The following is a 110,993-nucleotide window of genomic DNA, read 5'->3' as shown; positions in this document are numbered from 1 at the left end:
CGCGATCAGTTGCCGAGCAGGCCACCGAGCAGGCCGCCGAGCAGACCGGTAACGGTGCCGAGCAGGCCGCTGACCAGACCGAGAACCGGGGGCAGCAGGCCGCCGACGACGCCGAGGACCGGGTTCAGGATGCCGCCGAGCAGGCCGCCGAGATCCAGGGTGCCGCCGGAAACGGCAGCGATTTCAGTCTTGCTGAGTTCTTGAATTGCCACGTTGCTACTCCTTGAATGAACGAAAACTGGTGGTCGTTCTTGTTTTATTAGACGCGCAGCAGGCCGCCGAGCAGGCCGGTGACAGCGCCGAGCAGGCCGCCGACCAGGCTGAAGGTCGGGGCGACCAGCGCGCCGACGAGGCCGAGCACCGGGCTCAGGATGCCGCCCAGGAGGCTGCCGACGTCGGCATGCAGGTCCAGGGTCAGGGTGCCGCCGGAGACGGCTTCGATTTCGGTCTTGCCAAGTTCTTGAATTGCCATGTTTGTTACTCCTTGACTGATTGAAAAACGCCACACCGGGTGGCATGCATTGCCCGTAGACAATTCTGTTTTGCATTTATGCATATTTGAGTTTCAAAAACAGTACAAACCATGCACAATGCAAACTGTTGCGACATGATAATCAAATTATGCGGAATTGCAATCTTGCTTACGGAATTTTCGTGAATTTGCGTGAACGCGAGGCTGAAAGTGAAAGTCAGCCGTTGCGGCGGCCTCGGCGTCCGCGTCATGCCGCGCTGCTGGCGCTGCTCGTTCAGGCCAGTGCGGCGCTGGCCGAGAGCGAGGTGCACGAAGTGGCAGCTTTGTCTTATCCTGATGCAATGATTACCAGCCTCCTGCTCCTCGTCTTCTTTGTCCTTTTTGCGGTGCTGGTGTACTGGCGGGCGGCCAGGATAGAGCGGGTGCTGCAGCGGCTCGGCGACGGCGATCCGGCGGCGCGTACCGGGCTGGCGCCCTGGGCGCCGCTTGGCCGGCTGGCGCAGCGCGTCGATTGGGCGGCCGAGCGTCTGGCCGAGGAAAGGCGGCGTCTGGCCGACAGCGAGGGGCGCCTGCGCATCGCCTTGCAAGGTTGCGACATTGGCGTCTGGGACTGGCAGCTCGACAGCGGCCGCATTTATTACTCGCCGCGCTGGAAGACCCTGCTCGGCTTTGCCGAGGACGAGACGCCGGGACACGCGGAGACCTGGCTGACGCGGGTCCATCCCGACGACCTGGCGCGCGTCACGGCGGCGCTCGACGAGCACCTGTCAGGGCGTAGCGACCTCTTCCTCTGCGAGCATCGGCTGCGCCACAAGCGCGGCGATTATCTCTGGGTGCAGCAGAGCGGCGTTGCCAGCCGCGACGAAAGCGGCAAGGTGCTGCGCATGATCGGTGCGCTGGCCGACGTTTCGGCGCACAAGGCGGCGCAGGCCGAGCTGCTGAGCAGCCGGGAAGCCTACCGCTCGGTGGTGGACGGCGTGACGCAGGTGATCCTGCGCAGCGATGGTGGCGGGCAGCTGAGTTTTCTCAACCCGGCCTGGCAGGAGCTGACCGGGCACAGCATCGACGAGGCGCTCGGCAAGACGCTGGTCAGCTTCGTTCATGATGATGAACGTCATAGTGTGGCGACTTTCTTTACCGCGCTGGCCGATGGCGAGGCTGGCGATCTGTCCTGCGAGCTGCGCTTGCGCTGCCGGGACGGTGCCTGGCGCTGGTTCGCCCTGCACTTGCGGGCGACGACGACGGCCGGCACGGCGTCGGCCGCCGGTGTGCTGAGCGACCTGACGGCGCAGAAAGCGAGCGAGGCGGCCTTGCTGCGCAGTAACCGCGAGCGCGATGCGATCCTTACCCTGGGGCCGGACGGTTTCGTCTTTGCCGACGAACAAGGGCGGGTCAGTTTCGTCAATCCGGCCTTCGTCGGCATGACCGGGCTGGCCGCCGGGCTGGTGGTCGGCCGGCCGCTGGCCGAGCTTGACCTGCATATTGCCCAGCTCGGCGCCGCTGCCCCCGGCTTTGCCGAGGTTGGTGAGGGCGCCGATGGTCTGCTGCAGCTGGAGCGCCCGCACAAGACGATGATCCGCTGGCTGGCCCGGCTGATTCCGGACGGCGCCGGCGGCATCCACGGCCGTGTCATCTACCTGCGTGACATCACCCGCGAAAGCGAGGTGGACCGGATGAAGAGCGATTTCCTGTCCACCGCGGCGCATGAGTTGCGGACGCCGATGGCGAGCATTTTCGGCTTCTCCGAACTGCTGCTGTCGCGCGAGTTCGAGCCGGCGATGCAGCGCGACCTGCTCGAGCGCATCCACCGCCAGACCCGCAATCTGATCAACCTGGTCAACGAACTGCTCGACCTGTCGCGGATCGAGGCGCGCGGCGGCAAGAGTTTCAAGATGCAGGTTCAGGAAATCACTCCGGTCGTGCTCAACGCGGTGGCGGCGCAATACGTGCCGGCGCCGACGCACAAGCTGGAGTTCGACTGGCCGAAGGATCTGCCCAAGGTCAGGATCGACGCCGAGAAATTCCAGCAATGCCTGATCAACGTGTTGAGCAACGCCGTCAAGTATTCGCCGGGCGGCGGAGTCATCCGCGTCAATGCGCTGCGCCGCGACGCCGCCGAGGGCGCCCGCATCGGCGTCGCCGTCAGCGACCCGGGGATCGGCATGACGCCGGAGCAGAGCGCACGCATCTTCGAGCGCTTCTATCGCGCCGACCCAAGCGGCGCCATCCTCGGTTCCGGCCTCGGCATGTCGCTGGTCAAGGAATACATGACGGTCTTCGGTGGTGACATCGAGGTGGTCAGTGCCCCCGGGCAGGGAACGAGCGTCGTCCTCTGGCTACCGGTCGCCGACTCCGGCGCGGCATCAGGGGGGGGCGGACGGTGAGGCCCTTGCAACGCATATTGATTGTCGAGGATCAGGCCGACCTGCGCCTGCTCATTCGCTTGACGCTGGAGCCGCTTGGTGTCGAGTTGCGCGAGGTGGCCAACGGCATGGAGGCGCTGCTGGTGGCGCGCAGCTTCAAGCCCGACGTGCTGATCCTCGACGTCATGCTGCCCGGCGGTGTCGATGGTTACCAGATCTGCCAGGCGATCAAGCAGGATCCGCTGACCAGTTCGACCCGGGTCATCATGGTCAGCGCCCGCGGCCAGAAGGCTGACATCGAGCGCGGCTACCAGGCGAAGGCCGACCGTTACCTGGTCAAACCCTTCAGTCCGGCGCAGTTGCTTCAGGAAGTCGGGGCTTGACAATTATGCTGGAAGGTGAATAATTGAAGCAAATGAATAAATCATATTTTTTTGAAAATTTTATGGAGCGTGTCATGTGGGATTCGATCAAGAAATTCGTTAAAGATGAAGAAGGTGCAACTGCCGTCGAGTACGGTCTGATTGCCGCCCTGATCGCCGTGGCGATCATTCTCTCGGTGACCGACGTTGGCACCAAGCTGAAGGCCGTCTTCGATTCGATCAAGGACGCCCTGCCCTGATGTGCCATTTCCGCGCTGACGGCCCGTCCGTTTCTTGAGGTCGGGCGCGTGTCGTTGGCGGCGCAGTTGTTGTTGAGTTTCTGGGCCGGAGCGCTGGCCTTTGCCGACTGGCGTCACCGGCGTCTGCCGAACGCCTGGTTGCTGTTCGGATTTGCCTTCGGGGTAGTGCATCTGGCGGTACGCGGTGCAATGCCATTCGGCGGTACACCGCTCGATGCGGCAATGGCTTCGGTGGCGGCCCTGCTCGGTTTCCTGCCCCTTTATGCGGCGGGCTGGATGGGGGCGGGAGACGTCAAGTTCCTGGCCGTCATCGGCTGGCTGGGGGGCTTTCCGGTGCTGGCCGGGGCCTTGTTGTACGGCTCGTTGCTGGCCGGAGGGCTGGCCTTGCTGCTGCTGCAGCCGGGCGGCTTGCCGGGGAGCAGGGTGGCGGGCGTGTTGCGGGGGCGGATTCCCTACGGAAGCTGTCTGGCGGTGGCGCTGCTGCCGCAGTTGTGGGGGTGGCTGGATCTCGGGTCCGTGCTGCCGTAGTCGGGGGAGTGCATGGTGTCGCAGAGGGCTGGTCGGCGTGCCCAGCGCGGGGCGGTGGTGATTGAGTTCGCGCTGGTGTTCGTGCTGTTTTTCATCGTCATGTACGGCATCGTCGCCTACGGCGTCATCTTTGCCGTCAAGCATTCCCTGGTGCAGGCCGCCAACGAAGGGGCGCGAGCGGCGGTGCGCGATGTCGGCGGCGTCACGGCGCGCGTCGAACTGGCCCGCACGGTGGCCGCCGAAAGCCTGGCCTGGCTCGGCGACAAGGCGCCCGAGCCGCAGGTCAGCGCGGCGCTCTGCGCGGCGACGCCCTACGTCTGCCTGAAGGTCGAACTGGCCTATGACTATGCCGCCAACCCGCTGGTCCCGGCGCTGCCGGCACTCGGCGTCGCGTTGCCGGAACGGCTGACCGGACAGGCCATGGTGCAGCTCGACGCGGTTTATTGATGGCTTTGGAGTCCTCGGGGAGTAAGGCAAATTGGGCAAGACGCAAAGGATAGTGGGGGCATTGCTGATCGTCGCGGCCATCGGGCTGGCGGCGTATGCGTGGGTGCTGAGCAAGGACATGGCGGCCAAGCAGCCGGCGCCGATGCAGCAGGTGGTGGTCGCCGCGCAGCGGATTCCCGCCGGCACCCTGCTGACCGCGCAACATCTGCAACTGATGGCCTTCCCGTCGCGTCCGGCCGGCAGCTACGCGGCGGTCGAGGCGGTGCTCGGCAAGACCGTGCCGCTTGACCTCGCCGCCGGCGAGCCGCTGCTCGCCGAACGTATCGAAGGGCCGGCGACGCCGTCGCTGAAGCAGTTGCAGCCCGGCGAACGGGCCGTGGCAATCAAGGTCGATGAAGTGGTCGCCGTCGGCAACCGGCTGGCGCCGGGCGACCTGGTCGACGTCTTCGCCACCTTCCGCCGCAACAACGAGGAAATCGCCGACAGCCACGCCCGGTTGCTGCTTTCCGGCCTGCGCATCCTGGCTTTCGGCGGGCTCGACGCACCGGAAGCGAAGAAGACCGGCAGCACCATGCGCAATGTCGCCGAGACGCCGCGTACCGCAGTCCTCGCCGTGCCGCTGGCCGACGTCGACCGGCTGGCGCTGGCCGCCGAAGCCGGCCGCCTGCTGCTCGCGCTGCGTCCGCTCGATGCCGCCAGCGCGGCGGCCCCGGATGCCGCGACGCCCGGCCAGGCGACGCCCGCCGCGCTGCTCTCGGCGCCGGCGCAGGCGGTCAGCCTGCGCGAACTGGCCGGCAAGGTCGGCGCGCCGCTCGTTGCCAAGCCGGTGGCCGGCAAGGCGGCCAGGCCGGCGGCGCCGGCACCGACGGTCAAGGTGATGCACGGGCTCAAGGAGACCAGCGTGCAGGTCAGTAATCGGAATGGGGCTGGGCAATGAACAAGACGAGTTTCCGCTACCTTCAATTGGCCGCCAGCCTGGCGCTGGCATTGCCGGCGCTGCTCGCCGGCCCGGCAGCCATCGCCGAGGCCCTGCCGGCCAGTGGCGAGATCGAACTTGCCGCCGGCGGGCAGCGCCTGATCGATACGCCGAAGACGGTCAGCCGGCTGGCGGTCGGCAATGAAACGGTAGCCGCGGTCAAGGTGATCGGCAGCCGCCAGTTCGTGATCCAGGGCAACCAGCCCGGCGTCACCACGCTGATGGTCTGGCAGCGCGGCGAAAAGACGGCGGACCGCTACCCGTTGCGCGTCAACAAGGCGGTGGCGCTGCCGCCGGAAGGCGCCGGCGAGTTGCAGTTGAAGGCGGCCGGCGATCTCGCCGTGCTGTCGGGCACCGCCAGCGACCTGGCGGCGCAGGCGGTGGCCCGCGAATACGCGGCGCGCGGCGCCGGCGATGCCAAGCCGGCGGTGGTCGACCGCAGCGTCATGGGCTTCGGCGGCGAAGTGCAGATCGATGTCCGGGTCGTCGAGTTCAGCCGCAAGATCCTCAACAAGGCCGGCCTCAGCATTCTCTCCAACAAGTCGGGCTTCACCTTCGGCAGCTACGCGCCGGGCAGCCTGAGCAAGGTGCAGATGAGCAACGGCGCGATCAGCACCGAGGCCGAACTGCCGATCAACCAGGCGCTCAACCTGCTGGTCGGCAACGCCAAGAAGAACCTGCTCGGCGTCGTCAGCGTCCTCGAAGGCAACGGCTTCGCCCGCACCCTGGCGCGGCCGACGCTGGTCGCGCAGAGCGGCCGCGACGCCGAATTCCTCGCCGGCGGCGAGTTTCCGGTGCCGGTGCCGCAGGCGCTCGGGCAGACGACGATCCAGTACAAGCCCTACGGCATCCGCCTGCAGGTGACGCCGACCGTGCTCGCCGACAACCGTATCGCGCTCACCGTGGCGCCGGAAGTCAGCGACCTCAACTTCGAGAACGGCATCACCATCAACGGCGTCAGCGTCCCCAGCCTGAGCACGCGGCGGGCGACCACCAGCATCGAGCTGGGCAACGGCGAGAGCTTCGTCATTGGCGGCCTGGTCAGCCAGGCGATGATGCGCAACGTGAACAAGATTCCCGGCCTCGGCGACCTGCCGCTGCTTGGTGCCTTCTTCAAGAGCATCAGCCTGTCGCGCGAGGACAAGGAACTGCTGTTCATCGTCACGCCGCGCCTGGTGCGGCCGCTGGCGGCGGGCACCGACCTCGGGCCGATGCCGGGCGAGGAACTGGCGAACCGCGAATCCGGGCTGTGGCGCGACTGGCTGCTGTCCGATCAGGATGTGAATACCCGCTACACCGGATTTTCCAGGTAAGCCGACGGAGAACAGGCATGGAACAACGTTTCATCGTGGTGACCGAGCACGAAGCTCATTTCAATGCGCTCAGCGAAGCCATACAGAGCCAGGGGGTGTCGGTCTGGCTGCACTGGAACAGCGACGTCCTGGTCCAGCTGGTCGGTTCGATGGGGACCAACGTCGTCTTCATCGAATTCGCCGAAAGCCGCCTGGCGCAGGCCGCCGATCTCGCCGCCAAGCTCTTGTCGGTGTATCCGCGCCTGTGGATCATCGGCTTCGCGCAGCGCGCCGACAACAGCCTGATCATCGAGGCAATGCGCGCCGGCGCCCGCGATTTCGTCGAGCTGCAGTCGGCCCCCGAAATCATCTGCCGCTCGCTGCGCCAGGTGCTCGCCCAGTCGCCGCAACTGCCGGCGCAGTCGAGCGGGACGATGATCAGCCTGCTCGGCGCCCGGCCCGGCGTCGGCACCTCGACGGCAGCGGTGCATCTGGCGCTGCTGCTGAAGCAGGAAGTGATGCCCGGCGAGCCGGTGCTGCTGCTCGACTTCGGGTTTCCCGCCGCCGACGCGGCGCTCTACCTCGACACCAAGGTCAATTTCAATTTCTGCGACGCCGTGCGCAGCCTGCGCCGTTTCGACCACGCCCTGCTCAACTCGGCCTTCGCCCACCACAAGAGCGGCCTGTCGCTGCTCTCGCTGCCGCAGAACCTGGCCGAACTGCGCGATGTCTCGCCGGTCGACGCGATGACCCTGCTCAGCCTGCTCAAGTCCTACTTCAAGGTGGTGGTGGTCGATCTCGGCGGTTTCGCCGGTACCGACCTCTTGCTCTACGCGCTCGGCGTCAGCGACCGCACCCTGCTGATCAGCGAACAGAGCATCGCCTCGGTGTTCTCGGCGCGCCAGATGCTGGCCAGCTTCCGCGAGCGCGGCGTCGAGACCGAGCGCATCGGCCTGCTCACCGGCAAGTACGACACGCGCATCGAGATGAGTCCGGCGCAGCTCGCCCAGCACCTGCAACTGCACTGGGTGGCCGACCTGCCGCAGCGCAACGAGCGGCTGATTGCCTGCGCCAACCAGGGCAAGCTGCTCTACGAGCTGGCGCCCAACGACCCCTACGTCAATGTGCTGCGCGACCTCGCCGCCCGCGAGAGCGGCGGCACGGCGGCCGCCGTGCCGAGCGGCGGCGGCTGGCGGCGGCGCCTGCAGGGACTGATCGGAGGCTGACGGCATGGATTTCGATTTCGCCCTCGGCGGCGACCCGCGCGGGGATTTCCGGCAGTCCGACGAATTCCAGGACATCAAGGCGGTGGTGCACCAGCGCCTGGTCGAACGCATCGAGGAACTCGGCGTCGATTTCGCGACCTGGGCGCCGCACGTCACCCAGCGCTTCGTCGCCCAGGAAGTCGAAGATTTCGTCGCCGCCAACCGGGTGCCGCTCAACGTCACCGACATCCAGGTCATCGTCAAGGAACTGAACGACGAGCTGACCGGCCTCGGCCCGCTGCAGGAACTGATGAACGACGACGCCGTCGCCGACATCCTGGTCAACGGCTACAAGGAAGTCTTCATCGAGAAGAACGGCCTGCTCCAGAAAAGCCGCGTCCGCTTCATCGACAACCGTCACCTGATGCGCATCGTCCAGCGCATGATCGCGCCGCTCGGCCGCCGCGTCGACGAAGGCAGCCCGATGGTCGACGCCCGCCTGCCCAACGGCGGCCGGCTCAACGTGATCATCCCGCCGGTGTCGCTGAACGGCCCGGTGGTGTCGATCCGCAAGTTCCGCAGCAAGCCGCTGCAGGCCTCCGACATGCTCGCCTACGGCACGCTCAACCAGGAAATGCTCGACTTCCTGGCGCACGCCGCCGAGATGCGCTGCAACATCCTGATCAGCGGCGGCACCGGTTCCGGCAAGACCTCTTTCCTCAACATGCTGGCCCAGTACATCCGCGAGGGTGAGCGGGTGATCACCATCGAGGACGCCGCCGAACTGCAATTGCTGCACGAGCACGTCGTCCGCCTCGAATCGCGCCCCGGCGGGCTGGAGAACGTCGCCGAAGTGACGCCGCGCGACCTCTTGCGCAACAGCCTGCGCATGCGCCCCGACCGCATCATCGTCGGCGAGGTGCGCGGCGGCGAAGCGGTCGAGATGCTGCAGGCGATGAATACCGGCCACGACGGCTCGATGTCGACGATCCACACCAATTCGCCGCGCGAATGCCTGCACCGTCTGGAAATGCTGCTCCACTTCGGCGGTTGGCAGGGCAGCGAATTCAACCTGCGCCGGCAGATCGTCGGCGCCATCGACCTGATCGTCCAGCTCGCCCGCCTGCCGAGCGGCGCCCGCCGCGTCATGTCGATCAGCGAACTGACCGGCATGCAGGACGAAGTCGTCGCCATGCAGGAACTGTTCCGTTTCGAGCCCGCGGCCAATGGCCGCGACGGCACCTTCGTCACCGGTTGCAAGCCGCAGTCGCTGAAACTGAAACGCTACGCCGCCTTCCCCGGCCGGCCGGGAGGCAGCGGTGCCTGAACTGGTCTGGCTCGTCCTCTCCGCCAGCTTCTGCCTGCTGGCCGCCGCCTTCGTCTTCCTCGGCGGCGCGCTGCGCCGGGCGCCGGGCGGCGGACGGCGCATGAGCGAGGTGCTGGCCCGCCACGAGGCGCCGTTCGACGGCAAGACGCCGGCGGCGGCGAGCGGCTGGGTGCCGTCCTGGTTCGAACGCTACCTGCAGCGCGCCGGCCTGCCGGAAACACCGCTGGTCTATGGCGCGCTGCTGGCGCCGGGCGCCGTCCTCTTCCTGTTCGGCGAATTGCTGTTCGGCTTCGCCTACGCGCTGGCCGGCATCCTGTTCGTCTATCCTTTCCTGCTCTGGAGCTTCATCCAGTGGCGGATCGCCGTTTACCGGCAGCAGGTGGTCGACCAGTTGCCGGTCTTCCTGGAAAGCGTGTCGCGCATCCTCAGCGTCGGCTGCAGCCTTGAACTGGCGTTTCGCAACGCCAGCGAGGAATGCGACGACCCGCTGCTGACCATCACCCGCCAGGTACTGCTGCGCACCCGCGCCGGCCAGTCGCTGGAAGACGCGATGATGCAGGTGGCCGACGTTTACGCGATCCGCGAACTCGGCTTCGTCGCCTCCGTCTTTCACCTCGGCATCCGCTACGGCGGCAACGCGCACGCCGTGCTCGAACGGCTGTCGACGACGATGCGCGAGCGCCGGCGCAGCCAGCAGGAACTCAAGGCGATGACCGCCGAAACCCGGGCCAGCGCCTGGATTCTGAGCGCCCTGCCGGTGGTCGTGGCGATGCTGACGCTGGCTTCCAACCCGGGCTACCTGCTCGGCATGTGGATGGACCCGTTCGGCCGCAAGATCCTGCTCGGCGCGCTGGCCATGCAGATTGCCGGGATGGCGCTGCTGTTCCGCATGGCGAGGATAGACTGAACATGGACGCCACCCTCCTGCCCTGGCTGGTCGCCGCCAGCGTCGCCCTCGCCGTCCTCGGCGTCGGCGGGCTGGTCTATGGCCTGTTCCTCGCCGCCCAGCGCAAGATCCTGCGTCAGCGCCGCTTCGCCCGCCTCGACCAGATGCTGGCGCCGGGCGGCGAGGGCAGCGAGGCGATCCGCGAGGCCGAGGAACTGAGCTTCGCCGAGAAGCTGCTCCTCCTCTTCTCCGGACGCCTGCCCGGCGCCGCCGGCAGCGAGGCCGATTCGGAAGACCGCCGGCTGCTGATCCAGGCCGGCTACCGTGGCCTGCATGCGCTGGTCTTCTTCCAGACCCTGCGCTGGCTGACGCTGCTCGCCGTGCTGGTAGGCTTCGGCGCCTACGCGCTGCTCGCCGGCAGCCTGCAGGACGGCTTGCGCGGCGTGGCGCTGGCGATCCTGGTCTTCCTCGGTTCGCGCTACCTGCTGCGTTACCTGGCGCACCGGCGGATGACGCTGCTCGCCGAGGAGCTGCCGGTGTTCGTCGATTTCCTGCGCATGATGCATAGCGTCGGCATCAGCTTCGAGCAGGCGATCACGCTGTTCGCCGGCGATTCGCGGCTCGGCCTGCCCGTGCTGTCGAACGAACTGGGCGCGGTCAGCCTGTCGATCCGCAGCGGCCGCGCGCGCAGCGACGCGCTGCAACTGATGGCCCGCCAGCTCGATGTCGATGACCTCAGCGAGCTGGTCGCCCTGATCTGCCATACCGATTACTACGGCGCCGCCGTGCAGGAGCCGCTGCGCCAGTTCTCGCAGCGCCTGACCGAACGCAAGCGCTTCCAGATGCAGGAATACGTCGGCAAGCTGGCGACGCGCATGGTCATCGTCATGGTCCTCTTCCTGCTGCCGGCGCTGATCATCGTCACCGCCGGGCCAGGTTTCGTTTCGGTGATCAAGGCCCTGGGAGGCATGGCATGAAATCCTTGCGCTGGCTGCTCTGTCTCGCCTGCCTGCTGGCGGCGCCAAGCTTTGCCCAGAACCCGGCGGCGGCCGGCGAAACGCCGACGGAGACGCGGCGCGACGAAAACAACCCGGACTTCTACCTCGAGCTGATCGCCGGCATGCAGGAAAAGCGGCTTTACTATGCCTCGCTCGCCCACCTCGACCTGTTCGAACAGCGCTGGCCGAAGGATCGCCGGGCGCTCCTGCTGCGCGCCGACGCCCTGCGCCAGACCGGCGACTACGCCCAGGCGCGCGACTATTACCGGCGCCTGCTGGCGCAGGAGACGTCGGCCGGCGCCCACCACGGCCTCGGCCTGATCGCCGCCGCCGAGGGCGATCTGGCGCAGGCCTCGCTGTCGCTGCACGAGGCGGCCCGGCTGGCGCCGATCGACGCGCGCATCCTCAACGACCTCGGCTACCTGCAACTGCTGCGCGGCGAACGCGCCGCCGCCCGGCTGAGCCTGTTCAAGGCTTCCGAACTGGCGCCGGACAACCGCCAGGTCGGCGCCAACCTGGCGCTCTACCTGCTGCTCGAAGGGCAGAGCGAGCGCGCCGAGCAAGTGATGGAAAAACACGGTTTCGCCGAGGCCCAGCGGGCGTCGGTACGCAACGATGCTGTTCGCATGGGCCGGGCGGGTGGCGAGCCCGGCAAGCCGCTTACCGACAGCGGTCGCGTGGAAATGGTGAAATGACGCTAATATTGAAACCCTTGGCGTTTTAGCCCCAATTCCAACCGATCGATCACGGTAATCGAGACAAAATGAATAAACAGCGAAAACTCAATAGTCCCGAAGGCTCGGAAGTCTTCTGCACCACCCGCGAAGCGGCCGAGATGCTGCACGTTTCGCTGCGTACCGTGCAGCTCTGGGTTGAGGCCGGCGTCCTCAAGGCCTGGAAGACTGACGGCGGCCACCGTCGCCTGCCGCTCAGTTCGGTGCAGGCGCTGATCAAGGAACGCCTGGGCGACAGCGCGACGCCAGCGCCGGCCGCCGATCCGGCGGCCAACGACAGCGGCGAGTTCTCGGTGCTGGTGCTCGAGGACGACGAGGACATGCTGCAGCTTTACCGGCTGACGCTGCCGGCCTGGAAACTGCCGGTCCGTTTCATTTTCGTCAGCAGCGTCTTCGAGGCCCTGGTCGAGATCGGCCGCCGGCCGCCCGACCTGCTGATCACCGACCTGCGCATTTCCGGCGTCGATGGTTTCGAGATCATCAAGGTGCTGCGCGCCGACCCGGTGCTCAGCGGCCTCAACGTCGTCGTCGTCAGCGGCATGGAGCCGGAAGAGATAGAAGCACGCGGCGGTCTGTCGCCGGAAATCACGGTTTTTTCCAAACCCCTTTCGTTCGAACTGCTGCAGGGCTATGTCAAGGCCTGCCTGGCGCATCGGGCGCTCAAGGAGAGACGCAATGCAATACCCTAAATCGCTGCTCGCCATCGCTTGCGGGCTGCTACTGTCGCCGGCTTTCGCCGCCGACGAGGAAGCCCCGGCGCCGGCCGCAGCACCGGCGAAGATCGCCATCGGCGCCACCACCGAGGCCCTGCTCGACCTGCAGCGTTCCGGGCTCGCTGCCGGCCAGTTGCAAGCGGTGCAGGGCGAGGTCGCCAGCCGCAACTACCAGCGTTACCTCGACAGCTTCAAGAAGCCGACCACGGTCGGCCAGATCGACCAGCCGGCGACTGCCGCCGCGGTCGGTAATTCCCGCTGAACCGGCGGCGGAGACTCCCGATGCGAGCACTGCCCAGGGCTGCGCGCGCCCAGCGCGGCGCGGTCAGCGTCATGGCCGCCGTGGCGCTGACGATGGTGATCGGTGCCGCCCTGCTGGCGGTCGATCTCGGCAGTCTCTTCAATACCCGGCGCGAGCTGCAGACGGTCGCCGACACCTCTGCCCTGTCGGCGGTCAACAACCTCGCCGCGGCCCAGGCGATCGCCCTCGACGCCGCCGCCCTGAACCAGTTCCCGGTGCCCGGCGAGCAGCAGAACACGCTCGGCACGGTGCTCGGCCACTACGATGTCGATGCCCGCGAATTCACGCCGGGTGGCAGTCCCGCCGAATTCAACGCGGTGCAGGTGACGGTGACGACGCAGCAGCCGTATTTCTTCATGCTCGGCAGTCGCCAGGTGACGGCCAGCGCAGTCGCCATGCGCAACGACATCGCCGCCTTGTCGGTTGGCACCTCGCTGCTCGACATCGATACCGAGAAGTCGGTGCTGCTCAACGCGCTGCTCGGCAAACTGCTCAACACCTCGCTCAACCTGTCGGCGATCGCCTACCAGGGGCTGGTTAATACTTCGATCCGCCTGCTCGATCTGGTCAAGGTGGTCGGCTCGGTCGGCACCGTCGAGGAACTGCTCAAGCTCGACCTGACCGTCGGCGAACTGCTCGAACTGTCGGCACGGGCGCTTGAGCGTTCGAGCATCCTCGGCCTCGACGCCACCGTCGTGCAGACACTCGACCTGCTGGCCCTGCGCGCCGACGGCAACCTCAACCTGAAACTCTCGGACCTGATCAACGTCGACCTGGCGCCCGGCAACCAGGCGGCGGAAGCCAAGATCAACCTGATGCAACTGGTGACGCTGGCGGCGCAGGTGGCCAACCGCGAACACTTCATCGACATCCCGGTGCTCGGCATCAACCTGCCGGGGCTGGTCAAGCTCGACGCCGCGCTGACCATGATCGAATCGCCGGGCATCGCCATCGGCCCGGCCGGCCAGGACGCCAGCGGCAACTGGCGGACCTCGGTGCATACCGCGCAATGGCGGCTCAAGCTCGACCTGCTGGTCGGCGAGTTGCTCGGTGGCCTGGTGCGTCTGCCGCTCTATCTGGAAATCGGTGCTGGCGAAGCCTGGCTCAAGGACATCGACTGCCGCTATCCGCGCGACGCCAGCATCGTCCAGGTCGGCGCCGCGTCGAGCGCGGTGCGCGCCTACGTCGGCAACGTCAATCCCGACGCGATGACCAACCGTTCGGTGGCGGCGACGGTGACGCCGGCGACCATTCTCAACGTGCTCGGCCTGGTCAAGGCGACGGCGCGGCTGCAGGTCGACCTGCCCGGCGCCAGCGGCGACCTCGAATTCACCGGCCCGTTCGACGGCAGCAACACGCAGCGCATCCACGGGCTGACGACCGCCGGTCTGGGCGAGATCCTGCTCTCCGGCATGGGGGCGGTGCTCGACGTCGAGCTGCTCGGCATCAAGCTCGGCCTGGGCGAGGTGGTCGAGGCGCTGGTGACGCTGCTGGCGCCGGTCTTCGCGCTGCTCGACAGCCTGATCGCGCCGGTCCTGTCGTTGCTCGGCATCCAGATCGGTATCGCCGACGTCACCACTTTCGACCTTTCCTGCGGCGCTCCGCAACTGGTGCGCTGAGCGCCAGCCACAAAAGAAAACGCCCGCTGCAATGGCGGGCGTTGTGCAGCGGGCGCCGGCTCGGCGCCGCGTCCGCGCTCAGTGACGCGGATTGCCGGTCAGCTTCTCGTACTTGGCCCAGAGCTGGTCCTCGGTTTCCTCGTGGGCCGGGTCCTTGGGGATGCAATCGACCGGGCAGACCTGCACGCACTGCGGTTCATCGTAGTGACCGACGCATTCCGTGCACTTGCCCGGGTCGATGACGTAGATTTCGTCGCCCTGCGAAATCGCTTCGTTCGGGCATTCCGGTTCGCACACGTCGCAGTTGATGCACTCGTCCGTAATAATCAGGGACATGTCAGTTGTTCCTCTCTCGTTTAAGCAGTGGTTGTTGCCCGCAGGCGCTTTTCTACTGAAGGATGGACGAATTTTCCTACATCCCCGCCCAATCGCGCAATTTCCCTTACCATCGTTGCGGAAATGAACATGTATTGCTCGCCGGGGGTGAGGAATACCGTTTCGACCTCGGGGTAGAGGCTGCGGTTCATTCCGGCCATCTGGAATTCGTATTCGAAATCGGACACGGCGCGCAGTCCGCGCACGATGACCTTCGCCTCGCACTCATGGACGAAGCTCATGAGCAGCGTGTTGAAGCCGACGATCTTGATGTTGGGCAGGTCGCCGACTACCTCCTGCGCCATCTCGACGCGTTCGGCCAGCGTGAAGCGCGGCTGCTTGGCCGGGCTCTCGGCGATCGCCAGGATCAGCTTGTCGAACAGGGTCGCGGCACGGCGCACGAGATCCTCGTGGCCGCGGGTGATCGGGTCGAAGGTGCCGGGGTAGATCGCTACGCGGTGGTTCAGTTTGTTCAATCGGTCGCTCGCCGCAACAAGTGGTAATGGACACCGCCCGCCTTGCCGTGGCGCACGGTGCGCCACTCGCCTAGCGATTCGATCTGATGTTCCGCCTCGGCATACAGCGCGCCATCCGGCTTGAGGATGGCATCCAGCTTTGGCGCCAGTTTTTCCAGCCAGCCCTGATGATAGGGCGGGTCGAGAAAGACGAGGTCGAAGCTGGCCGTGCTCGAGGCCAAGTATTGTAGCGCATCGCTACGGCGTAACTCGATCGCCGGTGGCTTGCCGAGCAGGGCGTGGTTTTCCTGCAACGCGGCGAGGACGCGCGGCGCTTTCTCGATCATCACGACGCGGGCGGCGCCGCGCGACGCTGCCTCGAAGCCGAGCGCGCCGCTGCCGGCGAAGAGGTCGAGGCAATGCCAGCCGTCAAGTTCCTGGCCGAGCCAGTTGAACAACGTCTCGCGCACGCGGTCTGGCGTCGGCCGCAGGCCTTCGCTGTCGGGAAAGCGCAGGACGCGGCGGCGCAGGTCGCCGCCGACGATGCGGACCGTGTTCAATCGGCGGCCACGGTGACGGTGACCAGCTTGCCCGGCACGACGTGGCGGGCGAAGGCGGCCTTGACCTCGGCGGCGGTGACCGCCTCGACTTTTTCCCGGTAGCGATCGAGGTAATCCGCCGGCAGGCCGTAGAAGCCGATGGCGGCGACGTTGGCGAGCAGCTTGGCATTGCTGTCCAGGCGTAGCGGGAAGCTGCCGCTGAGGTTGGCCTTGGCGGCAGCCAGTTCTTCCTCGCTCGGGCCTTGGGCGACAAACTCGTCGAGCACGCTGCGGACGACGCGGATCGCTTCGCGCGCCTGCTTGCGCTGCGTCTGCAGGCCGATCTGGAAGGGGCCGGCCTGGCGCAGCGGCGCAAAGTAGCTGTAGACGCTGTAGGCGAAGCCGCGCTTGTCGCGCACTTCCTTGACCAGCCGGGAGACGAAGCCACCGCCGCCGAGCGTGTAGTTGCCGACGAGCAGCGGGAAGTAGTCGGGGTGGCCGCGTTCGATTGCCGGCAGGCCGAGGTAGATGTGCGCCTGGCTGGCCGGATGACCGATTGCCTTGACGGCGGCGCTGGCCGGCGCCGGTGCTGCCGGCAGTTCGGCCGCCGTGCCGGCGGGCAGGACGCTGCTCAGTTGTTCGGCAATCGCTTCCGCCTGTGGTCGGGTCAGCTGGCCGACCAGCGAAATCTGCGCGTTGGCGGCGTTGTACAGTCGGTCGTGGAAGGCGACGACATCGTCACGGGTGAGGGTCGCGATGCTTTCCGGCGTTGCCTGGCGGCCGTAGGGGTGGCCGGGGTAGAGGGCCTCCCAGAAGGCCTTGCCGGCGATGCTGTCGGGGCGCGTCATGGCATCCTTGAGACCGGCGATGGTGCGCGCCTTCTCGCGCTCGAAGATCGCCGGGTCGAAATGCGGGCTGCGCAGCACGTCGCGCAGTACGGCCAGCGCCGGCTCGAGCTTGTCCTTGTCGGTCAGCGTGCGCAGGGCGACGCTGGCGCGGTCGGTGTCGGCGCTGCCGCCAAGCTGGGCGCCGAGGTCGGCGAGTTGTTCGGCGATCGCGGTTTCGTCGCGGGCGCCGGCGCCGAGGTCGAGCACGCCGCGGGTCAGGGCGGCCAGCCCGGGTTTGCCTTCGGGATCGAACATCGAGCCGGCGGCGAAATCGACCTGGACGTCGAGCATCGGCAGGGTCGGCGCGGCGACGAAATTGACCCGGGTGCCGTTGCCGGTGGTCCATTGTTCAATGGTCACGCCGGCCTGCGCGGTGGCGGCGACGATCAGGGTGAAGGCGGCGGTGAGCAATCGTTTCATGGCGTGCTTCATCAGTGACGGGTGGCGACGGCCGGACGGCGCGGCTTGCCGTCCAGGGCTTGCGGGTCGAGGATGCCGACGGTCAGCGCGTTGTCGTCGAAATACTTCTTCGCCACCGCCTGCACGTCGGCGGCGCTGACCTGCTGCAGGCGCTCGCGCATCGTGTCCACGTCCTTCCAGGCCAGGCCGACCGCTTCGGTCTGGCCGATTTCCATGGCCTGGCCGAACATCGAATCGAGCTTGTAGACCTGGCCGGCGATCAGCTGGGCGCGGGTCCGCTTCAATTCGGCCTCGCTGACACCATCCTGGCGGATGCGGTCGATCTCGGCGCGCAGCGCGGCTTCCAGCTCGGCGACGCTACGCCCTTCCGACGGCGTGCCGTAGAGGAAGATCAGCCCCGGGCCGCGCGCCGTGCTGTCGTAGCCGACGCCGGCCGACAGCGCGACCTTGTCTTCGCGCACCAGCTTCTTGTTGAAGCGGGCGGCGTCGTGGCCGTTGAGGATGGCAGTGAGGATTTCCAGCGCGTAGGGGTCGCGGTCGTTCTTCGGGTCGCGCAGGATCGGCGCCTTGTAGGCGAGGAGCAGCGACGGCAGTTCGGCCGGCGCCTTGACCGTGATCCGGCGCGGCCCTTCCTGGCGCGGTTCGACCAGGTCGCGGCGGGCCGGCAGCGGCCGCGCCGCGAGCGCGCCGTAATGCTGGCGGGCGAGTTCGAACACCGCCTGGTGATCGACGTCGCCGGTGACCACGACGTAGGCGTTGTTCGGCACGTACCAGGTGTCGTACCAGGCCTTCAGGCTGGTCGCGCTCATGTTCTCGAGGTCGTCCATCCAGCCGATGATCGGCCGCCGGTAGGGATGGACGAGGAAGGCGGCGGCGTTCATCTGCTCGAAAAGCTTGGCGTCCGGGTCGTCGTCGGTGCGCATGCGGCGCTCTTCCATGATGACCTTGATTTCCTGCTCGAATTCCTTGGGGTCGACGTTGAGATGGCGCATGCGGTCGGCTTCGAGCTGCATCATTTCGCCCAGCTTCTCCTTCGGAATCTGCTGGAAGTAGGCGGTGTAGTCGCGGCTGGTGAAGGCGTTGTCGCGCCCGCCGGCGGCCGCCACCAGGCGGTTGAACTCGCCCGGGCCGACGCTCGGCGTGCCCTTGAACATCATGTGCTCGAGCGCGTGGGCGACGCCGGACTGGCCGTCGACCTCGTCCACGCTGCCGATCCGGTACCAGACCATGTGCACCGCGGTCGGCGCCCGCCGGTCTTCCTTGACAATGATCCGCAGACCATTGTCGAGTGTCGTTTCGTAGGGGTTGGCAAGGGCCTGGCCGAGCAGCCAGGGGGCCAGCAAAAAGGGGAAAAGCTGTCGCAGGGTCATGGGGAAGGGGGCTTTCTGCTAGAATTCAGCGCTGTTTCTGCATCGATCCGGACGGCATCTTAACGGCTGACTGTCCGCCTGTCAGCAAGGCCTGAGACCTTAACACCCATGTTCAGTTTCCTGAAAAAATCCGCGCCCGACGCCAAGACCGCCGTGCCGGCCGAGGCCGCGGCCGCGCCTTCGTGGCGCGAACGCCTGTTCAAGGGCCTGGCCCGGACCCGCGCCCAATGGGGCGGCAAGCTCAAGTCGATCTTCGCGCGCGGCAAGGTCGACGACGAACTGCTCGAAGAACTCGAAACCCTGCTGCTGACTTCCGATGTCGGCATCGAGGCGACCACTCACCTGCTCGACGAACTGAAGAAGGCAGCCAAGCGCGACAAGCTGGAAACGCCCGAGGCGATCCAGCGGGCGCTCGCCGATGCCCTCTACGAAACCCTCGCGCCGCTCGAGCAGCCGCTCGATGTGAGTACCCACAAACCCTACGTGATCATGATCGCGGGGGTCAATGGCGCCGGCAAGACGACGTCGATCGGCAAGCTGGCCAAGTATTTCCAGACCCAGGGCAAGAGCGTGCTGCTCGCCGCCGGCGACACCTTCCGCGCCGCCGCCCGCGAACAGCTGCAGACCTGGGGCGAACGCAACAACGTGACGGTGATCGCTCAGGAATCGGGCGACCCGGCGGCGGTCATCTTCGACGCCGTGTCGGCCGCTCGCGCCCGCGGCATCGACGTCGTGCTGGCCGATACCGCCGGCCGCCTGCCGACGCAACTGCACCTGATGGACGAGATCGCCAAGGTCCGCCGCGTCATCCAGAAGGTCGAGCCGGAAGGCCCGCACGAAACCCTGCTCGTGCTCGATGCCAACATCGGCCAGAACGCGCTGCAGCAGGTCAAGGCCTTCGACAAGGCGGTCAACGTCAGCGGCCTCGTCCTGACCAAGCTCGACGGCACCGCCAAGGGCGGCGTCGTCGCGGCGATCGCCCGGCAATGCCCGAAGCCGATCCGCTTCATCGGCGTCGGCGAGCAGATCGACGACCTGCGCCCCTTCTCGGCGCGCGATTTCGTGGATGCCCTGTTCGATCAATGATCGTCGCCAGCCAACTGACCAAGCGTTACCCGGGCGGCTTCGAAGCGCTGCACGGCGTCAGCTTCGAGATCCGCGCCGGCGAACTGGTGCTGATCACCGGCCACTCCGGCGCCGGCAAGACGACGCTGGTCAAGCTGATCGCCTCGATCGAACGGCCGACCTCCGGCAGCCTGGTGGTCAACGGGCAGAATCTGTCGGCCCTGCGTCGTAGCGCGATTCCCTACGTGCGCCGCCACTTCGGCCTGATCTTCCAGGATCAGAAACTGCTTTTCGACCGCAGCGCCCTCGACAACGTGCTGCTGCCGCTGCAGATCGCCGGCCTGCCGTACCGCGAGGCGGTGCGCCGGGCCCAGGCGGCGCTCGACAAAGTCGGCCTGCTGGCGCGCGAGAAAGCCTACCCGATCGCCCTCTCCGGCGGCGAACAGCAGCGTCTGGCGATCGCCCGCGCCGTTGTCAACCGGCCGACCGTGCTGCTCGCCGACGAACCCACCGCCAACCTCGACCGCGAATCGGCGCAGGACATCCGCGACCTGTTCGCCGACTTCCACCGCGTCGGCGTCACCGTCGTCGTCGCCACCCACGACCAGGCCTGGGTCGAACACTGCGGCGACAACGCCTTGCGCCTCGATCACGGGAGAGTCGTATGAGACGCTGGCTGTCGCAGCATCGTGCCGCCTTCGGGCGTGCCCTCCGCCGCCTCTTCGCGGCACCGCTCAACACCCTGCTGTCGCTGCTCGCCATCGGCATCGCCCTGACCCTGCCGGCTTTCGGCTATGTTGCCCTCGACAGCCTGCGCGACCTCGGCCGCGACGCCAGCGCCGTGCAGCAGGTCAGCGTCTTCATGGAAGTCGGCGCCAGCAAGGCCGAAGTCGCCGAGATCGAACAGCGCCTGCGTGCCCAGCCCGGCGTTCGCACCACCTTCGTGCCGCGCGACGAAGCGTTGCGTCGGCTCAAGGAAAACGGCGACATGGCGGAAATCGTCGCCAGCCTGCCGCGTAACCCCTTGCCCGACGCTTTCATTGTCGAGCCGCGCGATACTTCGCCAGAAACCCTGGAAGCCCTGCGCGCCGAATTCGCCGACTGGCCCAGGGTTGCCCACGTCCAGCTCGACGCCGCCTGGATCAAGCGTTTCGACGCCTTTCTACGCCTCGGCAAGCTGGCCCTGCTGCTGCTCGCCGGCCTCTTCGGCGCCGGCCTGATCGCCGTCACCTTCAACACCATCCGCCTGCAGGTCATGGCCCAGGCGGCGGAAATCGAAGTGGCGCGCATGATCGGCGCCACCGACGCCTTCATCCGCCGTCCCTTCTACTACTTCGGCGCCCTGCAGGGCGCCCTCGGCGGCCTGCTCGCCGCCGGTCTCGTCATCGGCGCCCTGCGACTGCTCGCCGGCCCGGTCGGCGAACTCGCCGCCCTCTACGGCGCCAGCTTCGCGCTGCACGCCCCGACGCTCGCCGAAATCGGCGCGCTGGCCGGGGTCGGGGCAGTGCTGGGGTGGGTCGGGGCGCAGCTTTCGGTGAGTTTGTCGCTGCGGACGTTTGACTGAGGTTTTCGCGTTCAGGGTTGCTGAACCGCTGTTTTTCGCGCCTGACGCGCGGGCGTGTTTGGTTGTTTAACCGCTGTTTTCCGCCGTTGACCGGCGGGCGTACTTTCTTCTTGTTTCGCCAAGAAGAAAGTAGCCAAAAAGAAGGCCACCCCTAGGTCAGCGCCCGCTGCGCGGGTTCCCTGCGCTACTCGGTCCTGGCGGGGGCTGCGCAACTCGCCGCTGCGCGGCTCAGACAGTGCTCGCCCTTTTTCCGCCAGGCCCTGCGTTGCTCGGCGCTTCCCAAGGGGCCCGGCAAACCGATCGCTGCTTTGGTGGCAAAGGCTTGGAATTGGTGAGGGGCGGTGGCTAAGCTATGAAGTTACTAGGGAGAAGATAGGGGCAGGAAATTCTCTTACGCGGCTACGAAAGACTCGGCTGATCGACACAACGTAATTGTTCCATCTAGCATGCTTCGCTGATTCGGAAGAACGATTCCATGTAAGCCGATGGGGTATCGCAAATGAAACGGGTGTTCATAAACTCTTGACAATTGGGAGACCCAGTCTGGTTGAGGTGTCTGTAGTGTTGTTATTGCTTTTGCTGCCTCCCAAAGGTTAAGAATTTGATGACCATAAGGAGTTCTGCTGAGCTTTTGAGCGCTAAGTCCGCTTTGGGCCAAAATTGCTTTGAGTGCTGCTTCGCACGCGTGCCCACAGAGCAAAGTTAGTGCTAGAGAGGGGGTTGGGGTGATTAATCCTAATGGAGTAGCCCCTTCCAACATGCCTTTGGCAGCTACAAGGTAACTTTGTGCCTCTGTTGGCTTCGTAACGGAATCTTGACCGGTTTCTTGTATGCAAGCTCTGCAATTTATCACGCTGGACTCCATAGAACGGTATGAATATAAGATCGCTGGTGGGAGTGCTGTTTGCCGGCATCAATACATCTCCTTCCCGTCGTTGAGGTTCAGCCAACCCTTGACGATGCGGTAGATGATCCAGACGGCGTTGGCGGCGAGGATGATCCAGCCGACGACGAGCAGAGTCAGGGGAATGCCGATGATGCCCCAGAGCAGGCCGAACCAGAAGGTGCGGATTTGCCAGCGGAAGTGGCTTTCGAGCCAGGTGCCGGCGACGTCGTCCTTCTTGACGTAGTTGATGACGATGGCGGCAATGGCCGTGATCCCAATCAGGAAGGACGCGGCGTACAGGGCGTAGATGATGGTGGTCAGCGTCTTTGCCGATTGTTCCGTGTGGGTGCTGGGTGTGTCGTCCATGCTTGAATCCCCCGGGGGTTGGCGCCATTGTTGGGCGCCTGTGGTTTCAGAACCTGCAGTGGGGATTCTGCAATATTTGCCGGGGGTAAGCCAGCGGCATGGCTGGTGCCTTCAGGCGGCGAGCCAGATTCCGGCAATCGCTATTGTCAGCAGGCTGAACGGAATGCCGATGCGGGCGTGCTGCCGCCAGTCGATGGCGATGCGCTGCTTGCTGGCGAGCCCTTGAAGAAGGTGGCCGGTCGGCGTTCCGTTGCGCTACTCGCCACTGGCGGGGGCTGCGCAACTCGGGGCTTCGCCTCTCAGACAGTGCTCGCCCTTTTTCCGCCAGGCCCTGCGTTGCTCGGCGCCTCCCAAGGGCCCGGCAAACCGATTGCAGCTTTGGCGGCCCATGGTTTTCAATTCGCGTTTGACTATGTTTCGCGATGCCAATAGCATTGCAGGCCCATTCACATGACCAACGGGACTACGAGCATGAATGTTCTTGTCACTTTGCCCGAAGTTCAGGAAGCTGATCTCGTTTTCAATGAGGAAGAAACGCGAGATATCCTGAAGTTTTTCTGGTCGAGCCATTCGGCATATATCGATGCGATGGCAGTTTCGATAGCGACACGACGCTTGGCTCAAGGCTTGTTGATGGCGGCCATCGATGCTTCTTACGGGCTTGGCTTTGTGGAAGCGCTTTTTACCACCGTCGCAAAGCCGGGACGGAGCTTGGCATCAATGGGGAAGAAACTGGCCAGAAAATATGTCGAACATATATGGAAGCATGCGAGCGAATCCGAGTTGCAGAACGCAAGAATCTATGAGGCGGTTCGGAAAGCCATGGCCTTCCAGTTCAAGTACCTGCTTGAGACCCAACTGAACGGCGTTGCCGCGGCACGAAGCCGGATCGCGCCGTTTTATGTCTATCGGCAAGGTGGGCAGATATGGGCTTGATCCAGCCAACTCTTTTCCGCGCAAAAACGCTTGCCGCGTTACTGGTATTGCTTGGCATCGTTTTGTTGGCTTGGGGCATCGGTGCGTTACGTGCTACCAACCCATTGTTGTTGCAAGCATGCTTGGAAGTTGAAAGTGGAGCCCGTGCCTGGATATGCCGCCAATCGCTATATCGCTTGCATCCGACTCGAGAAGAGGTGGAGGAGCTCAATAGCTCGGCGGGAGTTCAGTTTCCGGTGGGCATGGATGATGCCAATGAGGCGACGAGCTTGCTTCGACACTATCTAAAGGCCGGGGTTGATATCAACGCCGTAGATCAGCGTAGTCAATTGCAATGGACCGCTTTGCACTCGGCGGCATTCGAAGGCAGGTTACAGGCAGTCCAATTGCTTATTGCGCATGGGGCTGACGTCAAGTTGCGGGATGCGCGAGGGAAAACCCCCTTGGATCTTGTCCTCGGTAATCAGGACAAACTACCGCCCCAGAATGTTGAAAGGATTGTGTCGGTGTTGAGCCAGGGAGATGAGACAAACGGCAAATAGCTTTTGGAGAAACCGTATGCCCGAGCCTGTTTTGTAACGGCATTCTGGCGCCCCAAGCGCTAACGCTAACGGCCGGCGCGAGGTTGGACCTCGGGCCGGCCGTTAGCGCTTGGGGCGTGTCGGCTCAGCGGCTGATCGCGCGGTGGCCGATGTCCTTACGGTATTGCAGGCCGTCCCAGCTGATCTGGGCGGCGGCTTCGTAGGCGGCTTTCTGGGCGAGCCTGACGTTTTCACCGAGCGCGGTGACGCACAGCACGCGGCCGCCGTTGGTGACGACCTGGCCGTCCTTGTCGGCGGTGCCGGCGTGGAAGACGTGGCAGTCGTCAGCGAAGCGGTTGCCCTTGGGCAGGCCGCTGATGACGTCGCCCTTCTGCGGCGTTTCCGGGTAGTTGGCGGCGGCGAGTACGACTCCCAGCGCGACGCGGCGGTCCCAATCGGCCTCGATCTGGTCGAGCTTGCCGTCGATGCCGTGTTCGAGCAGTTTGACGAAGTCGGACTTGAGGCGCATCAGGATCGGCTGGGTTTCCGGGTCGCCCATGCGGCAGTTGAATTCCAGTGTCTTGAGCGAGCCGTCCTTGGCTATCATCAGGCCGGCGTAGAGGAAGCCGGTGAATGGGATGCCGTCGGCCAGCATGCCGCGCACGGTCGGCAGGATGATTTCGCGCATCGCCTTGGCGTGCACTTCCGGGGTGACGCAGGGGGCGGGCGAGTAGGCGCCCATGCCGCCGGTGTTGGGGCCCTGGTCGCCGTCGAAGATGCGCTTGTGGTCCTGGCTGGAGGCCAGCGCCAGCACGTTCTTGCCGTCGACCATGACGATGAAGCTGGCTTCCTCGCCATCAAGGAAGTCCTCGATGACGACGCGGGCGCCGGCGTCGCCCAACTTGTTGCCGGACAGCATGTCGTCGATCGCGGCGTGTGCTTCCTCAAGCGTCATGGCGACGACGACGCCCTTGCCGGCAGCCAGGCCGTCGGCCTTGATGACGATCGGCGCACCGCGCTGGTCGATGTAGGCGTGCGCCGCAGCGGCATCGGAGAAGGTTTCGAAGCCGGCGGTCGGGATGTTGTGGCGGGCCATGAAACGCTTGGCGAAATCCTTGGAGGATTCGAGCTGGGCTGCCGCCTTGGTCGGGCCGAAGATCTTCAGGCCGCGGGCGCGGAAGATGTCGACCACGCCGGCCGCCAGCGGCGCCTCGGGGCCGACCAGGGTGAGGTGGATCTTGTTCTGCTCGGCGAAATCGGCGAGCGCCACCGGATCGGTGATGTTCACGTTCTCCAGTTCATGCTCGCGCGCCGTGCCGGCGTTGCCCGGCGCGACGTAAACCTTCTGCAGGCCGGGCGTCTGCGCCAGGCGCCAGGCCATGGCGTGCTCGCGGCCGCCGGAACCGATTACCAGTAGTTTCATTTTGGATGATCCTTATAGGGCTTTATTTGCACCATTGCATTTCGCAAGGGACACCGTCTTTATTGCCATCCATTTTGGTGCCAGGGCAATTCCTGAGAAACCATATGGCTTCTTCGCATGAAGTCATTTGAGAGCAATAGGTTCTGCCATCACAGCGATAATTAGCCGCCATCATCTGAGCATTCAGCCCCGGTTTTGCCTGTTGAGAGGGCCGTTCCGTTGAGCGGATATCGGTATAAACCTTACTCCGGGACGGAGGTGTCGTTGTCGGAGAGGAGCGCTCTATTGTTTGTTCACTACTGAACATATCCAGATGCGGTAAGCGTAGTCCGTAGCTGCCATAAAAATGCCATCCTGCCGCGGCAAGTATCAACAGGATGGCCAGCCTTTTCATCAATTAGTGCCTGAAGTGACGCGCACCCGTGAACACCATGGCGATGCCGTGTTCGTCGGCCGCGGCGATGACTTCCTCGTCGCGCATCGAGCCGCCCGGCTGGATGACCGCCTTGGCGCCGGCTTCGGCCAGCACGTCGAGGCCGTCGCGGAACGGGAAGAAGGCGTCGGATGCAACCACCGAACCCTTGAGTTCGAGGCCAGCGTTCTGCGCCTTGATGCAGGCGATCTTGGTCGAATCGACGCGGCTCATCTGGCCGGCACCGACGCCCAGGGTCATGCCGCCGCCGCAGAAGACGATGGCGTTGGACTTGACGAACTTGGCGACGCGCTCGGCGAAGAGCAGGTCTTCGATCTGCAGCAGGGTCGGCTGGACCTTGGTGACCACCTTCAGATCCTTGACCTGGGCGGTGAAGTCGTCGGCCGTCTGCACCAGCAGGCCGCCGCCGACGCGCTTGAGTTCGAGTTTGTTGAGGTCGCGGCCGAGCGGTACGACCAGTACGCGCAGGTTCTGCTTGGCCGCCAGCGCGGCCTTGGCTTCGGCGGTGAAGGACGGGGCGATCAGCACTTCAACGAAGTGCTTGCGCTCGTTCATCGCGTTGACCACGTCGATGCCGACTTCGCCGTTGAAGGCGATGATGCCGCCGAAGGCCGAGGTCGAATCGGTCTTGAAGGCCTTTTCGTAGGCGCCGAGCAGGCTGGCGTCGATGGCCACGCCGCAGGGGTTGGCGTGCTTGATGATGACGCAGGCCGGGGCTTCGAAGGCCTTGACGCATTCCCAGGCGGCATCGGAATCGGCGATGTTGTTGTAGGACAGTTCCTTGCCCTGTAGCTGGGTGTAGGCGGCGATGCTGCCCGGCAGGGCAATGGTGTCGCGGTAGAAGGCGGCGGACTGGTGCGAGTTTTCACCGTAACGCAGGGTCTCAACGCGATCGAAGGCGAGTTGCAGCTTGGCCGGGAAGATCGCCGGGGTCGGCGCGGCTTCGGCCGGCTTGGCTTCGGCGCCATCGTCGAGGCCGGTCAGCCAGTTGGCGATCATGCTGTCGTAGCGGGCGGTGTGCGTGAAGGCCTTCTTGGCCAGGTTGAAGCGGGTGCCCAGTTGCAGCGCGCCGCCGTTGGCCTGCATCTCGGCGAGCAGTGGGGCGTAGTCGGCTGGATCGGTGACGATCGCGACGCCGGCGTAATTCTTGGCCGAGGAGCGGACCATCGCCGGGCCGCCGATGTCGATGTTCTCGATCGCGTCTTCCAGCGTCACGCCGGCCTTGGCGATGGTGGCGGCAAAGGGGTAGAGGTTGACGCAGACCAGGTCGATCATCGGAATGCCGTGCTGTTCGATGGTCGCCATGTGTTCGGCGAGGTCGCGACGGGCCAGGATGCCACCATGCACCTTCGGGTGCAGGGTCTTGACGCGGCCGTCGAGCATTTCCGGGAAGCCGGTGTAGTCGCCGATTTCGGTGACGGCGAGGCCGGCGTCGCGCAGCATCTTGGCGGTGCCGCCGGTGGACAGCAGCTTGACACCCTGGGCGGCAAGGCCCTGGGCGAATTCGAGTACACCCGTCTTATCAGAGACGGAAATCAGCGCTTGCTTGATGGTCATGGCGATTTACAGAAGTTGATGTTCGGTGAGTTTCTTGCGTAGCGTGTTGCGGTTGATGCCGAGCATCTCCGCCGCCAGCGTCTGGTTGGTGCCGGCCTTGGCGAGAACCACTTCCAGCATCGGTTTTTCGATCTTCTTGAGGACCATGTCGTAGATGGCGGCGGGTTTTTCACCGTCGAGGTCCCGAAAATACTGCTCCAGTGCGTCAATCACGCATTGCCCCAAATCATGTTGGCTCATGCTGCCAACGCCTCCCTATCCTGATTGTTTGGTGTGTCTTCGTAATGCAGGTGTTCCCCTGCTGCAGCCTGGTGGTGGAAGAAGTCATCCACCGCCTGCCTCTGTTGTTCGATGGTCGGCAAGGTGTTCATCACCCTGCGGAAGGCGGCCGAACCGACCAGTCCCTTGGTGTACCAGGAGATGTGCTTGCGGGCGACCTTGACGCCCGTTTCCAGCCCGTAGAAGTCGTAAAGGTCTTCGAGGTGGGCGAGGAGGATGCCGTGGATCTCGGCGACGCTGGCCGGCGGCAGGTGCTCGCCGGTCTTCAGGTAGTGCTCGATCTCGCGGAACAGCCAGGGCCGCCCTTGCGCGGCGCGGCCGATCATCAGGCCGTCGGCGCCGGTGTGGTCGAGGACGAATTTCGCCTTTTCCGGGGTCGTGATGTCACCGTTGGCGATCACCGGGATCTTGACCAGCGTCTTGACCATGGCGATGGTGTCGTACTCGGCCTCGCCGGTGTATTGCTGGCAGCGCGTCCGGCCGTGGATGGCGACGGCGCGCACGCCGGCGCTTTCGGCGATGCGGGCGATGCTCGGCGCGTTCTTGTTGGCCAGGTTCCAGCCGGTGCGGAATTTCAGCGTCACCGGGGTGTCGGGGATGGCGCCGACGACCGCGTCGAGGATGCGGCCGACCAGTTGCTCGTCCTGCATCAGCGCCGAACCGGCCATCACGTTGCACACCTTCTTGGCCGGGCAGCCCATGTTGATGTCGATGATCTGGGCGCCGTTATCGACGTTGTGGCGGGCCGCCTCGGCCATCATCTGCGGGTCGGCGCCGGCGATCTGCACCGAGATCGGTGCCACTTCGCCGACGTGGTTGGCGCGGCGCAGCGTCTTGGCGCTGCCGTAGAGCAGCGAGTTCGAGGTCACCATCTCGGACACCGCCAGCCCGGCGCCCAGCTTCTTGCACAACTGGCGGAAGGGGCGATCGGTGACACCCGCCATGGGTGCAACGAAGAGATTGTTGCGCAGGGTGAAACCGACGAAATCCATGGGCGAGCAGGCGGGAGCGGGACGAACGGGGAAGGGGCGGATTATAGCTGAATCGCTGCCTAAAAAATAGTCAGTTTCGGACTTGCCGGCGTTTCCCGGCAAGCCGGGATGTCCCTCTCGGCCAGTTCTGAGACAAGGCTTTCCGGTGGCGGCGCCGGGTGATGCCATGGTAATGTCGTCGCCGGGAGCTGCGTGCCAGGCATCGGGGAATGTCGGCAAGGGCCGGATGGCGGGAGCAAGAGGGGAAATGATGTCTGCGGAAAAAACGGCTCGGGGGCAAGCTCGGCGCGGTGCTTGCAGATTGACCGGCATGCTGTTGGTCTGTGCTGGCTTGCTGCCGGCCCCGGCGGTGCAGGCCCAGTCCTGGCACGCCGCCGACGGCAGTCTGGTCGTGGATCGCGAGCAGGCGGCCGCAAGCTGGCGGGCCGATGCCGAATTCAACGGCAACTGGGGCCTCGCCGCGATTCATGCCGAATACGCTTACGCCCTGGGTTACGCGGGCCTGGGCGCGCGCATCGGCGTGCTGGACCAGCCGGTGTGGGGCGACCATCCCGAATTTGCCACCAGCCTTGCCGGCGATCCCAAGCTGAGTTTCATCACCACGCGCGGTGTCCGCACCTACGACGACCCCTATCTGCCATTCCGGGCCGGCGATCCCTTCGTTTACGATGGGCAACTCTATATCGACGGTTATGGCGGGATTGCCACGCACGGTACGCACGTCGCCGGCATCGCCGCCGCCAACCGCGACACGGTCGCCGGTCGCCCCGGCGTCATGCAGGGGGTGGCTTTCGCCGCCCGTATCTTCGCCGCCGATGTCGGCGACCCCGGACCGGAGGACGGTATCGTCCTCGGCAACGACGGCGGCACCTACCTGGCGGCCTGGCGGGCGATGATCGACAGCCGGGTCGATGTCATCACCAATAGCTGGGGAATCGGCATCACCTGGGGCGGCGGTTGGCAGTTCGTCGATGCCGGCAAGCAGTTCCTCGAAATCCAGTCCCTGCTCGGGACGCCGGCCGGCGGCGCCTACGATGGCGCGCTGCAGGCGGCGCGCAGCGGCATCGTCGTCGAGTTTTCCGCCGGCAACGATAGCGGACAGCAGCCCGATGCGATGTCCGGTCTGGCGAGTTTCGTTCCCGGGATCGAGAACAACTGGATCACGACGATGAGCCTGGCGCGCACCGCCAGCGGTCTGCAGGCCAGCGGTTTTTCGACGATCTGCGGTTACACCAGGTATTACTGCGTCGCCGCGCCCGGCAGCGACATCAACAGTTCGGTAGCGACCGGCGACATCTCCGGGCTGCAGGCTGGCGATCCGGTACGCGATCCGCTTGCCGCCTACGAGCTGTTCAGCGGCACGTCGATGGCCGGGCCTTTCGTTTCCGGCGCCATCGGCGTCCTGAAGGGGCGCTATCCCTATCTCGCCAACGGCGATCTCGCGCAGATCCTGAAAACGACGTCGCGCGACCTCGGGGCGCCCGGCGTCGATGAAATCTACGGCTGGGGGCTGATCGACCTGCAGAAGGCGATGGACGGTCCCGGCCAGTTGATGAGCCGTTTGGTTGCCGACTTACCCACCGGTACGTTCGATGTCTGGGCCAACGACATCGGCGATGCCGCGCTGCAGCAGCGTCAGGTGGAAGCGCAAGTCGAGATTGCGGCCTGGCAGCAGCGCAAGATCGACATGGGGTGGGAAAACGGCTGGGCCAGCGTCGATGCCGCCAGTTTGAGCGAACGCCTTTATGCGCAATACCGGCCAGGCGCCAGCGAAGCCCGGGCGCTTGCCCGCCAGTTGCTGGTGGCGCGTGCGACGCCGCCTCACGCCGGCTTCTGGACGACGCTGGCGGCGGTCGAAAACGATCCGCTGGCTTCGGCGATCATCAAGGAATACGGCAAGATCGAGGCCTGGTTGCCGCTGGGCCCCGATCTGGCGCGCTTCGACAGTTTCCTGGCCAGCCGCTATCCGGACGACGAGACGCTGGCCCGGGCAGTGGCGGCGGCCAGCGTCCAGGGGCTGGCGCAGGAATACCTGGTTCAGGAAGCGCGGATTGCCAGCCTGCTCGCCGCGACCTATGAGAACGGCCTGACCAAGCGCGGTGCCGGCGAACTGCGGCTGACCGGCAACAATACCTACCGCGGCGAAACCCGGGTCGAGGCGGGGCGTCTGCGCGTCGATGGCGCCCTGAGCGGCGGCGTCGCGGTCTACGGCCAAGGGATACTCGGCGGCAACGGCAGTGTCGGCTCGCTGCTGGCGCAGGCTGGCGGCACGGTGGCGCCGGGCGCATCAATCGGCACCCTGAGCGTTGCCGGCGACGCTCGTTTCGAGTCAGGCTCGCTGCTCGCCGTCGAAGTCAGCGGTGATGGGCGTTCCGATCGCCTGGCGGTGACCGGCAAGGCGACCCTGGCCGGCGGACTGCTCGGCGTGCAGGCCGAGGACGCCAGCGTCGCGCTGGAGACCTTCGTCGCCGCCGCTGCCGGTCGGCATGCCTACACCTTCCTGAGCGCCGGGGGCGGCATCGAAGGGCAGTTCGCCGACGCGCTGTCGCCCTATGCCTTCTTCCGGCCCCGCCTGAGCTATGCCGCCGACCGCGTCACCCTGGACATCGAACGTCTGCCCTTCGCGAGCGCCGGGCGCAACTTCAACGAACGGCAGACCGCCGCCGGCATCGACAGTCTGGCGCCGGCCAATCCGCTGTACGCGCAGGTGCTGGCCGCACCCGCCGGTTTTGCCGCCGGCCCGTTGTTCGCGGCGCTCTCCGGCGACATCCACCCGAGCGCCGGTGGCGTATTGCTCGCCGCCGGCCAGGCCCAGCGCGCTGCGGCGCTGGATCGTCTGCGCCAGGCCGAAACGCAGGCGGCGATGGCGCCGCGTACCTGGGGTCAGGTGTTCGGGCGGCGCGGGCGGGCTGACGGCGATGGCAACGCCGCCAGCTACGACAACGACGTCGACGGCTTTTTCGTCGGCGGCGACAGCGTGCTCGACGCTGGCTGGACGCTCGGCTTCCTGCTTGGCCACGAGGACGGCGGGGTCAGGACGACGAACGCCCGCGCCGATATCGGCAGCTACCGGCTCGGGGTCCATGCCCGGGCGCGCCGGGGTAATCTGGGCCTGCGTCTTGGCGCGGGCTACGGACACCACGCCTTGGCCACGCGGCGCCATCTGCCGCAGGGCAGTGCAAGCGCTCACTACACGGCTGACGACTGGCAGGCCTTCGGCGAACTGGCTTACGAGTTCACCGCCGGCCGGACGAAGCTGGCGCCTTTTGCCGGCCTCGCCTTCGCCGCTTTGCGGCGCGAGGCCTTCAGCGAAAAGGGCGGCGGCGCCTTTAATCTGAGAGGTCGGGCCGCCAGCGAATCAGTTGCCACCGGTGCGCTGGGGCTGCGTGCCTCACAGGAAGTTGAACTGGGGGCGAGCACGGCTCAGTGGTCGGCCAGCCTGGCCTGGCAGCATGCGGCTGGCGATTTGACGCCGGAAAGCCGTCTGGCCTTTGCCGGCGGGGAGCGTTTCGTCAATGCCGGTGTGCCGCTGGCGCGCAATGCGCTGGCCGTGGCGGCCAGTTTGCGGGTGGCGCTGTCGCCGACGGCCAGGCTGGGGATCGATTACGCCGGGCAATTCGCCAGCGGGCGCCGCGAACACGGCGTCGCTGCCAGCCTCAGCGTCGAATTCTGAGCCGCCCGCTCAGTGTCCCTTGAGCGCGTAGATGCCGGGTGCGTTGCGCCAGTAGCCCTTGTAATCCATGCCACAGCCGAACAGGTAACGGTCGGCGATGTCGAGTCCGGAGAAGTCGGCGCGCATGCCCGGTTCCGCCTTGCGCTCATGCACCTTGTGCACCATCACTGCAGTCAGCACGCGGGCCGCGCCTTCGTCGCGCAGGTGCTGGCAGATCGCCTTCAGCGTGTGGCCTTCGTCGAGGATGTCGTCGAGGACCAGGACGGTGCGCCCCTTCAGATCCTGGGTCGGACGGACGCGCCAGTCGAGCAGGCTGTTGCCTTTCAGTTGCTGCCCATAGCGGCTGGCGTGCAGGTAGGAGGTTTCGAGCGGGAAGTGCAGGCGCGACAGCAGGCGGCCGGCGAAGATCAGGCCGCCGTTCATCACCGTGTACACGAGCGGGTTGCTGTCAGCCAGCGCGGCGCTGATGTCGACCGCCATGCGGTCGAGCGCGGCGGCGACTTCGGCCGGCGTCGCCAGACAGTCGGCTTCGCGCATGGCGCGGTGGATTTCTTCGATGTCGGTGGTCATGGGGTCTCCTGGCAGGGCGAAGGGTCAGGGGCGGATGAAGGCCAGCGCGAGCAGCGCGGCAAAACCTAGCTGATGGGCCGCGGTGGCCGCGAGGATGCCGTTGAAGGCCGGGCCGGGTGCCGTCCGGATGAAGCGCCGGCAGAGCAGCAGGGCGAGCGGCAGGGTGAGCAGGGGCAGCGCAGCGTAAGCGCCCAGCGGTGCGGCAAGCAGGGCGAGCAGCAGGTAGGGTAGCAACATTTCCCCGATGTAGAGGCGGCAGGTGGCGGGGCGGCCGAGGCGAACGGCCAGCGTGCGGCGGCCGGCGTCGCGGTCGGTGTCGAGGTCGCGGTAATTGTTGACGGTGATTACGGCGGCCGCGTGCAGGCCGAGCAGGCTGCCGGCGAGGACGGCCAGCGCCGACCAGGCGGGCATTTGCAGGTAATGGCTGCCGCCAACGGCGACGATGCCGAAGAAGACGAGAACGAAGAACTCGCCGAACGGGCCGTAGGCGATCGGCCGCGGTCCGCCGGTGTAGGACCAGCCGGCGTAGAGCGAGCAAAGGCCGATGACGACGATCGGCCAGCCGGCATGGACGACCAGATAGACGCCGCAGAGGAAGGCCAGCGCGAAGCTGATCCAGGCGCCGACACGCACCGCGGCCGGCGTCAGCCAGCCTTCCGCGGTGGCGCGCCGGGGACCGAAGCGCCCCGGGCGGTCGATGCCGCGCAGGTAGTCGCCAACGTCGTTGAACAGGTTGGTGCCGATCTGGATCAGCGCCGCGCCGAGCGCCGCGGCAAGCAGCGGCAGCCAGAGCAGGTGCCCGGCTTCATGCCAGCCGATGGCGGTGCCGACAAGCACCGGCGACAGCGATACGGTCAGGGTTTTCGGGCGGCAGGCGAGAAACCAGGCGGTACTGGGGTTCATGCGGGGCTTTGGTGACGGACAGCCCGAACTTTAACCCGAATTTCCCGCCGCGGCGGCTTCAGGGCCAGGCGCGGGCGCCCCAGATCATCCGTTTGGCGACGAAGCGGCGCGCCGCCGGGCAGAGGTCGAGGGCGAGCAGGCCGAGGCCGCGTGCCGCGCGCAGGGGCGGGAAGTCGTTGGAGAAGGCGCGCACGACCTTGTCGGTGAACAGGGCGCCGCCCTGGCGGTCGAGGCGGCGCAAGCCGGGGTAACGGCCGAGGTCGTCGCCGTCGAGCAGCACTTCGGCCAGTTGCCAGGCGTCGCGCAGGCCGAGGTTGAAACCCTGGCCGGACACCGGGTGCAGCGTCTGGGCGCTGTTGCCGATCCAGACTTCGCGCTCCCTGACCAGCGTGTCGCGCATGCGCAGGGCGAGCGGATAGCGGCTGCGCTGGCCCGGCCGGGTAAAGCGCAGGGGGCGGGCAAACTGCTTTTCCAGCGCGGCGATGAAACCTGCGTCGTCGAGCGCCATCACCGCGTCGGCCTTGGCCGGCGGCAGCGTGAACACGATCGAGTACTCGTCGCCCAGCGGGAGCAGGGCGAGCGGGCCGTCCGGCGTGAAGCGTTCCCAGGCGCGCCGGCCGTGCCCCGGTATCGGCGACACTTCGCAGATCACCGCGTGCTGTTCATAGTCGCCGAGCAGCGTGCTCGGGTCGTCCCACGGCGTGCCTTCGGCGTGCACCAGGGTGCGCGCGCGCAGACGGCGGCTGACGCCCTGTTCGCGCAGGGCGACGGTGACGCCGTCGCGATCCGGCGTGATGGCGAGGATTTCCACTTCGGCGCGCAGCGCGTCCGGGGCCAGGCGGGCGGCCAATGCGGCGGCCAGGTCGCGGTAACGGACGACGTAACCGAGCGCCGGCAGGTCGTGTTCAGCGCGGTCGATCAGGGTGCGGCCGAAGCCGCCGCGCTGCGAGATGTGGATCGTCTCGATCGGCGTTGCTGCCTTGGTCGGCCAGGCGTTCAGCGTTTCCAGCAGTTCGCGCGCGCCGTGCGAGAGCGCCAGGGCGCGCGGGTCGGCCTGCAATGCGGCGGGCGGTCGACGGTCGAGCAGCAGCGATTTTCGCCCGCCGGCGGCGAGCGCCAGTTGCAGCGTCATGCCGACCGGGCCGGCGCCGATGATCAGGATGTCGACGGTTTCGACGGTGTCAGTCATGGCGCATCACCTCCTCGATTTCGGCGACGGTCTTCGGCGCCGTGGTGTAAACCGCGCAGCCGTCGGCAGTGACGCGCACGTCGTCCTCGATGCGGATGCCGATGCCGGCCAGCGCCGGCGGCACGTCGGCGGCCGGACGCAGGTAGAGGCCGGGTTCGACGGTGATCGTCATGCCCGGCTGCAGCGTCGTCCAGTCGTTGCCGACCTTGTATTCGCCAGCATCGTGGACGTCGAGGCCGAGCCAGTGGCCGGTGCGGTGCATGTAATAGCGCTTGTAATCGCCCTTCTCGATCAGGTTGTCGAGATCGCCAGCGAGCAGTTTCAGATCGACCAGGCCCTGCGTCAGCACGCGCACGGCGGCGTCGTGTGCTTCCATGAAGTGGCGGCCGGGGGCGGTGGCGGCGATGGCGGCGGCCTGCGCGGCCAGCACGATTTCGTAGATGTCTTTCTGCGCCGCGCTGAAGCGGCCATTGACCGGGAAAGTGCGGGTGATGTCGGCGGCGTAGCCCTGCACTTCGCAACCGGCATCGATCAGGACCAGCGTGTTGTCGTTGAGCAGCTTGTCGTTGCTGACGTAGTGCAGCACGCAGGCGTTGGCGCCGCCGGCGACGATCGGCGTGTAGGCGTGGCCGTCGGCGCCGCGCTTGCGGAATTCGTAGGACAGCTCGGCTTCCAGTTCGTACTCGGTCATCCCCGGGCGGCTGGCGCGCATGGCGCGGGCGTGGCCGGCGCTGGCGATGTCGGCAGCGCGCTGCATGATGACGAGTTCGGCCTCGTCCTTGACCAGGCGCATGGCGTCGAGTTCGGCGCGCAGGTCGTGGATCGCGCGCGGCGCCCGCTTGCCGGCGCGGGCCTGCGCGCGGACTGCGTTGAGCGCCTTGGTAATCCGTGCGTCCCAGGCATCGTCGTGGCCGACGGCGTGCCACAGGGTGTCGCGGTCGACCAGCAGTTCGGGCAGTTTCTTGTCGAACTGCTCGATCGAATAGGCCGCATCGAAACCGAAGGCCGCCTTCGCCGCTTGCGGACCGTAGCGGTAGCCGTCCCAGATTTCGCGCTCTTCATGTTTGTCGCGGCAGAACAGGATGGACTTCGGTTTCTTGCCACCGACCAGCACGATCACCGCTTCCGGCTCCGGGAAACCGGACAGGTACCAGAAATAGCTGTCGAAACGGTAGGGATAGTGCGCGTCGCGGTTGCGCACGACCTCCGGCGCCGTCGGGATGATGGCGACGCCGTCGGCTATGGTTTCGAGCAGGCGCTGGCGGCGGGCGATGAAATGGGCGTGAGTCATTCAGTCGGTGTCTTTCTTCGCGATTCGTGGCTGCGCATGCTCGAGCTGCTGGATGCTGCGCTCGGGTGTCGGCAGGTCTTCCGGCATGGTACCGCCGAGTTCCCCGATCGTCTCGCGTACTTTCCGGCCGACGGCGAGGTGGGTCTGGTTCGCCTCCTGCTTGCCTTTGACCCCGTCGCGGCGCAGTTTCTCCTCGGTTTGCGTGGCGCGGAACAGGTTGGCGGCCAGTTCGGTACTGCCCATGTGGTCGAGGATTTTCTGGCTTTTCTTCAGGCCCTTGCGGGCGTGGATGGCCTTGGCGCCGAGGCCGCCGTACAGGCCGCGATAGCCGTGATCCTGGAAAACGGCGAAGTCGAGGCCGCTTTCGACGCCGGCCTCGGCGGCTGCGGCCGCAAGGTATTTGTTGTGTTGGGCGAGTTCGTTGCGGATGGCGAGCCGCTTCTCATCTTCGCTCAGTTGCCCGAAGGTGTTGTCATTTGCCAGTTCCTGGCGGCGAGTCTGGATGGCAAAGTAGGTCTGACCGTTGGCGATAACCGGCTTGGAAGGGTCGCCGTTTTGGACGATCAGGTAGCAGGCGTAGCGGGAGAGGCGGATGTCGGGGAGTTGCCGCCTGGCGCCCGAGCCGATGTCGACCATTTCGAGGACATCCTCGAAATGGTCCGTAATGGACTGGCTGCTTTTGCCACAGGCCTCCTTGGCGCGCTCGACTACCGGCAGGAAATGGCGGTATTCCGAGTAGTCGAGTGCCTTGGCCAGTTGCCGGGCCTGCCAGTATTCATTACCGGCATCGTCGAGCTGGCGCAGGCCTTCAAAGCTGGCGTGGTGCTGGCGGGAAACGGGTGAGTCGGTCATCGCGGCATTCCTCCAGGGGCTGAAAGCGCCATGCTATTGGAATTCACTCCGCCTGTGCTGCGCGCAATTCGGTATCCAGCTCGGCCAGCCGTTGTGGCGTACCGACGTCGACCCAGCGGCCGGCGTGGCGTTCGCCGGTCAGCGTGCCGGCGGCGATTGCTGCGTCGAGCAGCGGGCGCAGCTTCATCGGCTGGTCGGCCGGGACGTGGTCGAACATGGCCGGGGAAAAAACGCCGATGCCGGCGTAGGTGAGTGTTTGCTCACCGTTGGCGGGGATGATCCGTTCGCCGCTCAGCGAGAAGTCGCCGCCGCCATGGTGCGCCGGGTTGTCGACCAGCAGCAGGCGGGCGCCGCCGGGCGGGCAGCCGCGCGCGGTGAAGGCCGGAAAATCGACGTCGCAGTAGACGTCGCCATTGACCACCAGGAAGGGCGCGTCGCCGAGCCGCGGCAAGGCGCGGGCAATGCCGCCGGCGGTTTCCAGGGCGCCCGGCGGCTCCGGCGAATAGGCGATGCTCAGCCCCCACGTCGAGCCGTCACCGAGCGCGGCCTCGATCTTCTCGCCGAGGTGGGCGTGGTTGATGACGACTTCGCGGCAGCCAGCGGCGGCCAGCTTCTCCAGATGCCAGACGATGAGCGGCTTGCCGCCGGCCTCAAGCAGCGGTTTCGGCGTGTGGTCGGTGAGCGGCCGCATGCGTTCGCCGCGGCCGGCGGAGAGGATCATCGCCTTCATGGGGCCGCGCTGGCTCACTTGTGGCGGTAGCCGATCTGCTCGGTCTGGCCGTCGAGCCGGTCGAGCAGGTTGAGCAGCGGCTTCAGTTGCAGGTAGCGGCTGGCGGTCTTCTTGGCGTAGGTCATGAAGCGCGGCAGGTCTTCGATGTACTTGTCCTTGCCGTCGCGGTAGTTGAGGCGGCAGAAGATGCCGAGCACCTTGAGGTGGCGCTGCAGGCCCATCAGTTCGTAGTCGCGCCAGAAGGCACCGAAGTCTTCGCGCACCGGCAGACCGGCGGCGCGCGCCTTTTCCCAGTAGCGGACGACCCAGTCGATTTCCTGTTCTTCTTCCCAGGAAATGAAGGCATCGCGGAACAGCGAGACGACGTCGTAGGTGATCGGCCCGTAGACCGCGTCCTGGAAGTCGATGACGCCCGGCGTCAGCGTTTCGGCGCTTTCGACGACCATCAGGTTGCGCGGCATGAAGTCGCGATGGACGAAGACCTTGGGCTGGTTGAGCGCCGAATTGATCAGGAACTTGAAGGTCCGGTCGAGCATCAGTTTGTCGTTGGCGTCGAGTTCGATGCCGAGGTGGCGGCTGATGAACCATTCCGGGAAGAGGTCGAGTTCGCGGCGCAGCAGCGGGGCGTCGTAGGGGGGCAGGGTGGCGGCAGTGGACGACAGCTGCCATTTGACCAGCACGTCGAGCACCGGGCGGATCAGCAGGTCGGCCAGCGAGAGGTCGGCGTTGAGCGCGTCGAGATAGCCGATGCGGCCGAGGTCGGTGAGGACCAGGAAGCCGTTGTCGAGGTCCTGGTCGAGGATGCGCGGCGCCGCCAGATCAGCCTTGGCGAGCAGGCCGGCGACCTTGATGAAGGGCTTGCAGTCTTCCTTCTCCGGCGGCGCGTCCATCAGGATGCGCGTGCTGCCGTCCGGCCAGGTCAGGCGGAAGTAGCGGCGGAAGCTGGCGTCGGCGGAAGCCGGGGTGATGGAGACGGACTGTTCGGGGAAGCGACTGGCAACCCAGTCGGTAACAAGTTGATCGCGCGACATCGAGTAGGGGAAGGTTCGTTGTAAAATGGCGCGATTTTAACACCCGGGCATCGGCCTTTCCGGTCCCGGCACCTCCAGAATGCCCCGATGACTGGTTTTTCCCGACGTCCGATTGCCGCGCTGGTCTGTTGCCTGTTTGCCGGCGTTCCGTTCGCCCAGGCGAGCACGGGCGAGGCCGAAAGCGCTGCCGCGGCCATCGGTGCCGCGCCGCTGCGTCTGGAGAAGCGTTTCAACCTGCTGGCGACGCGCAAGACGGCGCCGAAGCTGGCCGCTGCCGGCGGTCTGGTGCCCCTGGCCAGCGTTGACGATCCCTTGCCGCTCTTCCTCACTGCCGATCACCTCGAAGGTCAGGCCTCGGAGCTGGCCGTCGCCGAAGGCAATGTCGAGCTGCGCAAGTCGGGGTTGGAACTGCGTGCCGACCGCCTGACCTACAAGCCGCTCGACGACGAAGTCGATGCCAGCGGCCAGGTCGTGCTGCGGCAGGACGGTGCCGAGATCGAGACGACGCATCTGCGCATGAAGCTGTCGGACCGGCTTGGTTTTGCCGAGGCGTCGCGCTATGCGGTGACCAAGGAAGTCGATAGCCGCGTCTACGAGACCAACCAGAACGTCGTCACCGTGGCCAGCGTCAATGGCGCCAACAGTGGGGCGCCGATGATGCTCAACGTCGCCAACGTCTACGGCCTGCCGACCGAGCAGGCGCCGCCGCGTCAGATCACCGCGCAGGGCACCGCCGAACGCATCGAGTTCGCCGGCGAGAACCACATGCGCCTCGCCAACAGCACCTTTTCCACCTGCAAGCCGGCGTCCCCGGACTGGTACCTGAAGGCCGGCGAGATCGACCTCGATTACAACGAGAACTATGGCAACGCCAGCGATGCCTCGCTGTGGTTCAAGGGGGTGCCGCTGTTCTATGCGCCGAAGGCCTGGTTCCCGATGAACAGCCAGCGGCGTTCCGGGGTGCTGACGCCGTCGTTCAAGCAATCGACGAAGACCGGCCTCGACATCAGCGTTCCCCTCTACTGGAACATCGCGCCCAACTACGACGCCACCTTCTATCCGCGCTACATGAGCAAGCGCGGTACCCAGCTCGGCGTGGAGGCGCGTTACCTGGGCGAGAGCAACGAAGGCGAATGGCGTGGCGAATATCTGGGTGACGACGAGAGCAAGCACATCCGCCGCTACGCCTACACGATTCGCCACCAGCAGCGTTTCGCCGATGGCCTGACCGGCAGCCTGAACTGGAACGGCGTTTCCGACGACACCTACTGGGAAGACATGTCGTCGCGCCTGCTGCAGACCTCGCAGGTCCAGCTCGAACGGCGGGCCGCGCTGAACTACGCGCCCAGTCCGTGGTGGCAGGGCTCGCTGCAGGTGCTGCGTTACCAGACGCTGCAGCCCGATCCGGACAATCCGGTCGAACGGCCGTATTTTCTGGAACCGCAGTTGAACCTGCTCGGTTACAAGCCGGACCTGTTGGGCTTCGATTTCACGCTGCTCGGCCAGTATTCGCGCTTCACTCACGATGATCGCGCCAACAAGGACCGCGGCGACCGCTTCGTGCTCTATCCGCAACTGAGCTACCCGGCGATCGGCGCCGCCTACCAGATCACGCCCAAGCTCGGCCTGCACATGAGCAGCTACGCGATCGACCGGGCGACGCTCAACGGCGGCGGCTCAGACAGCATCACGCGCGTGTTGCCGACCTTCTCGCTCGATGCCACCACCGTCTTTGAGCGCGACCTCGATCTCCTCGGCAACCGCTTCGTGCAGACGCTGGAGCCACGCCTCTACTACGTCTATATCCCGTACAAGGACCAGAGCGAGATTCCGGTCTTCGACACTGCGCTGTCCGACTTCAATTTCGCCCAGGTCTTCTCCGAGAACCGCTACAGCGGCTACGACCGGATCAACGACGCTCACCAGCTGACGGCGGCGCTGACCACCCGCGCGCTCGACGGCGCAACCGGCGCCGAGCGCTTCAAGGCGATGATCGGCCAGCGCTACTACTTCGCCAAGCAACGCGTCACCCTGCCCGGCGAGACCTCGCGGCCGGACAATTTCTCCAACCTGATTGCTTCGGTCAGCGGCCTCGTTGCGCCGAAGACCTATGCCGAAGCAACCTGGGAATACAACTACGAAGAACGCACCAACGACCGCTTCTCGGCTGGCGTCCGCTTCCAGCCCGATTACGGCAAGGTGTTGTCGGCGAGTTACCGCTACACGCGCGACCCATTGACCAATGCCTCGGTGGTCGACCAGGTCGACTTCGCCGGCCAGTGGCCGCTGGCGCCGCGCTGGTACGCGGTCGGCCGCTTCAACTATTCGTTGCGCGACCACCAGACCCTGGAAACCATCGGCGGCCTCGAATACAACGCCGGCTGCTGGGCCATGCGCGGTGTCGTGCAGCGCCTGGCGGCAACCTCTGGCGACGCCAATACCAGCTATTACCTGCAGCTCGAACTGCAGGACTTCACCAGCATCGGTTCCAATCCGCTCGGTCTGTTGCGGCGTAGCATCCCGGGTTATGGTAAAACCAACGAACTGCCCGTCGACGGCAACCTGATCGCCAACCCATGACCACCATGTCCAAGACCCTGATCCTTTTCCTTTCCCTGTGTTCGCTGCTCGTGCCGGCCGCCCAGGCCGCGCCGGCGGAAGCCGTCGAGGCGGACTACATCGTCGCCGTCGTCGGCGACGGCGCGATCACCCGCAACGAGCTGCGCTCGCGTCTGGAAGTGGCGCTGCGCCAGTTGCAGAAGCAGGGGACGCCGCTGCCGCCGCAGGACGTGCTGGAAAAGCAGATGCTCGAACGCTTGATCATGGAGCAGGTGCAGTTCGCCTACGCCAAGGAAAGCGGCCTGCGCATCGATGACGCCCAGCTCGACCAGGCGATCGGCCGCATCGCCGCCAACAACAACATGTCGCTGGCCCAGTTCCGCGTCGCGCTGGAAAAGGACGGCATCGGCTACGGCGAATTCCGTGAGGAAATCCGCGGCGAGATGATCATGGCCCGCCTGCGCGAGCGCGAGGTGGAAAGCCGCCTCGCCGTCTCCGACAGCGAAATCGACAACTACCTGGCGAACCAGGCGGCGAGCGGCGGCGGTGACGAATACCGGCTGGCGCACATCCTGTTGCGGGCGCCGGAATCGGCGACGCCGGAACAATTGCTGAAGCTGCGCCAGCGTGGCGAACAGGCGCTTGCCAAGGCGCGTGCCGGGGAAAATTTCGCCGAACTGACGGCGGCCTTCTCCGATGCCCCGGATGCCCTGCAAGGCGGGGATATCGGCTGGCGCCCCCTGGATCGCCTGCCGGTCCTCTACGCCGAAGCCGCTGCCAAGCTTCAAGCCGGCGGGGTCAGCGAGTTGCTGCGTTCTTCCGCCGGTTTCCACATCGTCAAGCTGGTCGAACGGCGCGGTGGCAACCAGCCGGCCTCGGTGCAACAGACGCACGCCCGTCACATCCTGATCCGGACCAACGAAGTGATGTCGGAAGCCGATGCCCGGCATCGTCTGGAAACCGTGCGTGAGCGCATCGTCAATGGCATGGACTTCGCCGAGCAGGCACGCATCTTTTCCCAGGACGGCTCGGCCGCCAAGGGCGGCGACCTCGGCTGGCTCAACCCGGGCGACACCGTGCCCGATTTCGAGCGGGCGATGGACGCGCTCAAGCCGGGCGAACTCAGCCAGGTCATCAAGTCGCCGTTCGGCATGCACCTGATCCAGGTCGTCGAACGCCGTGAACGCGACGTCTCCGCCGAGCGCCAGCGCACGGTTGCCCGCCAGGCACTGCGCGAACGCAAGCTCGACGAGGCCTATCAGGACTGGCTGCGCCAGCTGCGCGACCGCACCTACGTCGAAAATCGCCTGGAGCAGCAGTAATCCTTGAAACCTCAGTTGACCGCTTATCTCTCCTTGTGCCGCCGCATGAATGCTGGCCTCCGCGCCTGCGATGCGAGTCACGCTTTTGGTGATGGCGCTACGCGGCCGCTGGCACGTCCGGACGGGCGCCCGGCTTTGTCTCTCCTCCTTGCAGGCATGAGCCTGCCGCGTCGTCGCTTCGCGCCGGCCATCCAGTCCAAACGCGCCATCGGCCGCGTCCAACTGAGGTCTCAAGGATGATCCCACCGGTGATCGCCGTCACCAGCGGCGAACCGGCCGGCATCGGTCCCGAACTCTGCCTGCAGCTTGCCGGCTGGTCCGGCGCGGGTCGCCCGGTTGTCCTCGGCGACCGCCAACTCCTCGCGCAACGCGCCGAACAACTTGGCCTTGATGTCGTCCTGCGCGACTATGCGCCCGCCGTGCCGGCGGCGCCCGGCACGCTCGACGTCATCCATCTGCCGCTCGCGATGCCGGCCGTCGCCGGCAAGCTCGACGCCGCCAACGGCCGCTACGTGCTGGCGCTGCTCGACCGCGCGCTGGCCGGTTGCCAGTCCGGCGAATTCGCCGCGATGGCGACGGCGCCGGTACATAAGGGTGTGATCAACGACGCTGGCGTTGCCTTCACCGGTCATACCGAATACCTTGCCGAAAAAACCGGTACGCCGCTGGTGGTGATGATGCTGGCCGGCGATACCGAGCGCGGTCCGTTGCGCGTCGCGCTGGCGACCACGCACCTGCCGCTGAAGGAGGTGCCGGCCGCGATCACCGCCGATCTGCTCGAACGCACATTGCGCATCGTCGATGCCGACCTGCGCGGCAAGTACGGCATCGCCGAACCGCGCATCCTGGTCGCCGGGCTGAACCCGCACGCTGGCGAGGGCGGCTACCTCGGCCGCGAGGAAATCGAGGTCATCGAACCGCTGCTCGAAAAATTGCGTGGCGAAGGCCTGCAGCTCTCCGGCCCGCACCCCGCCGACACCATGTTCACCCCGCCCGTGCTGGCCGGCGGCGACGCGGTGCTGGCCATGTACCACGACCAGGGCCTGACCGCGCTCAAGTACGCCACCTTCGGCAACGGCATCAACGTCACCCTCGGCCTGCCGATCATCCGCACCTCGGTCGACCACGGCACCGCGCTGGCGCTCGCCGGCACCGGCCAGGCCGACGCCGGCAGCCTGTTCGCCGCAGTCAGCGAAGCGGCGCGCATGGCACAAAGGAAACAGCAATGAAGGGACACGTCGCCCGCAAACGCTTTAGTTCCGGCATAACCCGCCTGCGGCGCGTTAGCCTTCTCTGAAACGGCGACCACTGATGAAACATATTCCACGTCGCCGTTTTGGCCAGAATTTCCTGATCGACCAGGGCATCATCGGCGCCATCGTCTCGGCGATCGACCCCAAGCGCAGCGATACCGTCGTCGAGATCGGCCCCGGCCTCGGCGCCATCACCGTGCCGCTGCTCGAACGCGTCGACCGCTTGCACGTCGTCGAGATCGACCGCGACCTGATCGCCCGCCTGAAGAAACAGCATCCGGCCGAACGCCTCGCCATCCACGAGGGCGACGCGCTCGCCTTCGACTTCGCCTGCATCGGCAGCGACCTGCGTCTGGTCGGCAACCTGCCGTACAACATCTCGACGCCGCTGCTCTTCCACCTCGCCAGCTACGGCCAGCAGGTGCGCGACATGCACTTCATGCTGCAGAAGGAAGTCGTCGAGCGCATGGTCGCCGAACCCGGCTGCGCCGACTATGGCCGGCTGTCGGTGATGCTGCAGTACAGTTTCTGGCTGGAATGGCTGATCGACGTGCCGCCGGAGAGCTTCGACCCGCCACCCAAGGTCGATTCGGCCGTCGTCCGGTTGATTCCGAAACCCCCGGAGCAGCTCACCGCGAAGCATCCGGAACGGCTGTCATCGCTGGTCCAGGCCGCCTTCGCCCAGCGCCGCAAGATGCTGCGCAACAACCTCAAGGGCATCCTCGATGACGCCGGCTTCGCTGCGCTCGGCATCGCCCCGACGCTGCGCCCGGAAGACCTGCCGGTCGAGGACTACGTGCGTATCGCCAACTACCTGACAAAATAAAACCCGCCGCAGCGGGTTTTGTCGGGGTGAGGCTTGCCTCAGTCCTTCTTCAGTGGGCAGGTGTTCAGGCCGATCAGCGGATACAGCGGGCACCAGCCCATCAAACCTGTTGCCAGGGGAACGATGCCGATCCATGCCCAGACCGGGCCGCCGGTGAGGGCCCAGGCGATCAGGGCGATGCCGGCCACGATGCGCAGGATTTTGTCGATGCCGCCAACATTGCTTTTCATGATGTGTTCTCCAAGAGGTGAGTAGACGACGCCAATGTAACCGCGCCGTGCTGCGCAGTATGTAACCTGGGTCACACAGCAGCAAGCTTGTTCAGGCCGTCGCGGTCGGTCACTGTCAGTTGCTCACGGCCGAGGCTGACCAGGCCCTGGGCGGCGAAGCCCTTGAGCAGGCGGCTGACGATCTCGCGCACGCTGCCCAGTTCGTCGGCCAGTTGCTGGTGGGTGATGCTCAGTGTGTCGGCCTGGCGGGCCAGGATCAGCTTGGCCAGGCGCTGGTCGAGGCGGGCGAAGGCGACTTCCTCGACCAGTTGCATCAGCTCGCCGATGCGCTCGGAAAACAGGTGGAAGACGAAATCGCGGAACGGTGCGTGGTCGACCAGCAGCCGTCCGAACTCGCCGACCGGCAGGGCGAGCAGGCTGAGCGGGGTTTCGGCGATGCCGCGCGCGTTGTAGTCGGTGTGACCGAGCAGGCAGGACGAGGAGATGATGCAGGAGCCGCCGGGGCTGACCCGGTAAAGCAGCAGTTCGCGGCCGCTGCTGGCCTGCTTGACGACCTTGATGCTGCCGTCGAGCAGCAGCGGGAAGCCGGTGCACGGCTGGTGTTCGGAGAAGACGCAGGCGCCGGCCGGTAGCTGGAATAATGCCGCGGGTTGCAGCAGTCGCTCGAGCCGGGCCGGCGGTAGGTCGGCCAGCGCCGGATAGAGGCGGAGCAGGGTGGCGCGGTCGAGACGGGGTGCCGTCACGTTCAGTCCAGCGTTGCCCAGACCGGGGCGTGGTCGGAGGGGCGTTCGCGCTTGCGCGGGCCGCGGTCGACGCCGGCCGCTGTGCATCTGGCGGCGAGCGGGCCGGAGAGCAGGATCATGTCGATGCGCAGGCCGAGGTTCTTCTGGAAGCCGAGCATGCGGTAGTCCCACCACGAGAAGGTCTTTTCCGGGTGCTCGAACAGGCGGAAGCTGTCGGACAGGCCGAGCGCCAGCAGGCGGCGAAAGGCGGCGCGCTCCGCTTCGGAGACCAGGATGCAGTCGCGCCAGCGCTGCGGGTCGTGCACGTCGCGGTCGTCGGGGGCGATGTTGTAGTCGCCGCCCAGCGCCAGTTGCGGGTACTGCCGGAGTTCGCCGTCCAGCCATACGGCCAGCGCGTCGAGCCAGCGCAGCTTGTAGTCGTACTTGTCGCAGCCGACTTCCTGGCCGTTCGGCATGTAGGCACCGACGACGCGCACGCCGTCGACCGTGCCGGAAATCAGCCGCTTCTGCTCGTCCGGGAAATGCGGGTTGCCGCAGACGACATCCTCGATCGGCGAGCGGGCGAGCAGGGCGACGCCGTTGTAGGTCTTCTGGCCGGAGAAGGCGACGTGGTAGCCGGCGGCCTCGATTTCGGCGCGCGGGAAGTTGTGGTCCTCAAGCTTGAGTTCCTGCAGGCAGACGACGTCTGGTGCGGCTTCCGCCAGCCAGTCGAGCAGGTGTGGCAGGCGGACCTTCAGCGAATTGACGTTCCAGCTGGCAATTTTCAAGGCGTCTTCCCTGCTTGTGGGTATCCGGCGAGGTCGAGCATGCGGCCGTAGGCGTCGGCGTTGAAACCGCGGTGCGACTGGCTGCCGACCTTGATCGACGGCACGAAGACGTCGCCGACCAGGCGTTTCAGTTCCTCGATCTGCTCGGGCGACTGCACTGTCGTCTCGCTGAAGGGAATCCGGCGTTGCTGCAGGAGTTCGCGCGCCTGCCGGCATTCATTGAGGCAGTCAGCGGTGGTGTATAGCGTCACCGGGTGCTTCTGCGCCGCCAGTTTCGTTGCGAAGGGCAGGCCGTCGTCCGGCTGCGCCTTGCCGGCGGCTTTTTCGACATTGCGTGCCTGACCCGGCGGCGGCGTGTCGGAAATCACCGTGCGCCCCTGCGCATCGGTCCATCGATAAGCCTGCGCCTGAGCGCCGGCGCAGCACAGCAGCAGGCAAAGAACGAGCAGTCTGGACATGAGGGCCTCCCCGAACGGAATCAGGCCGCAATCATACCGCTATGTCGCAGCAGTGCGTCGGGGCTCGGTTCGCGGCCGCGGAAGGCCTTGAAGTTCTCCAGTGCCGGCCGTTCGCCGCCGCGCGACAGGATTTCCTCCAGGAAGCGCCTGCCGACCACCGGGTCGAACGGATCGCCGGCTTCTTCGAAGGCCGCGTAGCAGTCGGCCGACAGCACTTCCGCCCACTTGTAGCTGTAGTAGCCGGCCGCGTAGCCGCCGCCGAAGATGTGCGAGAAACTGTTCGGGAAGCGGTGCCACTCGGGCGGAATCAGTACGGCGACTTCGCGGCGGACTTCGTCGAGCAGGTCTATCACCGTCTTCTCGCCCTTGGGGTCAAATTCGTAGTGCAGGCGCATGTCGAAGATCGAGAATTCGAGTTGGCGCACCGTCATCATCCCGCTCTGGAAGTTCTTCGCCGCCAGCATCTTGTCGTAGAGCGCGCGCGGCAGCGGTTCGCCGCTGTCCACATGGGCGGTCATTCCCTGCAGCACGTCCCATTCCCAGCAGTAGTTTTCCATGAACTGCGACGGCAGCTCGACCGCATCCCACTCGACGCCGTGGATGCCGGAGACGCCCAGTTCCTCGCCGCGCGCCAGCAGGTGGTGCAGGCCGTGGCCGGTTTCGTGGAACAGGGTGATCACCTCGTCGTGGGTGAAGGTGGCTGGTTTGCCGCCGACCGGGCGGGCGAAGTTGCAGTTGAGGTAGGCGATCGGTTTCTGGATGCCGCCGGCCGCCCGCTTGCGCGAGCGGGCCTCGTCCATCCAGGCGCCGCCGCGCTTGGTTTCGCGGGCGTAGAGGTCCATGTAGAACTGGCCGACCAGTTCGCCGGCCGGTGTCTCGATGCGATAGAAACGTACGTCCTCGTGCCAGACCGGCGCGCTGTCTTCCTTCACCTTGACCGTGAACAGGCTCTCGATGACCTGGAACAGGCCGGCGATCACCTTCGGTTCGGTGAAGTACTGCTTCACTTCCTGCTCGGAGAAGGCGTAGCGCGCCTGCATCAGCTTTTCCGAAGCGTAGGCAGCGTCCCAGGGCTGGAAGTCGGTCAGGCCGAGTTCGTCCTTGGCGAAGGCCTTCAGTTCGGCGATGTCCTTCTCGGCGAAGGGCTTGGCCTTCTTCGCCATGTCGCGCAGGAAGTCGAGCACCTGCGCTGGCGTGTCGGCCATCTTGGTGTATAGCGAGACCTCGGCGAAGTTGTTGAAGCCGAGCATGGCCGCGTCCTCGGCCTTGAGTTCGAGCAGGCGCTTCATGATCGGGCCGTTGTCCCATTCCGGCTTCGAGTAACCGTTGTCGATCTCGGCGGCGCGCGTCGCGTAAGCGCGGTACATGCGGGCGCGCAGCTCGCGGTTGTCGGCGTACTGCATCAGCGGGCCGTAGGACGGCGCGTGCAGCGTGAATTTCCAGCCGTCGACGCCAGCCTTTTCGGCGGCTTCGCGGGCGGCATCCCTGGCGTAGTCGGGCAGGCCGGCGAGCAGGGCTTCATCGGTGACGATCTCGGCGAAGGCGTTGGTCGCGTCGAGGATGTTTTCCGAGAACTTGGCGGAAAGCTGCGACAGTTCTTCCATGATCGCCTGGAAGCGCGGCTTCTGGTCTTCCGGCAGTTCGGCGCCGCCGAGACGGAAATCGCGGATCTCGTTATCGACGATCTTCTTGCGCTCGGCGGAAAGCGTGGCGTATTCCGGACTTTGCTTGAGCGCCCGGTACTTGTCGAACAGCTTGAGGTTCTGGCCGAGTTCGGTGTAGAAGCGCGAGACTTCCGGCAGCATCTCGTTGTACGCCTCGCGCCAGGCCGGCACGTCGTTGACCGAGTGCAGGTGGCCGACCACGCCCCAGGCGCGGCCGAAGCCTTCCAGGCCTGCGCTCAGGGCGCCGGCGAAGTCGGCCCAGGTGGCCGGCGTGCTGTCGGCAGTCAGGCGGTCGACCAGGGCGCGGCCGTCGGCGAGCAATTGGGTGATCGCCGGCTTGACGTGTTCCGGCTGGATCAGGTCAAAGCGGGGCAGGTCGGTGAAATCGAGCAGGGGATTGGTGGCGGTCATGGTCTTTTCGCGGGGCAAGAAAAAGGGGCGGTCCTGGCCGCCCCGGGGTTTTGGCGTCAGCGTCCTATTCTACTAGCTCGCGGTAGGCATGCCACGAGGCGTGGCCGAGCATCGGCATCAGGACGACCAGGCCGAATAGCAGGGTGGCGAAGCCGGTCAGCGTCAGGATCACGATCAGCACCGCCCACAGCGCCAGCGGGCCGGGGTTGGCGGCAACCGCGCGCAGGCTGGTGGCCATCGCGGTGACCGGGTCGCAGTCGCGGTCGACCATCATCGGCACCGAAACCACGGTCAGCGCGAAGACGAAGGCAGCGAGCAGCGCGCCGAGGCCGAGCCAGGTCAGGCTGAAGAGCAGGTGTTCGCCGGAGAACAGCAGTTCGTTGAGATAGACGCTGGCGCTGCCGCTGGAAGTCGCCCCGAGGAGGGCGAAGGCGACGGCGGTGAAGCGTTCCCAGAGCGTGGCGATCAGTGCCAGCAGCAGGCCGAACAGCGCCAGCGACTGGAAGTTGCGGCGGAAGACGCGCAGCGATTCGACGAAGATCAGCTTCTCGCCGTTGGCGCTGGCCCGGCTCAATTCGTAGAGTCCGGCGGCGAGCAGCGGGGCGACGAAGAAGAAGCCGGAAATCGACAGCGCGACCAGATGCGGATGTTCGAGCAGGGCGAGGATGATCAGGTTGCCGCCGAGCGCGAAGAGCAGGCCGTAGGCGAGCGAGGCGATCGGGGTGCGGCGGATGTCCTGCCAGCCGGCTTCCAGCCAGCGGCTGGGGGCGCGGGCATCGACGCGGCGGATTGCCGGCAGGTCGTGCCCGAAACTGTTGAAGCTTGAAGGGGCATGCATGTCGATCTCCTGAACGATACGGACACCCCTTCAGACCGCCGAGCGGGGCCGGAGGTTCCGGCCCGATACAGCCTGTTACAGGGTCTGGCCGGTCAGCTTCTCGAAGGCTTCGACGTACTTGGCGCTGGTACGGGCGACGACTTCCGCCGGCAACGCCGGTCCCGGCGCCTTCTTGTTCCAGTCCAGGGTTTCCAGATAGTCGCGCACGTACTGCTTATCGTAGGACGGCGGGTTGCTGCCTTCGGCGTACTGGTCGGCCGGCCAGAAGCGCGACGAATCCGGGGTCAGCGCCTCGTCGATCAGGTGCAGCGTGCCGGCGGCGTCGATGCCGAACTCGAACTTGGTGTCGGCGATGATGATGCCGCGCGTCGCCGCGTACTCCGACGCTTCCTGATAGAGGCGGATGGCGGCGTCGCGCGCTTCACCGCAGAGCTCGGCGCCGGTCTTGCCGGTGCCGGCGAGGGCGGCGTTCAGCGTGGCGTCGCAATTGGCGGCGGCCTGTTCGAAGGAAACGTTTTCATCGTGATCGCCGACTTCGGCCTTGGTCGCCGGCGTGAAGATCGGCGCCGGCAGCTTTTGCGCCAGCTTGAGGCCGGCCGGCAGGGCGATGCCGCAGATGGCGCCGGTCGCCTGGTAATCCTTCCAGCCGGAACCGATCACGTAGCCGCGCACCACGGCCTCGATCGGCAGCGGCTGCAGGCGCTTGACGACGACGGCGCGACCACGCACCTGCTCGCGTTCATTTTCGGCGACGACCGATTCCGGGTCGATGCCGGTCAGCTGGTTGGGGACGATGTGGCCGAGCTTGGCGAACCAGAAATTCGCCACCGCCTGCAGCACTTCGCCCTTTTTCGGGATCGGGTCGGGCAGGATGACGTCGAAGGCCGACAGGCGGTCGGTGGTGACGATCAGCAGCTTGTCGGCGTCGACCGCGTAGATATCGCGGACCTTGCCCTTGGAGAGCAGCGGCAGGCTGGTGATGGAGGAGGCGAAGAGCGGAGCGGTCACGGTCGTGGTCCCGAAAGCAAAAGCGTGATTATAAACCAGCGTCCGGTGAGCTCAGCCGGCAGCTTCCTCGCTCGCCAGCTTGTGCCGCATGCGGCGGGTGCCCCAGGCGACGAGACCGGCGATCAGCGGGATCGAGACGGCGGTGATGACGTCGGTGTTGAGATGGTGCAGTTCCTTCGTGCCCTTGGCCAGGTACTGCACCAGTTGCGAACCGTAGTAGGTGAGGACGACCACCGACAGTCCCTCGACCGTTTCCTGCAGGCGCAGCTGCAGTTTTGCCCGGCGGTTCATCTGGGTCAGCAGTTCCTGGTTCTGGCGCTCCAGTTCGATATCGACGCGGGCGCGCAGCAGCTGACTGTTGCGCGCGACGCGTGCCGACAGTTCCTCCTGGCGACGGCTGATCGCCTCGCAGGTCTTCATTGCCGGCAGCAGGCGGCGCTGCATGAACTCGTCGAGTGTCGGCAGGCCGGGGATGCGCGTCTCGCGCAGTTCCTCGATGCGCTGGCTGACCAGGCCGTGATAGGCGCGCGAGGCGCCAAAGCGGAAAGTGGTGCGCGCCACCGAATTTTCCACCTCGGCGGCCAGCGTCGATAGCGAGGCGAGGACGCTGCGCTCGTCTTCCGGGGTTTTTGCCTGGCCGATCCGTTCCATCAGTTCGGCCAGCTGCTTTTCCCCGGTGTATAGCCAGGCGCCGACTTCCTTGGCGATCGGCAGGCCGAGCAGGGCCATCATCCGGTAGGTCTCGATCTCGACCAGGCGCTGCACGGTGCGCCCGGTCTGGCGCTGCGTCATGCTCGCGTTGATCACCAGGAAGCGCGAGAAGCCGTTGTCGATCTTGAAATCGGTGAACACCCAGGCGGCGTCGTCGGCGACGCGGGCGCCACCGAGCGTGCGCCCGGTCGGCGTGACGCCGGCGAGCACGGTGTCGGGCGCCAGCTCGCTGGCTGGCCGGACTTCGACCTGGGTGGCGACGATCAGCTTGCCGGGAATGCCGGACAACCATTCCGGGTGCACCGCGTCGAAGGCCGTGGCATCGGCCGGCAAGGCCTCGCCGGGCGTCAGGTCGCGGAAAAAGGTGTAGGTCGAGAACTCGGTATGCAGCTCCCAGCGCATGCGGAAGGCGCCGGTCTCGATCATCAGGTGCGATTCCGAGCTGTCGATGGCGTTGCAGACGTGCCCCTGACAAAGTTTCGACAAATTGTCACGCTCGGCGGCGACGGTCGTCGCGCTGTGCTTGAAGACCAGGTGCGAGACGAGTACGGCGCCGGCCAGCGCGGTCGCCGGGCGGGCGTGGAATTCATTGTTGAGCCGGTGACGGAGCGGGTGTTCTTCCAGCTCGGCGAGAATCAGGCGAGGGTGCATGGCGGTATCCGGAGGCGATTGCTGCGGTGCAAAAGATTGTAGCACCAAGCTCCGCTGCCGACCGTTCGGGCGGCACCGGCCGCGTGAAGCCCTCTACAATGGCGCGTGTTTTCCCTTCCCGGCATCCTGCCCTTGCCTCACATGCGCGTTTTCCTTGTTGTCACCGCCTGGCTTCTGCTGTTGTTGCCGCCGGCCGCGTTGGCGGCGGAGGCATCCGCCGTCGATCCAGCCGCCGACTATCAGCTCGCCCAGCGCTATTTCGTCGGCTTCGGCGTTGCCCGCGACGACCGGCTGGGGCTGATCTACCTGCGGCGCGCGGCGGAAGGCGGGCATGCCGAAGCGCAATTCAACCTCGGCAACTATCTGCGCATGTATGCCTACGATATCCGGGGTGCGGCACAGTGGTGGCGGCGGGCGGCAGCACAGGGCCACCCGGGGGCTGCCGGCAACCTGGCCGAGGCGCTGGCTGCCGGCTGGATTGCGCCTGAGCCGGGCGAGGCGCCCGAGGCCAGGCCGCCGGCAGCCACCAAGCCGGTTGCCGAAGCCGCGCCAGCCGACGATCTGCCCGACATCGCCCGGGCGCTGACCGAGGATGCGGCCTGGCGCGTGCTGGGCGACCAGGCGGCGAGCCTGCAGGTATTCGCCTCGAGCAGCGAGGCCGAGGTGCGCGCGCTGGCGGCGCGCCATGCCTGGCAGCGACCGATCGCGCTGCTTGCCTTCGAGCGCGGCGGGCAGCGCTGGTACGCCCTGCTCTACGGCCAGTTCCCCAGCGCCGCGGTGGCCAGCCAGGCGATTGGCGAAGTGCCGGCCGCCTTGCGCGCCGCCAAGCCCTGGGCCCGCCGTCTCGGCGACATCCGGCGTCTGGCGCGGCCGCTGGCGGCGCCGGAGGCGCCCTGAGATGCCGCCGCTCGAGCGCCTGCAGGAAGACGACGTCGCCCGCCAGCGGGCGCTCGACCTCGCCTCCTTCATCGTCGAGGCGCCGGCCGGCGCCGGCAAGACCGAGCTGCTGACGCAGCGCACGCTGCGCCTGCTGGCCACCGTCGAGCATCCGGAAGAAGTGTTGGCGCTGACCTTCACCAACAAGGCGGCGACCGAGATGCGCGACCGCATCCTCGGCAGCCTGAGCGCCGCCACCCAGCCAGCGCCGGCTGACCTCCCTGAACACAAGGCTGCCACCCGAAAGTGGGCGCTCGCTGTCCTGGCCCGAGACGCCGAATTTGGCTGGAGCCTGCTCGACCATCCCGGCCGCCTGCGCGTCACCACGCTCGACGCGCTGTGCGCCTCGCTCGCCCGGCAGATGCCTTTCCTTTCCCGCTTCGGCGCGCAGCCCGGCGTTGCCGACGACGCCGAAACGCACTACGCGCTGGCGGCGCGCCGGACGCTGGAGATGGTCGAGGCCGGCGACGCCGACGCCGACGTGGTGGCCGCCGCGCTGGCGGCAATGGACAACGACGCCGGCCGCCTCGAACGCCTGCTGGTCGCCATGCTCGGCCGGCGCGACCAGTGGCTGCAGCACGCCGCCCGGGTCGACGGCGGACTGGTGCGCGACGAGGTCGAAGCCGGTTTCGCCGCACTGTTCGCCGCCGATCTCGGGCGCGCCGCGGCGCTGCTCGACGCCACCTGGCAGGCGCGCCTGATGCCGCTGGCGCGCTTCGCTGCCAGCAACGTGCCGGAGGTTTTCCCGGCCCTGCTCGACTGGTGTGAGCCCTTGCCCGCCGACCTCGACAGCCTGGCCGCCTGGCAGGCGCTGGCCGGCCTGCTGCTGACCGGCGAGGGGACGCTGCGCAAGGCGCTCAACAAGAACGTCGGCTTCCCGGCCGGCAAGGAATTCGCCGAGGCGAAGCAGGCGATGGCCGCGCTGCTCGCCGATCTCGCCGCCGTGCCCGGGCTGGAAGACGCGCTGGCCGGGCTGGCGGCGCTGCCGTCGCCGCGCTTCGCCGACGCCGAGTGGGCCACCGTCGAGGTCTTCGCCCGCCTGTTGCGCCTGGCCGCCGGCCAGTTGTGGCTGGTCTTCCAGGAAGCCGGCGAGGTCGATTTCATCGAGATCGCCGCCCGCGCCAGCCTGGCGCTCGGCGACGACGAGGCGCCGACCGACCTGGCGCAGGCGCTCGACTACCGGATCAGCCACCTGCTGGTCGACGAATTCCAGGACACCAGCCCGACCCAGGTCGCCCTGCTTGAGAAGCTGATGCGCGGCTGGACGCCGGACGACGGGCGGACGCTGTTCGTGGTCGGCGACCCGATGCAGTCGATCTACCGCTTCCGCAAGGCCGACGTCGGCCTCTTCCTCAAGCTGCGCGAGCGCGGCATCGGCGACCTGCGCCTCGAACACCTGCGCCTGTTCCGCAACAATCGCTCACACCCGGCCGTCGTCGACTGGGTCAATGCCAGTTTCCCGAGCATCTTCCCGGCCGCCGACGATGCCGCTGCCGGCGCCGTGCGCTACGCTGAATCGGCGGCGACGCGGCCGCCGGTCGACGACAGCGGCGTCAGCGTCCATCCGCTGGTCGTTGGCGCCGGTGGCGACGGTGGTGCTGCCGAAGCGCGCCTCGCCCGCGAACTGATCCAGGCCGCCCGCCGCGCCGAGCCGGACGGCAAGGTCGCCATCCTGGTGCGCGCTCGTCGCCACCTCGACGCGCTGGTCGGCGAACTGCGCCGCAGCCCTCCGGCGCTGCGCTTCCAGGCGGTCGAGATCGAAGGTCTGGCCGAGCGCCAGCACGTCCAGGACCTGCTTACCCTGTACCGCGCGCTGACCCACCGCGCCGACCGCGTGCATTGGCTGGCCGTCCTGCGCGCCCCGTGGTGCGGCCTGACCCTGGCCGACCTGCACGCGCTGGCCGGCGGCGACAGCCAGCGCACCGTCTGGCAGTTGATGCACGACGCCGAGCGGCTTGCCGCGCTCAGCGCCGACGGCCGTCAGCGCCTGCTGCACCTGCGCGAGGTGCTCGGCCTGGCGCTCGCCGAACGCGACCGCCAGCCGCCGCGGCGCTGGCTCGAAGGCGTCTGGCTGATGCTCGGTGGCCCGTCCTGCCTCGACCAGCCCGCCGCGCTCGCCGACGTCGAAGCCTGCCTCGACCTGATTGAGCAACTCGCCGCCGCCGGCCGCCTCGACCTCGATACCCTGGCCGCCCGCGCCGCCGAACTCTACGCGCCGGCCGACCCGCTCGGCGACGCCGTGCAGATGATGACCATCCACAAGGCCAAGGGTCTTGAGTTCGATACCGTCATCGTTCCCGGCCTGCATCGCGACACCGGCGGCAGCGACAGCGCGCTGCTGCTGTGGGACGAAGTGCTCGGCGCCGACGGTCGCGAGCGCCTGCTCGTCGCGCCGCTGCGGGCGCGCGGCGAAGCCGCCGCCGGGCCGATGCTGTACGACACGCTGCGCCGCCTCGAAGCCAGCCGCAACGCGCACGAAACCGAGCGCCTGCTCTACGTCGCCGCCACCCGCGCCATCCGTCGCCTGCACCTGATCGGCGTCGCCGCCGTCTCGGAAAAGAGCGACGACGGCCTGCGCGAACCGCCCGCCGGCAGCTTCCTCAAACTGCTCTGGCCGCAGGTGCGGCAGCGCTTTGCCGAAGCCGTGCCGCTTACCGGCGACGCCGCCGCCGGCATTGATTCCGCGAGCTTCGTGCCGCCGCTGCTGCGCCTTGCCGCGCCAGCAGTTCCTGACATTCTCGCCGCGCCACCCGCCGCGCTGCGCGGTGCAGCCAATCCGGCGGCCCTGCCGGACGAAGCGGCGCATACGCTCGAAATCGCCGTCGGCACCCTGGTCCATCGCTGCCTCGAATTGATCGCCCAACAAGGCCCCGCTGCCTGGCCGGTCGACCGCCTGCCCAGCCTGCTGCCCGGCTGGCAACGCTGGCTGCAGGCGCGCGGCTTTGCCGAAGACGAAGCCGCCAGCGGCGCCGCCGAGGCGCAGGCGGCACTGAGCACGACGCTGCGTTCGGAAACTGGCCGCTGGCTGCTCGCCGCCCACCCCGAAGCCGCCGCCGAGCAGGCGTGGACCAGCCGCGACGGCGACAGCCTGGCGCAACACGTGATCGACCGCGTCTTCATCGCCGACGGTACGCGCTGGATCGTCGACTACAAGACCGTGCGTGCCCCGCTCGAAGAACTCGCCGCCCGCGCCGAAGGCTTCCGGCCGCAGCTCGAACGCTACGCCAGGCTGTTCGCCAACGACCCGCTCCCGCTCAGGCTGGCGGTATGGTTCGTCTTGCAGGGGCAGTTGGTGACGCTGTGAGCGGGGCCGGCCCGCGTCGCCGCGATCAGGCCTTGGGCGTGCTGCTGTCCCGGTCCAGCCAGCGCAGCAGGGTGGCGTAGAGCACAGTCGGGGTGACCGGCTTGCTGATGAAGTCGTTCATGCCCGCCGCGAAACACAGCGCCTTGTCATCGGCGAAGGCGTTCGCCGTCATGGCGAGGATCGGCAGTTGCGCCCGGCCGGCGAGCTGGCGGATCTGCCGGGTGGCCATCAGGCCGTCCATGATCGGCATCTGCATGTCCATCAGGATCAGGTCGTAACTGTCGGGAGCGGCGAGCGCCACCGCCTGCTGGCCGTCTTCCGCCAGGTCGACGCGCAGGCCGACATCCTCCAGCCAGAGTTGGGCGATTTCCCGGTTCACCGGTTCGTCCTCGGCCAGCAGCACGCGTTTTCCGGCGTGCTTGCGCTGGATTTCCCGTTCGGTTTCCCCCTGCGCCGCCTCGTTGCTCGCGCTGGCGGGCTGGAGGTCCTTGCCCAGGGTGGCGGTGAAGAAGAAGGTGCTGCCCTGGCCCGGTCGGCTGCTGACGCCGGCTTCGCCGCCCATGGCTTCGGCGATCTTCCGGGTGATCGCCAGGCCGAGGCCGGTGCCGCCGTACTTGCGGGTCAGGGAGTTGTCGGCCTGTTCAAAGGCCTTGAATAGCTTGGGCAAGGCTTCGGGGGCGATGCCGCTGCCGGTGTCCTCGACTTCGAAACGCAGGCGGACGCTGTCGTCAGTTTCGCTTTCGCGCCTGACGCGCAGGGTGATCTGGCCCTGTTCGGTGAATTTCAGCGCGTTGCTGGCGTAGTTGAGCAGGGCCTGCTTGAGCCGCGTCGCATCGCCGCGCAGGTTTTGCGGCAGGCCGGCGGTCTCGATGCTGAAGCTCAGGCCCTTGTCGTGGATCTTCGGGGCGAGCATGGCAGCGATATCGGCGAGCAGGGTTTCCAGCTGCAGCGGCGCATCCTCGAGGCTGAACTTGCCGGCTTCGATCTTCGATAAATCGAGGACGTCGTTGATGATGTCCAGCAGGTGTCGGCCGGCGTTCTCGATCTTGTCCAGCCGCTCGGCCTGCTCGGCATTGACGCCGCTGCGGCGCAGGATGTGCGCCATGCCGGTGATGGCGTTGAGCGGTGTGCGGATTTCGTGCGACATGTTGGCCAGGAAGGCGCTCTTCGCGATGTTTGCCGTTTCGGCGGCGAGCTTGGCCTCGGCCAGTTCGCGGGTGCGTTCGTCGACCAGCCGCTCGAGGTTCTGCCGGTGGTTGCGCAGCTCTTCTTCGGCCTGCTTGCGTTCGGTGATGTCGGTGTGCGTGCCGCACATGCGCAGCGGCTTGCCGTCGGCGTCGCGCTCCATTACCCGGGCCTGGTCGAGAATCCAGCGGATGCTGCCGTCCTTGCAGAACATCCGGTACTCCTGGCGGTGGCTGTCGGCCTGCCCTTCGAGGACGGCATGGATCGAGTTCCAGGCCGCCTCGCGGTCGTCGGGGTGAACGAAATCCGACCACTGCAGGGTGGTATTCCGGATTTCCTCGTACGCGTAGCCCAGCATCTCGGCCCAGCGGGCATTCCTGTCGACGCTGCCGCTGGCGATGTGCCAGTCCCAGAAACCGAGCTCGGATCCCTCGAGGACGAAGCGCAGCTGCTTTTCGCTGGCCTGCAGGGCGCGTTCCTGCGCCTTGGCTTCGCTGACGTCGAGGAGGGTGACCAGGTGCACTGCATCGAGATCTTCCGGCAGTGACGCGGCGCCCGCCAGGACGGTGCGGACTTCGCCCGACTTGGTGGTGATGCGCAACTCGCGGGGCATTCCCGAGCTGGTCTGGCCGTCCACGAGCGTCATGTGCGCTTCCCAGTCGGCGATGACCTGGGCCCGGTAGACCGGGTCGGGGTAGGCGCGGGGCCACCAGTCGGCCAGGGTGGGGATGTCGGCCAGGGTGTAGCCGAAAGTGTTGATGAAGGCGGCGTTCAGGTAGGTGATGTTGAACGCCTGGTCGTTGAGCGCCATCGGGATCGGTGACGCTTCGATGATTGCCTGGAAGCGGGCCGATGCCTGGCGCAAGGCGCCTTCCATGCGAACGTGTTCGCTGATGTTGTGAAAGATGGTGGCGAACTCGTCCGGCGCCGGCGCCACCACGGATACCGCAAACGTCCGGTCGAGCGGGGGGTAGCGGGTTTCGAACTGGATCGCCTGCCCGGTGCTCGCAACCTCGGCATAAGCGTCCAGATAGGGTACCTCGCCGTAGACCTCGGCGGCCGTCCTGCCAACGACATCCGTTGCACGCAGGCCGGTGTGCTTCTCGAAGGCGGGATTGACCTCGATGATCTGATAATCGACCGGCTGCCCCGCGCTATCGCGGATGATGCGATGCAGGGCCAGTCCTTCGGTCATGCTCTCGTACAGCGAGCGATAGCGCTGCTCGCTGGCGCGCAGGGCTGCCGAGGCCCGGTCGTGATCGGCGATTTCGCGCATCAGCTTGAGCGCGTTGTCGGTCAGCGAGCCATAGATCGAGAGGGTGAGATCAAGCAGGGCACGGGTCGCTCCGGCCATCTCCTGCCTGGCCTGTTGCCGGGCGGCCGCGGCGTCGAGGCCGGCGCGCATCGCCAGTACCGCGAAAGCGGCCTGCTTGTCGGTTTCCAGGATGTGCGAGGCGAGCCAGCGGGCGAGGAAGGAGAGGGCTTCGCGCTCGACGTCGTCAGCCGGCTTCTGCCGCAGGTCGGCCTTCAGTTGGCTGACAGTGGCGACAAAGCGGGCGTGGACGGCGCGGTGTTCGATGGCATCGGGATCATCGCCGAAGCTGGCGTGCCAGATGCTTTCCTCGGTGCGGAAATGGTAATCGGCGTAGTCCGCCAGTTCGTCGAGCAGCGAGTTCAGTCGGCTGGAACCGGTGCGATAGGCGACATGGCTGGCGAGGACATTGAGCAGATCGACCAGCTTGCGGTGTTGCTGGTCGATTTCGGCAATGCCGGTGTTGAACTGCTCGTTCCAGGGAAAGATGTCGATGGTCTGCATGATCGGTCGGGGATCCTGTGCGACGAAATGCCTCAGCAACGGATACTACGCGCAAGCGGGGCGGATGAGTTTCCTGCCCGCCGCTAACCCGTGTCACGAATAACGGAAGGTGACGTAAATGCCGGCGGTCACCGCCGCCAGGAAAAACAGCCCGAGCGGCGCCCGCGGCAGGCGCAGCCAGCGGTGTTTGCTGGCGGCCCCCGCGGTTTTGACATCGATCGCCGCGACGATGGCGAGGGTGACGAGCTCGTCGATCATCGGCGCATCGCTGCAGCAGGCGTTCAGCGGCAGTCGATGCCGCGGATGATGCCGCCCGGGCCCTGGCTGACCCGGCATTCCCGGTAATTGGCCGGCAGCGGTCGTGTCAGCGTGACGGCGCTGTCCTGATAGCGGCAGCTCAGCCAGACCGGAGCCGGGTTGCTGCCGAATTTCCAGGTGGCGACGGAATTGCGGCCGCCGGAGTCGCTGCTCGGGGCAAGGCTTCGCTGTTCGTCGGGGTGGCCGTCGAAAAAGCCGACCCCGGCGAGATTGCGACTGGCCTTGTCGTAGCGGGCGGTCCAGGGTTCCGGGGCGGCGTCGCTCAAGGTTTCGCTGACCGCGATGCTGGGCGGGCAGGCGACGGGTTCTGCCTGTGCGCTGCAGCCAGTGGTGGCCAGCAGCGCGACGAGGGCGAGTTGGGGCAGGGCGGGTTTCACCATTCGATCACCGAGAAAGCGTTGCCATCGTTGCTGAGGCCAGGCCGGCGTGGCTGCCAGGGGATGGTGCGCGGCTGCACCCGGCCTTGCGCCCGCCATTGGTCGAGGACCTGGATGCCGTCGGCGTTCTGGCCGAGGTAGATGGCGGCGTGCTTGCCGGTATTGCCCTGCTGCGGATAGGCGCCGCCGACGAAGGTGGCGATGGCGGTGCCTTTGCGGATCGGGTCGCTGACGCCCGGCGCCAGTTTGCGGATGGCCATGCCCTGGCGCCATTGCCGGGTGGGCGGCGCGGCGAGGGTCTGCTGGATGAACTCGACGCATTCGGTGTTGCCGCGTTCGTTCGGGAAACTTCGGTTGCGATACAGGTCGGTGTTTTCGAGGACATGCGCCATGGCTGATCTCCGGTATTGACGTTGGCATGAAGCGGCGATGTTAGCGCACCGCCGTTGTCAATGTCATTACTGCGTCAGGAAAAGGCGCTTTTGTCTTCTTCGTGCCGGCGCCGGTTCAGCCCGCCGGCCAGAGCACGCAGGTCCAGACCACGGCGGCGTTGACCAGCGACAGCAGAACCGCAGCACTGCCCATGTCCTTGGCGCGCTTGGCGAGTTCGTGCTTTTCCGGCGAGGCCTTGTCGACAACGGCTTCGAGACCGGAGTTGAGGATTTCGACGATCAGGATGAGCAGGATGCTGCCGACCATCAGCGCTCGGTCGACGCCGGTCTGGCCGAGGACGAAGGCGAGCGGGATGGTGATGGCGGCGAGCAGGGTTTCCTCGCGGAAGGCGGCTTCATTCTTCCAGGCGGCGCAGAGGCCGTCGCGCGAGTAGCCCAGTGCGTTGAACAGGCGGACGAGACCCTGTTTGCCTTTGAATTCCTTGTAGTCGCTCATTGTTTCTTGTTCAGTAGGGGTTGCAGGAAGCGCCCGGTGTGGCTGGCCCGGCATTTGACCACAGCTTCCGGCGGGCCGGCGACCAGGATGCGGCCGCCGCCGCCGCCGCCTTCGGGGCCGAGGTCGACGATCCAGTCGGCGGTCTTGATCACGTCGAGGTTGTGTTCGATGACGACGATGGTGTTGCCGTGGTCGGCCAGGCGGTGCAGGACTTTCAGGAGCAGTTCGATGTCGGCGAAGTGCAGGCCGGTGGTCGGTTCGTCGAGGATGTAGAGGGTGCGGCCGGTGTCGCGCTTCGATAGTTCGAGCGCCAGCTTGACCCGCTGCGCCTCGCCGCCGGAGAGGGTGGTCGCCGCCTGGCCGAGGGTGATGTAGGAGAGGCCGACATCGACCAGGGTCTGCAGCTTGCGGGCGACGACCGGCACCGGGTCGAAGAATTCGCGTGCCTGCTCGACGGTCATGCCGAGAATGTCGTGGATGTTCTTGCCCTTGTACTGGATTTCCAGCGTCTCGCGGTTGTAGCGCTTGCCGTGGCAGACGTCGCAGGGGACGTAGATGTCGGGCAGGAAGTGCATCTCGACCTTGATCATGCCGTCGCCCTGGCAGGCTTCGCAGCGCCCGCCCTTGACGTTGAAGCTGAAGCGCCCCGGCCCGTAGCCGCGGGCGCGCGACTCGGGTACCTGGGCGAATAGTTCGCGGATCGGCGTCAGCAGGCCGGTGTAGGTCGCCGGGTTGGAGCGCGGTGTGCGACCGATCGGCGACTGGTCGACGTTGATCACCTTGTCGAACAGGTCGAGGCCGACGATTTCCTGGTGCGGCGCCGGTTCGGCGGTCGAGCCGTAGAGGTGCTTGGCGGCGGCGGCGTAGAGCGTGTCGTTGATCAGCGTCGACTTGCCCGAGCCGGAAACGCCGGTGACGCAGGTGAACAGGCCGACCGGCAGTTCGAGGGTGACGTCGCGCAGGTTGTTGCCGTAGGCGCCGACCACCTGCAACTGCTTGTCCGGGTTTTGTGGCCGGCGTTTCTGCGGGACGGCGATTTCGCGCGCGCCGGACAGGTAGGCGCCGGTCAGCGAGGCCGGGTTGGCGGCAACCTGGGCCGGCGTGCCTTCGGCGACGACGCTGCCGCCATGGACGCCGGCGCCGGGGCCGATGTCGACGACGTAGTCGGCGCTGCGGATGGCGTCCTCGTCGTGTTCGACGACGAGCACGGTGTTGCCCATGTCGCGCAGGTTACGGAGCGTTTGCAGCAGGCGGTCGTTGTCGCGCTGGTGGAGGCCGATTGACGGTTCGTCGAGCACGTACATGACGCCGGTCAGCCCGGAGCCGATCTGCGAAGCCAGGCGGATGCGCTGCGCCTCGCCGCCGGAGAGCGTTTCGGCCGAGCGTTCGAGGCACAGGTAGTCAAGGCCGACGTCGATCAGGAAGGTCAGGCGGGCGGTGATTTCCTTCAGGATCTTGTCGGCGATCTGCGCCTTGTGGCCGGGCAGCTGCAGGCAGTTGAAGTAATTGCGCGCCTCGCCCAGCGGCAGGCGGTTGATCTCGTGCAGCGTCTTGTCGCCGACGCGCACGTGGCGGGCCTCGACGCGCAGGCGGGTGCCGTTGCAGTGCGGGCAGGTCGAGTTGCTGATGTATTTCGACAGCTCCTCGCGTACGGCGTTGGAGTCGCTGCCGCGGTAGCGCCGTTCGAGGTTGGGGATGATGCCCTCGAAGGTGTGGCTGCGGTCGAAGCGCGTGCCCTTCTCATTGGCGTAGCGGAAGTTGATCGCTTCCTTGCCGGAGCCGTAGAGCACCAGTTGGCGGATGTTCTCGGGCAGTTCCTGCCACGGGGTGTCGACCGAGAAGCCGTAATGCTCGGCGAGCGATTCGATGATCTGGAAGTAGAACTGGTTCTTCTTGTCCCAGCCGCGGATGGCGCCGCCGGCGAGCGACGCCGCCGGGTTGGTGACGACGCGCTTGGGGTCGAAGAACTGGATGACACCCAGCCCGTCGCACTTCGGGCAGGCGCCCATCGGGTTGTTGAAGGAGAAGAGACGCGGTTCCAGTTCCTGCAGGGCGTAGGAACAGACCGGGCAGGCGAACTTGGCGGAGAACAGGTGTTCCTTGGCGGAATCCATCTCGAGCGCGACGGCGCGGCCGTCGGCGTGGCGCAGCGCGGTTTCGAAGGATTCGGCGAGGCGCTGGCGCATGTCCTCGCGCACCTTGAGGCGGTCGACGACGACATCGACGGTGTGCTTGGTGGACTTGGCTAGCTTGGGCACGGCGTCGATTTCATAGACCGTGCCGTCGACGCGCACGCGGGCAAAACCCTGGGCGCGCAGTTCGGTGAATAGTTCGAGCTGCTCGCCCTTGCGGTTGGCCACCACCGGGGCCAGGATCATCAGCTTGGTGTCCTCGGGCAGCGCCAGCACGTGATCGACCATCTGCGACACCGTCTGCGCTTCCAGCGGCTGGTCGTGGTCCGGGCAGTAGGGCGTGCCGGCGCGGGCGTAGAGCAGGCGCAGGTAGTCGTGGATTTCGGTGACGGTGCCGACGGTCGAGCGCGGGTTGTGGCTGGTCGCCTTCTGCTCGATCGAGATCGCCGGGCTCAAACCCTCGATCAGGTCGACGTCGGGCTTTTCCATCAACTGCAGGAACTGCCGGGCGTAGGCCGACAGCGATTCGACGTAGCGGCGCTGGCCTTCCGCGTAGAGCGTGTCGAAAGCGAGCGAGGACTTGCCGGACCCGGACAGGCCGGTGATCACGATCAACTGATCGCGCGGCAGGTCGAGGTTGATGTTCTTGAGATTATGGGTGCGGGCGCCGCGGATGCGGAGAGTTTCCATCGCCGGTCTACCTGGGGTTGGGACGAAGCGGGAACTATACGCAAAAGCGGCGCGCCTTGCACGGAAAGCTGTATGGATGTACAGCTTTCCGTTAGGGTCAGGGCTTGGCGGTCGAGAATACTTCCTGCTCGATCTGCCACTTGCCGGCGACCCGGCGCAACTGCAACTGCTTGATGCCCGAATCGGCGTACGACTGCGTCTTGTAGCGCTGCTCGAAAGTCAGCCAGGCGCGGTCGTCGCCTTCGCGGCGGATTTCCAGCGTGCCGAGTTGCAATTCGATCTGGCCGGCGCGGCCGATCACGCGCTGGCGGGCGCTGCGCCACTCTTCGGCACTGGTTGCCTGGCCCTTGAATTCCGGGGAGTAGTGCTTGAAATAGGCGTTGACGTCACGGGCGACCCAGGCATCGCGCCAGCCGTTGACGAAGTCCTGCAGGCTGCCGTCGGCGGGAGCTGCGGCCGGGATTGGCGCAGCCGGTGCCGGGGCGGCGGGAGCTGCGACAGTGGCAGTAGCGGCGGCAGCGGGTGCGGGTGCGGCAGCGGGTGCGGCAGCGGGTGCGGGTGCGGCAGCAGGGGCGGCAGCAGGGGCGGCAGCAGGGGCCGCGACCGGCGGCGGGGCGTCCTGCTCCATCGCCGGCGGCGGCGGTGGATCGAACATCCGCATGGTGCTGCCGCAGCCGGCGGCGCCCAGCGTGGCGATGACGAGTCCGGCGGCAATCCCCTGTTTGCCGATGCTGTTCTTTTTGCTCATGATCCCTCCCGATCGTGAAAGCGTTGGTCGAAAAATGACAACAACAAGGTGTGACTATAACCTATGGCCTAGGTCTTGCGTAGGGGGCGGCGGCCTGTCCGGGGCAAACCTGCTAAACTCCAGTCCTTCGCTGCGTTGCAACAAATTTCCCATGTCCGCCATTTCCGACCGCATGAGCCCTGCCGAACGTCGTGTCGGCGCTTCGCTGGCGTCGATCTTCGCCTTGCGCATGCTCGGCCTGTTCCTGATCCTGCCGGTGTTCTCCGCGCATGCGGCGAGCATTCCCGGCGGCGAAAGCCTGTTGCTGGTCGGTCTGGCGCTCGGCGCCTACGGGCTGACGCAGGCTGTCTTCCAGATTCCCTTCGGCATCGCTTCCGACCGCGTCGGGCGCAAGCCGGTGATCGTCGCCGGCCTGCTGCTGTTCGCGCTCGGCAGTTTCGTCGCTGCCTGGGCGCCGGATCTGCACTGGATCATCGCCGGCCGCGTGCTGCAGGGCATGGGCGCGATCTCGGCGGCAGTCACCGCGCTCGCCGCCGATCTGACGCGTGAGGAGCACCGAACCAAGGTGATGGCGATGATCGGCTCGTCGATCGGGTTGGTCTTCGCGCTGTCGCTGGTCGGCGCGCCGCTGCTCTACGGCTGGATCGGCCTGAGCGGCCTGTTTGCGTTGACTGGCGGGCTGGCGCTGGCGGCGATCGGCCTCCTGCTGAAGACGGTGCCGGCGGTGCCGCGCCCGGCCGGTCACGTCAAGCTGCCGCTGCGCAAGGTGCTGGCCGATCCGGCGCTGCTCAAGCTCAATTTCGGCATCGGCAGCCTGCACATGATCCAGATGGCGATGTTCGTCGTCCTGCCGCAGGCGCTGCTGCACCGCGGCGGGCTGGCCGCCGCCGAACACTGGAAGGTCTACCTGCCGGCGGTGATCGCCAGCTTTGCCTTCATGGTGCCGGCGATCATCGCCGCCGAGCGCCGCGACCAGATGCGCCCGGTGTTCCTGGCAGCGGTCGGGCTGACCGCGCTGGTTCAGGGCGGGCTGTTCCTGTTCAGCGACAGCCTGCTGGCGCTCGGCGTCTGGCTGCTGCTCTTCTTCGTTGCCTTCAACATCCTCGAAGCGACGCTGCCTTCGCTGGTCTCGCGCACCGCGCCGCCGGCGGCCAAGGGTGCGGCGCTCGGGGTGTACAACACGACCCAGGCGCTCGGCCTGTTCATCGGCGGTGCGCTGGGCGGGTACATCGCGCAGCATTTCGGCGATAATGCGGTCTTTTCCGCCTGCGCGGTGCTCGCCCTGCTCTGGCTGGCGGTCGCCGCCACCATGAAATTCCCGCGGCGCGCGGCGCCGGCGGTCCAAACTGTTTAGGAGACGATAACGATGGCATCGGTCAACAAGGTGATACTCGTCGGCAACCTGGGTGCCGATCCGGAAACCCGCTACACGGCAAGCGGCGACGCGGTCTGCAACATCCGCCTGGCGACGACGGAAAGCTGGAAGGACAAGAACACCGGCGACAAGCGCGAGATCACCGAATGGCATCGCGTCGTCTTCTACCGCAAGCTCGCCGAAATCGCCGGCCAGTACCTGCGCAAGGGCTCCCAGGTGTACCTGGAAGGCCGCATCAAGACCCGCAAGTGGCAGGACAAGGACGGCCAGGATCGTTACACCACCGAAATCGAATGCACCGAAATGCAGATGCTCGGCTCGCGCCAGGGCATGGGCGCGCCGGCGGCACAGGGCGCTGGCGGTGGCGGCGGTGGCTACGACGAGCCGGCCGATTACGCGCCGGCACCGCCGAAGAATCGGCCGAAGCCCTCGTTCGACGATCTGGGCGACGACATTCCGTTCTGATTTTTCAGCCAGGGGCAAGCGCGCATGAGCAAGGCCGTCACCTTCAAGATTCTCGAAGACATCGCCAGGGACCTGTCGGGCAAGGAAATCACCTTCCCGACCTTCCTCGACATCACTTTCCAGGTGCGCAGCGCGCTCAAGGACCCGAACCTGAACGTCGACCAGCTGGCCAAGCTGGTCGGCGCCGAGCCGCTGATGAGCACCAAGATCATCCGCATGGCCAATTCGGTGGCGCTCAACCCGTCCGGGCGCGAGATCGCCGACGTCAAGAACGGCATCATCCGGGTCGGCATGGAGGCGGTGCGCACCGTTTCCTTCGCCGTCGCCATGGAGCAGTTGCTGTGCTCGAAGCAGATGAAGCCGTTCGAGGAAATCTCGCGCCGTCTCTGGGAGCACACCGCGCACGTCGCCGCGCTGTCCCGCGTGCTGGCGCGCAAGATCGCCAAGATCAACGGCGACGAGGCGATGTTCACCGGGCTGGTGCACGACATCGGCGTCTTTTACCTGATGTCGCGCGCCGCCGGCTTCCCCGAGCTGGTCGCCGACAAGGCGGAACTGCACGCGCTGCTTGCCGGCTGGCACGACAGCATCGGTCACGCGCTGCTCTCGGCGCTCGGTTCGCCGGAGTCGGTGCTGCTCGCCGTTCAGGAACACGAGACGCCGCGCGAGATCAAGGAAATCAGGACCCTGTCCGACGTCCTCTACGTCGCCAACAAGATCGCCAACCGCACCTCGCGCTGGCGCGATCCGGAGTACGACGGCGAAGTCGATACCTCGATGCTCGATTCGCTGTTCGATGCCGACACCCTGGCCAGCATCGTCGAGGAATCGGAAGAGGAAGTCGCCTCGCTGAAGGCAGCGCTCGGCGCCTGAGCGGCGCTACAGACGACGGATCTTGTCGAGCAGGGCCGTCGTCGATTTCTGGTGGATGAACGGGATGGAATGCACCGTCCCGCCCCAGCCGCGCACTTCGGTGCAGCCGACGATCCTGTCCACCGGCCAGTCGCCGCCCTTGACCAGCACTTCCGGGCGGCAGTCGAGGATGCGCTGTAGCGGCGTGTCCTCGTCGAACCAGGTGACGAGGGCGACGCAGTCGAGCGCCGCCATCACCGCCAGCCGATCTTCCAGCGTATTGACCGGGCGTTCGTCGCCCTTGCCCAGCCGTTTCACCGAGGCGTCGGTATTGAGCGCCACCACCAGGCTGCTGCCAAGCGCGGCGGCCTGCGCCAGATAGGTGACGTGGCCGCGGTGCAGGATGTCGAAACAGCCGTTGGTGAATACCAGCGGCCGGGCTAGCTGGGCGGCGCGCGCGGCCAGCTGGTCCGGCGTGCAGATCTTGGCCTCGAAGGCGGGAAGGGCGTAGTTCATGGGCCGCATTGTAGCGCGGCCGGTGGCGCGCGCCGTCCTCAGGCGTGTTCGCGCTGCCAGTCGGTGAGCGCCTGCAGCGCGTCGGCCAGGCCGTGCAGTAGCGTCACCCCGGGCAGCAACGGCGTGCGCTGGATGCCGGCGCCGCCCGCCCACAGCGCGGTGTCCGGCGGCAGCAGTTCGCGCAATTGCTGCAGCAGGGTCGGCACGCGGCGCCCGGGGAAAGCCACCGAGAACGACAGGGCGACGATGTCCGCCCGGTGTGCCTCGGCGGCGCGGGCGATCTCGAGCAGCGGCATCTGCGTGCCGAGCGGGATGCACTCGGCGCCTTCCAGGGCGAGCAGGGTTTCCGCCATCAGCAGGCCGAGGACGTGCTGTTCTTCCGGGACGCTGGTCAGGATCACCCGCGGCCGTTGCCGGCCGGCCGGCAGGGCGGCGATGTTCTGGCGCAGCAGGCGCTTGGTCAGTTCGGTGAACAGGTGTTCCTCGAAAACCTCGATGCGGCCGTTTTCCCATTCTTCGCCGATGCGTCCGGTGAGTGGCGCCACGGTGTCCTGGACAAAGCGCAGCAGCCCCTGGCGCGCCAGCCGCTGCTGCATGGCCTGCGCGTAACCGTTGGCGTCGTGCTGGCGAATCAGGTCGAGCAGTTCGTCGAGCCCGTCGGCGGCCGTTTCGCCGCCGGCCGGCGGCGCCGGGCGCGGGCGGCGCGGGCTCAGCCCGGTCAGCGTCTCGAGCGGCGCGGCGACCAGCTTGCCGGGGCGATGCCCCTGATCCATCAGGCGTTTGATCAGGCGCAGGCGCTCCACCTGGTCGGCGCTGTAGCGTCGTTCGCCGTGCGCGTCGCGCTGCGGCAGCGGAAAGCCGTAACGGCGCTCCCAGACGCGTAGGACGTCTTTCGAGAGGCCGGTGTCGCGCTCGACGGTGGCAATGTCGAAACCTGGGTTGTTCATTCTTTGTCCTGAACAAATGTTAGACAAATCGTTGACAAAGGGGTTGTTGCTGACTATCTTACGAACAAAGCCCTGGTTTGTCCAGGACAAATTCGGAGATAAGCATGTTGTCCACCCTGAGCCGCTGCCTCGTCGCCTCCCTCTTCGCCATCACCGCGCTGGTTCCGGCGGTGGCGCGGGCGGCCGATTGTCCGCCGCTGCTCGACCATCGCTTCGCCGATCTCAAGGACGGCCGGCCGCTGTCGCTCTGCCAGTACACCGGCAAGGTGATCCTGGTGGTCAATACCGCCAGTTATTGCGGCTTCACCTCGCAGTACGAGGGGCTGGAAGCGCTCTACGCCCGGCTGCGCGAGCGCGGCCTGGTGGTGCTGGGTTTTCCGTCGAACGATTTCGGTGAGCAGGAGCCGGGCAGTGACCAGCAGATTGCCGACTTTTGCCGCTCGACCTATGGCGTCGAATTTCCCATGGTGTCGAAGACCGCGGTCAAGGGGAACGCCGCCCATCCTTTCTATCGGCAACTGGCGCAACTGACCGGCAGCCCGCCGCAGTGGAACTTCCACAAGTACCTGATCAGCCGCGACAGCCGCCGGGTGCTCGCCTTCGGCAGCAGCACGCGGCCTGACGAGCCAGCCTTCCTGAAACAGGTCGAGGCCTTCCTCGACGCCGCCCCCTGAACCCGCCGCCCCCGGAGAATCCCATGAACGCCCCCGAAAAGCTCTTCCTGCCCGACGTCCAGTCCTCGCCCGACGACCGCCTGCTGGCGATCCAGAAAGTCGGCGTCAAGGGGCTGCGCTGCCCCATCCAGTTGCTGGCCGCCAACGGCGACAGTCAGGCCACGGTCGCCACGCTGGCGATGACCGTCGGCCTCGGGCCAGCGATCAAGGGCACGCACATGTCGCGCTTCATCGAGCTGCTCGAGGAGCGGCGCGGCGTGCTCAGCCAGGAAGGCATGTTCCGCCTGCTCGAGGAAATGCTGCTGCGCCTGGACGCCAGCAGCGGCCGCATCGAGCTGCGCTTTCCCTGGTTCATCCGCAAGCAGGCGCCGGTTTCCGGTGTCGAAAGCCTGCTCGATTACGACGCCGCCTTCGTCGTCGAACGTGAGGAGGGGCGTTACCCGACGCTGACCCTGGCGGTCACGGCGCCGGTGACCAGCCTCTGCCCCTGCTCGAAGAAGATTGCCGACTACGGTGCGCACAACCAGCGCTCGCTGATCACCCTCGAGGTCCGTCTCAATGCCATGCTCGGCATCGAGGAGCTGGTGCGCATCGCCGAGGACGAGGCCTCGTGCGAGGTGTTCGGCCTGCTCAAGCGGCCGGACGAGAAGTGGGTCACCGAACGCGCTTACGACAACCCGAAATTCGTCGAGGACCTGGTGCGCGACATCGCGCTGCGCCTCATGAAGGAGCCGCGCATCGGCGAGTGGAAGGTGATCTCGGAAAACTTCGAGTCGATCCACAACCATTCCGCCTACGCCGAGCTGCACGGCGTCAATGTCTGAGGAGCCATCATGGACAGGATCAACCGTCAGCGTATCGCCGTCGTCGGCGCCGGCATCTCGGGCTTGGCCAGCGCCTGGCTGTTGTCGCGCCGCTACGACGTGACCCTGTTCGAGGCGGGCAACTACCTCGGCGGTCACACCAATACCGTCGATGTCACAGTCGATGGCTGCACGCATCCGGTCGATACCGGTTTCCTCGTCTTCAATGAACGCACCTATCCCAACCTGATCGCCATGTTCGCCCTGCTCGGGGTCGACTCGGTGGCGACCGAGATGTCGTTCGCGGTCAGCCTGCGCAAGCCCGAACTGGAATGGGCGGGCAGCAATCTGGCCACGGTCTTCGGCCAGAAGCGCAACCTGCTGCGCCCGGCCTTCTGGCGCATGCTCGGCGACATCCTGCGCTTCAACCGCGAGAGCACCGCCTGGCTGCTCACGCATCCGGGCGATGCCCGCAGCCTGGGCGAGTTCCTCGATGCCGGCAGCTATTCGCGCGAATTTGCCGACTGGTACCTGCTGCCGATGGCAGCCGCCATCTGGTCTTGCCCGACCGGCCAGATGCGCGCCATGCCGCTCGGCCCCTTCGTCCGTTTCTGCAACAACCACGGCCTGCTGCAGGTCTTCGACCGGCCGGCCTGGCGCACCGTCAGCGGCGGCGCCCGGACCTATGTGCGCAAGCTCGCCGAACAGCTCGACGACGTCCGCGTTGCCTGCCCGGTCAGCGCCGTCACCCGTGAAGCCGGTGGCCTGCGGGTGACGCATGCGCGCGGCAGCGACCATTACGACCAGGTGGTGATGGCCTGCCACAGCGACCAGTCGCTGGCCATTCTCGGCTACACCGCCAGCGACGCCCAGCGCGAGGTGCTGGCGGCGATCCGCTACCAGCCGAACCGGGCGATCCTGCATACCGATCCGGCCCTGCTGCCGCGCCAGCGCTCGTTGTGGTCGGCGTGGAACTACTTTGCCGGCGAAGGCGCGCCGGGCGAGCAGCCGGTCGGCGTCTCCTACTTGATCAACAAGCTGCAGCCGCTGCCTTTCTCGACGCCGGTGGTGGTGACCCTCAACCCGGTCAGCGAGCCGGCGCCGGACAAGATTCTGGCCGAGTTCGACTACGCCCACCCGGTGTTCGACGCCGCCGCCATCGCCGCCCAGGAAAAGCTGGCCGGGGTCCAGGGCGAAAACGGCATCTGGCTGGCCGGCGCCTGGGGCAGCTACGGCTTCCACGAGGACGGCCTCAAGTCGGCCTTGCGCGTGGCCAATGGGCTCGGTGTCCAGGCGCCCTGGCAGGGCAGCGTCGCCGAACTGCTGGCCGAAACGGAAACGGCCTGAGCTCATCATGCGCGGCTCGCCCGAACTTTTCCTCGGCCATGTCATGCACCGGCGCCTGCGGCCGGTGGTCAATGCCTTCGTCTATCCGGTGTTCTACATCCAGCTGCCGGTACGACGTCTGGATGGGTGTGACTGCGGCATCTTCTCGGTCGACCGCCGCAACATCCTGTCGCTGCGCAGCGCCGACCACGGTCCGCGCGACGGTTCGCCGCTGCTGCCGTGGATCACCGGCGTGCTGCGCGAACAGGGCCTGCCCGACGACGGCGAGATCATGCTGCAGACTTTTCCGCGCGTCTTCGGTTACGTTTTCAACCCGGTCAGCTTCTGGTACTGCCGCGATCGCGCCGGGGCGCTGATCGCCGTCCTCGCCGAAGTGAACAACACCTTCGGCGGTCATCACAGCTACCTGCTGCACGACCACGGCCGGCCGCTGGCCGACGGTGCCGAACTGCAAGCCGCCAAGATCTTCCATGTGTCGCCGTTCTGCGAGGTCGAAGGCGGCTACCGCTTCCGCTTCCGCCTGGAGCGGGAAACCCAGGTGGCCCGCATCGATTACGCCGATGCCGACGGCGACCTGCTGCTCACCTCGATTTCCGGCCGCCCGCAGGGCTGGCGAGCGGGCAGCCTGTTGCGCAACTTCCTGCGCATGCCGCTGCTCACTGCCGGCGTCATCTTCCGCATTCACTGGCAGGCGCTCAAATTGTGGCTGAAGGGCGTGCCCTTCGTCGGCGCCAACCCGGGCAACAAGGGCCCGCTACTTCAGGAGACCAGCAAATGAACGAAACCCTGACCCTGCGCGGTGGCCGCCGGCCGGCCCGCGACACCCGCACCGTCTTCGAGCTGCTCGCCGGCCTGCGCGGCGGCCTGCTCGAGATCCGCCTGGCGGACGGCAGCAACACCCTGTTCGGCGACGGCGACAGCGGCGTCAGCCTGCAGGTGCATGACGAAGAGATGTTCTGCCGGGTACTCGCCCGCGGCGACATCGGCCTGGCCGAAGCCTACCTCGATGGCCACTGGGACAGCCCCGACCTGAGCGGCGTGCTGGCATTGCTGGCCGGCAACCGGGAGACGCTGCGCCAGGCCGTGTACGGCTCCTGGGGTGCCTTGCTGCTGGCGCGCCTTCGCCACCTGCTCAACCGCAACAGCCGCAGCGGCAGCCGGCGCAACATCCTGGCGCACTACGACCTGGGCAACGATTTCTACCGTCTGTGGCTGGACCGTACGATGAGCTATTCGGCGGCGATCTACCGCGACGCCGACGACGGTAGTCTGGAAAGCGCCCAGCAGGCCAAGTACCGGCGCATCCTCGACCGCCTGCAGGCGCAACCGGGCCAGCAGATTCTGGAAGTCGGCTGCGGCTGGGGTGGCTTCGCCCGCCTGGCCTGCGACGACGGGCTGGCGCTCACCGGGCTGACGCTGTCGCCGGCGCAACTGGCGTGGGCGCAGAAGCGGGTGCCGGAGGCTGAGCTTCGCCTGCAGGATTACCGCGACCTGAACAAGCGCTTCGATCATGTCGTCTCGATCGAGATGTTCGAAGCGGTCGGCGAGCGCTGGTGGCCGACCTATTTCGCCAAGCTGGCCGGCTCGCTCAAGCCCGGCGGGAAAGCCGTGGTCCAGAGCATCACCATCGCCGACGACCTGTTCGCCGACTACCGCAAGGGAACGGATTTCATCCAGCAGTACATCTTCCCCGGCGGCATGCTGCCCTCGCGCACCGCTTTCCGTGCCGCCGCGGCACGCCAGGGGTTGGTGGTGAATGACGAATTTGCCTTCGGTCGCGACTACGCGCGCACCCTCGCCGAGTGGCGGCAGGCCTTCGAGGATAACTGGCCGGCCATCCGCCAGCAGGGCTTCGACGAGCGTTTCCGCCGCCTGTGGCGTTTCTACCTGGCCTATTGCGAGGCCGGTTTCCTGGCCGGCAACATCGATGTCGTCCAGTTCGAGCTCGCTCATGCGCCGGCGTAGCCTGCTCCTGGCCGGGCTGGTGGCACTGTGCTGGCCACTGCTCGGCACTGCCAGCCCGATGCAGGGCTTGCGTCCGCGCGGGCAGGGCAGCTTCCGTCGCTTCGGTTTTCATGTCTACGACGCCACCTTGTGGACCGGTGAGGTTCCCGACGGTCCGCCGCTGGCCCTGCGCCTGGATTACCGGCGCAAGCTGTCGGGCCAGGCCATCGCCGACGCCAGCACGACTGAAATGCGCCGCCTGGTCGTCGACGAATCGCAACTGGCGGCTTGGGACCTGGCCATGCGCCGCATCTTTCCCGACGTGCGCGACGGCGATCATCTGCTCGGCGTGTGGCGCGACGACGGCGCCTATTTCTACCAGAATGATGCCTTGATCGGCGCCGTGCGCGATCCGGCCTTCGCCCGTGCCTTCTTCGGCATCTGGCTCGACCCGCGCAGCAGTGCGCCGGCCCTGCGCACCGCCTTGCTCGGGCAGGGCTGAGATGCGCCCACTGCCGACCCTGGCTTACGGCCTGCTGGCGCTGCCCCTGGCATTTGCCGCGCTGCCGCTGTACGTCCATGTGCCGGCCTTCTACGCCAATGTCACCGGTCTCGATCTCGGTCTGCTCGGCGCCATCCTGCTGCTTGCCCGCCTGCTCGACGCCGGCATCGATCCCTGGCTGGGCTGGCTGGCCGACCGGGTGTCGCGGCGGCGCATGGTGGCCGTGTCCCTGCTGCCTTTCGCGCTCGGTTTCGTCGCCCTGCTCAACCCGCCGGTAGAACACGCCGCGCCCTGGCTGCTGGCCAGCCTGCTGCTGACTTACGCCGGCTTCTCTGCTGCCACCGTCGCCTACCAGGCCTGGGGTGCGGCGGTCGGTAAGGACGCGCCGGAGCGCACCCGGCTGGTCGCCTCACGCGAGGCCTTTGGCCTGCTCGGCGTGCTCGTCGCCGCCGCCCTGCCGGCCCTGCTGGCGGTTGCGCTCAACGACGGCATCGCCCGCCTGGCCTGGGTCCTGCCGGTGCTGCTGGTGCTCGCCGGCGGCGTCACCCTGGCCCGCGTCGGCGAGGGAAACAACCGGGTTGCCGTCAGTAGCGCCCTGCTGCCGGCGCTGCGCGAGGTGCTGCGCGACACCGCTTTCCGCCGGCTGCTGCTGGTCTTCATCTGCAACGGTTTCGCCGCGGCGATTCCGGCGACGCTGTTCCTGTTCTTCGTCGCCGACATCCTGCGGGCGGAGAGCGCCAGCGGGCCGCTGCTGGCTGCCTACTTCCTGGCCGGGGCGGCGTCGCTGCCACTGTGGCTGAAGCTGTCCGTGCGCATCGGCCGGCCGCGCGCCTGGTTGCTGGCGATGGGCGTGGCCATGCTCGCCTTTGCCGGCGCCGGCCTGCTCGGGCCGGGCGATGTCGCGCTGTTCGCCGTCGTCTGTGTGGCGTCGGGGCTGGCGCTGGGGGCCGACCTGGCCCTGCCGGCGGCGCTGGCGGCCGACCTCGGCGAGCGCCAGGGGCGTTCGGGCGCCTGTTTCGGGGTGTGGAACTTCTTCGCCAAGCTCAACCTGGCGCTGGCCGCCGGCATCGCCCTGCCGCTGCTCGGCGTCTTCGATTACCGGCCGGGCAGCGATCAGGGACAAACCGCCCTGGTCTTCGCTTATGCCCTGCTGCCGCTGCTGTTCAAGGCGCTGGCCGCCTTCCTGTTGTGGCGCTGGCGCAATTCACTGGAGGTCGAATCATGAAACTACTGGCTGCTGCCTTGTTGTCGCTGGGTCTGGCCGCTTGCGCCACGCCCGGCGTCGAACATTACCGGGCCGAGCAACCGCGCCTGGTGCTCGAACAGTATTTCTCCGGCAAGCTCGACGCCTGGGGCATGTTCCAGGGCCGCGACGGCGCCGTGCAGAAGCGTTTCCACGTCGTCATCGACGCCAGCTGGCAAGGTGACACCGGCGTTCTCGACGAGCATTTCACCTGGTCCGACGGCACGACTTCGCGCCGGGTGTGGACGCTGCGCCGCCAGCCCGGTGGCCGTTACATTGGCACTGCCGACGACGTCGTCGGCGAGGCCATCGGCGAAGTCTCCGGCAACGCGCTGCGCTGGCGCTACGTGCTGGCGCTGCCGGTCGACGGCAAGGTGTACCACGTCGATTTCGACGACTGGATGTTCCTGATCGACGACAAGGTGATGCTCAACCGCTCGCGCATGTCGAAGTGGGGCTTCTACCTCGGCGAAGTCACCTTGAGTTTCACCAAGCGCTGAGCGGCGGCATGGCACTCAATCCGCGCCTCGACGAGTGGCAGGACAAGCGGGTCTGGCTGCTCGGCGCCTCAGCCGGCATCGGCGCCGCCCTGGCGCGCGCGCTGGCTGAGCGCGGTGCCCGCCTGGCGCTCAGTGGCCGGCGGGCCGAGGCGCTGACGGCGTTGGCCATTCCCGGCGCCCGCTGCCTGCCCTGCGACGTCACCGACGCCGCTGCCCTGGTCGCCGCCACCGCCGAACTGCGCAGCGCATGGGGTGGCATCGACCTGGTTGTCTACCTGGCCGGTGACTACATGCCGATGCGTGCCGACAACTTCGATTTGGCGGCGGCCGAGCGCCTGATTGAGGTCAATTTCCATGGTGCGCTACGCCTGACCGCCGCCGTCCTGCCCGAGCTGCGCCCGGGCGGCGGTATCGCCTTTGTCGCCAGCGTCGCCGGCTATCGCGGCCTGCCCAAGGCACTCGCCTACGGTCCTGGTAAGGCGGCGCTGATCCACTTTGCCGAATGCCTGCACCTCGACTTGGCGCCGCGCGGCATCGGCGTCTGGGCGATCAACCCGGGCTTCGTTGCCACCCGCCTGACGGCGCAGAACGATTTCGCCATGCCGGCCCTGCTCACCCCGGAAGCGGCGGCGCAGGCGACGCTCGATGGCCTGGCCGGCGGCGCTTTCGAAATCCACTACCCGAAGCGCTTCACCCGCGTCCTCAAGCTGCTCTCGCTGCTGCCCGACCGCTGGTATTTTCCCCTGATTCGTCGTTTCACCGGAGGCTGACATGAAGCTGGATGCCCTGATCGATTTCTACCATACGCTGACCCCGGAGACCGTCGGCCGCTTCGCCGAGTTTTATGCCGACGATGCCTGGTTCAAGGACCCGTTCAACGAGGTGCGCGGTCTGCCGGCGATTGAGCGCATCTTCCGCCACATGTTCACCCAGGTCGGCGAGCCGCGCTTCGTTGTCACCGAAACCGTCGCCGATGCCGGTGGCGCCATGCTGGTCTGGGAGTTCAGCTACCGCGTCCGGCTCTGGGGCAAGGGCGAGACGCAACTGATGCGCGGCGTCTCCCACCTCAAGTTCGACGCCGCCGGCAAGGTCAGCCACCACCGTGACTATTGGGATACCGGCGAGGAGCTGTACATGAAGCTGCCGCTGATGGGTGGCTTGTGGCGCGGGCTGCGGCGGATGCTGGCGGCGTGATCCTGGTGCCGCCAGCGCGCCGGCATCAAGCGCGCTGGCGCAAGTGCCCGCTCATTTCTCCGGCACTCAGCGGTCTGGCGAACAGGTAGCCCTGTCCGGCCGGGCAGGCCATGTCGCGCAGTGTCGCCGCCTGTTGCTCGGTCTCGACGCCCTCCGCCACCACCGATAGCCCCAGCGTGCTGGCCATGGCCAGAATGGTCTGGGTGATGGCCCGGGCATCGGGGTTCGATCCGACTTCGTCGATGAAGGAGCGGTCGATCTTCAGCTCGTCGATGGGATAGCGGCGCAGCGACGACAGCGACGAGAAGCCGGTGCCGAAGTCGTCGATGCTCAGGCCGACACCGAGTGCCTTCAGATCCCGCAGCAGGCGGCTGCAGTGGTCGGGGTCGAGCATCAGCGCGGTTTCGGTGAGTTCGATGGTCAGTTGACTGGCTTCCAGTCCGTAGTGGGACAGCAGTCTTCGGATCATCGAAGGCAGATGAGAGCGCCGGAACTGCTCGCCTGAGACATTGATCGACATTCTGGGAACTTCGTAACCCTGGGCGATCCAGGTGGCTACCTGGCGGCAGGCCGCGTCCGCCACCCAGTCGCCGACGTGATGGATGAGCCCGGATTTCTCGGCGAGGGGAATGAAGCGGTCCGGCAGGATCAAGCCTTTTTCCGGCTCCTGCCAGCGAATCAGGGCCTCCATGCCGACCAGCTGGCCGCTGCTCATGTCGACCTGGGGTTGGTAGAGCAGGAACAGTTCGTCGTTGTCGATGGCGCGCCGCAGGCCGTTACCCAGTTGCAAACGCTCGTCCGCCTCTTCCTTGAGATTGCTGGTGTAGAACCGATGCGTGCGTTTGCCTGCCTCCTTGGCCTGATACATCGCGCTATCGGCATTCTTGAGCAGGGTCTCGGAATCGCTGCCGTCGTTCGGATAGAGGCTGACGCCGATGCTGGCGCTGACAAACAGGGCGTGCTCGCCGATGGTGATGGAATGGCCGAGCGCGTCGGAGATGCGGCGGGCGGTCATGTCCACTTCGTCGGGCGTCGTTTCCTCGATCAGCAGCGCAAACTCGTCGCCGCCAAAGCGGGCCACGGTATCCGCCGCGCGCAGGCAGTCGCGCAGGATGGCAGCAACCGCTTTGAGCAGCTCGTCGCCGGCGGCGTGCCCGAGCGAGTCGTTGACCACCTTGAAGTTGTCGAGATCGACGAACAGGATGGCAAACTGATCCTCGTGCCGCTTGGTGCGCGCAATGGCCTGGCGTATCCGGTCCACGAACAGGGTGCGGTTGGGCAGGGTGGTCAGTTCATCGTGGGTGGCGAGGAATTCGACACGCCGTTGCGAGTCCTTGACCAGGGTGATGTCGCTGAAGATGCCGACGTAATTGGTGAGCGCGCCATCGGAGTCGTGCACCGTGTTGATGGTGAGCCATTCGGGAAAGACATCCCCGGATTTGCGGCGATTCCAGATTTCGCCCTGCCACCAGCCTTTTGCGGCAAGGACTTCCCACATTTCCCGATAAAACCGCTCGTCGTGGCGACCGGAGGCGAGGACGGCCGGTGACCTGCCGACCACCTCTTCGGCCGTATAGCCGGTGACTTGGGTGAAGGCTTCGTTGACGGTGACGATCTTCTGTTGCGGGTCGGTGACGACAATGCCTTCACCGGCTCGATCGAAGACGCGTGCGGCCAGGCGCAACTGTTCTTCGGCGTGGCGGCGGTCGGTCATGTCCGATGACTGGGTGCACACCCCCTGAATCACGTTGTCGGCGCTGAACAGCGGGAAGCGTATCGAGAGCAGGTAGCGGTTGCCATCGGCACGCTGCAGCACTTCCTCCGATTCGATGGCTTCCTGGCGCCGGACCACCTCGAGTTCCTTGCTGCGAAACTGGTCGGCATTGCGGCCGCTGAAGATCTGCGCATCGGTCTTGCCGATCACCTCGGCCGACTTGAGCGCGAAGGTTTTCTCGAACTGCCGATTGACGAACTCGTAGCGTCCCGCCAGGTCCTTCAGCGAAATCATCGAGGTCGAGTTGTTCATGATCGCCAGCAGGCGCTCCTGGCTTTCGCGGATCGCCCGTTCCGCCGCCAGGCGCTCGGTGTGATCCATCAGGCTGATGACCGCGCCGCGGGCCCCGGGACGGGTGGTTTCGTAGGGGGCGATGTGCAGCAGGTAATGCCGCTCGTTGGAAAACACGGCTTCTTCAACCGCCTGATTGTGCTCGATGGCGCGCCGGACCTGCGGCGAGAAATCCTTCATGCCGAATGGCAGGCGCAGCGAAGGCAGCGTCTGGCCCAGGGATTTCTCGGTGAGGAGGAAGATCATCACGGCCGGACTGTTGAAGCGCGACAACTCGAGTTTTTCGTTGCACACCAGGATAGGGAAACCGACGCTGTTCTGGATTTTTTCGAGATCGTTGAGTGCTTCGGCGAGTTCGCCGGTGCGGACCTGCAGTTCCTCGTTGACTGTCGTCAGTTCCTCGTTGGTCGATTGCAGTTCCTCGTTGGCGGATTCAAGCTCCTCGTTGGTCGATTGCAACTCTTCGTTGGCGGCTTGCACTTCCTCGTTGAGCGCCTGCATTTCCTCGTTCGAGGTTTCCAGTTCCTCGATCACCGTCTGCAAACGTTCCCGGGTCGAAATGAGCTCCTCTTCGAGAGCCTTGACGTCGACCGAGTCCTGCAGGGGGTCGCTGCGGGGCTCGCCACTGGCGTCCTTTTCCGGCACCGCCGTTTCGAAGGCAACCAGGAAGAAGGAACTGGTGACGCCCTTTTCCAGAGGGTGCACCGAGATCTGGATGCGCCGCTTGCCATCGATGGTCTTGATGAGGTGGGGGCGTCCGCTGGCCGACTCCGAGGAACGCTCGACCTGATGCAGCATGAGGTTGAGGTCGGCGCGAAATTCGCGGCGGATCAGTTGCTGCAGATTGGTCGTGGGTTTGCCGGCGCTGATCGTCAGAAAGTGCGCGACATCGCCCTGGATGTGCAGGATTTCGAAAGCGGCGTTGATCAGGATGGTTGGCGGAACGAACAGGCTGATCGAGGCCTCGAGCAGGCGTTGCTGGGCGTTGGCTTGCTGGACGGCCGGTCGTTCGCGGTTGTCCGGCAGGCGGAAGGTGGGCATCGGCAGCAGGCGCGATTCGCCGGTGCGGCGGCGGTAGATGCGGGCAGTCTTGTCGCTCGCGTCGAACAGGCCTTCCTGCTGGAAGACCCCCTCGGATTTGCCCAGGAAGAGATAGCCCCCTGGTCGCAGGCCGTAATGGAAGGTCGCCAGCACCTTGATCTGCAACTCGTTCTGGAAGTAGATCAGGACATTGCGACAACTGACCAGGTCCAGACGCAGGAAAGGCGGGTCCTGTACCAGGTCCTGGCGGGCAATCACCACCATGTCGCGCAGCGTGCGCGAGACCTCGTAGCGGTTGCCGGTGTTGGTGAAGTGGCGGGACACCAGTGCCGGGTCCATGCCGGACAGGGCGGTTTCCGGGTAGCCGCCGCGGCGGGCGACGGCGAGGGCGTTGAGATCGAGATCGGTGGCAAAAATCTGGATGCGGAACTGGTTCAGATTCGGCCCGAGCAGTTCGGCGAGCAGGATGGCTATCGTGTATGCCTCCTCGCCGGTGGCGCAGCCCGGGACCCAGATGCGGATTTCATCGCCGAAATGCTTGGTTGCGAGCAATGCCTGCAGGGTCGTGCGCAGGGCGTCGAAGGCCTCGGGGTCGCGGAAGAAGGCGGTCACCGAGATCAGGATGTCCTTGCACAGGTGATCGAGTTCGCCCGGGTCGGCCTCGACCAGTGCCAGATAGTCGTCCAGGCTGGATACATGGCGGGCTGCCAGGCGCCGTTCGATACGGCGCCAGACGGTGCCTTCCTTGTAATGGCCGAAGTCGATGCGGGTCTGCTGCTTGACCCGGATCAGCAGCTTCTTCAGGGTGGTCGTCGAGGCCGGCGGATTGACCGCGACGGTACCCTTGGAGCGGGCGATCTGGGCAATCTCGCGGGCAATGCCGTCGGCCGGCAGCACCCAGTCGACGCAGCCGGTGTCGATGGCCGCCTGCGGCATCCCGTTGTATTTCGCGCTCTGCGGTTCCTGGGCGAAGGTGAAGCCGCCAACTGCCTTGATCTCGCGCAGGCCGACCGCACCGTCGCTGCCGGTGCCGGAGAGCACGACGCCGATCGCATCCTCGCCCTTTTCTGCCGCCAGTGACGAGAAGAAGGCATTGACCGAGGGGCGTGGGCTGGCGTTCTTGGGTTCCTCCTGCAGGACGAAGCGGCCGTCGCGCAGGACCATGTTGCTGCTCGGCGGCGTCACGTAAATGGTGTTGCATTCCGGCACCATGCCATCGGTGATTTCCTTGACCGCCATTGCCGTCTCGCGTCCCAGCAACTGCGCCATCATGCTGCGATGGGTCGGCGACAGATGTTGAATCACCGCGTAGGCCAGACCCAGATTGGTCGGCAGGGCGGCGATCAGGTTGGACAAGGCTTCCAGGCCGCCAGCCGAGGCGCCGATGCCGACCAGGTAGAGCGGCTGGGTGACGCTGGCGGCTAGCGGAGCAGGTTTTTTTGTTCTTCGGCGGGTCGGTGTCTTGGCTGGTGTGGACACTGCCGCTGTTCCGGGAACGGGCGCCTTTTTGAGTTTGCCGGTCGTCATGTTCGAGTGCCTGAATCTGCCGCGAGATATGCTGCGAAGGAGTCGCTATGTTGACACAATATCCCGCTGGGCTGTCGAAAGTAATAGCCGGGGGCTGGAATTCCGTTAGGCGACACGTGCTTTGCCGCTGTTCGACGGGCGTGTGTGCCGGAGAATTGGCTGGAGTGTGCGCATGCCTTTTTTCCGGAAATTTGCCCCGGATTTATTTGTCACAAAACTATTTTTTTGACACGGAAACCATGTTAATTTAAAAATTATATTTGGAATCAACTAGATGTGTTGTTACAATGTTTTTTGCGGCAAAAAAATGGATTGCTAGGCAATGTATTTGTTTCGTGTCGGGGCAGTTCGGGCCCGGCGATTTTCGGTTTTTGATGTCCTGTGGTCTTGCCGCTCCGGGGGGCGTCCGGGAGTGACTTGATGTTATTGGCAACCGATCTCGACGGAACCTTTCTCGGGGGTTCGGCGGAGCACCGCCAAACCCTGTATCAACTGGTTTCCGGCAGTCAGGACATCCAGCTGGTGTTCGTCACCGGGCGCGGGCTGGAGGCGGTGATGCCGCTGTTGTCCGATCCGCTGGTGCCGACGCCCGATTACATCATCTGCGATGTCGGCGCCACCGTTGTCGAGGGCGCCTCCTTGCAGCCGGTGCAACCCCTGCAGGCGGCCATCGACATGCGCTGGCCGGGCGAGCGCACGGTCGCCGATGCGATGGCGGCGTTTCCCGAGCTGGAGCGCCAGGAAGTGCCGCAACAGCGGCGCTGCTCCTATTTCTGTCATCAGGACGCGGTGACGCCGGCATTGGTCGAAGCGGCGCGCGCGCTCGGTTGCGAGGTCATGTATTCGGCGAGCCGCTATCTGGATCTGTTGCCGGTTGGCGTGAACAAGGGGAGCACCCTGCTGGCGCTGGTTGACCAGCTCGGCCTTGCCCATGACGAAGTGCTGGTGGCTGGCGATACGCTGAACGATCTGGCGATGTTCGAAGCCGGTTTTTCGGGCGTCTGCGTCGGCGATTCCGAACCGGCGCTGCTGGCGGCTACCGCCGATCTAGCCAACGCCTTGCACGCGAGCGATCCCGGTTGCGGCGGCATCCTGCAGGCGATCGTCCATTTCTCGCTGCTGCGACCGGGCTATCTCGACGCGGCGACGGGCAACGCCGAGCGCGGCCCGGCCGAACTGGTGATGGTCTATCACCGGCTGCCCTACGAGGAGTACCGGATCAACGGGCGTATCGTGCAGCGGCGGCCGAAGTCGCCGAACGGCATCATCCCGACCCTGCTTTCCTTTTTCGCTACCGGGCAACGCGGTTCCTGGGTCGCCTGGAGCATCCATGACGAGGTCCGCGATCCGCCCTTCGCGGTGCATACCACGGTCGATGCCCAGGCTTATCCCGGCCTGCTCGCCGCCCGCGTCGCCTTATCCAAGGACGAGGTCGACGTCTTCTACAAGCGTTTCTCCAAGGAAGCCTTCTGGCCGACCCTGCACACCTTCTGGGAACGGGCGGTATTCCGCGAGGAAGACTGGCAGGTGTTTCTCGCCGTCAACCGCAAGTTCGCCGAACGGACCGCGGCCGAAGCCGCCGAGGGGGCGACCGTCTGGCTGCACGATTACAACCTGTGGATGGTGCCGGCGGCGCTGCGGGAGTTGCGGCCGGACCTGAAGATTGCCTTCTTCCACCACACCTATTTCCCGTCGGCCGACGCCTTCAACGTCCTGCCCTGGCGCCGTGAAATCGTCGGCAGCCTGTTGCAATGCGATTACATCGGTTTCCACATACCCCGGCAGGCGGAGAATTTCGTCGATGTCGCCGCCGGCGTGGCGTCGCTGCGCATACTTGAGCGGCGTTCCTGCGCCCCGCGCTACCTGAGCTACGGTTGCGCCGTCGGCCTGGAGACGATGACTACCCGGATCGAGGTCCATGGGCGGCAGATCGGCCTCGGCGCGCATCCGGTCGGCCTCGATCTTGGCCGCATCGGGCGTTCCTTGCAGCATCCGCAAACGCCCGGGCGGCGGGCGGCGATCCGCAACGAATTTGCCGGCAAGCGCCTGGTGCTGTCGGTCGAACGACTCGACTACACCAAGGGCACGCTGGAAAAGATCCGCGCCTTCGGCGATCTGCTCGAACGCCATCCGCAGATGCGCGGCAAGGTGTCGCTGGTTGTCGTTTGTGTGCCGGCGGCCAAGGAAATGACGGTGTACGACGAACTGCAGGTGCAGATCGAGCAGGCGGTGGGCCGCGTTAACGGTCAGTACGCCGAGGTCGGCTGGTCGCCGATCCGTTTCTTCTTCCGGCCGCTACCGTTCGAGGAGGTCGTCGCTTGGTATGCGGAGGCCGACGTGATGTGGATCACGCCGTTGCGCGACGGGCTCAACCTGGTCTGCAAGGAATACGTGGCGACCCAGGGCCAGACCGACGGGCGCGGCGTCCTGGTGCTCTCCGAGTTCGCCGGCGCCGCCGCCGAGCTGCACGGCGCGCTGCTGACCAATCCGCACGATCCAGCCGACTTGCGCGAGCGTCTGCGTCAGGCGCTGGAAATGGATCCGGTCGAGCGCGAATCGCGCCTGCGCGGCCTGAACGAGATTGTCCGGCACAACGACATCGAGCGCTGGGGCCGGGAATTCCTCGAGGCAGTCGCCGCCGCAGGCGTCCCGCGCTGACTGCGCAAGTCCTGTCATCTGGCGATGGCAGACTGTTTTTTCCCTGGTCATGAGATTCTGTGGACATGCAAGAACTTGATTCCTGGCTGGGCCGCCTGACCGGCGGCGACGCCACGCTGACCCTGGCGCTGCAGGTTTTTCTGGTCGTTTCCCTGGTTGCCGTCGGCAACTTCCTGTTGCGCCGGCTGCTTGACCGGCTCGCCGCCCGCACCGCGCACACCGCCAATCCCTGGGACGAAGCGCTGGTCAACGCGGCACGCCGCCCTTTGCCACTGCTCGCCTGGATCGTCGGCCTCAGCTTCGCCGCGCGCATCGTTCAGGGCGAGGCCGATGCCGCCTTGTTCGACGCCATCGATCCGCTGCGCACGATCGGCGTCATCGCCAGCCTGACCTGGTTCCTGGTCAGGCTGATCGGCAACATGCAGGCCGCCGTCCTGCAACGCCAGCTCGACCGCGGCGAGAGCATCGACCGGACGACGGTAGACGCGATCGGCAAGTTGCTGCGGGTCTCGGTGTTGATCACCGCCGTGCTGGTCGGCCTGCAGAGCCTGGGCTTCTCGATCTCCGGCGTCCTCGCCTTCGGCGGGATCGGCGGCATCGCCGTCGGCTTCGCGGCGAAGGACCTGCTGGCCAATTTCTTCGGCGGCCTGATGGTCTATCTCGACCGACCATTTACCGTCGGCGACTGGATCCGTTCGCCGGACAAGGAGATCGAAGGCACGGTCGAGGACATCGGCTGGCGCCTGACGCGCATCCGCACTTTCGACAAGCGGCCGCTCTACGTGCCGAATTCGATCTTCACCCAGATCACCGTCGAGAACCCGTCGCGCATGAGCCATCGCCGCATCATGGAGCGCATCGGTGTGCGTTACGACGACATGGCGGCGGTCGAAGGCATCGTCGCCGACATCCGTGAAATGTTGCGGGGCCATCCGGAAATCGAGCCGTCGCAGACGACGATCGTCAATCTCGACGCCTTCGGCGCCTCGTCGGTCGATATCCTGATCTATACCTTCACGCGGACCACGGTCTGGGTCGATTACCACGCGATCAAGCAGGATGTGCTGCTCCGGATCGCCAACATCATCGCCACGCACGGCGCCGAAATCGCCTTCCCGACACGGACCCTGCACCTGCTTCCGGAGGCCTCGCCGGCGGCCGTCTGATCGGGGGAGCTCAGCGGGTCGGCGCGGTGCTTTCCGGTTCCAGCATCTCGATGACCCCCGGCGTCGTCCTTTCCATCGGCGTCAGCGGCGTCTGGTGGGCGATGTCGGCCGGGGCCCGCACCGACAGCCACCAGGCGGTGACGGCGAGCAGGCACTGGATGGCGATGAACCAGACGGGTAGCGCGGACGGGCCGAAGCGGTGCATCAGCGTACCGGCGAGCAGCGGGCCGAGGCTGGCGCCGATGCCGTGCAGCAGCAACAGGCTGCCCCTGCCGGCGATGATCTCGGGTTTTTCCAGGCGGTCCATCAGGCGGGCGACGGCCAGCGGGTACATGGCGAAGGCGAAGCCGCCGTAGGCGAAGGCAGCCAGCAGCACCAGGCCCAGGCCGTGGCCGGCGGCGAGCAGCAGGCCACCGGCGCAGAGGGCGGCGATCAGCGCGATGACGCTGATCACGTGGCCGCGGTCGAGGCGGTTGGTGAGGACGCCGATCGGCCACTGGAAGGCGGCGCCGCCGATGATGGCGATACTCATGAACCAGGCGACGCCGGCGTGGCCGAGCTGGCTGGTGTCGGCCCAGACCGGCGCCAGCCCCCAGAAGGCGCCCTGGGCGAAGCCGGAGAGCAGGCCGGCGGCGCAGGCGACCGGCGCCCGCTGGTAGAGGGTGGCGAGGCCGATGCCGCGCACTTCCTCGACCACTGGCTGGGCCAGGCGCGTTGCCGCCACCGGCATCACGGCGGCGCAGAAAGACAGCGCGGCTACCGTAAACAGCACGTGGCCGGCCGGGTCGCCCCAGTGCAGGAGTTGCTGCGCCAGCGCCAGCGAGCCGAGGTTGACCGCCATGTAGGTGGCGAAGATGCGGCTGCGCTGGGCCGGTGCGGCGTGGCTGTTGAGCCAGCTTTCGATGGTCGTGTACAGGCCGACCATGGCCATCCCGGTGGTCAGGCGCAGCAGTCCCCAGACCCAGGCGTTGGCGAGCAGTTCGTGGAGCAGCGCGGCGCAGGCAACGGCGGCGGTGAAGAAGGCGAAGGCGCGGACATGGCCGACGCGGCGGATCATCCGTGGCCCGAGGTAGGTGCCGGCCAGGAAGCCGACGAAATACATGGCGCCGATGGCGCCCAGCGTCTGGCTGTCGAATCCTTCGATGCCGCCGCGCACGGCGAGCAAGGTGCCGAGCAGGCCGTTGCCGAGAAGGAGCAGGGCAACGCCGAGGAGCAGGGCGGAGAGGGGCAGGATCTGGGACATCGTCGAGCGGGCGTGGGCGGGAGCGGACATTGTGCCGTGGATCGTTGCCGGGCTGGGCGACGGGTACGCATTGTTACAGTCGTCACGGCCTCGTAACATCGCCCGGCTAGGCTGCTGCGATGACTTTCGCCGCTGCTCCTTTCCCGCCGTCGCGTCGCCTAGCGCGCTGCCTTCTCGGCTGCCTGTGGCTGGCGCTGGCCGGCTGCTCGCCGCGCGCGCTGGTGGTTTCCAGCTTGGCCGACGAACTGGCCGGACAGGCGCAGGGTGCCGAGGACGACCCGGAACTGGCGCGCGACGCGGCGCCCTTCTACCTGAAACTGTCGGAGGCGGTGCTCGCCCGCCAGCCCGGCCACGCCGCGCTGGCGGAAAGCGTCGCGGCGCGCATGACCGAATACGCCTACGCCTTCGTCGCTTTCGAGGCGGACCGTGTCGAAGCGCAGGACAGCGCCGCCGCCGAGCGCCTGCGCCAGCGCGCCGCCCGACTTTACCGACGGGCGCGCGGGCACGCGCTGGCGGCGCTCGAACTACGCCATCCCGGATTCCTGGCGGCGCTCGCCGACCCCGCCGCGCCGCCGTCGCTGACCGCTGCCGATGCCGGCCTGGCCTACTGGGCGGCCGCCGCCTGGGGGAGCTGGATCGCGCTGGCCAAGGACGACCCGGAAATCGTCGCCGACCTGCCGCTGGTCGTCCGCCTCGCCGCGCAGGCCGAGGCCGCCGACACGGACTGGGGCGACGGTGCCATTGGCAGCCTGCGGGCGACGCTGGAAGCGGCCCGCCCCGGCGGCGACAAGGCGTTGGCAGCGCGCTGGTTCGACGCCGCGATCGCCCGTGCCGCCGGGCGCAGCGCCGGCGCCTATTTGGCCAAGGCCGAGGGCATCGCTCTGCCGGCTGGCGACCGCGCCGCTTTCGAATCCCTGCTGCGCCAGGCGCTTGCCGTGCGCGACGCGCCCGGCAGTCCGCGCACCCTGCAGAACGAAGTGATGCGCCGGCGCGCCGCCTGGTTGCTCGAACGTTCGCCCGACCTCTTCTGATCCCGGAGTCCCCATGCAGAAATTTCTCGTCCTCCTCGGCTTGCTGGCGCTCGCCCTGACCCCGCTACGCGCCCAGGAACAGCAGTTGCGCATCGGCACGCTGGCGCCCAAGAACTCGCTCTACCACCGCCAGTTGATGACGCTCGGCGAGGCCTGGCGCACGGCGCAGGGCGGCGGCAAGTACCTGGTCTTCCCGGACGGCAGCCAGGGCGGCGAGACCGACATGGTGCGCCGCATGCGCATCGGCCAGTTGCAGGGCGGCCTGCTGTCGGTGGTCGGGCTGCGCGAGATCGAGCCGTCGATCGCCGCGCTGCAGGCGATGCCGCTGATGTTCCGCAGTTGGGAGGAAGTCGATTACGTGCGCGAGAAGATGCGGCCGGCGATGGAGAAGAAATTCCTCGACCAGGGCTTCGTCGTGCTCGCCTGGGGCGACGCCGGCTGGGTGCGCTTCTTCTCGAAGAAGCCGGCCCGTCACCCGGACGACTACAAGCCGATGAAGTTCTTCGCCTGGGGCGGCGAGGCCGAGCAGCAGGAAATCATGAAGCGGCTCGGCTACACGCCGGTGCCGCTGGAAACCGCCGACATCCTGCCGGCGATCCAGACCGGGATGATCGACGCCGTGCCGTCCACGCCCTACTTCGCGCTGGCGACGCAGATCTACACCAGCGCGCCGAACATGCTCGAGCTCAACTGGGCGCCCATCGTCGGCGCGCTGATCGTCACCAAAAAGTCGTGGGACGCGATGAGCCCGGCCACCCAGCAGGCGGTGCGCGCGGCCGGCGCCAAGGCCGGCGCCGAAATCCGCAGCCAGGCGCGCAAGGAAGTCGATGAAGCGGTGGCGGCGATGCAGAAGCGCGGGCTTGCGGTCAATGTGCCGGATGCCGCGCAGCGCCAGGCCTGGGACGCGCTCGCCGCGCGCCTGCACCCGCAGATCCGCGGTACCCTGGTGCCGGCGGCGACCTTCGACGAAGTGGTCGGTCACCTGAAAAACTACCGCGCCGGTCGCAAGTAAGTGTTCGCCAACTTCATGCGTCGCGGCGAGGCCGCGCTGGCGGCCGGCGCGCTGGCGCTGATGCTGCTCCTGCCGCTGCTCGAGATCGCCCTGCGCCCGCTGTTCGGCGTCGGCATCGCCAATGCGCCGGCCTTCGTGCAGCACGCCGGACTCGTGCTGGCCATGGCCGGGGCGCTGGTCGCCGCGCGCGGCGGTCACCTCAGCACGCTCGGCGCCGGCTTCGCGGCCGCTACCGATCCCCGCCGGCGCGGCGCCGCGCAAGCCTACGCGGCGCTCGCCACGGGCTTGTTCTGCGGCATGCTGGCGCAGGCGAGCTGGACCTTCGTCGCTGCCGAGATGGCCGTGCCGCGCGCCATCGCCTACGGCATTCCCGGCTGGTGGTTCATGGCGGCGCTGCCGGCCGGCTTCCTGCTGCTCGGCGTCCGCCTTGCCGCTCGCCTGCCCGGCGCGGCGAGCTGGCGCTGGCTCGCCGCCGGGGCGCTGCCGGCGCTCGGCTGGTGGTTCGCCGGCCACTACGACGGCAGCGTGCTGGCGCTGTGGCCGTTCGCCGCCGCCTTGCTGCTCCTGCTGCTGTGCGGCGCGCCGGTTTTCGCCGTGCTCGGCGGTCTGGCGCTGGCGCTGTTCTGGAGCGAGGGCCAGCCGCTGGCGGCGGTGCCGCTCAGCCATTACCAGATCACCGTCAATCCCTCGCTGCCGGCCTTGCCGCTATTTACCCTGGCCGGCCTGGTGTTCGCCCGTACCGGCGCGGCGGCCCGCCTGGGCGCGTTGTTCACCGCGCTGTTCGGCGGTGGCGCGCGCGGCACGGCGATTGCCGCCGCCGTCCTCTGTTCCTGCTTCACCGCGCTGACCGGCGGCAGCGGCGTCACCATCCTGGCGCTCGGCGGCCTCCTGCTGCCGCTGCTGGTCGGCGCCGGCTTTCCCGAGCGGCGCGGCATCGGCCTGGTGACCAGCGCCAGCGCGCTCGGCGTGCTGCTGGCGCCATCGGTGCCGCTGATCATGTACGCGATCATCGCCCGCGTGCCGATCAACGCGATGTTCCTCGCCGGCGTCTTGCCGGCGCTGGTGATGGTGGTCTTCCTGCTGCTGGTCGGCGGTTTCCTGAAGCGTGATGGCCTGGCGCCGGCGGCGCTCGCGGGTGGCGTCGATTTCGCCGCCGCCCGCCGCGCCGCCTGGGCGGCGAAATGGGAAATCCTGGCACCGCTCGTCGCCGTCGGTTCGCTGGTCGGCGGCTGGGCGACGCCGACCGAGAGCGCCGCGCTGACCGCCGCCTACGCGCTGCTCACGCAGTCGCTGCTGCTGCGCGAGATCGACGCGCGCGGCATCGCCCGGGCGCTGGTCGAATGCGCGCAGGTGATCGGCGGCATCATGCTGATCCTCGGCATGGCGCTCGGCCTGACCAATTATCTGGTCGACGCCGGCATCCCCGACCTGGCGATCGACGGCGTGCAGAGCATGCTGCCCGACAAGTGGACTTTCCTGATCGCGTTGAACCTGTTCCTGCTGCTGGCCGGCGCGCTGATGGAAATCTACGCGGCGATCGTCGTCCTGGTGCCGCTGCTGCTACCGGTGGCGCTCGCCTACGGCATCGATCCGATCCACTTCGGGATCATCTTCCTGGCCAACCTGGAAATGGGCTTCCTCTGCCCGCCGGCCGGGATGAACCTGTATTTTTCGGCGGCGATGTTCGGCAAGCCGGTGCGCGAGATCGCCGCCTCGGTGCTGCCGGCGCTGCTGGCGATCTTCCTCGGCGCGCTGACGCTGTCGCTGCTGCCTTTCCTGAGCACCGCGCTGCCGGACTGGTTGCTCGGCGCTCAGGCGAGATAGACGTAGAGCGCCGGGATCGGCGTCTGCTGGTCGTGGCGCAGGGTGTCGACGGCCAGCTCGCGGATCGTGAAGCCGTGCTGTGCGGCGAGCCGGCGCACGTAGTCCTCGCTGTGCCGGTAGCGCAGGCAGGGCTGCAGCGTGTAGTCGCCGCCTTCAAGCAGTTGTTCGACGGTGAAGGCGAAGCAGCCGCCGGCACGGAGCAGGCGGCGGACGGCGGCGAAGGCCGGGGCGAGGTCGCCGATGTAGCCGAAGACGTCGGCGGCGACGAAGAGGTCGGCCGGGGTCGTGCGGGCGGCGAGATAGGCGTTCAGCTCGTGGCGTTCGAGCTGGCGGTAGACGCCGCGCTCGCCAGCCTGGTCGAGCATGGCGGCGGAGAGGTCGATGCCGTCGATGTGCTCGACCAGCGGTCGCAGCAGTTCGCCGCAGAGGCCGGTGCCGCAGCCCAGGTCGACCGCCGTCGGGTAGCGCTGGCCGGCCTGCAGCAGCGGTTCGATCAGCCGGCGGTGGCCCTGGTAGCGCAGGCCGTCGACCAGGTGTTGCTGGAAGTCCGGCGCATAGTCGTCGAACAGCGCCTGCACGTAGTGGCTCGGCGTCGTCGCCGGCTGGGCGTCGCCGCCGACGGCGGCCAGGTAGTAGCGGTTGAGTTCGGGGTCGCCGCCGTGTTGCAGCGCGCGCCGGTAGGCGTCGGCGGCTTCCGCTAGCCGCCCGAGTTCGCGCAGCAGGCCGCCGCGCGTGCTCCACGCCTCGGCATGGTCGGGCAGCAGGGCGAGGACGCGATCGATCGCGGCGAGCGCCGCCGGCAGCTGGCCGGCCCGCCCGTGGCAGTGGCTGCAGACCAGCCACAACTCCGGGTTGGCTTTCGCCGGCAGGCCGCTCTCCAGCGCCGCGGCGGCGGCCGCCCAGTGGCCGAGCGCTTCCTCGCAAAGGCCGAGCTGGACGCGCGCTTCGCGGTTGTCCGGCTCAATGGCGGTGATCTCCAGCAGCAGCTCGCGGGCGGCGGCGAAGTCGCGCAAGCGAAGCAGGGTCGCCGCCAGGTTGACCATTACCGACGGCCGTCCCGGCGCCAGCGCCAGCGCGGTGACGAAGGCGGCGCGGGCGGCAGGATCGTCGCCCGACTCGAAGGCGGCGACGCCGCGCAGAAAGTGGTCACGGGCCAGGGCGAGGGGGGCGGTCATGGAATTGATGGCGTGTGGTAATGGAAGAAGAGGGCGGGAAAATCGGGAGGCAGCCCGTCTGCTGCTCCCGATTGGTTTCCTGCGTCAGTAACTGCCGATGACGATGCGCTGCTTTGCCAGCAGGCGGTTTTCTTCGCCTTCCTTCCTGGCCTTGTAAACCGCTTTGACTTCAGCGACATATTTGTGACCGCGACCACCGGAACACGGGGCAAGGTAACCTTGGGATGCGTATTGTCCGGAAGAGAGCGCCTTCGCCTCGATGAATGCGCCGTTCGGCATCGCCGTCGAGTAGCCGGGAACGGCGGGCAGGACGGCCTTGTTTCCGCCGTTGTGCCAGTAGCCGATCTTGCCGTGGCCGCCGCCGCTGGACAGTGGTCCGTAGTCGAGGTCGTTGTATTCGACGATGATGGCGTTGGCGCCCGCCGGAATGTTCTCGACGACGAAGGAGGGGCTTTCGTCCTGGCCTCCAAAGTTCGAGCATTGCTTGCCGGCAGGAACAGCGCCGCCAGTCCAGGTGGGATCGGCAAACGACACTTTCAGCTCGGGCAGGTTTTCCGCCACCGGCTTGTAATTGCCGCCGGTGACGCAAGCGCCGAGCGTCAGGGCCAGGCTTGCTACAGCTACTGCGATACGCATGTCGATTCCTTTCATGATTGTTGGCCCGGCTTCAGCGCCATCCGGTGCTGGCGAGCGATGCGAAGTGCGATTCTAGTCGAACACCTTTCTATGCACACGCCCTAAGGCAAGGGGCGCTTGCGTGGGGTGAGGATGCGCCACAGCGCACCGGACGGGCGGGTTTCGCCGTCGAGTACGTAGGCCAGTTCGTTCAGGTTCTGCAGCGCCAGTTCGAGGCGGCGGCGGGCGCCGAGGTGGCTGGCGAGGAGCAGGTGGTCACCGGCGTTGAGTTCGAAGTCGTCGTCCGGCAGCAGGTGGATGCGGTCGCTGCGGTCGATCAGCAACACGGACAGGGGCAGGGCGCTGGCGCGGTCGTTGGCGTCGCGCAGAATGTCGCCGAGGCGGAAGGGGCGGCCGTGCATCAGCGCCTGGCGGGCGGCCGGCGCTTCGCTGGCGTTGAGGCGGATGCTCCACACGGTCGGTGTGCGGTCGCCGCCGATTGCCTGTAGGCGGCCGGCCAGGTCGCGGCACCAGGCTTCGTCGCGGCGCTTGAGTTCGCCCAGAAAACGGGCGAGCAGCGGCGTGGTCAGGATGGCGATGCTTTCGTGGGCGACGATGTGGCTCGGCACCATCGCGAATTCCGGGCCATAGGCCTGAAACAGTGCGTTGTTGGCGGCCTGGTTCTGGCGCGTGACGACGAACAGCGCTGGTTTCAGTTCGCTGGCGGTGACGGCGATCGACAGGTTGTTCACGTCGTTGTCGCTGCCGGCGATGATGCCGACCGCCTGCTCGATGCCGGCCGCGCGCAGGGTGGCGGCTTCGGTGCCGTCGCCGACAACATGCTCGTCGCCGGTGGCGCCGTTGGGTTCGACGATGGTCAGGGTGAGCCCGGCCTCGCGCAGGCGGGCGGCGACCGCCTGGCCGAAGCGGCCGTAGCCGCAGACGATCCAGTGGCCGCGCGGCGGCCGGTGCGGTTGTGGCAGCGGCGAACCGGGCAGGCTGGTCAGCAGTTCGACGAGGCGGAAGCGTTCGGGGGCGGTGATCGCCTGGCCGAGGTGGTCGGCGAAGCGCTCGAAGGGGTTGATGATGTGGTCGGTGCCGAACGAAGCCATGTTGGCGGCAACCGACTGGCTGCGGGCGCGGGCGATCACCGGCAGCTTGGGGGCGAGCAGGCGGACGGCGATGGCGATCGCCAGGTTGGCCAGTTCGTCGTTGGTCACCGCCAGCACGCCGCGGCATTTCGGGTGCTGCAGGCCGGCCAGCAGCAGGTTGTCGGGCAGGCTGGCGTCGGCGGCCAGGGCCGGGGTGTCGGTCTTGAAGTCGAGGAGGTCGAGTTCCTCGACGCGCAGTTCGTCCTTTTCGATGACGACGAAGGCCTGGCCGATGCGGTCGAAGTTCTGGCAGATCAGGCTGCCGGTCTCGCCGCAGCCGCAGACCAGGTAGAACGGCTCCTTGAGCCGGCGGACCCGGCGCATGAAGCGGTTGGCGGTCAGCGTGTTCTGGAAGCCCTTGTCCTGCAGCAGCGCGATCAGCGTCACCAGCGAATACGACCAGCCGACCACCGACAGGTAGATGCAGACGATGACCCAGAAGCGCTGGGCGTCGGAGAAGGCGTTCGGAATCTCGCCGAAGCCGATGGTGGTCGCCGTGTAGCTGATGAAGTAGAAGGCGTGGAAGAAGGAGAGCGGCGGCGCCGGCCGGCCTTCGGCGTCGACACCGGGAACCAGCGTCAGGCCGACCACCGAGATCGCGTAGATGACGATCAGCGCGATGATCGGCGCGCGCATGCGCCGCAGGACCAGGAAGAAGGTGCTGTTGTTCACCGTCGGCTCCGCGTCAGCGGCGCAGCATCACGGTTTCGACGATGAGCAGGATGACCGAGACGATGTTGGCGAACAGCGCGCCGCCGGAGAGCGAAACGACGCTCGAAGTCACCGAGGCGGTCATGCCCTCGCCGGTGACATGCACCGCAATGCCCCAGGTGACGGCGGCGGCGATCAACTGCAGGTCGGCGACCAGGCTGGTCGCCAGGTGGATGGCGCCGATCTGCGTGCGGTCGCCGAACTTGAGCGCGGTGGCGATCAGGCTGACGACCAGCGCCGCCGCCAGTTCATAGACGTGATGCAACTCGGGGCGGTCGATGTCGCCGAGGAAGAAGCCGAAGTTGAGCGTCGCCGCGAGGACGATGAAGAAACCGAAAACGACTTTTTCGAGGTTCATGTTGAGCTCCGGGCGGCGGCGATCAGTCCGGCGTCAGCGGGTTTCCACCGGCGCCTGGCTGGCCGGCGGCGCCTTGCGGCTGCCCAGCGCTTGCTCGTCGAGGCGGCGAATGTCTTCGTCGGGGAGGACTTCGAGCAGGTTGATCACCTTGCGCACGCCGGCGGTGGTGCGGGCGACGGCGACGGCGACCTTGGCTTCGCGCTCGTTGACCAGGCCCATCAGGTAGGTGGCGCCGTTTTCGGTGACGACCTTGATGTGGTTGGCGGAAATCTGGTTGCTGTCGACCAGGCGGGCCTTGACCTTGGAGTCGATGAAGCTGTCGTTGCTGCGGTTGACCAGCGTTGCCTTGGCGCCGATCGTCAGTTCGTCGTAGACCTCGCGCACGCCTTCGAGCTTGCGCGCTTCGGCGACAACGGTGGCCTTGGCTTCGGCGTTCGGGACTTCGCCGCTGATCAGCAGGCGGCGGTTGTACGAGGTGAAGTTGATCCGCGAGGCGGCCTTGATGTGCTCGGGAACGCGGCCGGCGGCGCGCCATTCGGTGGTTTCGTCGTCGGTCTGGGTGCCGGTGCTGCGACGGTCGTGGATGCTCATCACGCCGACCGCGGCGCCGGTGGCGACGACGGCGGGAACGCAGCCCTGTAGCGCGGGCAGCGCCAGGGCGAGGGCAAGCAGGGAAAGGGGTAGGGTCTTTTTCATGTCATTCGACTCCGAGAAGCAGTGCGTCGATACCGTCGCACAGGCAGTGGATGATCAGCAGGTGGGTTTCCTGGATGCGCGCGGTACGGTCGGCCGGCACGCAGAGGTGGATGTCGTCGTCGCGCAGCAGTTCGCCGATTTCGCCGCCGCCCTTGCCGGTCAGCGCGATGACGCGCAGGTCGTGTTCGTGGGCGGCCTTGATCGCTTCGATGACGTTGCCGGAATTGCCCGAGGTGGAGATCGCCAGCAGCACGTCGCCGGCGTGGCCGAGGGCGCGCACCTGTTTGGCGAAGATGTGGGCGAAACCGTAGTCGTTGCCGACCGCGGTCAGGATCGAACTGTCGGTGGACAGGGCGATTGCCGCCAGTTCCTGGCGCTCGGCCTCGAAACGGCCGACCAGTTCGGCGGCGAAGTGCTGGGCGTCGGCCGCCGAACCGCCGTTGCCGCAGGCGAGGATCTTGCCGCCTTCGAGCAGGGCGCCGGTCAGCGTCTCGATGGCGGCGGCGATCGGCGCCGACAGCGCATCGACGGCGTTGAGCTTGGTCTGGGCGCTGTCCTCGAAGTGCTGGGCGACGCGGGCAATCAAATCCATGGAACGGCTTCTTTCAAATGATCGGCTCATGATTTTACCTCAGCGTGCCGTGGCGGCGTCGCCTCAATGCTCGGCGGCAAAGGCGTTGCGCAGCCAGCGCAGGCGGCCATCGTCGATCAGCACGCAGTCGAAGCGGCAGGCGCATTCGCCGTGGCGGGCCAGCCAGTGGCGGGCGGCGAGGACGATGCGGCCCTGCTTGAAGGCGTCGATGCTGGCGCCGGCGTCGCCGAAATCGCTGCGGCTGCGGGCGCGGACCTCGACGAAGACGACGGTCGGCCCGTCCTGCATGATCAGGTCGATCTCGCCGCCGCGTACCCGGAAGTTGCGTTCGCGCAGGCGCAGGCCGTGCTCCGCCAGGTAGGCTGCTGCCTCGCTCTCGGCTTCGCGGCCGCGGGCGACGGTGGTATCGTTGGTTTTTGCCTGCATCGCTGAAAATGACAAACGAATTGATCGCGGCATTGTACGTCGTGCCGACGCCGCTGGGGAACCTCGGCGACCTGACGCGGCGGGCCGAGGAAGTCCTGCGCACCGTGTCCTGGGTCGCCTGCGAGGACACCCGGCACAGCGCACCGCTGTTGAAACAGCTCGGCGCCCGCGCCCGGACGCTGCCGGCGCACCAGCACAACGAACACGAAGCCGCCGCCCGCATCGTCGCCAAGCTGCAGGCCGGCGAGGCCGTCGCCCTGGTCTCGGACGCCGGTACGCCGGGCATTTCCGATCCCGGCGCGCGCATCGTCGCCGCCGTCCGCGCTGCCGGTGGCAAGGTCGTGCCGCTGCCCGGCCCGTGCGCGGCAACCACCGCCTTGTCCGCCGCCGGCCTGATCGACGAACATTTCCTGTTCTACGGCTTCCTGCCGAGCAAGGCCGGTCAGCGTCAGCAGGCGCTCGCGGCGCTCGCCGCCCATCCTTACGCGCTGGTCTTCTACGAGGCGCCGCACCGCGTCCTCGAGACTGTCGCCGAGATGGCCGTCGCCTTCGGTGAGCGCACGCTGGTCGTCGCCCGCGAACTGACCAAGCTGTTCGAGAACGTCGATGCCCTGCCGCTCGCCGCCGCCCTCGACTGGTTCAAGGCCGATCCCAACCGCCAGCGCGGCGAGTTCGTGCTGATCGTCTCCGGTGCGCCGGCCGACGCCGCCAGCGGCGAGGGTGAGCGCGTCCTGCGCCTGCTGCTCGACGAAGGCCTCGGCACCAAACAGGCGGCCAAGCTGGCGGCGGCGATCAGCGGCGAAGCGAAGAACGCCCTCTACGAGCGTGCGCTGGCGCTGAAGGCGACGGACTGAGCGGTTTATTCCGGCTGCATTGACAGGGCGCGGCGGCGACTGCCAGAATCGGCCGCTCTCCCGACCGCCGCCGGCTGCTCCGGCCTCCAACGCATGCGCATCCTCGTCCTCAGTGTTTCCGCCGGCGCCGGCCATGTCCGCGCCGCGCAATCAATCTGTGCTGCCGGCGAGGCAGTGCCGGGGCTGGAACTGATCCATCTCGACGTGCTCGACCTGGTCTCCGATGGCTTCCGCAAGTTCTACGGCAGCGCCTATATCAAGCTGGTCGAGAAGGCGCCGCAGCTCTGGGCCTATCTCTACGAACGTACCGATCATCCGCCGAGCAGTTCCTGGCTGGATTCGGCGCGGCGCCACATCGAACGCCTCAACACCCGCCGTCTCGACGCGGAGATCGCCCGCGTCGTGCCCGATGCCATCGTGTGCACGCATTTCCTGCCGGCCGAACTGCTGTCGCGGCGGATCGCCGGCGGCCAGCCGACGCCGCCGGTGTGGATCAACGTCACCGATTTCGACGTCCACGGCCTGTGGCTGCAGCCGCACATCGCCGGTTATTGCGTCGCCACCGAGGAAGTCGCCGTGCGTCTCGCCGCCCGCGGCATCCCGGAGCAGCAAATCCACGTCACCGGGATCGCCATCATGCCGCAGTTCGCCAACCCGCCGGCGCGGGCGACGGCGGCTGCCGAACTCGGCCTCGACCCGGAACGCCCGACCCTGCTGCTGATGTCCGGCGGCGCCGGTGTCGGCGGCATCGACCGCCTGGCCGAGCAGGTGGCGCTGGCTTTCCCGGCGGTACAGATCGTCGCCCTGGCCGGGCGCAACGCGGACCTGTTGCGCCGTCTCGGTGAAGTCGCCGCCCGTCATCCGGGGCGCGTTTACCCGCAGGGCTTCACTTCGACCATCGAGCGCGTGATGGCGGCGGCCGATCTGGCGATCACCAAGCCCGGCGGCCTGACCACCTCGGAATGCCTGGCCATGCGCCTGCCGATGATCGTCGTCTCGCCGATTCCCGGCCAGGAAGAGCGCAATGCCGACACCTTGCTGGAAGCCGGTTGCGCGCTGAAGGCAGTCGATAGCGCGGCGCTGGTTTACAAGATTCGCCGCCTGCTCGACGATCCCGCACGGCTCGCCCGCATGCGCGAGTGCCAGGGACAACTGGCCCGCCCGCAGGCGGCAGGTGCCATTGTCGACCTGCTGCGGGCGGCGCCGTGAAGCTCTCGATGGCGACCTGCGGGCGCCGTGTCGGCAGGTTCTCCAGCGCGTTTTTCCTGGCGCTGGCGTGCGCTCAGCCGGTGGCGGCCGGGGCGGACCGGGTCAGCGTCTATCCGGCCTACGGCGACGGCGTGTCGATGATCCTCGAGGGGCGCGTCGTCGAAAGGCGCGACGGCCCGTCGGCGGCCGTCGACGATGCCGGGCTGCGCAATCTCTGGCGCAATTTGCGGCTCTGGATCAATGACGAACGCAAGCAGGCGCCGGTCGACCTGACGGTCGGTGAACTCTCGCTGCAGACGCGTACCGATGACGAGGGGTATTTCAAGGTGCAGGCGGCGCACGCCTTGACCGCGGGCTGGCACGAGATCGCCGCCGGCAGCAGGCACGGCACCGGGCACGGTCGCCTGCTGGTGGTGCCGCAGGCTAACCGGCTGGGGATGATTTCCGACCTCGACGACACCATCCTGGTCTCCGAGGTGACCAGCAAGCCCCGCCTGCTGGCCAACAGTTTCCTGAAGAATCCGACGCAGCGCCAGGCGGTGCCCGGCATGGCGGCGCTTTACGCGCGGACGCTGGCTGCCAACCCGCAGCCGGCGAGCGCGCCGCTGTTCTACCTGTCGGCGTCGCCGCGCCAACTGCACGAGCCGATCGATGAATTCCTGGACGGCAATGGTTTTCCTGCCGGCGTGCTGATCACCAAGCGGGTCACCGACGACGCCAGCAGCGATCCCCTGTTCGACCAGTTCGCCTACAAGACGCGGCAGATCGAGGCCATCCTCGAACGCCTGCCCTGGGTACGCTTCATCCTGGTCGGCGACGACGGCGAGCGCGATCCGGAAATCTACGACTGGGTGCGCCGTCGCCATCCCGAACGGGTCGCCGAAATCTGGATTCGCCGCGTCCGGGGAGACGGCGGGGCGCCGCTGCCGCCGGGACAGAAGGCACTGGCGACGGTGCTGGCCGGGCGATAGACGGGACCGGCGGCGCAATCGGCCGCCGTCGCTAGTGTGTGGCGCTGCTAAAATTGCGCAAACCACCGAGAGAGCCCCATGCAACTGACCCTCATCCGTCCCGACGACTGGCACCTCCACCTGCGCGACGGCGAAGCGCTCGCCGCCGTGCTGCCACATACCGCCCGCCAGTTCGGCCGGGCCATCGTCATGCCCAACCTGAAGCCGCCGGTGACCACGGTCGAACTGGCCGCCGCCTACCGCGACCGCATCCTCGCCGCGCTGCCGGCCGGCATGGCTTTCACGCCATTGATGACGCTCTATCTCACCGACAACACGCAACCGGCCGAGATCGCCAAGGCGGCGGCGTCCGGCTTCGTCAAGGCGGTCAAGCTCTACCCGGCCGGCGCGACGACCAATTCCGACGCCGGCCTGAGCGCCATCGAGAAAGCCTACGACGTGCTCGCCGAGATGGAGCGCGTCGGCCTGCCGCTGCTCGTGCATGGCGAAGTGACCGATCCGGCGATCGACCTGTTCGACCGAGAGAAGGTCTTCATCGACACCGTGCTGCTGCCGCTGACGCAACGCTTCCCGCAACTCAAGGTGGTGATGGAGCACATCACGACCAGGGACGCCGCCGAGTTCGTCGCTTCGTCCGCCGCCAATGTTGCGGCGACGATCACCGTCCATCACCTGCTCTACAACCGCAACGCGATTTTCCAGGGCGGCGTGCGTCCGCACTGGTACTGCCTGCCGGTGTTGAAGCGTGAGGTTCACCGCCAGGCGCTGGTGGCTGCAGCGATTTCCGGCAACCCGAAATTCTTCCTCGGCACCGATTCGGCGCCGCACGCCAAGGGCGCCAAGGAAGCCGCCTGCGGCTGCGCCGGCTGCTATACGGCGTATGCCGCGATCGAGTTGTACGCCGATGCCTTCGAGCAAGCCGGCGCACTCGACAAGCTGGAAGGTTTTGCCAGTTGTTACGGTGCGGATTGGTACGGCCTGCCGCGCAACACCGAGACGATCACGCTGGTCAAGGAGACATGGACGGTGCCGGCGAGCTATCCTTACCTCAGTACCGACGACATCGTGCCGCTACGCGCGGGCGAGTCGCTGACCTGGAAAATGCGCTGAGGAATCCGATCATGCGTCTGCGTGTCCTGCTGCTCGCCCTGTTTGCCGCGCCCCTGCTGAGCGCCTGTGTCGACGATCGTGCCTCGTGGCAGATCGACGGCACGCGTGAACACACGCTGACGCTGGTGCGCGAGCAGCCGCTGTTCTGGGACAAGAAGGTCAATCTCTACCTGGTCGTCTCGCGCATGCCGGCGTGCACCCGCCGCCACAGCCTGGGGTGGGGTACCGACAAGACGCGGGTGACGATCTACCAGGTGCCGTCCGGCGCCTTCATCGTCCAGGTCGGCAAGCGCATGTATGCGACGGAGTCGCAGACCTGCGAGGCTTGGGCGCGACTGGAAGAGGAACCGGCGGATGGCATGGGCGAAATGCGCGGGGTTTTCCGCGTGCGCAATGGCGAACTCGCCTTCGTCGCCGAGAAGCCCGAGGCGGCCGGCGACGAGGAAGAGTAGCGGGATGCCCGGCGCGGCTTAGTGCCGGCGGCGGGGTGGCGGCGGGGCGCTGCTGCCGCTGCGGGTTTCCAGGTGGCGGAAGGTGATCCGGCCCTTGCTCAGGTCGTAGGGCGACAGTTCCAGGCTGACCTTGTCGCCGAGCAGGATGCGGATGTGGTGCTTCTTCATCTTGCCGGCAGTGTAGGCGACCATCTGGTGGCCGTTTTCCAGGGTGACGCGGAAGCGTCCATCGGGTAGCACGTCTTCGACGACGCCTTGCATTTCAAGTAGTTCTTCCTTGGCCAAGCGGTATTCTCCTTCAATGGGTTGCGCAGCCGGGCTGCGTTGCGGCCGGGGTATCGGTCGACAGGGCTTGTGGACAGCGCTGCGGGATTTGCCAGGGCTGCCCGGATTCGGTAAGGGCGCTGATCGAAATCAGCGGCGGCGGCGAGCTGACGCTGCCGAAAATCGTTGCGTAGGAAACGTCGGCCGCGTCGCGGCCGGTGCCGATGCGCACGAAGCCCATCGGAATCGCGGTCCCCGAGGGGTCGAAGATGTACCAGCGCTGGTCGAGGAAGACCTCGACGTAGGCGTGGAAATCGGTCGGCCCGAGCGCCGGGTCGGCGCCGTAGTCGATGCCGGTGGTGAAGCGTGCCGGAATGCTCAGGGCGCGGCAGATGGCGATCATCAGGTGGGCGAAGTCGCGGCAGACGCCGACGCGCTCGGTCAGCGTGTCGACCGCCGAGGTGGTCGAACTGCTGGTTGCCGAGCGGAAGGCGACGTGGCGGTTGACCCAGTTGCAGATCGCTTCAACGCGGCGGTAGCCCTTGGGTAGATGGCCGAATTCGCTGATCGCCAGCATCGCCAGACGGTCGGACTGGCAATAGCGGCTCGGATAGATGTAGGTCAGTGCCGACAGCGGCAACTGGCTGACCGGGGTTTCCGGGATGCGGTCGGGGTCGCCGAGATGCTGGTCGATGTCGAGCGTTGCCCGGTAGGCGACGTGCAGCGCGCCGCTGGCGACATGCAGGCGCAGGAAACGGGCGGCGGTATGGGGCTCGGTCTCGATCGTCGAGGCGAGTTGCGGCGGCAGCAGCAGGCTTTCGCTGACGATGCGCTGGCTGGCGGTGCGGGCGGCGTGGATGTTGAAGACAAAATCGGCGCCGGGAGAATTCAGGGTGTAGTCGAGGTCGATCGCAAACTGTATGCGAACCATGCAATTCCAGAATGTGCAGCGCGCCGTGCTGGCCGGTTCAGGCTGCGCGGACGGGCGGTGGGACGGCGCTTTGCAACGGGGAAATGGGCGATTCGGCTTGCCGTGGCCTCGTGTGGCGAAGGCGGCAGGGGGGACGGCATTTACGCGGGCAGAACGATGACGATGCGGCCTGACGGTCGCAAGGGAAGTCGCATCTTACGCCGCTGCCGGCGACCTGACAAGGAAAGTCCCGGAAATTCAGGCGCTTGCCAGGTTGCTGGCAAGCGCCTGGCCGGCTCAGGCGGCGGCGTCGAGGGCCTGGACGCCGAGCCGGTTGATGCCGCTGATCAGCGCCTTGATCGAGGCGGTGACGATATTGCTGTCGATGCCGACCCCGTAGCGTTCGCCGCGACCGTTGGCCGCCATTTCGATGAAGGCGACGGCGCGGGCGTTGCCGTCCTCGCCCATCGGCACCATCGAGCGTTCCTCGTAGCTGCGCACCTGGGCCTGGATGCCGGCGCCCTGCAAGGCGTGCATCGCGGCGTTGATCGGGCCGTTGCCTTCGCCGCTCAGGATATGGGGCGTGCCGCCGATGTCGACCGTGAGGCGGATGCCCTGCTGGCTGCCATGTTCGAACAGGTGGTGTTCGCGGTAGCGGACCGGCGTTTCGGCGTCGAGGTAGGCGCCGGCGAAGAGACGCCAGAGGTCGTCGGCGTTGACCTCGCCGCCGTGGGTGTCGGTGTGCTTCTGGACGACGCCGGAGAACTCGACCTGGAGGCGGCGCGGCATCACCACGCCGTGCTCGGTCTCCATCAAATAGGCGATGCCGCCCTTGCCCGACTGGCTGTTGACGCGGATTACCGAATCGTAGGAGCGGCCGACGTCGGCCGGGTCGATCGGGAGGTAGGGCACTGACCAGGTCTCACCCGCCTTTTGAGCGGCAAACCCCTTCTTGATGGCGTCCTGGTGGGAACCGGAGAAGGCCGTGAAAACGAGATCCCCGACGTAGGGGTGGCGCGGATGGATCGGGAGCTGGGTGCAGTGTTCGTAAGTGCGGGCGACGGCGTTGATGTCGGAGAAGTCGAGTTGTGGATCGACGCCCTGGGTGTGCATGTTGAGCGCGAGCGTCACCAGGTCGACGTTGCCGGTGCGCTCGCCGTTGCCGAAGAGGCAGCCCTCGACGCGGTCGGCGCCGGCCATGAGGCCGAGTTCGGCGGCGGCGACGGCGGTGCCGCGGTCGTTGTGCGGATGGAGGCTGATGATCACGCTGTCGCGGCGTTCGAGATTGCGGTGCATCCACTCGATTTGGTCGGCGTAGATGTTCGGCGTGGCAATCTCGACCGTGGTCGGCAAGTTGAGGATGACCTTGTTGTCCGGCGTCGCGCCCCAGGCGGCGGTGACCGCGTCGCAGACTTCCTTGGCGAAATCGAGCTCGGTGGCGGTGAACAATTCCGGGCTGTATTCGAGGGTGATCTTCGTTTCCGGCATCTGCTCGGCGAGCGACTTGATCAACTTGACCGCGTCGACCGCCATGGTCACCACTTCGGCCTTGCTCATGCCGAAGACGAAGTCACGGAAAGTTGGGCAGGTGGCGTTATAGACGTGGACGATGGCCTGCTTGGCACCCTTGAGCGACTCGAAGGTGCGGCGAATGAGGTGTTCGCGTGCCTGGGTGAGGACTTCAATGGTGACGTCGTCGGGAACGTGGCCGCCTTCGATCAATTCGCGGACGAAGCCGTATTCGGTTTCCGACGCCGACGGGAAGGCGATCTCGATCTGCTTGAAGCCGATGGCGCAGAGCGTCTTGAACATCTGCATCTTCTTGTCGGCGTTCATCGGCTCGAACAAGGCCTGGTTGCCGTCGCGCAAATCGGTGCTCATCCAGATCGGCGCCTGGTCGATGAGGCGGTTCGGCCACTGGCGGTCGCTGAGGCCGACCGGCGGGAAGGACGTGTACTTGGTGGTTCTGGCTTGCGGCATTTGGCGACTCCGGAAATCTTTTGCGATGGCGAAATCTTACGCAATAGCGCGTGGCAGGTGCTTGCGTTCTATGGCATGATTTGAGGAAATATTGGCAGAAAATTGCGTAAAGGACTTGTTGTGGGCAATGGAATTCAAATGGACCGCTATGACCGGCAGATTCTCGCCCTGTTGCAGCAGGATGGGCGGATCAGCAACCAGGATCTCGCCGACCGTATCGGGCTCTCGCCGTCGCCTTGTCTGCGCCGGGTGCGGGCCCTTGAAGAGGCTGGCATCATCGCCGGTTACCGCGCCCAGCTCGACGCGAAGAAGCTGGGGCTGAGCCTGATGGCGTTGATCGGCATTTCGATGGACCAGCACACGCCGGAGCGCTTCGCCAACCTGGAGACGGCGATCGGCGGCATCCCGGAAGTCCTCGAATGCCTGCTGATCACCGGTCAGCAGTCCGACTACCAGTTGAAGGTCGTGGTGCGCGACATGGACGCCTACCAGGACCTGCTGCTCAACAAGATCACCCGCATCCCCGGGGTGACCGGCGTGCACACCAGTTTCGTGCTGCGCAAGGTGGTTGATCGCGCAGCCCTGCCGGTCGATTGAGCTCGTCTGCGAGCCCATGCTATTCTCATCACCTGACCATTTTCCCGTTGCCGGCCATGAAAAAGACTACCGAATCCGAACGTCGCCGCCTCGATCGCCGGCGCTCCCCCGTCACGCCGCCGCCCTTCCGGACGACCTCCGGGCTCGTGCTGGCTGAACGCCGGGCGCGGGTCGACCGGCGCAATACCTGGGTGCGCGACATCGTCGTCGAAACCGACGGCGAAACCAGCTAAGCCTCGATCCCACGTATAATCCGCCGCGGAAAGTCGGCCAGGCAATCGCTGGACACGCAAGTGTCGGGAGGAAAGTCCGGGCTCCATTGGGCAGGATGCCAGCTAACGGCTGGGTGCTATAAGTCGCAAGACCCAAGGCAACGGAAAGTGCAACAGAGAGTAGACCGCCGATGGCGTCGCAAGGCGCACAGGTAAGGGTGAAACGGCGAGGTAAGAGCTCACCGCGTCCACGGTAACGGCGGACGGCACGGTAAACCCCATCCGGAGCAAGACCAAATAGGGAAGCTGAGGCGTGGCCCGCGCTGCTTCCGGGTAGGTTGCTTGAGCCTGTCGGTGACGGCAGGCCTAGAGGAATGATTGCCGAACCTCGCAAGAGGGGAACAGAACCCGGCTTATCGGCCGGCTTTCCACCAGATTTCCTGCTTTAACCCCGTGCGCTGGCCAGCCGGCGCATCGCCCGCTCCAGGCCGTCGAGGGTGAGCGGGAACATGCGCTCGTCGCCGATCTGGCGGCGGATGGCAGCGATCGACGGCGTGTATTGCCAGTAAGCCTCGCCCACCGGGTTGAGCCAGGCGACGCGCGGCCAGGCGGCGACCAGGCGCTGCAGCCAGACGGCGCCGCTTTCCTCGTTCCAGTGTTCGACGCTGCCGCCCGGGTGGTCCACCTCGTAGGGGCTCATCGTCGCGTCGCCGACGAAGATCAGCGTGTAGTCGCGGCCGTAGGTGTGGATCAGGTCGAGTGTGGACAGGCGTTGGTCGTGGCGCCGCCGGTTGTCGCGCCAGACGTGCTCGTAGACGCAGTTGTGGAAGTAGAAGTGTTCGAGGTGCTTGAACTCGGCGCGGGCGGCCGAAAACAGTTCCTCGCAGACCTGGATGTGGTCGTCCATCGAGCCGCCGACGTCGAGGAAGAGCAGCACCTTGACCGCGTTGTGGCGCTCCGGCCGCAAGTGCAGGTCGAGCCAGCCGCCGTTGCGGGCAGTGCCGGCGATGGTGCCGTCGAGGTCGAGTTCGCTCGCCGCGCCCTGGCGGGCGAAGCGGCGCAGCCGACGCAGGGCGACCTTGATGTTGCGCGTGCCGAGTTCGACCTGGTCGTCGAGGTTGCGGTAGGCGCGCTGCTCCCAGACCTTGATCGCCGTCCGGTTGCCGGCAGAGTCGCCACCGATGCGCACGCCGGCCGGGTTGTAGCCGCCGTGGCCGAAGGGCGAGGTGCCGCCGGTGCCGATCCACTTGCTGCCGCCGGCGTGGCGTTCCTTCTGTTCGGCGAGGCGTTCGCGCAGGCGCTCGAAGATCTTCTCGTAGCTCAGTTGTTCGAGCTTTTTCCGTTCTTCTTCCGAGAGGTGGCGGCGCGCTGCCAGGCGCAGCCAGTCCTCGGGAATCTCGGCGTCGAGCCCTGGCAGTTGCTCGATGCCCTTGAAGTATTCGCCGAAAGCGCGGTCGAAGCGGTCGTAATGGCTTTCGTCCTTGACCAGCAGCGTGCGCGCGAGCAGGTAGAAGTCGTCGAGTGCCGGGCCGACCAGGCGCGCCTGCAGCGCTTCGAGCAGGGCCAGCAGTTCCTGCGTCGACACCGGAATCTGGCGCGCTTTCAGGTGCAGGAAAAAGTCGACCAGCATCGCTGGCTCAGGAGTTCTTGCGCCGGGCCATGAAGGCGAGCCGCTCGAACAGGTGGATGTCCTGCTCGTTCTTCAGCAGCGCGCCGTGCAGCGGCGGGATCGCGTCCTTCGCGTCCTTGGCACGCAGCGCCTCGGGCGGGATGTCCTCGGCCAGCAGCAGCTTGAGCCAGTCGATCAGTTCGCTGGTCGACGGTTTCTTCTTCAGGCCGGGCACCTCGCGCAGTTCGAAGAAGACCTCCAGCGCCTCGCGCAGCAGTTCCTGCTTGAGGGTCGGGAAATGCACGGCGACGATGCGCTGCATCGTCTCGCGGTCGGGGAACTTGATGTAGTGGAAGAAGCAGCGGCGCAGGAAGGCGTCGGGCAGTTCCTTCTCGTTGTTCGAGGTGATGACGATCAGCGGCCGGTGGCGGGCGCGGATCGTCTTCTGCAGCTCGTAGCAGTGGAACTCCATGCGATCCAGCTCGCGCAGCAGGTCGTTGGGGAATTCGATGTCGGCCTTGTCGATCTCGTCGATCAGCACCACCGACGGCGTTTCACACTCGAAGGCCTGCCACAGCACGCCGGGGACGATGTAGTGGGCGATGTCGGCGACGCGCGGGTCGCCCAGTTGCGAGTCGCGCAGGCGCGAGACGGCGTCGTATTCGTAAAGGCCCTGCTGCGCCTTGGTGGTCGACTTGATGTGCCACTGGAACAGCGGCAGGCCGAGCGCGCCGGCCACTTCTTCGGCGAGCAGGGTCTTGCCGGTGCCCGGCTCGCCCTTGATCAGCAGCGGTCGCTGCAGGGCGATGGCGGCATTGACGGCGAGGGTCAGGTCGCGCGGGGCGACGTAGGTTGCGGTGCCGGAAAAACGCATGGTCGGGCTCTTGCGGGTTGGGGTGCAAGGATTGTAAGGGCAAGCGGCTGGCCTACAATGCGCCATGTCCGAAATCAGCCCGCCCCGAATTTCCTGGTCCGATGCCGGCCGGCCGCGCAGCGCGCGCTGGCGTTCCGAAGCCGGCCTGCCACCGCCGGCTGCGGTCGACGTGGTCGACGAGTCGCTGTCCGCCGATGCCGCCTGGGCGCGGCTGCTGGCCGGCGAAACCCTGCTCTGGCGCGGCGACTGGCCCAGCGCCCGGCGCCTGCTGCAGGCGCTGACGCAACGCGCCGAGCGGCACTTCCGCTGCCAGCCGGCGGCGACGCCGTTGGAGACCTTTGCCCGCCATCGCACGATGCAGGGCCAGCGCGCCGCGCTGCTCGCCCGCCTGCTGGTGCCGCTCGGCCCCGATTACAAGCTGCCGCTGCGCCGCGCCCAGGACGTGCGCGATGCTTGCCGCGAAGCCTGGGGCAAACCGGATGGCAATAACAGCGTGGTGGCGCTGCGTGAACTGCTGGCCGTGGTCAGCGCCCACGAATGGCGCAAGAAGGGCGTCCCGGTGGCGGCAGTCGGCGGCAGCATCCACCCGCATTACGGCGTTTTCTCGCCGGTGCGCGGCGAGTACGTCGATCTGGTCGCGCAGGCGCCGCTGCCGGCGGGGTGCGACCTGGCCTTCGACATCGGCACCGGTTCCGGGGTGCTGGCGGCGGTGCTTGCTCGGCGCGGGCTGCCGGTTGTCGCCACCGACATGGCGCCGCGGGCGCTGGCCTGTGCGAAGGAAAACATCGACAGGCTCGGCTTGGGCGAACAGGTACGCATCGTCGAAGCCGACCTTTTTCCCGAAGGGCGGGCGCCGCTGGTTGTCTGCAATCCGCCCTGGCTGCCGGGGCAACCGACCTCGCCGGTCGAGTACGCGATCTACGACCCGGAGTCGCGCATGCTGCGCGGCTTCCTGGGTGGCCTGGCTGAACACCTGAGCCCGGGCGGCGAGGGCTGGCTGATCATGTCCGATCTGGCCGAACATCTCGGGCTGCGCGCGCCCGGCGAACTTGCCGGCTGGGTCGCCGACGCCGGCCTGCGCATTGCCGGTCGCCTCGACACCCGGCCGCGGCACGGCAAGGCGCAGGATCGCGACGATCCGCTGCACGCGGCGCGCGCCGCCGAAGTGACCTCGCTGTGGCGCCTGGTCGGCCAATGAAAAAAGACGGCCGGGCTGGCGCCGGGCCGTCTTCTGTTGCTGCAGGGGGCGGGATTTAGATCTTGCCGACCAGGTCGAGCGACGGCTTCAGGGTTTCGGCGCCTTCCTGCCACTTGGCCGGGCAGACTTCGCCCGGATGCGAGGCGACGTACTGGGCGGCCTTGACCTTGCGCAGCAGTTCGGAAGCATCACGGCCGATGCCCAGGTCGTGGATTTCAGCGACCTTGATCTCGCCTTCCGGATTGACGACGAAAGTGCCGCGCAGCGCCAGGCCTTCCGATTCGATCATGACGTCGAAGTTGCGGGTGACGGTGCCGGTCGGGTCGCCGAGCATCACGTACTGGATCTTCTTGATCGTGTCGGAAGCGTCGGCCCAGGCCTTGTGCGTGAAGTGGGTGTCGGTCGACACCGAATAGACTTCGACGCCCAGCTTCTGGAATTCGGGGTACAGATCGGCCATGTCGCCGAGTTCGGTCGGGCAGACGAAGGTGAAGTCGGCCGGGTAGAAGAAGAAGATCGACCACTTGCCCTTGAGATCGGCGTCGGAAACGGTGATGAACTTGCCGTTCTGGTAGGCCTGAACGGTGAAGGGCTTGATCTTGGTATTGATGATGGACATCGGTTTCTCCTTGAGGTTGGGTATGACGACGGGGGTGATCTTAGAACCCGGGTGGTGATTGTTCCAATTGATTGCTTAAATATAGTACATAGCTGGTTGCTATGTTTATCCATGGCTCTGTCAGGGGATTTTCCAGGAAACGTATCCTGCATGCAAAAATCCCTCTCGAATGGCGCAGATTAAGGCCGGGCGGCCAACACGAAGTGAAAAAGGTGTGCTACTTTAAGTCCGCTGCCGTTCCGACGGCCGGTTTTCTTAACTTGATTGGGTAACTAGGAGGCACTTAGATGAATAAATCCGAGCTGGTCGAAGTTGCTGCACAAGAAGCTGGTATTACCAAGGCGGCCGCGGACAAGGCACTGTCGGCCATCATCGGCGCGGTCGTCCAGGCTGTGGCCAAGGGCGAGTCGGTGACGCTCGTCGGTTTTGGTACGTTCAAGTCGGCGCCGCGCGCGGCCCGTACCGGCAAGAATCCGAAAACCGGTGCGACCCTGAAGATTCCGGCGACGACCGTGCCCAAGTTCACGGCCGGTACCGCATTCAAGGCGGCCGTTGCCCCGAAAAAAGGCGGCAAGAAAAAATAACCGAGCTCTCACCAAATGCGGGGGCCGTCATTGACGGACTCCGCTTTTTTACTTTGCGATGAACAATCCGAACAGCGATACCCAGATAGAAGAAATTGCGCCTGCCGTCGATGCCGAGCTTCCCGAGGCCGTCGTCGAAGAGCAGCCGCCCGAGTTCCAGCCGCTTGACCTGAAGCGCCGCTTGCGCGAACTGTTGTCGGTTCCCGAGCGTGACCGCAGCGATGAGCAGTGGGATGAAATCATCGAGCTGGAAATCCAGCTGGCGCCGGGCAACCGGATTTCTGGCAGCCCGCTGCCGGGCGGTGGTGGTGGCGGTCAGCCGCGCCATAACGCGCCGCGCCAGAGCAAGCCCGGCAATGCTGCTGCGCCGGCGGCACAGAAGAAGCATCGGCCCCGTTCGAAGAACAATCGCCGGCCGCGCCAGGGAGGCAAGCCCGGCGGTGGCGAAGCGGCGTGATCCGCGCCCTGACTCCCTGCCCGGGCAGGCATGCAGCATTTTGATCTGATCATTGTCGGTGGCGGCTTGGCTGGTGCCAGTCTGGCCGTAGCCCTGCGCGACAGTTCCCTGCGTATAGCGCTGGTCGAAGCCCAGCCGCCGCGTCGTCCGGAAGGCTGGGATGCGCGCATCTACGCCGTCAGTCCGGCCAATGTCGCCTTCCTTGACGCGATTGGCGCCTGGCGCCATCTCGATCAGCAGCGCATCGCGCCGATTGCGGCGATGAAGGTGTTCGGCGACGCCAGCGGTGCGCTTGAATTCTCCGCCTTCGAGACCGGGGTTGCCGATCTCGGGTGCATCCTCGAATCGTCGCTGGTCGCCTGCGAATTGTGGGAGGGTCTGAAGCGTCAGTCCAACCTGCAGCTGTTCGCCGGGCAGAAGCCGGCGGCGCTCGAATTTCGCGATGAAGTCGCGGTGTTGCGACTGGCCGATGGCGAAACCCTGTCGGCGGCGCTGCTGGTCGGCGCTGACGGGCGCGATTCCTGGGTTCGTGCAGCTGCCGGCCTGCCGGCGCACAACCGGCACTACGGCGAGAAAGGTGTCGTCGCCAACTTCGCGATCGCCCGGCCGCATCGCAACATCGCCTGGCAATGGTTCGGCGACGAGGGCGTGCTCGCTTACCTGCCCTTGGCCGGGCAGCGCATGTCTATCGTCTGGTCGGCGCCGGATGCGCTGGCCGACGAACTCTGCCAACTATCGCCCGAAGCGCTGTGCGAGCGCGTCGAGCGGGCGGGCCATGGTGTTCTCGGAAAGCTCGATCTGCTGACGCCGGCGCA

108 protein-coding genes and 1 other RNA gene (1 of these 109 cut by a window edge) are annotated in these 110,993 nt (G+C 66.6%); 57 read left to right on the top strand and 52 right to left on the bottom strand.

Annotated features, from left to right (window positions below; genetic code table 11):
- Nucleotides 1-5 precede the first annotated feature (5 nt).
- Nucleotides 6-212: a hypothetical protein gene (locus ACE3OV_RS02475; RefSeq protein WP_374324686.1), complete on the bottom strand. Its 207-nt coding sequence runs from the start codon at nt 210-212 to the stop codon at nt 6-8.
- A gap of 47 nt (nt 213-259) precedes the next feature.
- The gene (locus ACE3OV_RS02470) at nt 260-472 is read right to left on the bottom strand and encodes a hypothetical protein (protein WP_374324684.1); all 213 of its coding nucleotides are present in this window, start codon (nt 470-472) and stop codon (nt 260-262) included.
- A gap of 182 nt (nt 473-654) precedes the next feature.
- On the opposite strand from ACE3OV_RS02470, the gene ACE3OV_RS02465 reads away from it, so the two are divergent.
- From ACE3OV_RS02465 to ACE3OV_RS02395, 15 genes are all read left to right on the top strand, one after another.
- Complete coding sequence (locus tag ACE3OV_RS02465; protein ID WP_374324682.1) at nt 655-2,856, top strand: PAS domain-containing protein; 2,202 nt, start codon at nt 655-657, stop codon at nt 2,854-2,856.
- 5 nt (nt 2,857-2,861) lie between these two features.
- Nucleotides 2,862-3,218, top strand: a complete 357-nt coding sequence (locus ACE3OV_RS02460; protein ID WP_374324680.1) for a response regulator transcription factor — start codon at nt 2,862-2,864, stop codon at nt 3,216-3,218.
- A 74-nt stretch (nt 3,219-3,292) separates the two neighbouring features.
- Entirely contained in the window at nt 3,293-3,457 is a 165-nt protein-coding gene (locus ACE3OV_RS02455; protein ID WP_374324678.1) for a Flp family type IVb pilin, read from the top strand.
- 72 nt (nt 3,458-3,529) lie between these two features.
- Nucleotides 3,530-3,985, top strand: a complete 456-nt coding sequence (locus ACE3OV_RS02450; protein WP_374324676.1) for a prepilin peptidase — start codon at nt 3,530-3,532, stop codon at nt 3,983-3,985.
- A 15-nt stretch (nt 3,986-4,000) separates the two neighbouring features.
- Nucleotides 4,001-4,432 carry a TadE/TadG family type IV pilus assembly protein gene (locus ACE3OV_RS02445; RefSeq protein WP_374324674.1) on the top strand — a complete coding sequence of 144 codons (432 nt, stop codon included), beginning with the start codon at nt 4,001-4,003 and terminating at the stop codon, nt 4,430-4,432.
- Between the two features lie 61 nt (nt 4,433-4,493).
- Entirely contained in the window at nt 4,494-5,369 is an 876-nt protein-coding gene (cpaB, locus tag ACE3OV_RS02440) for a Flp pilus assembly protein CpaB (RefSeq protein ID WP_374324671.1), read from the top strand.
- Nucleotides 5,366-6,721: a type II and III secretion system protein family protein gene (locus tag ACE3OV_RS02435; protein WP_374324668.1), complete on the top strand. Its 1,356-nt coding sequence runs from the start codon at nt 5,366-5,368 to the stop codon at nt 6,719-6,721. The genes cpaB and ACE3OV_RS02435 overlap by 4 nt, the downstream gene beginning before the upstream one ends.
- Before the next feature lie 17 nt (nt 6,722-6,738).
- Nucleotides 6,739-7,926, top strand: coding sequence for a hypothetical protein (locus ACE3OV_RS02430; protein WP_374324666.1), 1,188 nt, complete (start codon nt 6,739-6,741; stop codon nt 7,924-7,926).
- 4 nt (nt 7,927-7,930) lie between these two features.
- Complete coding sequence (locus ACE3OV_RS02425) at nt 7,931-9,232, top strand: CpaF family protein (RefSeq protein ID WP_374324664.1); 1,302 nt, start codon at nt 7,931-7,933, stop codon at nt 9,230-9,232.
- Nucleotides 9,225-10,139, top strand: coding sequence for a type II secretion system F family protein (locus tag ACE3OV_RS02420; RefSeq protein WP_374324662.1), 915 nt, complete (start codon nt 9,225-9,227; stop codon nt 10,137-10,139). Before ACE3OV_RS02425 ends, ACE3OV_RS02420 begins: the two co-directional genes overlap by 8 nt.
- A gap of 2 nt (nt 10,140-10,141) precedes the next feature.
- Entirely contained in the window at nt 10,142-11,095 is a 954-nt protein-coding gene (locus ACE3OV_RS02415) for a type II secretion system F family protein (protein WP_374324660.1), read from the top strand.
- Nucleotides 11,092-11,811, top strand: a complete 720-nt coding sequence (locus ACE3OV_RS02410; RefSeq protein ID WP_374324658.1) for a hypothetical protein — start codon at nt 11,092-11,094, stop codon at nt 11,809-11,811. The genes ACE3OV_RS02415 and ACE3OV_RS02410 overlap by 4 nt, the downstream gene beginning before the upstream one ends.
- Before the next feature lie 68 nt (nt 11,812-11,879).
- A complete protein-coding gene (locus ACE3OV_RS02405) occupies nt 11,880-12,539 on the top strand; it encodes an excisionase family DNA-binding protein (protein WP_374324656.1) in 660 nt (219 codons plus the stop codon).
- Entirely contained in the window at nt 12,526-12,825 is a 300-nt protein-coding gene (locus ACE3OV_RS02400; protein WP_374324654.1) for a DUF3613 domain-containing protein, read from the top strand. The genes ACE3OV_RS02405 and ACE3OV_RS02400 overlap by 14 nt, the downstream gene beginning before the upstream one ends.
- Before the next feature lie 20 nt (nt 12,826-12,845).
- The gene (locus tag ACE3OV_RS02395) at nt 12,846-14,483 is read left to right on the top strand and encodes a TadG family pilus assembly protein (protein ID WP_374324651.1); all 1,638 of its coding nucleotides are present in this window, start codon (nt 12,846-12,848) and stop codon (nt 14,481-14,483) included.
- Between the two features lie 78 nt (nt 14,484-14,561).
- On the opposite strand, the gene ACE3OV_RS02390 is transcribed toward ACE3OV_RS02395, so the two are convergent.
- Genes ACE3OV_RS02390 through ACE3OV_RS02370 form a run of 5 tightly spaced genes read right to left on the bottom strand, consistent with a single transcriptional unit; the run spans nt 14,562 to nt 18,529 of the window.
- Nucleotides 14,562-14,819 carry a YfhL family 4Fe-4S dicluster ferredoxin gene (locus ACE3OV_RS02390; RefSeq protein ID WP_374324649.1) on the bottom strand — a complete coding sequence of 86 codons (258 nt, stop codon included), beginning with the start codon at nt 14,817-14,819 and terminating at the stop codon, nt 14,562-14,564.
- A gap of 20 nt (nt 14,820-14,839) precedes the next feature.
- Nucleotides 14,840-15,325: a pantetheine-phosphate adenylyltransferase gene (gene coaD / locus ACE3OV_RS02385; protein WP_374326220.1), complete on the bottom strand. Its 486-nt coding sequence runs from the start codon at nt 15,323-15,325 to the stop codon at nt 14,840-14,842.
- A gap of 5 nt (nt 15,326-15,330) precedes the next feature.
- Complete coding sequence (gene rsmD / locus ACE3OV_RS02380) at nt 15,331-15,873, bottom strand: 16S rRNA (guanine(966)-N(2))-methyltransferase RsmD (protein ID WP_374324647.1); 543 nt, start codon at nt 15,871-15,873, stop codon at nt 15,331-15,333.
- Complete coding sequence (locus ACE3OV_RS02375; RefSeq protein WP_374324645.1) at nt 15,870-17,159, bottom strand: M16 family metallopeptidase; 1,290 nt, start codon at nt 17,157-17,159, stop codon at nt 15,870-15,872. Before ACE3OV_RS02375 ends, rsmD begins: the two co-directional genes overlap by 4 nt.
- Nucleotides 17,160-17,170: 11 nt before the next feature.
- A complete protein-coding gene (locus ACE3OV_RS02370; RefSeq protein WP_374324644.1) occupies nt 17,171-18,529 on the bottom strand; it encodes a M16 family metallopeptidase in 1,359 nt (452 codons plus the stop codon).
- Nucleotides 18,530-18,637: 108 nt separating this feature from the next.
- Between ACE3OV_RS02370 and ftsY the strand changes: the two genes are divergently transcribed.
- From ftsY to ftsX, 3 genes are read left to right on the top strand one after another with little or no spacing between them, the layout of a single operon-like run.
- On the top strand, nt 18,638-19,615 hold the full coding sequence (gene ftsY, locus ACE3OV_RS02365; protein ID WP_374324642.1) for a signal recognition particle-docking protein FtsY: 978 nt from the start codon (nt 18,638-18,640) through the stop codon (nt 19,613-19,615).
- Complete coding sequence (locus ACE3OV_RS02360) at nt 19,612-20,262, top strand: cell division ATP-binding protein FtsE (RefSeq protein ID WP_374324640.1); 651 nt, start codon at nt 19,612-19,614, stop codon at nt 20,260-20,262. The genes ftsY and ACE3OV_RS02360 overlap by 4 nt, the downstream gene beginning before the upstream one ends.
- The gene (gene ftsX, locus ACE3OV_RS02355; protein WP_374324638.1) at nt 20,259-21,158 is read left to right on the top strand and encodes a permease-like cell division protein FtsX; all 900 of its coding nucleotides are present in this window, start codon (nt 20,259-20,261) and stop codon (nt 21,156-21,158) included. Before ACE3OV_RS02360 ends, ftsX begins: the two co-directional genes overlap by 4 nt.
- Nucleotides 21,159-22,071: 913 nt before the next feature.
- On the opposite strand, the gene ACE3OV_RS02350 is transcribed toward ftsX, so the two are convergent.
- Complete coding sequence (locus ACE3OV_RS02350; RefSeq protein WP_374324636.1) at nt 22,072-22,410, bottom strand: DUF4870 family protein; 339 nt, start codon at nt 22,408-22,410, stop codon at nt 22,072-22,074.
- A 471-nt stretch (nt 22,411-22,881) separates the two neighbouring features.
- Here ACE3OV_RS02350 and ACE3OV_RS02345 point away from each other — a divergent pair, with 471 nt between their 5' ends.
- Together ACE3OV_RS02345 and ACE3OV_RS02340 are read left to right on the top strand one after the other, a co-directional pair.
- Entirely contained in the window at nt 22,882-23,346 is a 465-nt protein-coding gene (locus ACE3OV_RS02345) for a hypothetical protein (RefSeq protein WP_374324634.1), read from the top strand.
- Nucleotides 23,337-23,888, top strand: a complete 552-nt coding sequence (locus ACE3OV_RS02340; protein WP_374324633.1) for an ankyrin repeat domain-containing protein — start codon at nt 23,337-23,339, stop codon at nt 23,886-23,888. The genes ACE3OV_RS02345 and ACE3OV_RS02340 overlap by 10 nt, the downstream gene beginning before the upstream one ends.
- Before the next feature lie 124 nt (nt 23,889-24,012).
- Here ACE3OV_RS02340 and purD read toward each other — a convergent pair whose 3' ends face one another.
- The 5 genes from purD to dusB form a co-directional block, all read right to left on the bottom strand.
- Entirely contained in the window at nt 24,013-25,290 is a 1,278-nt protein-coding gene (purD, locus tag ACE3OV_RS02335) for a phosphoribosylamine--glycine ligase (RefSeq protein WP_374324632.1), read from the bottom strand.
- A gap of 22 nt (nt 25,291-25,312) precedes the next feature.
- Nucleotides 25,313-25,462, bottom strand: a complete 150-nt coding sequence (locus ACE3OV_RS02330) for an excalibur calcium-binding domain-containing protein (RefSeq protein ID WP_374326219.1) — start codon at nt 25,460-25,462, stop codon at nt 25,313-25,315.
- 225 nt (nt 25,463-25,687) lie between these two features.
- The gene (purH, locus tag ACE3OV_RS02325) at nt 25,688-27,280 is read right to left on the bottom strand and encodes a bifunctional phosphoribosylaminoimidazolecarboxamide formyltransferase/IMP cyclohydrolase (protein ID WP_374324630.1); all 1,593 of its coding nucleotides are present in this window, start codon (nt 27,278-27,280) and stop codon (nt 25,688-25,690) included.
- A 6-nt stretch (nt 27,281-27,286) separates the two neighbouring features.
- The gene (locus tag ACE3OV_RS02320) at nt 27,287-27,520 is read right to left on the bottom strand and encodes a Fis family transcriptional regulator (protein WP_374324629.1); all 234 of its coding nucleotides are present in this window, start codon (nt 27,518-27,520) and stop codon (nt 27,287-27,289) included.
- Nucleotides 27,517-28,551 carry a tRNA dihydrouridine synthase DusB gene (gene dusB, locus ACE3OV_RS02315; RefSeq protein ID WP_374324627.1) on the bottom strand — a complete coding sequence of 345 codons (1,035 nt, stop codon included), beginning with the start codon at nt 28,549-28,551 and terminating at the stop codon, nt 27,517-27,519. The genes ACE3OV_RS02320 and dusB overlap by 4 nt, the downstream gene beginning before the upstream one ends.
- Nucleotides 28,552-28,861: 310 nt before the next feature.
- Between dusB and ACE3OV_RS02310 the strand changes: the two genes are divergently transcribed.
- On the top strand, nt 28,862-32,224 hold the full coding sequence (locus tag ACE3OV_RS02310) for an autotransporter domain-containing protein (RefSeq protein ID WP_374324624.1): 3,363 nt from the start codon (nt 28,862-28,864) through the stop codon (nt 32,222-32,224).
- Nucleotides 32,225-32,233: 9 nt separating this feature from the next.
- On the opposite strand, the gene ACE3OV_RS02305 is transcribed toward ACE3OV_RS02310, so the two are convergent.
- The 7 genes from ACE3OV_RS02305 to ACE3OV_RS02275 are packed head-to-tail and all read right to left on the bottom strand — an operon-like array spanning nt 32,234 to nt 38,790.
- Nucleotides 32,234-32,794, bottom strand: a complete 561-nt coding sequence (locus tag ACE3OV_RS02305; protein ID WP_374324622.1) for a hypoxanthine-guanine phosphoribosyltransferase — start codon at nt 32,792-32,794, stop codon at nt 32,234-32,236.
- A 24-nt stretch (nt 32,795-32,818) separates the two neighbouring features.
- Complete coding sequence (gene menA, locus ACE3OV_RS02300; protein WP_374324620.1) at nt 32,819-33,697, bottom strand: 1,4-dihydroxy-2-naphthoate octaprenyltransferase; 879 nt, start codon at nt 33,695-33,697, stop codon at nt 32,819-32,821.
- Nucleotides 33,698-33,755: 58 nt separating this feature from the next.
- Entirely contained in the window at nt 33,756-34,886 is a 1,131-nt protein-coding gene (locus ACE3OV_RS02295) for an FAD-dependent monooxygenase (protein ID WP_374324617.1), read from the bottom strand.
- Complete coding sequence (locus ACE3OV_RS02290; protein WP_374324615.1) at nt 34,879-36,177, bottom strand: aminopeptidase P N-terminal domain-containing protein; 1,299 nt, start codon at nt 36,175-36,177, stop codon at nt 34,879-34,881. Before ACE3OV_RS02290 ends, ACE3OV_RS02295 begins: the two co-directional genes overlap by 8 nt.
- A complete protein-coding gene (gene dinD / locus ACE3OV_RS02285) occupies nt 36,178-37,029 on the bottom strand; it encodes a DNA damage-inducible protein D (protein WP_374324613.1) in 852 nt (283 codons plus the stop codon).
- Nucleotides 37,030-37,072: 43 nt separating this feature from the next.
- Nucleotides 37,073-37,759: an N-acetylmuramate alpha-1-phosphate uridylyltransferase MurU gene (gene murU, locus ACE3OV_RS02280; RefSeq protein WP_374324612.1), complete on the bottom strand. Its 687-nt coding sequence runs from the start codon at nt 37,757-37,759 to the stop codon at nt 37,073-37,075.
- A 14-nt stretch (nt 37,760-37,773) separates the two neighbouring features.
- The gene (locus ACE3OV_RS02275) at nt 37,774-38,790 is read right to left on the bottom strand and encodes an aminoglycoside phosphotransferase family protein (RefSeq protein WP_374324610.1); all 1,017 of its coding nucleotides are present in this window, start codon (nt 38,788-38,790) and stop codon (nt 37,774-37,776) included.
- A gap of 87 nt (nt 38,791-38,877) precedes the next feature.
- On the opposite strand from ACE3OV_RS02275, the gene ACE3OV_RS02270 reads away from it, so the two are divergent.
- From ACE3OV_RS02270 to rsmA, 4 genes are all read left to right on the top strand, one after another.
- Entirely contained in the window at nt 38,878-41,370 is a 2,493-nt protein-coding gene (locus ACE3OV_RS02270) for an LPS-assembly protein LptD (protein WP_374324608.1), read from the top strand.
- Nucleotides 41,371-41,375: 5 nt separating this feature from the next.
- A complete protein-coding gene (locus ACE3OV_RS02265) occupies nt 41,376-42,671 on the top strand; it encodes a peptidylprolyl isomerase (protein ID WP_374326218.1) in 1,296 nt (431 codons plus the stop codon).
- 236 nt (nt 42,672-42,907) lie between these two features.
- Complete coding sequence (pdxA, locus tag ACE3OV_RS02260) at nt 42,908-43,900, top strand: 4-hydroxythreonine-4-phosphate dehydrogenase PdxA (RefSeq protein WP_374324606.1); 993 nt, start codon at nt 42,908-42,910, stop codon at nt 43,898-43,900.
- A gap of 82 nt (nt 43,901-43,982) precedes the next feature.
- Nucleotides 43,983-44,750, top strand: coding sequence for a 16S rRNA (adenine(1518)-N(6)/adenine(1519)-N(6))-dimethyltransferase RsmA (gene rsmA / locus ACE3OV_RS02255; RefSeq protein ID WP_374324604.1), 768 nt, complete (start codon nt 43,983-43,985; stop codon nt 44,748-44,750).
- Between the two features lie 38 nt (nt 44,751-44,788).
- On the opposite strand, the gene ACE3OV_RS02250 is transcribed toward rsmA, so the two are convergent.
- The 8 genes from ACE3OV_RS02250 to ACE3OV_RS02215 form a co-directional block, all read right to left on the bottom strand.
- Entirely contained in the window at nt 44,789-44,980 is a 192-nt protein-coding gene (locus ACE3OV_RS02250; protein ID WP_028994277.1) for a DUF2892 domain-containing protein, read from the bottom strand.
- A gap of 71 nt (nt 44,981-45,051) precedes the next feature.
- The gene (locus ACE3OV_RS02245) at nt 45,052-45,729 is read right to left on the bottom strand and encodes a Crp/Fnr family transcriptional regulator (RefSeq protein ID WP_374326217.1); all 678 of its coding nucleotides are present in this window, start codon (nt 45,727-45,729) and stop codon (nt 45,052-45,054) included.
- Nucleotides 45,726-46,490, bottom strand: coding sequence for an exodeoxyribonuclease III (gene xth, locus ACE3OV_RS02240; RefSeq protein WP_374324601.1), 765 nt, complete (start codon nt 46,488-46,490; stop codon nt 45,726-45,728). The genes ACE3OV_RS02245 and xth overlap by 4 nt, the downstream gene beginning before the upstream one ends.
- Nucleotides 46,487-46,948 carry a DUF4124 domain-containing protein gene (locus tag ACE3OV_RS02235; protein ID WP_374324600.1) on the bottom strand — a complete coding sequence of 154 codons (462 nt, stop codon included), beginning with the start codon at nt 46,946-46,948 and terminating at the stop codon, nt 46,487-46,489. The genes xth and ACE3OV_RS02235 overlap by 4 nt, the downstream gene beginning before the upstream one ends.
- A 20-nt stretch (nt 46,949-46,968) precedes the next feature.
- Complete coding sequence (locus ACE3OV_RS02230; RefSeq protein WP_374324598.1) at nt 46,969-49,023, bottom strand: M3 family metallopeptidase; 2,055 nt, start codon at nt 49,021-49,023, stop codon at nt 46,969-46,971.
- A 64-nt stretch (nt 49,024-49,087) separates the two neighbouring features.
- Nucleotides 49,088-49,861 carry a DUF2189 domain-containing protein gene (locus tag ACE3OV_RS02225; protein WP_374324596.1) on the bottom strand — a complete coding sequence of 258 codons (774 nt, stop codon included), beginning with the start codon at nt 49,859-49,861 and terminating at the stop codon, nt 49,088-49,090.
- A gap of 75 nt (nt 49,862-49,936) precedes the next feature.
- Nucleotides 49,937-50,869: a phosphoribosylaminoimidazolesuccinocarboxamide synthase gene (locus ACE3OV_RS02220; RefSeq protein ID WP_374324594.1), complete on the bottom strand. Its 933-nt coding sequence runs from the start codon at nt 50,867-50,869 to the stop codon at nt 49,937-49,939.
- 51 nt (nt 50,870-50,920) lie between these two features.
- The gene (locus ACE3OV_RS02215) at nt 50,921-52,231 is read right to left on the bottom strand and encodes a DUF3422 family protein (protein WP_374324592.1); all 1,311 of its coding nucleotides are present in this window, start codon (nt 52,229-52,231) and stop codon (nt 50,921-50,923) included.
- Between the two features lie 105 nt (nt 52,232-52,336).
- On the opposite strand from ACE3OV_RS02215, the gene ACE3OV_RS02210 reads away from it, so the two are divergent.
- On the top strand, nt 52,337-53,128 hold the full coding sequence (locus ACE3OV_RS02210; RefSeq protein WP_374324590.1) for an SPOR domain-containing protein: 792 nt from the start codon (nt 52,337-52,339) through the stop codon (nt 53,126-53,128).
- Between the two features lies 1 nt (nt 53,129).
- A complete protein-coding gene (locus ACE3OV_RS02205; protein ID WP_374324589.1) occupies nt 53,130-56,471 on the top strand; it encodes a UvrD-helicase domain-containing protein in 3,342 nt (1,113 codons plus the stop codon).
- A 25-nt stretch (nt 56,472-56,496) separates the two neighbouring features.
- Here ACE3OV_RS02205 and ACE3OV_RS02200 read toward each other — a convergent pair whose 3' ends face one another.
- The 7 genes from ACE3OV_RS02200 to ACE3OV_RS02170 form a co-directional block, all read right to left on the bottom strand.
- Entirely contained in the window at nt 56,497-59,472 is a 2,976-nt protein-coding gene (locus ACE3OV_RS02200; RefSeq protein ID WP_374324587.1) for a bacteriohemerythrin, read from the bottom strand.
- Between the two features lie 93 nt (nt 59,473-59,565).
- Nucleotides 59,566-59,730 carry a hypothetical protein gene (locus tag ACE3OV_RS02195; RefSeq protein ID WP_374324585.1) on the bottom strand — a complete coding sequence of 55 codons (165 nt, stop codon included), beginning with the start codon at nt 59,728-59,730 and terminating at the stop codon, nt 59,566-59,568.
- A 23-nt stretch (nt 59,731-59,753) separates the two neighbouring features.
- The gene (locus ACE3OV_RS02190; RefSeq protein ID WP_374324583.1) at nt 59,754-60,170 is read right to left on the bottom strand and encodes an STY0301 family protein; all 417 of its coding nucleotides are present in this window, start codon (nt 60,168-60,170) and stop codon (nt 59,754-59,756) included.
- Nucleotides 60,164-60,559 carry a BPSL0067 family protein gene (locus ACE3OV_RS02185; RefSeq protein WP_374324581.1) on the bottom strand — a complete coding sequence of 132 codons (396 nt, stop codon included), beginning with the start codon at nt 60,557-60,559 and terminating at the stop codon, nt 60,164-60,166. Before ACE3OV_RS02185 ends, ACE3OV_RS02190 begins: the two co-directional genes overlap by 7 nt.
- A gap of 115 nt (nt 60,560-60,674) precedes the next feature.
- On the bottom strand, nt 60,675-61,055 hold the full coding sequence (locus ACE3OV_RS02180) for a diacylglycerol kinase (RefSeq protein WP_374324579.1): 381 nt from the start codon (nt 61,053-61,055) through the stop codon (nt 60,675-60,677).
- Nucleotides 61,052-63,877 (bottom strand): excinuclease ABC subunit UvrA, encoded by a 2,826-nt coding sequence (gene uvrA, locus ACE3OV_RS02175; RefSeq protein ID WP_374324577.1) that lies wholly within the window; start codon nt 63,875-63,877, stop codon nt 61,052-61,054. Before uvrA ends, ACE3OV_RS02180 begins: the two co-directional genes overlap by 4 nt.
- Before the next feature lie 97 nt (nt 63,878-63,974).
- A complete protein-coding gene (locus tag ACE3OV_RS02170) occupies nt 63,975-64,625 on the bottom strand; it encodes a nuclear transport factor 2 family protein (protein WP_374324575.1) in 651 nt (216 codons plus the stop codon).
- A 151-nt stretch (nt 64,626-64,776) separates the two neighbouring features.
- Between ACE3OV_RS02170 and ACE3OV_RS02165 the strand changes: the two genes are divergently transcribed.
- From ACE3OV_RS02165 to ACE3OV_RS02155, 3 genes are read left to right on the top strand one after another with little or no spacing between them, the layout of a single operon-like run.
- Entirely contained in the window at nt 64,777-65,979 is a 1,203-nt protein-coding gene (locus ACE3OV_RS02165; protein ID WP_374324572.1) for an MFS transporter, read from the top strand.
- A gap of 12 nt (nt 65,980-65,991) precedes the next feature.
- Nucleotides 65,992-66,465 carry a single-stranded DNA-binding protein gene (gene ssb, locus ACE3OV_RS02160; protein ID WP_374324569.1) on the top strand — a complete coding sequence of 158 codons (474 nt, stop codon included), beginning with the start codon at nt 65,992-65,994 and terminating at the stop codon, nt 66,463-66,465.
- 24 nt (nt 66,466-66,489) lie between these two features.
- Complete coding sequence (locus tag ACE3OV_RS02155) at nt 66,490-67,338, top strand: HDOD domain-containing protein (RefSeq protein ID WP_374324566.1); 849 nt, start codon at nt 66,490-66,492, stop codon at nt 67,336-67,338.
- Between the two features lie 6 nt (nt 67,339-67,344).
- Here ACE3OV_RS02155 and rfaE2 read toward each other — a convergent pair whose 3' ends face one another.
- Together rfaE2 and ACE3OV_RS02145 are read right to left on the bottom strand one after the other, a co-directional pair.
- Complete coding sequence (gene rfaE2 / locus ACE3OV_RS02150; RefSeq protein ID WP_374324563.1) at nt 67,345-67,833, bottom strand: D-glycero-beta-D-manno-heptose 1-phosphate adenylyltransferase; 489 nt, start codon at nt 67,831-67,833, stop codon at nt 67,345-67,347.
- 38 nt (nt 67,834-67,871) lie between these two features.
- Nucleotides 67,872-68,780, bottom strand: coding sequence for a MerR family transcriptional regulator (locus ACE3OV_RS02145; protein WP_374324561.1), 909 nt, complete (start codon nt 68,778-68,780; stop codon nt 67,872-67,874).
- 104 nt (nt 68,781-68,884) lie between these two features.
- On the opposite strand from ACE3OV_RS02145, the gene ACE3OV_RS02140 reads away from it, so the two are divergent.
- From ACE3OV_RS02140 to ACE3OV_RS02095, 10 genes are read left to right on the top strand one after another with little or no spacing between them, the layout of a single operon-like run.
- On the top strand, nt 68,885-69,454 hold the full coding sequence (locus tag ACE3OV_RS02140) for a glutathione peroxidase (protein ID WP_374324559.1): 570 nt from the start codon (nt 68,885-68,887) through the stop codon (nt 69,452-69,454).
- Nucleotides 69,455-69,477: 23 nt separating this feature from the next.
- Nucleotides 69,478-70,278, top strand: coding sequence for a GTP cyclohydrolase FolE2 (gene folE2 / locus ACE3OV_RS02135; protein ID WP_374324557.1), 801 nt, complete (start codon nt 69,478-69,480; stop codon nt 70,276-70,278).
- Between the two features lie 9 nt (nt 70,279-70,287).
- Nucleotides 70,288-71,604, top strand: coding sequence for an NAD(P)/FAD-dependent oxidoreductase (locus ACE3OV_RS02130; protein WP_374324555.1), 1,317 nt, complete (start codon nt 70,288-70,290; stop codon nt 71,602-71,604).
- 7 nt (nt 71,605-71,611) lie between these two features.
- A complete protein-coding gene (locus ACE3OV_RS02125; RefSeq protein ID WP_374324553.1) occupies nt 71,612-72,382 on the top strand; it encodes a DUF1365 domain-containing protein in 771 nt (256 codons plus the stop codon).
- Nucleotides 72,379-73,569 carry a class I SAM-dependent methyltransferase gene (locus ACE3OV_RS02120; protein WP_374324551.1) on the top strand — a complete coding sequence of 397 codons (1,191 nt, stop codon included), beginning with the start codon at nt 72,379-72,381 and terminating at the stop codon, nt 73,567-73,569. The genes ACE3OV_RS02125 and ACE3OV_RS02120 overlap by 4 nt, the downstream gene beginning before the upstream one ends.
- Nucleotides 73,556-74,050 (top strand): chalcone isomerase family protein, encoded by a 495-nt coding sequence (locus ACE3OV_RS02115; RefSeq protein WP_374324549.1) that lies wholly within the window; start codon nt 73,556-73,558, stop codon nt 74,048-74,050. Before ACE3OV_RS02120 ends, ACE3OV_RS02115 begins: the two co-directional genes overlap by 14 nt.
- A 1-nt stretch (nt 74,051) precedes the next feature.
- Complete coding sequence (locus ACE3OV_RS02110; RefSeq protein ID WP_374324547.1) at nt 74,052-75,275, top strand: MFS transporter; 1,224 nt, start codon at nt 74,052-74,054, stop codon at nt 75,273-75,275.
- Nucleotides 75,272-75,793, top strand: a complete 522-nt coding sequence (locus tag ACE3OV_RS02105) for a DUF3833 domain-containing protein (RefSeq protein WP_374324545.1) — start codon at nt 75,272-75,274, stop codon at nt 75,791-75,793. Before ACE3OV_RS02110 ends, ACE3OV_RS02105 begins: the two co-directional genes overlap by 4 nt.
- Before the next feature lie 8 nt (nt 75,794-75,801).
- The gene (locus tag ACE3OV_RS02100) at nt 75,802-76,563 is read left to right on the top strand and encodes an SDR family NAD(P)-dependent oxidoreductase (protein ID WP_374324543.1); all 762 of its coding nucleotides are present in this window, start codon (nt 75,802-75,804) and stop codon (nt 76,561-76,563) included.
- A gap of 1 nt (nt 76,564) precedes the next feature.
- Nucleotides 76,565-76,987 (top strand): nuclear transport factor 2 family protein, encoded by a 423-nt coding sequence (locus tag ACE3OV_RS02095; RefSeq protein WP_374324541.1) that lies wholly within the window; start codon nt 76,565-76,567, stop codon nt 76,985-76,987.
- A 25-nt stretch (nt 76,988-77,012) separates the two neighbouring features.
- On the opposite strand, the gene ACE3OV_RS02090 is transcribed toward ACE3OV_RS02095, so the two are convergent.
- On the bottom strand, nt 77,013-81,572 hold the full coding sequence (locus tag ACE3OV_RS02090) for an EAL domain-containing protein (RefSeq protein ID WP_374324539.1): 4,560 nt from the start codon (nt 81,570-81,572) through the stop codon (nt 77,013-77,015).
- Between the two features lie 468 nt (nt 81,573-82,040).
- Between ACE3OV_RS02090 and ggpS the strand changes: the two genes are divergently transcribed.
- Entirely contained in the window at nt 82,041-84,278 is a 2,238-nt protein-coding gene (gene ggpS, locus ACE3OV_RS02085; RefSeq protein ID WP_374324537.1) for a glucosylglycerol-phosphate synthase, read from the top strand.
- A gap of 65 nt (nt 84,279-84,343) precedes the next feature.
- A complete protein-coding gene (locus ACE3OV_RS02080) occupies nt 84,344-85,444 on the top strand; it encodes a mechanosensitive ion channel family protein (RefSeq protein WP_374324536.1) in 1,101 nt (366 codons plus the stop codon).
- Nucleotides 85,445-85,454: 10 nt separating this feature from the next.
- On the opposite strand, the gene ACE3OV_RS02075 is transcribed toward ACE3OV_RS02080, so the two are convergent.
- Nucleotides 85,455-86,717 (bottom strand): MFS transporter, encoded by a 1,263-nt coding sequence (locus ACE3OV_RS02075; RefSeq protein WP_374324534.1) that lies wholly within the window; start codon nt 86,715-86,717, stop codon nt 85,455-85,457.
- 89 nt (nt 86,718-86,806) lie between these two features.
- On the opposite strand from ACE3OV_RS02075, the gene ACE3OV_RS02070 reads away from it, so the two are divergent.
- The 3 genes from ACE3OV_RS02070 to ACE3OV_RS02060 are packed head-to-tail and all read left to right on the top strand — an operon-like array spanning nt 86,807 to nt 90,554.
- A complete protein-coding gene (locus tag ACE3OV_RS02070; RefSeq protein WP_374324532.1) occupies nt 86,807-87,718 on the top strand; it encodes a TRAP transporter TatT component family protein in 912 nt (303 codons plus the stop codon).
- A 13-nt stretch (nt 87,719-87,731) separates the two neighbouring features.
- Complete coding sequence (dctP, locus tag ACE3OV_RS02065; protein WP_374324530.1) at nt 87,732-88,730, top strand: TRAP transporter substrate-binding protein DctP; 999 nt, start codon at nt 87,732-87,734, stop codon at nt 88,728-88,730.
- On the top strand, nt 88,731-90,554 hold the full coding sequence (locus tag ACE3OV_RS02060; RefSeq protein WP_374324528.1) for a TRAP transporter large permease subunit: 1,824 nt from the start codon (nt 88,731-88,733) through the stop codon (nt 90,552-90,554). It begins immediately after the preceding gene.
- Here ACE3OV_RS02060 and ACE3OV_RS02055 read toward each other — a convergent pair.
- The 7 genes from ACE3OV_RS02055 to ACE3OV_RS02025 form a co-directional block, all read right to left on the bottom strand.
- Entirely contained in the window at nt 90,542-91,729 is a 1,188-nt protein-coding gene (locus ACE3OV_RS02055; protein ID WP_374324526.1) for a tetratricopeptide repeat protein, read from the bottom strand. The two genes, ACE3OV_RS02060 and ACE3OV_RS02055, sit on opposite strands and share 13 nt — an antisense overlap.
- A gap of 84 nt (nt 91,730-91,813) precedes the next feature.
- Nucleotides 91,814-92,380: a hypothetical protein gene (locus tag ACE3OV_RS02050; protein WP_374324524.1), complete on the bottom strand. Its 567-nt coding sequence runs from the start codon at nt 92,378-92,380 to the stop codon at nt 91,814-91,816.
- A gap of 86 nt (nt 92,381-92,466) precedes the next feature.
- Nucleotides 92,467-94,167, bottom strand: coding sequence for a TrkA family potassium uptake protein (locus ACE3OV_RS02045; protein ID WP_374324522.1), 1,701 nt, complete (start codon nt 94,165-94,167; stop codon nt 92,467-92,469).
- Nucleotides 94,168-94,180: 13 nt separating this feature from the next.
- The gene (locus ACE3OV_RS02040) at nt 94,181-94,564 is read right to left on the bottom strand and encodes a DUF6394 family protein (RefSeq protein ID WP_374324520.1); all 384 of its coding nucleotides are present in this window, start codon (nt 94,562-94,564) and stop codon (nt 94,181-94,183) included.
- Nucleotides 94,565-94,597: 33 nt separating this feature from the next.
- Nucleotides 94,598-95,260 (bottom strand): BON domain-containing protein, encoded by a 663-nt coding sequence (locus ACE3OV_RS02035; protein ID WP_374324518.1) that lies wholly within the window; start codon nt 95,258-95,260, stop codon nt 94,598-94,600.
- Between the two features lies 1 nt (nt 95,261).
- A complete protein-coding gene (locus ACE3OV_RS02030; RefSeq protein WP_374324516.1) occupies nt 95,262-95,852 on the bottom strand; it encodes a phosphoheptose isomerase in 591 nt (196 codons plus the stop codon).
- Nucleotides 95,853-95,915: 63 nt separating this feature from the next.
- Nucleotides 95,916-96,278, bottom strand: a complete 363-nt coding sequence (locus ACE3OV_RS02025; RefSeq protein ID WP_374324514.1) for a YraN family protein — start codon at nt 96,276-96,278, stop codon at nt 95,916-95,918.
- 8 nt (nt 96,279-96,286) lie between these two features.
- Here ACE3OV_RS02025 and rsmI point away from each other — a divergent pair, with 8 nt between their 5' ends.
- The 5 genes from rsmI to ACE3OV_RS02000 all read left to right on the top strand — a co-directional run bounded on the left by rsmI (nt 96,287) and on the right by ACE3OV_RS02000 (nt 100,874).
- Complete coding sequence (gene rsmI / locus ACE3OV_RS02020; RefSeq protein WP_374324512.1) at nt 96,287-97,132, top strand: 16S rRNA (cytidine(1402)-2'-O)-methyltransferase; 846 nt, start codon at nt 96,287-96,289, stop codon at nt 97,130-97,132.
- A 93-nt stretch (nt 97,133-97,225) separates the two neighbouring features.
- Nucleotides 97,226-98,341, top strand: coding sequence for a glycosyltransferase (locus ACE3OV_RS02015; protein WP_374324510.1), 1,116 nt, complete (start codon nt 97,226-97,228; stop codon nt 98,339-98,341).
- Nucleotides 98,338-99,312, top strand: a complete 975-nt coding sequence (locus ACE3OV_RS02010) for a phosphatase domain-containing protein (protein ID WP_374324507.1) — start codon at nt 98,338-98,340, stop codon at nt 99,310-99,312. The genes ACE3OV_RS02015 and ACE3OV_RS02010 overlap by 4 nt, the downstream gene beginning before the upstream one ends.
- 78 nt (nt 99,313-99,390) lie before the next feature.
- Nucleotides 99,391-100,422, top strand: a complete 1,032-nt coding sequence (gene pyrC / locus ACE3OV_RS02005; RefSeq protein WP_374324505.1) for a dihydroorotase — start codon at nt 99,391-99,393, stop codon at nt 100,420-100,422.
- Between the two features lie 11 nt (nt 100,423-100,433).
- Nucleotides 100,434-100,874 (top strand): hypothetical protein, encoded by a 441-nt coding sequence (locus ACE3OV_RS02000; protein ID WP_374324502.1) that lies wholly within the window; start codon nt 100,434-100,436, stop codon nt 100,872-100,874.
- An 18-nt stretch (nt 100,875-100,892) separates the two neighbouring features.
- Here the strand turns inward: ACE3OV_RS02000 and infA are convergent, their stop codons facing one another.
- The 3 genes from infA to leuA form a co-directional block, all read right to left on the bottom strand.
- Nucleotides 100,893-101,159 (bottom strand): translation initiation factor IF-1, encoded by a 267-nt coding sequence (infA, locus tag ACE3OV_RS01995; RefSeq protein ID WP_374324500.1) that lies wholly within the window; start codon nt 101,157-101,159, stop codon nt 100,893-100,895.
- A gap of 13 nt (nt 101,160-101,172) precedes the next feature.
- The gene (locus tag ACE3OV_RS01990; RefSeq protein WP_374324498.1) at nt 101,173-102,069 is read right to left on the bottom strand and encodes a transglutaminase family protein; all 897 of its coding nucleotides are present in this window, start codon (nt 102,067-102,069) and stop codon (nt 101,173-101,175) included.
- A 276-nt stretch (nt 102,070-102,345) separates the two neighbouring features.
- Entirely contained in the window at nt 102,346-104,028 is a 1,683-nt protein-coding gene (gene leuA, locus ACE3OV_RS01985) for a 2-isopropylmalate synthase (protein ID WP_374324496.1), read from the bottom strand.
- Between the two features lie 132 nt (nt 104,029-104,160).
- Here leuA and ACE3OV_RS01980 point away from each other — a divergent pair, with 132 nt between their 5' ends.
- The 3 genes from ACE3OV_RS01980 (at nt 104,161) to rnpB (ending at nt 105,269) form a co-directional block, all read left to right on the top strand.
- Nucleotides 104,161-104,625 carry an Lrp/AsnC family transcriptional regulator gene (locus tag ACE3OV_RS01980; RefSeq protein WP_374326216.1) on the top strand — a complete coding sequence of 155 codons (465 nt, stop codon included), beginning with the start codon at nt 104,161-104,163 and terminating at the stop codon, nt 104,623-104,625.
- A 56-nt stretch (nt 104,626-104,681) separates the two neighbouring features.
- Nucleotides 104,682-104,858 (top strand): hypothetical protein, encoded by a 177-nt coding sequence (locus ACE3OV_RS01975; RefSeq protein WP_374324494.1) that lies wholly within the window; start codon nt 104,682-104,684, stop codon nt 104,856-104,858.
- A gap of 29 nt (nt 104,859-104,887) precedes the next feature.
- Nucleotides 104,888-105,269: RNase P RNA component class A (gene rnpB / locus ACE3OV_RS01970), an RNA gene on the top strand.
- Between the two features lie 13 nt (nt 105,270-105,282).
- Here the strand turns inward: rnpB and ACE3OV_RS01965 are convergent.
- Together ACE3OV_RS01965 and ACE3OV_RS01960 are read right to left on the bottom strand one after the other, a co-directional pair.
- Nucleotides 105,283-106,467, bottom strand: coding sequence for a VWA domain-containing protein (locus ACE3OV_RS01965; protein WP_374324492.1), 1,185 nt, complete (start codon nt 106,465-106,467; stop codon nt 105,283-105,285).
- 7 nt (nt 106,468-106,474) lie between these two features.
- A complete protein-coding gene (locus ACE3OV_RS01960; RefSeq protein ID WP_374324490.1) occupies nt 106,475-107,320 on the bottom strand; it encodes an AAA family ATPase in 846 nt (281 codons plus the stop codon).
- Between the two features lie 64 nt (nt 107,321-107,384).
- On the opposite strand from ACE3OV_RS01960, the gene ACE3OV_RS01955 reads away from it, so the two are divergent.
- Entirely contained in the window at nt 107,385-108,518 is a 1,134-nt protein-coding gene (locus ACE3OV_RS01955) for a methyltransferase (RefSeq protein WP_374324488.1), read from the top strand.
- Nucleotides 108,519-108,573: 55 nt separating this feature from the next.
- Here the strand turns inward: ACE3OV_RS01955 and ahpC are convergent, their stop codons facing one another.
- The gene (gene ahpC, locus ACE3OV_RS01950) at nt 108,574-109,137 is read right to left on the bottom strand and encodes an alkyl hydroperoxide reductase subunit C (protein WP_374324486.1); all 564 of its coding nucleotides are present in this window, start codon (nt 109,135-109,137) and stop codon (nt 108,574-108,576) included.
- 287 nt (nt 109,138-109,424) lie between these two features.
- Here ahpC and ACE3OV_RS01945 point away from each other — a divergent pair, with 287 nt between their 5' ends.
- The 3 genes in view from ACE3OV_RS01945 to ACE3OV_RS01935 are tightly spaced (at most 58 nt apart) and all read left to right on the top strand, a layout consistent with a single transcriptional unit that may run on beyond the window.
- The gene (locus ACE3OV_RS01945; RefSeq protein WP_374324484.1) at nt 109,425-109,721 is read left to right on the top strand and encodes an HU family DNA-binding protein; all 297 of its coding nucleotides are present in this window, start codon (nt 109,425-109,427) and stop codon (nt 109,719-109,721) included.
- 58 nt (nt 109,722-109,779) lie between these two features.
- The gene (locus ACE3OV_RS01940; RefSeq protein ID WP_374324482.1) at nt 109,780-110,178 is read left to right on the top strand and encodes a hypothetical protein; all 399 of its coding nucleotides are present in this window, start codon (nt 109,780-109,782) and stop codon (nt 110,176-110,178) included.
- Nucleotides 110,179-110,208: 30 nt separating this feature from the next.
- Nucleotides 110,209-110,993, top strand: the 5' portion of a protein-coding gene (locus tag ACE3OV_RS01935) for a UbiH/UbiF family hydroxylase (RefSeq protein ID WP_374324480.1). Its footprint extends 379 nt past the window's final position; the window shows 785 of its 1,164 coding nt (coding positions 1-785); the start codon lies at nt 110,209-110,211; its stop codon lies beyond the right edge, outside the window.

Source organism: Azonexus sp. (assembly GCF_041909095.1).
Taxonomy (GTDB): Bacteria; Pseudomonadota; Gammaproteobacteria; order Burkholderiales; family Rhodocyclaceae; genus Azonexus.
Note: the sequence above shows the minus strand (reverse complement) of the source record. Positions and strands in the feature narration are given on the sequence as shown.

Excerpts from the sequence above, each read along its gene's own strand:
- ACE3OV_RS02415 (WP_374324660.1), top strand. The coding sequence starts at position 10,142 with ATGGACGCCACCCTCCTGCCCTGGCTGGTCGCCGCCAGCGTCGCCCTC.
- ACE3OV_RS02200 (WP_374324587.1), bottom strand. The coding sequence starts at position 59,472 with ATGCAGACCATCGACATCTTTCCCTGGAACGAGCAGTTCAACACCGGC.
- ACE3OV_RS02290 (WP_374324615.1), bottom strand. The coding sequence starts at position 36,177 with ATGACTCACGCCCATTTCATCGCCCGCCGCCAGCGCCTGCTCGAAACC.
- ACE3OV_RS01945 (WP_374324484.1), top strand. The coding sequence starts at position 109,425 with ATGAATAAATCCGAGCTGGTCGAAGTTGCTGCACAAGAAGCTGGTATT.
- dusB (WP_374324627.1), bottom strand. The coding sequence starts at position 28,551 with ATGGATTTCGTCGGTTTCACCCTGCGCAACAATCTCTTCGTTGCACCC.
- ACE3OV_RS02130 (WP_374324555.1), top strand. The coding sequence starts at position 70,288 with ATGGACAGGATCAACCGTCAGCGTATCGCCGTCGTCGGCGCCGGCATC.
- ACE3OV_RS02410 (WP_374324658.1), top strand. The coding sequence starts at position 11,092 with ATGAAATCCTTGCGCTGGCTGCTCTGTCTCGCCTGCCTGCTGGCGGCG.
- ACE3OV_RS02070 (WP_374324532.1), top strand. The coding sequence starts at position 86,807 with ATGACTTTCGCCGCTGCTCCTTTCCCGCCGTCGCGTCGCCTAGCGCGC.
- folE2 (WP_374324557.1), top strand. The coding sequence starts at position 69,478 with ATGAACGCCCCCGAAAAGCTCTTCCTGCCCGACGTCCAGTCCTCGCCC.
- ACE3OV_RS01990 (WP_374324498.1), bottom strand. The coding sequence starts at position 102,069 with ATGGTTCGCATACAGTTTGCGATCGACCTCGACTACACCCTGAATTCT.
- ACE3OV_RS02360 (WP_374324640.1), top strand. The coding sequence starts at position 19,612 with ATGATCGTCGCCAGCCAACTGACCAAGCGTTACCCGGGCGGCTTCGAA.
- ACE3OV_RS02235 (WP_374324600.1), bottom strand. The coding sequence starts at position 46,948 with ATGTCCAGACTGCTCGTTCTTTGCCTGCTGCTGTGCTGCGCCGGCGCT.
- pdxA (WP_374324606.1), top strand. The coding sequence starts at position 42,908 with ATGATCCCACCGGTGATCGCCGTCACCAGCGGCGAACCGGCCGGCATC.
- ACE3OV_RS01960 (WP_374324490.1), bottom strand. The coding sequence starts at position 107,320 with ATGCGTTTTTCCGGCACCGCAACCTACGTCGCCCCGCGCGACCTGACC.
- ACE3OV_RS02190 (WP_374324583.1), bottom strand. The coding sequence starts at position 60,170 with ATGGTGAAACCCGCCCTGCCCCAACTCGCCCTCGTCGCGCTGCTGGCC.
- ACE3OV_RS02375 (WP_374324645.1), bottom strand. The coding sequence starts at position 17,159 with ATGAAACGATTGCTCACCGCCGCCTTCACCCTGATCGTCGCCGCCACC.
- rfaE2 (WP_374324563.1), bottom strand. The coding sequence starts at position 67,833 with ATGAACTACGCCCTTCCCGCCTTCGAGGCCAAGATCTGCACGCCGGAC.
- ACE3OV_RS02395 (WP_374324651.1), top strand. The coding sequence starts at position 12,846 with ATGCGAGCACTGCCCAGGGCTGCGCGCGCCCAGCGCGGCGCGGTCAGC.
- ACE3OV_RS02030 (WP_374324516.1), bottom strand. The coding sequence starts at position 95,852 with ATGGATTTGATTGCCCGCGTCGCCCAGCACTTCGAGGACAGCGCCCAG.
- ACE3OV_RS02370 (WP_374324644.1), bottom strand. The coding sequence starts at position 18,529 with ATGACCCTGCGACAGCTTTTCCCCTTTTTGCTGGCCCCCTGGCTGCTC.
- ACE3OV_RS02295 (WP_374324617.1), bottom strand. The coding sequence starts at position 34,886 with ATGACTGACACCGTCGAAACCGTCGACATCCTGATCATCGGCGCCGGC.
- ggpS (WP_374324537.1), top strand. The coding sequence starts at position 82,041 with ATGTTATTGGCAACCGATCTCGACGGAACCTTTCTCGGGGGTTCGGCG.
- ACE3OV_RS02265 (WP_374326218.1), top strand. The coding sequence starts at position 41,376 with ATGTCCAAGACCCTGATCCTTTTCCTTTCCCTGTGTTCGCTGCTCGTG.
- purH (WP_374324630.1), bottom strand. The coding sequence starts at position 27,280 with ATGACCATCAAGCAAGCGCTGATTTCCGTCTCTGATAAGACGGGTGTA.
- ACE3OV_RS02100 (WP_374324543.1), top strand. The coding sequence starts at position 75,802 with ATGGCACTCAATCCGCGCCTCGACGAGTGGCAGGACAAGCGGGTCTGG.
- ACE3OV_RS02270 (WP_374324608.1), top strand. The coding sequence starts at position 38,878 with ATGACTGGTTTTTCCCGACGTCCGATTGCCGCGCTGGTCTGTTGCCTG.
- ACE3OV_RS02225 (WP_374324596.1), bottom strand. The coding sequence starts at position 49,861 with ATGCATGCCCCTTCAAGCTTCAACAGTTTCGGGCACGACCTGCCGGCA.
- ACE3OV_RS02230 (WP_374324598.1), bottom strand. The coding sequence starts at position 49,023 with ATGACCGCCACCAATCCCCTGCTCGATTTCACCGACCTGCCCCGCTTT.
- ssb (WP_374324569.1), top strand. The coding sequence starts at position 65,992 with ATGGCATCGGTCAACAAGGTGATACTCGTCGGCAACCTGGGTGCCGAT.
- ACE3OV_RS02180 (WP_374324579.1), bottom strand. The coding sequence starts at position 61,055 with ATGAGCGACTACAAGGAATTCAAAGGCAAACAGGGTCTCGTCCGCCTG.
- ACE3OV_RS02015 (WP_374324510.1), top strand. The coding sequence starts at position 97,226 with ATGCGCATCCTCGTCCTCAGTGTTTCCGCCGGCGCCGGCCATGTCCGC.
- rsmA (WP_374324604.1), top strand. The coding sequence starts at position 43,983 with ATGAAACATATTCCACGTCGCCGTTTTGGCCAGAATTTCCTGATCGAC.
- ACE3OV_RS02390 (WP_374324649.1), bottom strand. The coding sequence starts at position 14,819 with ATGTCCCTGATTATTACGGACGAGTGCATCAACTGCGACGTGTGCGAA.
- leuA (WP_374324496.1), bottom strand. The coding sequence starts at position 104,028 with ATGCCGCAAGCCAGAACCACCAAGTACACGTCCTTCCCGCCGGTCGGC.
- ACE3OV_RS01940 (WP_374324482.1), top strand. The coding sequence starts at position 109,780 with ATGAACAATCCGAACAGCGATACCCAGATAGAAGAAATTGCGCCTGCC.
- ACE3OV_RS02115 (WP_374324549.1), top strand. The coding sequence starts at position 73,556 with ATGCGCCGGCGTAGCCTGCTCCTGGCCGGGCTGGTGGCACTGTGCTGG.
- ACE3OV_RS02105 (WP_374324545.1), top strand. The coding sequence starts at position 75,272 with ATGAAACTACTGGCTGCTGCCTTGTTGTCGCTGGGTCTGGCCGCTTGC.
- ACE3OV_RS02455 (WP_374324678.1), top strand. The coding sequence starts at position 3,293 with ATGTGGGATTCGATCAAGAAATTCGTTAAAGATGAAGAAGGTGCAACT.
- ACE3OV_RS01955 (WP_374324488.1), top strand. The coding sequence starts at position 107,385 with ATGTCCGAAATCAGCCCGCCCCGAATTTCCTGGTCCGATGCCGGCCGG.
- ACE3OV_RS02305 (WP_374324622.1), bottom strand. The coding sequence starts at position 32,794 with ATGACCACCGACATCGAAGAAATCCACCGCGCCATGCGCGAAGCCGAC.
- ACE3OV_RS02425 (WP_374324664.1), top strand. The coding sequence starts at position 7,931 with ATGGATTTCGATTTCGCCCTCGGCGGCGACCCGCGCGGGGATTTCCGG.
- ACE3OV_RS02040 (WP_374324520.1), bottom strand. The coding sequence starts at position 94,564 with ATGAACCTCGAAAAAGTCGTTTTCGGTTTCTTCATCGTCCTCGCGGCG.
- ACE3OV_RS02110 (WP_374324547.1), top strand. The coding sequence starts at position 74,052 with ATGCGCCCACTGCCGACCCTGGCTTACGGCCTGCTGGCGCTGCCCCTG.
- ACE3OV_RS02250 (WP_028994277.1), bottom strand. The coding sequence starts at position 44,980 with ATGAAAAGCAATGTTGGCGGCATCGACAAAATCCTGCGCATCGTGGCC.
- ACE3OV_RS02170 (WP_374324575.1), bottom strand. The coding sequence starts at position 64,625 with ATGAGCAAAAAGAACAGCATCGGCAAACAGGGGATTGCCGCCGGACTC.
- ACE3OV_RS02095 (WP_374324541.1), top strand. The coding sequence starts at position 76,565 with ATGAAGCTGGATGCCCTGATCGATTTCTACCATACGCTGACCCCGGAG.
- ACE3OV_RS02470 (WP_374324684.1), bottom strand. The coding sequence starts at position 472 with ATGGCAATTCAAGAACTTGGCAAGACCGAAATCGAAGCCGTCTCCGGC.
- ACE3OV_RS02345 (WP_374324634.1), top strand. The coding sequence starts at position 22,882 with ATGAATGTTCTTGTCACTTTGCCCGAAGTTCAGGAAGCTGATCTCGTT.
- ACE3OV_RS02155 (WP_374324566.1), top strand. The coding sequence starts at position 66,490 with ATGAGCAAGGCCGTCACCTTCAAGATTCTCGAAGACATCGCCAGGGAC.
- ACE3OV_RS02055 (WP_374324526.1), bottom strand. The coding sequence starts at position 91,729 with ATGACCGCCCCCCTCGCCCTGGCCCGTGACCACTTTCTGCGCGGCGTC.
- ACE3OV_RS01975 (WP_374324494.1), top strand. The coding sequence starts at position 104,682 with ATGAAAAAGACTACCGAATCCGAACGTCGCCGCCTCGATCGCCGGCGC.
- ACE3OV_RS02350 (WP_374324636.1), bottom strand. The coding sequence starts at position 22,410 with ATGGACGACACACCCAGCACCCACACGGAACAATCGGCAAAGACGCTG.
- ACE3OV_RS02000 (WP_374324502.1), top strand. The coding sequence starts at position 100,434 with ATGCGTCTGCGTGTCCTGCTGCTCGCCCTGTTTGCCGCGCCCCTGCTG.
- ACE3OV_RS02215 (WP_374324592.1), bottom strand. The coding sequence starts at position 52,231 with ATGCACCCTCGCCTGATTCTCGCCGAGCTGGAAGAACACCCGCTCCGT.
- ACE3OV_RS02075 (WP_374324534.1), bottom strand. The coding sequence starts at position 86,717 with ATGTCCGCTCCCGCCCACGCCCGCTCGACGATGTCCCAGATCCTGCCC.
- ACE3OV_RS02205 (WP_374324589.1), top strand. The coding sequence starts at position 53,130 with ATGCCGCCGCTCGAGCGCCTGCAGGAAGACGACGTCGCCCGCCAGCGG.
- ACE3OV_RS02310 (WP_374324624.1), top strand. The coding sequence starts at position 28,862 with ATGCTGTTGGTCTGTGCTGGCTTGCTGCCGGCCCCGGCGGTGCAGGCC.
- rsmI (WP_374324512.1), top strand. The coding sequence starts at position 96,287 with ATGACAAACGAATTGATCGCGGCATTGTACGTCGTGCCGACGCCGCTG.
- ftsX (WP_374324638.1), top strand. The coding sequence starts at position 20,259 with ATGAGACGCTGGCTGTCGCAGCATCGTGCCGCCTTCGGGCGTGCCCTC.
- ACE3OV_RS02320 (WP_374324629.1), bottom strand. The coding sequence starts at position 27,520 with ATGAGCCAACATGATTTGGGGCAATGCGTGATTGACGCACTGGAGCAG.
- pyrC (WP_374324505.1), top strand. The coding sequence starts at position 99,391 with ATGCAACTGACCCTCATCCGTCCCGACGACTGGCACCTCCACCTGCGC.
- ACE3OV_RS02340 (WP_374324633.1), top strand. The coding sequence starts at position 23,337 with ATGGGCTTGATCCAGCCAACTCTTTTCCGCGCAAAAACGCTTGCCGCG.
- uvrA (WP_374324577.1), bottom strand. The coding sequence starts at position 63,877 with ATGGAAACTCTCCGCATCCGCGGCGCCCGCACCCATAATCTCAAGAAC.
- murU (WP_374324612.1), bottom strand. The coding sequence starts at position 37,759 with ATGAAGGCGATGATCCTCTCCGCCGGCCGCGGCGAACGCATGCGGCCG.
- ACE3OV_RS02195 (WP_374324585.1), bottom strand. The coding sequence starts at position 59,730 with ATGATCGACGAGCTCGTCACCCTCGCCATCGTCGCGGCGATCGATGTC.
- ftsY (WP_374324642.1), top strand. The coding sequence starts at position 18,638 with ATGTTCAGTTTCCTGAAAAAATCCGCGCCCGACGCCAAGACCGCCGTG.
- ACE3OV_RS02140 (WP_374324559.1), top strand. The coding sequence starts at position 68,885 with ATGTTGTCCACCCTGAGCCGCTGCCTCGTCGCCTCCCTCTTCGCCATC.
- menA (WP_374324620.1), bottom strand. The coding sequence starts at position 33,697 with ATGAACCCCAGTACCGCCTGGTTTCTCGCCTGCCGCCCGAAAACCCTG.
- ACE3OV_RS01965 (WP_374324492.1), bottom strand. The coding sequence starts at position 106,467 with ATGCTGGTCGACTTTTTCCTGCACCTGAAAGCGCGCCAGATTCCGGTG.
- ACE3OV_RS02165 (WP_374324572.1), top strand. The coding sequence starts at position 64,777 with ATGTCCGCCATTTCCGACCGCATGAGCCCTGCCGAACGTCGTGTCGGC.
- purD (WP_374324632.1), bottom strand. The coding sequence starts at position 25,290 with ATGAAACTACTGGTAATCGGTTCCGGCGGCCGCGAGCACGCCATGGCC.
- ACE3OV_RS02025 (WP_374324514.1), bottom strand. The coding sequence starts at position 96,278 with ATGCAGGCAAAAACCAACGATACCACCGTCGCCCGCGGCCGCGAAGCC.
- ACE3OV_RS02035 (WP_374324518.1), bottom strand. The coding sequence starts at position 95,260 with ATGAAAAAGACCCTACCCCTTTCCCTGCTTGCCCTCGCCCTGGCGCTG.
- ACE3OV_RS02275 (WP_374324610.1), bottom strand. The coding sequence starts at position 38,790 with ATGTCGCGCGATCAACTTGTTACCGACTGGGTTGCCAGTCGCTTCCCC.
- ahpC (WP_374324486.1), bottom strand. The coding sequence starts at position 109,137 with ATGTCCATCATCAATACCAAGATCAAGCCCTTCACCGTTCAGGCCTAC.
- ACE3OV_RS02080 (WP_374324536.1), top strand. The coding sequence starts at position 84,344 with ATGCAAGAACTTGATTCCTGGCTGGGCCGCCTGACCGGCGGCGACGCC.
- ACE3OV_RS02400 (WP_374324654.1), top strand. The coding sequence starts at position 12,526 with ATGCAATACCCTAAATCGCTGCTCGCCATCGCTTGCGGGCTGCTACTG.
- ACE3OV_RS02435 (WP_374324668.1), top strand. The coding sequence starts at position 5,366 with ATGAACAAGACGAGTTTCCGCTACCTTCAATTGGCCGCCAGCCTGGCG.
- dinD (WP_374324613.1), bottom strand. The coding sequence starts at position 37,029 with ATGACCGACTCACCCGTTTCCCGCCAGCACCACGCCAGCTTTGAAGGC.
- ACE3OV_RS02430 (WP_374324666.1), top strand. The coding sequence starts at position 6,739 with ATGGAACAACGTTTCATCGTGGTGACCGAGCACGAAGCTCATTTCAAT.
- ACE3OV_RS02330 (WP_374326219.1), bottom strand. The coding sequence starts at position 25,462 with ATGGCGGCTAATTATCGCTGTGATGGCAGAACCTATTGCTCTCAAATG.
- ACE3OV_RS02120 (WP_374324551.1), top strand. The coding sequence starts at position 72,379 with ATGAACGAAACCCTGACCCTGCGCGGTGGCCGCCGGCCGGCCCGCGAC.
- ACE3OV_RS02050 (WP_374324524.1), bottom strand. The coding sequence starts at position 92,380 with ATGAAAGGAATCGACATGCGTATCGCAGTAGCTGTAGCAAGCCTGGCC.
- ACE3OV_RS02125 (WP_374324553.1), top strand. The coding sequence starts at position 71,612 with ATGCGCGGCTCGCCCGAACTTTTCCTCGGCCATGTCATGCACCGGCGC.
- dctP (WP_374324530.1), top strand. The coding sequence starts at position 87,732 with ATGCAGAAATTTCTCGTCCTCCTCGGCTTGCTGGCGCTCGCCCTGACC.
- ACE3OV_RS02405 (WP_374324656.1), top strand. The coding sequence starts at position 11,880 with ATGAATAAACAGCGAAAACTCAATAGTCCCGAAGGCTCGGAAGTCTTC.
- ACE3OV_RS02185 (WP_374324581.1), bottom strand. The coding sequence starts at position 60,559 with ATGGCGCATGTCCTCGAAAACACCGACCTGTATCGCAACCGAAGTTTC.
- ACE3OV_RS02145 (WP_374324561.1), bottom strand. The coding sequence starts at position 68,780 with ATGAACAACCCAGGTTTCGACATTGCCACCGTCGAGCGCGACACCGGC.